Below are 110967 nucleotides of genomic sequence, written 5' to 3'. Positions count from 1 at the left end.
TCGCTGGCGTCATACGGCGTGTCGGGGCCGCCGCCATCTGTGCGCAGCAGGCCGCGCGTCAGCAAATCGTTCTGCACCTTTTCGTAGTAACGGGCCAGATCAACACTTGCCGCCGAGGGCTCGATGTACAAATCCTCGGTGGCAATGGCAGGCGTCGGGCGCGCTTGTGGAACGAGTGATGCCATATCGGCCGTATCGCAGTTGGCCAGCACCAACAACGACATAACTGCCGCGACATGCCGCAAATGTTTCACCGATTCCACCCGCAAGTCGTCAACCCGGAACGGCCGTTCCGGCGGTATCGCCCAGCCCGTCCTGCCGCGCCTTGGCCGAGGCCAGCGTGTCGCGCAGTTCGGCTTCCATTTTCTTCAGATCTTCTTCTGCCGCTGCGCGTTTGGCCTTGCCTTCGTCGGCGATCTGCAGGCTTTCCTGAATGGTTCCGATCAAATCCGCATTGGCCTGTTTGACCGCTTCAATGTCGAACACGCCGCGCTCCATCTCTTCGCGGATCATCTTGTTGGATTGCCGCAGGTTGGCCGCGTTCGATGTCAGCAATTCGTTCGTCAGGTCGTTGGCATCGCGTACGGCAGAGGCGGCCTCGGCACTGCGTTGGATCGTGACGGCCTGCGCCAGCTGCGTTTCCCAGAGAGGGACGGTATTGACCAGTGTCGAGTTGATCTTGGTCACCAGTGACTTGTCGTTTTCCTGCACCAGACGGATCGAGGGAAGCGATTGCATCGTAACCTGACGGGTCAGTTTCAGGTCGTGCACCCGGCGTTCCAGATCGTCGCGCGCCGCGCGTAGATCTCGCAGCTCCTGCGCTTTCATCACCTGCTCTTCTTCCGGCACGGCCTGAACCTCGGCCTCTTTTTCGGGAATATCGTGGCTGTCCAGTTCGGTCAGCTTTTCCTCGCCCGCAGCGATGTAGAGCGCCAGTTCGTCATAGAACTGGAGCGTTTTTTCATACAGCAGATCAAGCGACTTGATATCCTTGAGCAGCGTATGCTCATGCCCCAGAAGATCGTCGGTAATCCGGTCGATCTGCCCCTGCACGTCTTCGTACTGTGCCGTGAACTTGGCAAAAGGCGCAGCCTTGCCCAGTAGCTTTTCCCACCAGCTGCGCTCGCGCCGGACATCCAGCTCACTTACCGAAAACCCGCGGATCGTCGTCACGATGTTGCGCAGGCTGTCACCCGCGGGGCCCACATCCTTGTTGCGCACATCCGCCAGCATGGCCTGACTGATTTCCTGCAATTCCGCCTGCGCGGACGAGCCGAAGGACACGATCGAATTCGTGTTGTCCATGTCGATCTCATTCATGCGCTTGCGTATTTCGGCACTGACGGGATCATCCGCCTCTTCCAAAGAAATGATCTGCGACTGCGGTTCCGGTAGGGCCACTGCAGTTACTTCCTGAACCAGCGTTTCCGCTTCCACTGCCTTGTTCTTGATTTCATCAGACATGAAAATAGTCCTCGCTCAAAAATGGCCGGTCAATCCAACCGGACGCCTTCGCGTTGCAGCCGTTCGCGCAACACATCAATTTCAACAGTCAGATCACTGCGATCATCCAAAAGCATCTTGCGGGTGCGGGCCGCGAAATTCTGTTCAAGATCATCCAGCAAAGCGGTGTAATCCGCCAGAGCCTGCGCATCGCGGGTGCGCGCGTAGACGTCGGCAAACTTAACCGTCGCGTCACGGGCACCCTGCAGGTACACCGTCAGGTACTTTCGCGCACCGGCCAGATCGCGGGGGTCTTCCTCGACCGTGCGAAACAACTCGCGCGCGGTATTCTGAAACCGTTCGACGCGGGCTTCGATCCGCCGGTCACCCGCGCGTGCAATGGCATCGGACATTTCCGTCAGGCTTGCTTCGGCATCGTCTACCACGCGGGCGACGCGGTCCTGCTGAAATGTGTCAATGCCTTCCATTCCCTTGTCTTTGAGGGGGTCGATACCGAAAGAGACGGAATGAAGTACGGCCGTGACTACGCCAAAAAGAACCGGAGCCAGCAGACTGACTTGCGTAGCAGCTTCGCTGTCGAGGTATTCATTGCGATATGCCGCCAGAGCGATGCCCAATCCCGTCAGGACGCTTGCAAAAATCTTGCGGGGGATCGCCGGTCGTCTGGCTGTGCGGCGCGCCTTATAGGCGGCCTCGGCGCGTAACCCCTCGCGCAGCAGCCATGCGGCCAGGGTCAGCATACCCGCCGCGACCAGGCCCAGCGTCATGCCAATGGCGCCATCGTTCAGGGATAGAAACACCAGCGGGATCGCCGGCACGAACATGATATTGGCTCGCGCGCCAGCCGGTTCGACCCGCGCCCCGTCATATTGACCACGCTCGGGCTGATCCCCGGTTTCCGGTTTGTCATCGGGGCTGTATTTTCCGCCGTATCGCTTGGCCACGACCTACAACCCGCCCAACAAGCCGGTGCAAACACCGAACAGCAACACAAGAAGCGCTGCATAGGCAACCTTTTGCACTCCGGTCTGAGACATGGCGCCCCCCAAGCTACCGCATATATTAAGAAACTAATGTATGCCCGTGGTCGGCGCTAGGGGGAAGGTTGCGCAACCGGCGTCACTTGCGAGGTTTTTTGCCTATCGGAGGTCTGTTTCTTTGTGGTCGGGCAGGGCGCTTTGGGGCCTGGTCGGGCTTGTCATCCGTGTCCAGCCCAAGCTGGTCGCGGACGACACGACGGCGGATTTCCTCGACCTCACCGGGCTTCAGGGTACCCAGTTGGAACGGGCCATACGACACACGCAGAAGGCGGTTCACGGACAGACCGATATCTTCCATGGCGCGGCGGATCTCGCGGTTCTTGCCCTCACGCAAACCCACGGTCAGCCAGGCATTGGCCCCCTGTTGCCGATCCAGCGAGACCGTCATCGGCTGAAACTTTTCCCCGTCTATGACGAGCCCCTTCCGCAGGGGCGCGAAATCCTCGTCCTTGGGGCGGCCGTTGATCCGGACACGGTATTTGCGCAGCCAGCCGGTAGCGGGCAATTCCAGCTTGCGCTTGATGCCGCCATCGTTCGTCAGCAGCAGCAGCCCTTCGGAATTGAGGTCAAGGCGCCCGACGCTCATCACCCGGGGCATATCCTCGGGCAGGTCGTCGAAAATGGTTTTGCGCCCTTTTTCGTCGCGCGTCGTCGTCACCAGCCCGTTGGGTTTGTGATACAGCCACAGGCGTGGGGGTTCGGGTTCGGAAACCGGTTTGCCATCGACGGTGATCCTGTCTTTGGCGGTTACGTTCAGCGCGGGGCTGCTGATGGCCTTGCCATTGACGGTCACGCGGCCCGCTTCGATCATGCGTTCGGCTTCGCGGCGCGAGGCGACGCCCGCGCGGGCCAGAACTTTGGCGATCCGGTCGCCGGGAGGAGGGGTGTTGCTCATCCCGAGGCCATAGCCCATCCCGGCGGCTTGCGAAAGCCGGGATTGTGGGGCAGTCAGAGGCATGGAATTCAGATCGTACATGGAACTGGCACTGGCCGAGGCGCGCGCGGCAGCAGACCGGGGTGAAGTGCCCGTGGGTGCGGTGATCGTGTCCCCGGGTGGTCAGGTCGTGGCTGCAGCGGGAAACCGGACGCGCGAGTTGAATGATCCGACGGCCCACGCGGAAATTGTTGCGATGCGGGCTGCCTGCGCCGCAATTGGGTCTGAACGGCTGCTAGATCATGACCTGTACGTGACGCTGGAACCCTGCGCCATGTGTGCGGGTGCCCTTGCCGCTGCGCGCATCCGGCGCATCTACTACGGGGCTGCCGACCCGAAATCCGGGGGTGTCGATCACGGGGCGCGGGTGTTCAGCCATCCGCAGGCGCACCACAAGCCCGAGGTCTATGACGGCATCTCTGCTAGGGACTGCGAAGCGCTGCTCAAGACATTTTTTGAGGACCGAAGAGGCGACTGAAGCGTTGGACTTGCGACCGCCTGCGCTGGTGGCTGCGCGCGCTTTACAATGGTTTCCACTCCAGACGATAAACCGTTTGTTGCCCACCAAAGCCTTTCAGATGCACAGGTTTTGCCGGGCCGAAATGCAGACCTGCCTCGCTCCCTGCCAAAAGCCGGGTTACGTCCGAGACATGAATTTCGTTCGGACCGCTCAGGCCGGTTATGCGCGCGGCCTTGTTTACGACAGTCCCAAAGAAATCTTCTTCCCTTTGAATGACATCCCCTGTGTGGATACCGATCCGTAGCCCTAGCGAAGTGTCTGACGCGGATGCCGCGTTTTTCCGTTGCAGGGATATCGCGGCCTGTATGGCGTCATGGACAGTCTGAAAAATCGACATGGTTCCGTCGCCAAGAGATTTGACCAGCCGCCCGCGATGTTCGGCAATCGCATCTTCGGTCAGTTTCAGATGATGAAGGATCGTATCGGTCCAGTCACTGTCACCCAGTTGCTGGGTGATTTTGGATGAATCGGCGATGTCGGTGAACATAACCGACGCCGTGCCTTCGCGCTGATCCTGTACAAAGCCATCCCGCGCCGCTGCCACAAGTGCGTTAAGGGCCTCATGCTCGGCACCCATCTTTTCCAGATTGGGCGTCGGGTTCGACACGTGCACCTGTATGATTCTCCAGACACCTTCCTCCAGATGCAGAACGAAGGTGAACCGATGCGGGGACGCTTTGCCGTTGGCCGAGAAAGTGATGGTTGCATGACAATGCGCCCAGCCGATGTCGCCGCATTCAAAGGCTTCCAGGCTGTGCTCCTGCCAGTCAAAATCCGGAATTTCCGCGACATGATCGGCAAAACCTTTGCGGAACAACTGACCTGACCATGATTCGTCATCGGCAGACCCCTGATATCGCAGGTGCTCTGATCGTGAGAGCATGTTTGCCAACACGGCGCCGTCTCCGTCCTGAATCGCCTGATTCCATCGGCGCATCACCGCAATGAGCTCGGGCGAGGGCAGAACGGCGTTCGGCATGTCGCGGATGCCTCAGATCTCTATCGGCTGCATGATCTCGGGCTCGATCACGTTTACATCGGGCAGCCCGTCGATCAGCTCTTGCGCCGACTGCGCGAGAATCGGGAAGGTTTTGTAGTGGCAGGGAATGACGGTCTTGAAGTCGAAGTACCGCTTTGCCGCGTAGGCCGTCCCTTTCATGTCCATGGTGAAATGACCGCCGGCAGACAGAATGCCGACATCCGGTTTGTAGTAGTCGCCCATCCACTCCATGTCGGCCATGATATCGGTATCGCCGGAAACATAGAGCATGTGTCCCTCGGCCGCGATCATGAAGCCGACCTCGGTCCCGCCGGTGCGCAGCCCGTCGGGCGTTGAAAAGGTGGAACTGTGCGATGCGGGAACCATCGAAACCTTGATCCCGTTCAGATCGACCGTGCCGCCCTTGTTGAAACCTACGGTCTCGACCCCTTCGGTTTCGCCCCAGAACCCCATCAGGTCGTACTGACCCACAACAGGGATATTCAGCTTTTTGGCCAGCGGCAGCACGTCCACCACGTGATCGAAATGAGTATGGGTCAGAAGAATATGAGTGGCCCCGGCAACCGCTGCTTCATGCTGATCCTCGGGCAAAGCCGGGTTTCCGGTTAGCCACGGATCAATCAGCAGAACCTGCCCGTCGGCCTCAATTCGAAAGCTGCCATGGCCCAGCCAGATGATATTCATGAAAATCCTCCATTTATCTGTTGGATGCAGCCTAGCATTCGTTATGTAAAAATCCATGGACTGGATGCAGGAAATCGATGGCTATTGCGAGCGGCTGAACCCCGGCTATTGGGCCGAGCCGGTGAACGCGGTTACAAATGCGGCGTTTCTGATCGCTGCCTTCGTCATGTGGCGACGGGTTCGGGGGCAAAACATACCTTTGGCCACGGCGCTGGTCGCAATTCTGGCAGTGATCGGGATCGGCAGCTACCTGTTTCACACTCATGCACAGGTCTGGGCCGCAGTGGCCGATACCACGCCGATACTGCTGTTCATTCTGGTCTATATCTATGCGGTGAACCGGGATGTCTGGAAATTGGGTATTTGGCAGGCGCTGGGCTTGACGGCGTTGTTTTTTCCTTACGCTGCGCTCACCGTGCCGATATTTCAGCTGGTGCCGGGGCTGGGCGGGTCGGCAGGTTATGCCCCGGTACCTTTGCTGATCCTGATCTATGCCGTTTTGCTGCGAAACAGGGTGCCGGAAACTGCGCGCGGGCTTGCAATCGGGGCCGGAATCCTGATCGCCTCCATCACCTTTCGCGCGCTGGACGAACCGGTTTGCGTCCACTGGCCAATGGGCACGCATTTCCTATGGCACATCCTGAATGCCATCATGCTTGGCTGGATGATCGAGGTTTACCGCCGTCACAGACTTGCGACCCGCCCGACAGAGGGGTAAACGCCCCCTAACGCATATGAGGTTTTCCGATGTCGATTGACCAAAGCACCGCCGCCAAGGTGGCCAAACTGGCCCGGATCAAGGTCGAGGATGACGCGCTGCCGGCGCTGGCATCCGAGTTCAACACCATCCTTGGGTTCATCGAGCAACTGAACGAAGTGGATGTCGAAGGTGTCGAGCCGATGGTCTCGGTCGAGCCGATGCGCCTGAAACGCCGCGAGGATGTGGTCACCGACGGCAATCAGCAGGACAAGGTTCTGGCCAATGCCCCTGACGCGCGCGAAGGGTTCTTCGCTGTTCCCAAAGTTGTGGAGTAAGACATGAGCGATCTGAACAAACTGGGCCTGGCCGAGGCCCGCGACGCGCTGCGCAAAGGTGACGTGACCTCGGTCGAGCTGACCGAATCCTGCCTCAAGGCCATCGACGATGCCGATGCGCTGAATGCCTTTGTCCACAAGACGCCTGAGATCGCGCTGGAACGCGCCAAGGCTGCGGATGAGCGGATCAAGGGCGGCGACGCGCCGTCGATGTGCGGCTTGCCGATCGGTATCAAGGATCTGTTCTGCACCAAGGGTGTGCCCTCGCAGGCGGCCTCGAAGATCTTGGAAGGGTTTAAGCCCGAATACGAATCCACCGTGTCGCAGCAACTGGCCGATGCGGGTGCCGTAATGCTGGGCAAGCTGAACATGGACGAATTCGCCATGGGGAGCAGCAACGAAACGTCTGTTTACGGCAATGCGGTCAGCCCGTGGCGGCGCGGCAATGACGACGCTCAGCTGACGCCGGGTGGCTCGTCGGGTGGTTCGGCCGCTGCTGTGTCAGCCGATCTGTGCCTTGCTGCGACCGGCACCGATACCGGTGGTTCGATCCGCCAGCCTGCCGCATTCACCGGCATCACCGGCATCAAGCCGACCTATGGCCGTTGTTCGCGCTGGGGCATTGTTGCCTTCGCATCCTCTCTGGATCAGGCCGGTCCGATGACCAAGAACGTGCGCGACGCGGCAATCATGCTGGAGACGATGTGCGGACATGACCCGAAGGATTCGACCAGCACTGAACTTGCGGTGCCGAATTTCGAGGCGATGCTGACCGGCGACATCAAGGGCAAGAAAATCGGTATCCCCAAGGAATACCGCATGGACGGAATGCCCGCCGAGATCGAAAAGCTGTGGTCCGAAGGGGCAGAGATGCTGAAAGCTGCCGGTGCCGAGATTGTCGATATCTCGCTGCCGCACACCAAGTACGCGCTGCCAGCTTATTACGTAATCGCTCCGGCCGAGGCGTCCTCGAACCTCGCTCGCTATGACGGTGTGCGCTATGGCCGCCGCGCGCAGCTGGCGCAGGGCGATGGCATCACCGAGATGTACGAAAAGACCCGCGCCGAAGGTTTTGGCCATGAAGTGCAGCGCCGTGTCATGGTCGGCACATATGTTCTGTCGGCCGGCTTTTACGATGCCTACTACAACCGCGCACGCCGCGTCCGGACCCTGATCAAAAAGGACTTCGAGGACGTGTTCGCCGCAGGTGTCGATGCAATCCTGACCCCGGCAACTCCGTCTGCTGCGTTTGGACTGGGCGAAATGACCGAGGCCGACCCGGTGCAGATGTATCTGAACGACGTCTTTACCGTGACCGTGAACCTTGCCGGTTTGCCGGGCATTTCGGTACCTGCCGGGCTGGATAAGCAGGGGCTGCCGCTGGGTCTGCAACTGATTGGTCGGCCTTGGGACGAAGGCGATCTGCTCAATACCGCCTACGCACTGGAAAGTGCAGCCGGGTTTGTGGCCAAGCCGGGCAAATGGTGGTAAGCCTTCGGGCAGGCAAGAACAACAAGCGGGGAGCAGCCATTATGCGCGCAGTGCTTCTGATTCCAGCCGTAGCTTTTGTGGCGGCGTGCGAAACCGTGACGCCTGTTTCGGGTGTCGGTTTCAACACGCCGGAATATCAGGCACAACGCGAGGCCGAACTGGCCGGGCAGGGCGTTGGCGGCAACCCGCTGGTTCCACCCGCGGCGATTTCCGAAGAGCCGTTGTCACCTTCAGGTTTTGATACAACTCTCCCGACCGGAGACCAGAGCAACGCTGACGATATCGCCAGCCAAACCGCGGCGGCGCTGGCCAGCACGTCGACACAGGGCTCGTCGATACAGAGTACATCGTCGGTATCGACCCCAACTCCGGTGATCAATAGTTCGGGTATTTCGGACGAGCAGGACTTTGAGGCTGTGTCCGGTCGACGCAGCATCGAATCCGACGCAGCGCGGTTGGAGCAGAACAGCCAGACCTACGAGGTTGTGACGCCCACTGCCATTCCCGAGCGTAGCGCAGGCGGCGAGACGAATATCGTTCAATATGCCCTCAGCACCTCGAACCCGGTGGGGACGCAGTTGTACAGCCGCGCAGGCTTTAACCTGCAGGCCAAGGCGCAGCGCAATTGCGCACGCTATCCATCTCCGGATCAAGCCCAGATGGAATTTCTGGAAAATGGAGGCCCTCAGCGGGACCGCAAGGGGTTGGACCCCGATGGTGACGGGTATGCCTGCAGTTGGGATCCAAGCCCCTTCCGGCGCGCTGTCAGCAACTGAGATCATGCAGCCTGATTGGCGGCCTTCTCCTAACTTCGGCACACGTCGGGATGGGTTGACGCCGTCGCTGATCGTTCTTCACTACACGGCGATGGACAGCGCGCAATCAGCGCTGGATCGTTTGTGCGATCCTGCAGCGGAAGTATCCGCGCATTATCTGATTGGTTGCGATGGTCACCTTTGGCAGATGGTGGATGAATCGGATCGCGCCTGGCATGCGGGTGCCGGAAGCTGGCATGGAAGAAACGACATTAACTCGCGCTCGATCGGTATTGAGCTGGACAATCGCGGTACCCATCCATTTGCCGAGCCTCAGGTGGCGGTGCTGGAACGGCTGCTGCCACAGATCATGAAACGCTGGAGCATTCCACCCGAAGGGGTTATCGGCCATTCCGACATGGCGCCGGGGCGCAAGTTCGATCCCGGCCCGCGCTTCGACTGGGCGCGGCTGGCACGGCAGGGGTTGGCGGCTCAGAGCGGTCAGGATGCCGGGCCGACTAATCCGAATCCCGAACTTTTCCGGAAAGTCGCGGGCAGGGCAGGATATTCAACTACGGCAGATGACGACACGTTGCTCCGCGCCGTCCGCCTTCGCTTTCGCCCTTGGGCAACCGGTCCACTTACCCCTGAGGATTTCACTCCTCTGCGCTCTGACGCCCTGACGACCTGACCGCTTCCACGGCTTCCTCCTGCTCCAAATATGCCGGGGTGAATTGGCCGCAGGCCAAGAGGGGCAGCGCCCCTCGCTGCGTCCCGGCTTGACGCCGCGGTGCCCGCCGCATAACTGCACCCTTGCGCGGAGGGCCGGATGACCGCTGGGGCGCAAGCCCGAGAGGAAAGTCCGGACTCCACAAGGCAATGGTGCCGGGTAACGCCCGGGCGGGGTAACCCGACGGAAAGCGCCACAGAAAACAGACCGCTCCGGATCTGATCCGGAGTAAGGGTGAAACGGTGGGGTAAGAGCCCACCGCGCCGCTGGCAACAGTGGCGGCACGGCAAGCCCCACCGGGAGCAATGCCGAATAGGGTCCCCGCGCGGGGCTGGTCCGGGGCGCAAGCCCTGGAAACCGCCGCTAGGCACGCCTTGGCCGAGAGGGACCGGGTTGGCAGCTCGAGCCGTGCAGCAATGCACGGCCTAGAGGAATGGTCATCGAAGGGGGAAACCCCGGAACAAGATCCGGCTTACAGGCCCTCCGCGCGTATTTCTCAACCTCCTGGCGGAGTGTAGGCACCCGTCAGTTCGGCGGCCTTTTTCGTGATCGCAACGAAATCGTCAGCTGTCCACGCGCGTACTGTTTCCACTTTGTCTACCGCACCCGAGGCCCCAACGGCCATGCCAATTGCAACTGCGTCGGTGCCATCTGGTGCTTCGCTGATGACGACCACATCGTTTGACCCGGTTGTCATGTAGAATGCCAGAAGTTTCCCGCCAACCTTGTCCAACAGTGCCTGAACCGGCCCCGTACGATTCTCGGGTTTTTTCAGCATCCCGCGAATACCGGTTTGCGAATAAGAAGCGTAAGTAATGAAAATCGGCATTTCTATCTCCCAATTTCAGATTGATGCGGGGCCACGAAACTGACCGGCCCCAAGGCCTTGCGGGTTCTGTCAGTTGGAAAAGAGGATTGGGTTGGTGATCAGCCAGACAGGGACGGCCATTAGCGCGGCACCCGCCAACAGGGCAAATCCCGCCGTTGGCGCGACCAACGTTACAGATGGTCGGTTTTTCGCCCTTTCATCCTGATCTGTCATGAAAACCCCCAATCAAGTCACATGAAACAACCCTGCTGCCAGAGTTTCCTGCCATGTTGTTGTGCCTCGGTCGTCGAGCCCGAATTCAGCTTCTTGGGATGTGATCTGCCGGTACCGTATCACGAATCCGTGATCAAACAAAATGCGCCCATCGGGCGTGGGCGGGCCGACGGCGGAATTTGTGCAGATTCCGGGCCGATTCCGGTTGACTCGTACGGCAGTACGGGTACAAGCGCACGCTCATAAGGATTCAACCGAAAGGCCCCTGCCTTTCCGGACGCAGGAGATAACCATGGCGAAGCCGACGACAATCAAGATCCGTCTGAACTCGACCGCGGGCACGGGCCACTTCTACGTGACCAAGAAAAACGCTCGCACCATGACCGAGAAAATGACCGTTCGTAAATACGACCCGGTCGTGCGCAAGCATGTCGAATACAAAGAAGGCAAGATCAAGTAATCTGTCTTCTGACTGGAAGTTGCACGAAAGGGCTCTGTCAAGGCAGAGCCCTTTTTTGTCGTTCATGTGCTGCTGTTTAAGGCGGGCCGCAGTGAAGGGCAGGTTGGTTCGCCGTTGCAGCCGCGCATCAGGATTTCGGCTAATCGACATTGCTATGGCTTGCAAACAAGCTGCGCATACCATTACGCTTCAGCAACCCGCCACAATATGTTGACCGTCATGAAAAAAATCTTGTTGCCCGCAATCGCTTTCCTGACCCTCGCGGCCTGTGAAGATCCATGGAACCGGGAAGGTGTCGGATTTACCGGAATCGACGGAGAGCCCAGAACAACTGCTGACGTGCCGGGCACAGTGGCGTTTCAGCCACCGCTGACGAATGTACCGGCCGAGTTGGCGGCACTTCCGCCGGTCCGGGTGGCGTCTGAAGATACGTCTCTTGAAAAGATGGCCGGCGTGGCGATCGAAAACGGGGGGCGGACGACGAACAACGCCGTTGTCGTCGAGGGTGCGGATCGCAATCTGATGCTGAGTACCGTCAAAGTGAACAATACGCTGTTTGCTGTACTTCGCGAGCCTTCGAACAGTTCCGCGCGAATGGACAACTCGGTGGGCGCGTCCTTTGTCAGCCGGATTGAGCGTCTCACGGGCTGCCTGGCAGCCGGTGGTACGGCCTACGGAAAAGGGTCGCGCAGGTCCAGCACAGGCTTTGCGGTCCCGCTGAACTGTAGCTGACGCCGTTCAATTGATTTCCAGATGCGAAGGACCCCTGGCATTTGCGGGGGTCTTTTTCATTTCGCGGACTGATTCTGGTTTCGTTTGGATCGCGACAGAGCAACCTAAAATGCTTTGAGGATAGCGACGTTCATACGTCCATAGGCCAAATGAAAAAGGCGGGCCAAAGATGACCCGCCTTTGCGTTTTCCGTATCAGGTTTCGCGTTATTCGCGATTGCCCAGCAGTTGCAGCAGGAACATGAACATGTTGATGAAATCCAGATAGAGGCTCAACGCGCCCATGATTGCAGCTTTACCCAGCCACTCCTGATCACCCGAGTGGGCCATCTGAAGGTAGGTGTTTTTGATATTCTGGGTGTCGTATGCCGTCAGACCAGCGAAGATCAGAACGCCGATGACCGAGATTGCGAAGGCAACCGCCGACGAGGCCAGAAAGATGTTCACAACCATCGCCACGATCAGGCCGATCACGCCCATGATCAGGAACGTGCCCATACCGGACAGGTCTTTCTTGGTCGTGTAGCCATACAGCGACAAACCTGCGAAGGCGATCGAGGTAATCAGGAATACCTGAATGATGGACTGGCCGGTGAAGGCGATGAAAATCCAGCTGATCGACAGGCCCATGACTGCTGCGAAGCTGTAGAAAACCAACTGCGCGGCGGCTGCGGACATGCGGTTGATCGCGGCGCTAAAGCCGAAGACAAACGCCAGCGGTGCGAACATGATGACCCATTTCAACGGCGAGACATAGATCGCATGACCCGTTGCCGTCAGATAGGTGTTCGCGTTCAGCTGTGCCACAGCGGCATTCGGGTCAGTCGTGATCGACAACCCTGAAATTGCCCAAGCGGCAAGGAACGTGATCAACATGCCCACGGACATAGTGCCGTAGACTTTGTTCATATGGGCGCGCAGGCCCTCGTCAATCTCGGCGGCGCGCGCACCAGTCGCCGTCCGGATCGTATCGAATTGTGCCATAAGGGTCTCCCTTGATGTATTCTGTCGTGTTCCCGCGAAAACGGGAAAAGCTCTCAGCAAATATCGGAGAGAGTCGCGTATGTTTCAAGGGTTTTACGTCTAAAACACGGTATTTCACTCAACAAAAACAGCGGCTCGCTGTAACGAGCCGCTGATTGGCATTTCGGAACGGAAAATCGGTTACTTACGCCATGTCTCGGGGGCATCCCAGAAGGGGCGGGCGGCCTCGGTTTCGGCCTCGGACCGTGAGATTCCGATATCATTCAGGGCGTGGCAATCCAGTTTTGCAAGAGACTGCCGCTGACGGATCAGATCAAAGGCGCGCTTCACCAGGTTTGGTCTCGACGCCCGGGCCGGGCAGTGCGAATTCGAAATTGCGGCGTGTGACATGGGATCGTCCTTTCTGTTTCCTTGATGAATTTTACCAATTGGATCATGTTCCTTGATTTATATGGACGATCATGACACATTATGGAAATGAATGTTTTTGAACCATCCCATAAGGAATCGTGAAGTTGAGAAACCTGGACATAACCATCTTGCGATCGTTTGTGGCCGTAGCGGATCATGGTGGAGTAACGCGGGCCGCAGGGTTCCTGCACCTCACGCAGTCTGCCGTTTCAATGCAGCTCAAGCGTCTGGAAGAACTGCTGGGTCTTGAGTTGTTGGACCGCAGCGGCCGAACCATTGCGCTAACCGCGTCGGGCGAACAGTTGCTGGCCTATGCCCGGCGGATGGTTGCCCTGAACGACGAAGTGATCGGTCGCCTGACGGATCAGGCGTTTGAGGGCGAAGTTGTTCTGGGCGTGCCGCACGACATCGTTTATCCGGCAATCCCCAGGGTTCTGCAGCGGTTCAACGCCGATTTTCCGCGCGTAAAAGTACAGCTGGTGTCTTCGTACACGGTGCAACTCAAGGAGATGTTCCGGCGCGGGGAATGTGACCTGATCCTGACGACCGAAGCTACCATGGGCGAAGGAGCCGAGATTGTTGCGGAGCTTCCCTTGCGCTGGATCGGTGCGCAGGGCGGATCAGCCTGGCGAAAGCGACCTGTACGGCTGGCCCTGGGACGCCGTTGCATGTTCCGCCCGCAGGTGATCGGTGCACTGGATGCGGCGGGCGTCCCGTGGGAACTGGCGGTTGAGACCGAAAATGACCGGACGATCGAGGCAACGGTAAGTGCCGATCTGGCAGTTCATGCCATGCTGGACGGTACCGAGGCAGCGCATCTGGAACAGATCGAATCGAATGGAGCTTTGCCGGATCTGCCCGCGCATCTGATCAATCTGTACGGTGGTGAGACAGGGCGGGGCGCGATAGTCGAAGCGTTGGCCGCTCTGGTCCGCCAGAACTTCAGCATGCTGGGCGGAACGCAACTCAGGGCAGTCGTGGGTTAAGCGTCAGGGCGTAATCACGATTTTACCCGTCGACTTGCGTTCTTTGAGCAATCTCATGCCTTCGGCCACGTCCTCCAGAGGCAGGACGTGGCTGATATGCGGTTTGATGCGCCCTTCGGAATGCCAGCGGAACAGGGTCTCGAAGCTGTTGCGCACGACCTCTGGCCGGAACTTCAGATATCCGCCGATGTAAAATCCGATCACTGTCAGGTTCTTTACCAGAAGATGGTTTGCGGGGATCTGTGGAACGTCACCACCCGCAAAGCCAATGGGCAGCAGTCGCCCTTCGGGATTGGTTGCGCGAAAGGCGGCCTTGAATACATCTCCACCGATGGCGTCATAGACAACGTCGGCACCGCCCAGTGACTTTATGCGTTCCCGCAGGTCCTCATCTGCGTCAATCAGATGATCCGCACCTGCTTGTTGGGCCACGGCCAGCTTGTCTTTGCCCCGGGCCTGCGCGATGACGGTAGCCCCCATAAGCTTGCCGATCTCGACAGCGGTCAAACCGACGCCACCGGCTGCCCCGGTGACAAGAAGAGTTTCCCCCGGCTGAAGGTGGGCGCGGTGTTCCAGTGCAATGTGACTGGTGCCGTAAGCGATCTGAATGGCGGCGGCGTCCTCGAAGCTCATCGTGTCCGGAAGGGGCAACGCGCGGTTTGCGTCGAATATGCCGAAATCCGCCAATCCGCCTTGCCCCGAGTACACGGCGATTCGGTCTCCGGCCTTCAGATGGGAAACGTTTGTCCCCACCTTGTCGACAATCCCCGCGATTTCCATGCCCAGTGTAAATGGCGTGGAAGGTGTGTCCTGATATGTCCCCTTCTGCATCAGAAGGTCGGCAAAATTCAGTCCGCAGGCCCGAATGGCGACCCGAACCTGACCGGCTCCGGGCTCGGGGACCTGTATTTGGGTTAAGTTTGCCGCTGATCCGGCAGATTGGATTCGATAGCTACGCATGGTTTTCCTGATACTATCGCCATACGCCGCAGGTTGAACGGGATTGTCAATCGCAATCCTGGAAATGATGAATTTCCAGAGCCGGCTGGTTAAGTGCATGTTTCCAATTCGAAAACAGTGAATTGCGAATTAACCGGAGCACAACCACAAATCTGTGTTGTCCGTTTCAAACTCAACCTTCTTGAATTATTTCGCGAAAACAGCAATATTTGCACTCAGTGCGGTTCGGGGTGCATAATCGGAATTAGGGAGTTCTTAATTGGCCACTCGCCAGTATGGCGAAATATGGCTGTTGGTACGATTACCCGAACGGTTGTTAGTGAAACAGAGGAGAGAACCCATGACCCATCCCGTCGATGTCCATGTGGGCAAGCGCGTCAGGCACCGCCGCTGGCTGATTGGAATGACTCAGCAGCAGTTGGCAGAACAGGTTGGGATTAAGTTCCAGCAGATTCAGAAGTATGAAACTGGTGCCAACCGGGTCAGCGCATCCCGCCTGTGGGACATTGCCGAGGCTCTGGATGTTCCGGTCTCTTTCTTCTTTGAAGGTCTGGATGAGACGCAGAAGGACGGCGCCGACAAAAAGTCGGTTCCTGCGGATCTGATGGGTGACAAGGAAGCTCTGGATCTTGTGCGCTCGTACTATGCGATTCCGGAAAACCAGCGCCGCCGCCTGTTTGAACTGGCGCGCGTGCTGAGTGACGTAGCATAACTTCACTGACTTGACTTCACTGGCGCTGACACGCAGGGGTAGGGCATGGAACTGACCCCGAGCAGCGATCTTGAAGTCGCCAAAATGATGGCGGACGCCGCACGAGCGGCGATCCTGCCGTATTTCAGGCAAGCCAATCTTGATACCCAGAACAAGCTGGAGGCCGGATTTGATCCGGTCACGGTCGCGGATCGCGAGGCCGAGAAGGCGATGCGTGCAGTGCTGGCGGCGCATCGGCCGGATGACGGTATCTGGGGCGAGGAATTCGGAAAAACTCCGGGAACGACCGGGCTTACATGGGTACTGGACCCGATTGACGGAACCCGCGCATTCATCAGCGGAACGCCGACCTGGGGGGTGTTGATCGCCGTGGGGGATCAGGATGGACCCACGACAGGAATCATTGATCAACCTTACATCGGTGAACGGTTTGTCGGCTCGCCCGGCGTTGCCTTTTCGACCGGGCCACAGGGACAGTCGCAACTTGGTACGCGAAGCACGGCATCACTGGGTCAGGCGTTTTTGTTCACAACCTTCCCCGAGGTCGGAACGACGAAAGAAGCGACCGCGTTTCGCGCGGTTGCGGATCAGGTAAAACTGACCCGTTACGGGATGGACTGTTATGCATATGCTTTGCTGGCCGCCGGTCAAATCGATCTGGTGATCGAGGCGGGATTGAACGCCTATGACATTCAGGCACCCATCGCTGTAATCCACGCAGCCGGAGGTATCGTTACCGATTGGCATGGTAATCCCGCGCACGAAGGCGGTCAGGTTCTTGCCGCAGCAAATGCGGAGATTCACACGGCGGCTTTGAACATTCTGCAGCAATACTGATATTTGTTGCCCGAGGCGGCGCCAGCGGATAAAAACGTCAACAGCCGGTTCTTGGGTCCGTTTTCCACCGGCCTTCACACTCTTCGTATGAGACGGACGACAAAAGGAGTGTGGGGATGAACGAAATCCTGATCAAAAACGCTAAAACCATCCTGACGATGGATGACGACAGGCAAGAGCTTGCGGATGCAGACCTGCTGGTCCGAAACGGTCAGATAACTGCTGTTGGCAAAAACCTGACAACGGTGGGTGAAATTCACGACGCTTCGGGCTGTGTGGTGACACCTGGGTTGGTGAACACACACCACCACCTCTACCAGACTCTGACACGTGCGGTGCCCGGGGGGCAGGACGCCCTGTTGTTCGGCTGGCTCAAAACGCTTTATCCGATCTGGGCGAATTTCGGGCCCGAGGAAATCCATGTGTCAGCCCAGATCGGTTTGGCCGAGTTGGCCCTGTCGGGATGCACGCTGAGTTCGGATCACCTGTACCTGTACCCGAATGGATCGCGTCTGGAGGATACGATAGTTGCGGCCGCCGAACTGGGTATCCGGTTCCACCCGACGCGCGGTGCCATGAGCATCGGAGAAAGCGATGGCGGCTTGCCGCCCGACAGTCTGGTCGAGGACGAGAAGGCCATTCTTGAGGACATGATCCGGGTCGTGGACGGTTTTCATGACCCCTCTGAAGGGTCCATGTGCCGCGTTGGTCTTGCGCCATGCTCGCCGTTTTCGGTCAGCCGGGACCTGATGCGGGAAACGGCCCTGCTGGCGCGGGACAAGGCGGTGATGCTGCATACCCATCTTGCTGAAAACGATGAGGATATCGCCTATTCACAAGCCCAGTTCGGTTGCCGCCCCGGGCAATATGCCGAAGATCTGGGTTGGACCGGTTCGGATGTCTGGCACGCGCATTGCGTGAAGCTGAACGGGGAAGAGATTGATTTGTTTTCCAGAACCCGGACCGGGGTTGCGCATTGCCCCTGTTCGAATTGCAGGCTGGGTTCCGGCATCGCGCCTGTAAGGGCCATGCGGGATGCCGGTGTGAATGTCGGGCTGGGCGTGGACGGTTCGGCCAGCAACGACAGCGGCAATCTGGTGGCCGAAGCACGGCAGGCCATGCTGTTGCAGCGTGTGTCAAAAGGGGCTGACGCGATGTCTGCGCGGGAAGCGTTGGAAATCGCGACGAGGGGCGGAGCAGACGTGCTGAACCGTCCCGATTGCGGGCGGCTTGCGGTTGGCAAGCGCGCGGATATCGCGATTTGGGATGTCAGCGGAGTGGAAAGCGCCGGAAGCTGGGACCCGGCTGCCCTTTTGCTGGCCGGGCCCGTTCGCGTAAAACACTTGTTCGTGGAAGGGCGCCAGATTGTCCGTGACGGTCATGTTGCAACCATCGATCTGCCGGTTGTGATCGAGCGGCAGAACCGGTTGGCCACCGCCCTAATTGGGAAGCAGCACTGAAGCAGGGAAGGGCGGGGGTGATTACACCCGACGCCCTCCAATCCAGACCTCGGTGATTGCCCGGTCGTCCCCCATCATAATGGTGGGGAAAACGGCCTCCCATATGGTTTCGGCGCTTTTCACGCGCTGCGAGATGGCCGGGGTTGAGGCGAGGTCAAGCACGACCAGATCGGCCTCCATTCCCGGTGCCACATTGCCGATGCGGTCCTCCATCCGCAGCGTTCGGGCCGAACCGACGGTTCCCAGCCACAGCAACTGAGCCGCGTGCAGGGGAACGCCGCGGAGTTGACCGATTTCATAAGCCGCAGCCATCGTACGCAGCATGGAAAAGCTGGACCCGCCGCCGGTATCTGTTGCCAGCCCTACCCGGTGGCCGTCCTGCATCAGTCCGGCCATGTCGAACAGCCCCGATCCGATAAAGGTGTTTGACGTCGGACAGTGTATCAGTGCCGCGTCGACTTCCCGCAGGCGGTCCCGCTCGCGCTGTTCCAGATGGATGGCGTGACCATACAGGCCCCGCCCGCCCAGCAGGCCAAACTTCTCATAGGTATCCAGATAATCCCGCGCATCGGGAAACAGCGATCTGACCCACTCGATCTCGTCGGTTTGTTCGCTCAGGTGGGTTTGCATCAAACAGTCGGGGTGTTCAGCCCACAAGGCGCCCATCGCCTCAAGCTGCTCGGGCGTGGATGTCGGGGAAAACCGGGGCGTGATCGCGTATGAGATGCGATCTGTTTCGTGCCAGCGTTGCAGCAGGGCCTTGGATTGATCATAGGCGGATTGCGCCGTGTCCCGCAGCCCGTCGGGTGCGTTGCGGTCCATGCAGGTCTTGCCCGCGACAACCCGCTGCCCGCGTGCCTGAGCGGCGGTAAAGAAGGCATCCACACTCTCTGGATGGATGGTGCAGAAGCTGCACATCGTGGTGGTCCCGTGTGCAGTGGTCAGGTCGAGATACCGGTTGGCAATCTCGGAGGCGTATTCAGCCGCGCCAAACTTCATCTCTTCCGGGAAAGTGTAGGAATTCAGCCAGTCGATCAGTCGCTTGCCCCAACTGGCGATCATGGCGGTCTGCGGATAATGCACATGCGGATCGATGAACCCGGCCATAATGACCTTGTCACCATGATCGGTCACCGTCGCATCCGGGTACTCGCGGCCCAGATCGTCGGCCGCGCCGACAGCAACTACGCGGTCGCCTTCGATCACGACGGCTTCGCTGACGGTCACGGCGTCATCGGGTTCTTCGTTGAACGGGGTTCCGGTAAACGTCAGAACGCGCCCTTTCAAAAGCGTCTTTTGCGCCATTTACATCACTCTCCACATGTTTGGGACCGATCCACAGCATAAGGGGCGTAAAGATGTGGGTAAATTGGACCATTGTCATTGTTTTCCTGTAGCTGCTTCTTCTATTTAAGGTCCAATCGCCAGGATCAGGGGGCAGAGCATGACGACAGGCAACGAAAGCGCCGGAACCGATCAGCCCCGGGATGACGACGCCTATGCGCTGGACCCAAAGACCGTAACGGCGATCCTGTATGCGGTTGACGTTGACGATCGCGACAAGCTTGTCGAGTTGATGGAGCCGCTGCATGCGGCGGACATTGCCGACCTTCTGGAACAGATCAACTCGTTTGACCGGGCGCGCCTGATCCGGCTTTACGACAAGGAGTTCGATGGGGAAATTCTGTCGGAACTGGACGAATCCGTTCGGGAAGAGGTGATCAACGTCCTGCGACCCGACGTTCTGGCGGAAGCCGTGCGGGAACTGGAAAGTGATGATGTCGTCGACCTTCTGGAAGATCTGGAGGAGCCGCAGCAAGAGGCCATTCTGGATGCGCTGGAGGATTCCGAACGGGTAGCGGCTGAACAGGCGCTGTCTTACCCGGAAAACTCGGCCGGGCGTCTGATGCAGCGCGAAGTGGTCATGGCGCCCGAGCATTGGACGGTTGGGCAAACCATTGATTTCATGCGCGCAAGCGATGACCTGCCGGATCAGTTCTATCACGTCATCCTAGTTGATCCCCGGCTGAAGCCCATTGCGCATGTCACGCTTGGCAAGCTGATGGCGACGCCGCGCGATGTGCCGATGAGGGATATCGCAGAAGAAGAGTTTCACGTTATCCCGGTCGATCAAGACGAAGAGGATGTGGCTTATGCCTTCAATCAGTACCACCTGATCTCGGCCCCGGTGGTTGATGCGGATGGCCGACTGGTTGGTGTCATCACCATCGATGATGCGATGGCGGTTCTGGACGAGGAATACGAAGAGGACATGCTGCGCCTTGCGGGCGTCAGCGACGACAGTTCCATCTCCGACAGCGTGGCGGCGACCAGCAAGCGCCGTTTGCCGTGGCTTGCGGTGAACCTGTGTACGGCGATCTGCGCCTCGCTGGTGATCTCGCAATTCGAGGCGGCGATTGACCAGTTGGTAGCACTGGCCATTCTGATGCCGATCGTGGCGTCGATGGGTGGCAATGCGGGGACCCAGTCGTTGACGGTGGCTGTGCGGGCACTGGCCACACGCGACCTGACGGCGGCAAACGTGGGGCGGGTCATTCGCCGCGAATTGCTGGTCGGTATGCTGAACGGCCTGTGTTTTGCCATCGTACTGGGCACGGTTGGGATGATGTGGTTCGATTCTCCGTTGCTGGGTGTCGTGATCGGATCTGCCCTGGTCGTGAACATGATCATCGCGGGCTTCGCAGGTACGGTAGTACCGGTCGTGCTGGACCGTCTGGGCGTTGACCCGGCACTGGCATCGGGAACCTTCGTTACGACCACGACGGACGTGATGGGGTTTTTCATCTTCTTGGGGCTTGCCAGCGTGGTGTTACTGTGAGCGATACGACCGACCTGACGGAAATCAAAGCGGCGGCCCGCAAAGCCGCCTTTGCCCGCCGTAAAGCGGCGTTTGAAACAAGGATGCCGGGTGCGGCCGGACGCCTGTCCGAAATTCTTGCCGGACACAGGGGGGTTCCGATGTCCGGCTACATGCCGATCCGCACGGAAATCGATCCTCTGCCAGCCATGGCCGAGGCGACCGCCTATGGGCCAGTGGGCGTGCCTGTCATTCAAGGGCAGGGACAGGCCTTGCGCTTTTCGCGCTGGACACCCGAAGGGGTGCTAAAGGACGGACCTTTTGGTGCGAAGGTGCCCGAGGTCGATGACTACTTTGATCCCGAAATCCTGATCGTGCCGCTGGTGGCGTTTGATGTCCGGGGCGGCAGGCTGGGATATGGTGGCGGTTTCTATGATCGGACGCTTGAAGGCCTGCGCGCCAAACGCCCGACACTTGCGATCGGTTTCGCGTTTGATGCGCAGGAGGCCGAAGACCTGCCGCTTGAGCCAACCGACCAGCCCTTGGATATGGTCGTCACGGAAAGCCGGGTTCTGACCTTCTGATCCTTAGTTCTCGAAATGACTGCGCAGGTATTCCCAGGCATCCACTTCTTTGCCGTCAGGCAGGATGCAGACGCCGTACTCACTGCCGTCTGCGTTTTTTCGAATCTGATATTCGCCGTTGTTTTCGACGCAGAAGGTGGCGGCAGGATTGGCCATGGTGGTTGTCGTCTGGGCGGCAAGTCCAGTGGCGAGCAGCATCATCGACAGTGTCAGGGCGGTGCGAGTCATTGAAATTATCCTTGGTTGAGAATCGGTTACCCAATGAACTTGCCATCGCAAAATTCAAAATCAAGTATCGCGAATGGCCTGCAATTTGCATGGTTCTGCCTTGTTATCGCCGTGCGATACCCATAGGACCCGAAACATGAAGATTTTGTTTCTTGGGGACGTCATGGGGCGCGCGGGGCGCGCGGCCGTGCAGCAGCATCTGCCACGCCTGCGCGAGGAATGGCGTCTGGATTTCGTGGTCGTCAATGGCGAGAATGCCTCGAACGGTATGGGGTTGAGTGGCGATCACGCCAAACTGCTTCTGGATGCGGGCGCGGATTGTCTGACGCTTGGGGACCACGCTTTCGATCAGAAAGACATGTTGCAGTTCATCGAAAGCGAGCCGCGCATCGTGCGCCCGGTGAACTTCGCCAAGGGCGCGCCGGGGCGCGGATATCGCCTGTATAACGCGCCGGGTGGGCGGAAAATTCTGGTGGTTCAGGTTCTGGGTCAGGTCTTTATGAAGCGTCCGTTCGATGATCCGTTTTCTGCAATTGAACCCATACTCAAATCGCATCCGCGTGGTGGTCAGGCGCAAGCCGTTATCGTGGATATGCATTGCGAGGCGACCTCGGAAAAGATGGCGATGGGACACTATTGCGACGGGCGCGCCAGCCTTGTGGTTGGAACGCATACGCATGTGCCAACAGCAGATTCGCAGATTTTGCCGGGCGGAACCGCCTATCTAACCGATGCAGGTATGTGCGGCGATTATGATTCAGTGATCGGGATGGACAAAAAAGAACCGATGCGCCGGTTTATCACCGGCATGCCAAAGGCCCGCTTCACACCCGCAACCGGTGAGGCGACCCTGAGCGGCGTCTATGTCGAAACTGACGACAGAAGTGGTCAGGCGACGAAGGTGCGGATGGTTCGCGTCGGCGGGCGGCTCGAGCAAGCCGGGCCGTGAAAACACTAACTTTGGCAAAGCTAAAGTAAGCTGAGGCTTGCCCGCAGCCGCGCAATACGTGAAACTGGCTGCAGGGCGCTTGGGCCAGAACAGGGTTCGGACAGAATACCACGAATGGACTTCCTTCAATTGACAGATACTGGCAGCGCGATATTGGCGCTGTGCATTGTCGGGGGCATGTTCGTAATGTTCATGCGCGAAACCTATCCGACCGAGGTTGTGGCCATCTCGGGTGTCGCATTGATGATGATGACCGGTATTTTGCCCTATCAGAATGCGCTGGTCGTTCTTTCAAACCCGGCTCCCTGGACGATCGCTGCCATGTTCATCATCATGGGGGCGTTGGTCAGAACGGGCGCGCTGGACGCTTTTACGTCGATTGCCCAGAAGCAGGCGCAGGTCAATCCAAGGATCGCAATCGGGCTGCTGATGGGTTTTGTTATCATCGCGTCTGCTGTGGTTTCGAATACTCCTGTGGTCGTTGTTATGATTCCGGTTTTCGTGCAAATCGCCCGCACGTTAAACCTGCCAGCCTCAAAGCTTCTGATCCCGCTCAGCTATGCGGCGATATTGGGCGGAACACTGACCCTGATTGGTACGTCAACCAACCTGCTGGTCGATGGTGTGGCACGGGCACAGGGTTTGCCTGCCTTTTCGATCTTTGAGGTCACCCCGCTTGGGATAGCCGTGGTGATCTATGGCATGGTTTATCTGCGGTTCATCGCGCCGCATCTTCTGCCTGAGCGGGATAGTATGGCAAGCATGCTCAGCGACCGGTCGAAGATGAAGTTCTTTACCGAGGCCGTCATCCCCCCCGACAGCAACCTGATCGGGCGCGAGGTTACGGGGGTGCAGTTGTTCAAACGCCAGGGTGTTCGTCTGATCGATGTGATCCGCGGCGACGAATCCCTGCGTCGTAACCTGAAGGGGGTAGCGCTGCGGGTCGGCGACCGTGTCGTTCTGCGGACCCAGATGACCGAACTTCTGAGCCTTCAGAGCAACCCGGAACTCAAGCGTGTTGACCAAGTGTCCGCCGTGGAAACCAAAACCGTCGAGGTGCTGATAACGCCGGGCTGCCGCATGATCGGCCGAACATTGGGTGCGATGAGGTTGCGCCGCCGCTATGGCGTGTATGTTCTGGCCGTGCATCGGCGTAATCAGAACATCGGTCGGCAACTGGACGAGTTGGTGGTCCGGGTGGGCGACACGCTGCTGCTGGAGGGATCTCCTGCCGATATTCAGAAACTGGCCGCCGATATGGATATGGTCGAAGTCGCACAGCCTTCGGGGCGGGCATACAGGCGCAGCCATGCGCCGATTGCCATTGCGTCGCTGATCGGAATTGTTCTGTTGGCCGCCTTGGGTGTGGCACCAATTCTGATGCTTTCGATCATTGCCGTGGCCGTTGTGCTGGCGACCCGCTGTATTGATGCGGATGAGGCGTTTTCCTTTGTCGAGGGTCGACTGCTGGCCCTGATTTTTGCAATGCTGGCCATCGGGGCCGCGCTGGAAAGCTCGGGTGCGGTCGAATTGATCATCAACGCTATCGCCCCGTCGCTTGGTATGCTGCCGCCCTTCCTGATTGTCTGGGCTGTGTACCTGCTGACCTCCGTACTGACGGAGCTGGTGTCGAATAACGCGGTTGCCGTTGTTGTCACCCCGATTGCCATCGGGCTGGCGCAGGCGGTTGGGGTCGATCCGCGCCCGCTTGTGGTTGCGGTTATGCTGGCGGCATCGGCCTCATTCGCGACACCTATCGGATACCAGACCAACATGCTGGTATATGGCCCCGGCGGGTACAGATTCATGGATTTTATGAAGGTGGGTATCCCACTCAATCTGACAGTCGGCCTGCTTGCATCACTGCTGATCCCGTTGATCTGGCCGCTTTGACCAGCGGCGCATTACCGCCGACGGCTGGTCGAACAGCTTGAAAATTCAAACTTTCTTACGATCTTGTCTGGTAACAGGATCTGAAAGGGTGAGTTTGACATGCGTAAATCCGCATTGGGCGTTGCCGCTTTGGCTGGTCTACTGATCGCAGTTGCAGGCCAGGATGGTGCAGTCGCAGGAACCGTGCAAGGGTCGGCAACCTATCGCGAACGTATTGCCCTGCCACCAGACGCCACCTTGGTCGTCGAACTTCAGGACGTGTCCCTTGCCGACGCGCCTGCGGTTACACTGTCCGCACAGCGGTATTCGCTGAGCGCGGTGCCTGCCGCCTATCAGCTGACCTATGACGATGCTCTGGTACGGGATGGGATGCGGTATGTCGTCAGAGGGTCAATCTATGACGGGCGAAAGCTGCTGTTCACCACGGACACCGCCTATCCGGTGTTGACGGATGGTGCCGGAAATCAGGCCGATCTGGTTCTTGTTCAGGTCAGCAATCAGGGGCAGGCGATGCTTGAGAATACCAAATGGATCGCCACAGAATGGGGTGGTGAGGCACCTGATACCGACAAGCCGCCAGAGATTTCCTTTGGTCAGGACGGCGCTTTTGGCGGCAGCGGAGGGTGCAATCGCTTTTCAGGCAAGGCCGAGATTTCCGGCAATGCCATCAATTTTCCCGACAACATGGCGGCGACCCTGATGGCCTGCCCCCCGCCTTATGACGAGATCGAGCGTCAGTTCTTCAAGGCATTGCAGCGCGTGGTTACCTTTACGCGAGCGGGGAATGAACTGATCCTGACGGACGCTGCGGGCGATACCGTCCTGCGTTTCAGACTGGCGCAATAAGGGCAGGTCGGTCAGGCAACGGCCCGCGATCTACCTGCGTTGCGACCGGAAAAGATGCATCCGCCAAGAAAGGTGCCCTCCAGGGCGTTGTAACCGTGATACCCGCCGCCGCCGAACCCTGCCACTTCACCTGCGGCGAACAGGCCCGGCACAATCTGGCCATCTGCGCCGATCATCTGACTGTCCAGATTGGTCTGCAACCCGCCCAGTGTCTTGCGGGTCAGCACATGCAGCTTGACCGCGATCAGGGGACCGTTGGCCGGATCGAGAAACTTGTGCGGCTTGGCGGTGCGGATCAGGCGATCCCCGCGGTAGTTGCGGGCGGCAAGAATAGCCATGATCTGGGCGTCCTTCGAAAACGGATTGTCGATCTGGGAATCGCGTGCCTCGATCTGTGCACGCAAATGGGCTTCATCGATAAGACCGCCGCCCAGTTGGTTCATGCCGCTGACCAGTTCTGTCAGCGTGTTGGCCACGACAAAATCCTCACCCTTTTCCTTGAAGGCCTCGACCGGTCCCGTTGCCTTTGCGCCCGAGAGGATGCGCTGCCGGATGACCTCCTTCCAGCTTCCCGAAGTGAAGTCGGGGTTTTGCTCTGACCCTGACAGGGCGAATTCCTTCTTGATCACCTTCTGGGTCAGAACGAACCAGCTGTATTCATAGCCTGTCTTCAGAATTTCCCGCAGGGTTGTCAGGGTGTCAAAGCCCGGCAGGCACGGAGGGTTCAGACGGTTGCCGCGCGCGTCAAACCACATGGAACTGGGGCCGGGCAGAATTCGAATGCCGTGCGCGGGCCAAATCGGGTCCCAGTTGCGCACGCCTTCGGTGTAATGCCACATGCGATCGCCATTGATGACATGGCCGCCTGCTTTTTCGCTGATGGCAATCATTCTTCCATCGACATGGAATGGCACACCGGCGACCATATCCTTGGGCGGCTCACCCAGGCGATCACGAGGCCAGCTTTTTCGGACCAGTTCGAAATTCCCGCCAATACCACCTGACGTGACGATGATCGAAGGGGCATAGACCTCGAATTCACCCACCTCGTCACGATTTGTTTTCTCGCCACGCTGCGCTGTGTCGTCAGCCAGCACTTCGCCGGAAACACCCTTGGCTGTTCCGTTTTGCATAATGATGTGACTGGTTTGATGCCGGAACTTCATCTCAATCAGACCGGCACTGACATGTTCACGCACCCGGCGGATGAAATGTTCCAGTACGCCAGGCCCTGTACCCCATGTAATGTGAAATCGCGGGACCGAATTGCCGTGACCATTGGCATAAGAGCCGCCACGTTCGGCCCAGCCCACTACCGGGAACCAGCGCAGCCCCATCCCGTGCAGCCATGGTCGCATTTCTCCGGCGGCGAACTCGACATAGGCCTCGGCCCATTTTCGGGGCCAATTGTCCTCATCCCGGTCGAACTGTGCGCTGCCCATCCAGTCGCGCAGGGCAAGTTCCTGACTGTCATGAATACCCATGCGGCGCTGTTCGGGCGTGTCCACCATGAACAGTCCACCTAGGCTCCAAAAGGCCTGCCCGCCCAGAAAATGCGCGGGCTCCTGATCCAGCAGGATCACCTTTTTGCCCCTATCGCCCAGTTCCGCCGCCGCTGCAAGGCCCGCCAGGCCACCTCCGACAACGATCGCATCTGCTGTATTTGCGGTCATGAGGCGTCCTTTCAGCGGTTACGGAACCAGATGAGGAATGGGATGGCCACGGCATACATGGTGATGCCGTAAACGGCCGAGGGCAGGGCCAGTGGGCTGAACCCGGTTGTTGTTCCGGTGATCAGTGCGCCCAGCGTAATGCCAAGCGCAGAGTTCTGGATTCCGGTTTCGATTGAGATTGTCTTGCTCTCGTTCCACGACAGGTTTGCGGCGCGTGAAATCGCCAGACCTATCAAAAGCAGAGCGACATTGAGTGTGATCAACCCGGCCCCCATGACGCCCAGGTTGTCGACAAACAGCTGCCAGTTCCCGGCAAGGGCTGCGATCACGATGAGGACGAAAAGGGCCGTGGCCAGTTTTGAAAGCGGCCCGTCGATCCTCAGGGCGAAATCTCTGGCGAAATGCCGAAGGCTGACGCCGATTGCCACGGGCAGAGTGGTGATCAGGAACATTGCAAAGGCCAGTCCGCTGATTGAAACCTCTGGTGCCTGCTCGCCCATGAAATGATTGATCGACCAAGAGGCCAGAAAGGGAACCGTCACCATCGACAACAGGCTGATGACGGCGGTCAGGCTGACTGACAACGCCACATCACCCTTTGCCAGTTTCGACAGGATGTTGCTGGTCACACCACCCGGGCAAAAACTGAGCAGCATGAAGCCGACGGCGATTTCAGGCGGCAGCGCAAACAGCTTTACGACAGCAAACGCCACAACAGGCAACAGGGCGACCTGACTGAGTGCGCCGATGGCAAAAGGATAGCGTCGGGTCAGAACGCGGCGAAAATCGCCTGCCTCCAGACCGACGCCCAGAGACAGCATGATGATGGCCAGCGACAGGGGCAGGCCCACATTGATCAGAAAGTCCAAAAACAACCCCTCCCAAAGTCGTTTCCGGTCAGATTAGGCGAGGGGGTCGGGATCAGGCAACAGCGCCGTTAGGTCACCCATAGCGTTCGGCAAACCGCCGCAGAATTTCGCCGGGTTGGGTGACGTCAGCCGAATGGCACGCGTCAATCAGGTCTTGTGCATCCTCGGGTGGGAAATAGCCGTGATCCTTGTAGATATTGATACGCTGCTCAAAATCCCGGGCATCCGCCTCGGGATGAAACTGGGTGGCATAGACGTTTTGCCCCCAGCGGATCATCTGGAACGGACAAGGCTCAGAGGAAATCAGATGGATGCAACCTTCGGGCAGGGCCTGCACGGCTTCTTTGTGGCCGACAAAGGCTTCGAATACTGGTTGCAACCCGTCGGTCAGCGGGTCTGATGCCGCGTCCTCTGTCAGGTGGCAAGTCGAAGGACCTACCGGTTCGCTGTATCGTGCTTTGCTGACTTCGCCGTCCAGATGTGCTGCCAGAATGCCCAAACCGTAGCAGCATCCCATGAACGGATGATCGGCCTGCGTTATCTGTGGCATAAGGCCCATGATCGCATTTTCGATCCGGGTATCCAACGGTGACTTTTTCTCTGGATCGTCACTGACGCATCCGGGACCGCCGCCAACGATCACGCCAGCGTAGTCGGTGACATTCAGGCCATCAGGCAGATCCTCGCAATCCAGACGGATGCGATGCACACGGTCTGGTGACAATCCGCATTTGTCCAAAATGGACACGAACTCGGCGTCGGCGGCATCCGTTTCCGGGCGAAGCTGCAGGATCAGAAAGCGTTTCATGGCCTGCCCTTATCCTGCGGCGCAGGGGTTTGGCAACATGGCGCGGGTCACAGCGGCCAGAACAGCAGAATGGCCGGGATCGAAACCGCGACGATGAGAATTTCCAGCGGCAGCCCCATGCGCCAGTAATCGCCGAACTGATAGCCGCCGGGGCCAAGGATCAGCGTGTTGTTCTTGTGACCGATTGGGGTCAGGAACGCCGCCGAGGCTGCAACCGCCACGGCCATAAGGAAGGGATCGGGCGAAACCTCCAATGTGCGGGCCATCTGGATGCCGACCGGGGCTGCGACAATGGTGGTGGCGGTGTTGTTCAGCACATCTGACAAGGTCATCGTTACGATCATCAGGACGGTCAGGATCGCCCACGCCGGAAGTCCGGCCGTCAGCGACACCAAAGCACCCGCGATCAGTTCGGTGCCACCTGAGGTTTCCAGCGCTGTGCCAAGAGGGATCATCGAGCCCAGCAAGACCACTACGGGCCATTCGATCTGATCATAAATCTGGGCAATTGGCAGGATTTTGGTCAGGACGTACCCGATCACCACCAGTCCCAGCGCAATCGGCAGATAGATCAGACCGATGCTGGCGGCCAGAACGGCGGCCGCAAACAGTCCGATGGCCAGCCACGCCTTGTCATTGGCGGTCACGGCCAGCCCACGCTCGGCCAGGGGCAGGCAGCCCAGCCATTCGGTCACATCCGGTCCTCGGTCGCGCGGGCAGAGCAGCAGCAGGATGTCACCCGGCTCGACCTCGGTCTTGCGAACCTGATTGGTGATGCGGCGGCCCTGACGCGAGATGCCCATCAGCACCGTGCTTTGCCGCCATGACAGTCCCAGCGCCTGTGCTGTCCGGCCCGTGATGCGGGCGCTTTCCGGGACGACGACCTCGATAACCTCAAGCCCGTCACCTGCGGCTGTGAGTAATTCCTGCCGTCTTGTATCCGAAAAATCCAGTTTGAGCGCAGATCGGAACTCATCCAGTGCCTCGGGCGTCGCTTCCAACACCAAGGCGTCCCCTTCACGCAGGATCGCATTGGCGGCGCGGCCATACCGGCGTTTTCCATCGCGGATCAGGCCAATGATCGCGACGTCTGTCTTTTCAGCGGTCTCATCCAGCTCGGCCACGCGCTTGCCGATCTGTGCGGACTCGGCCGGAATCGTCAGTTCCGCGATATATTCCGCAAGGGCCTCGGACGTGTCGGCCTGCGCACCCCGATCCGGGATCAGGCGCCAGCCGATCAGGGCAACAAAAACCAAACCCGCGATTGCCGCCAAACCGCCGACCGGGGCGAAATCGAACATGTGGTACGGCTCACCCAGTGCCTCGCCCCGTATGGATGCGATGATGATGTTTGGCGGCGTGCCGATCAGGGTTGCCATGCCGCCAAGGATGGTTGCGAAACTCAACGGCATGAGGGTCAGCCCTGCCGCGCGGCCAGCCTTGCGAGCGGTCTGGATATCGACCGGCATCAGCAGCGCCAAAGCGGCGACATTGTTCATAAAGGCCGACAGGACCGCCCCGATGCCACCCATCAGTGCAATATGGGCGCCCAGCCCGCGTGAGGCATCGACAAGCGTCCGGGTGATCATGAAAACAGCGCCCGAACGCACCAGCCCGGCCGAAACCACCAGAACCAGAGCGACCACAATGGTTGCGGGGTGGCCAAACCCGGCAAAGGCATCGTCCACCGGGACGACCCCCAGCACCACACCAATCATCAGGGCGGTAAATGCCACAAGATCGTATCGAAAGCGCCCCCACAGCAGCAGCGCAAAAACGGAAAGAAACAGCGTAAACAATATGATCTGATCTGTCGTCATGCGCCCACCATAGCCACCGGACCTGTCACGGCAAGCCGATCTCTTGATCCCCGGCCCCGCAAACGTCTATATGAGCGCCGAAACACGCAATCATCACGAGGACGCAACATGGCCGGCCATTCCAAATGGGCCAACATCCAGCACCGCAAGGGGCGTCAGGACGCCGCGCGGTCCAAACTGTTTTCCAAATTGTCGAAAGAGATCACCGTCGCCGCCAAGATGGGTGACCCCGATCCCGAAAAGAACCCGCGTCTGCGTCTGGCGGTGAAAGAGGCCAAGTCGAACTCGGTCCCCAAGGACGTGATCGACCGGGCGATCAAGAAATCCGTTGCCGGTGAAGGCGATGACTACGAAGAAATCCGGTACGAGGGCTATGGCCCCAACGGCGTAGCGGTAATCGTTGAGACGATGACCGACAACCGCAACCGGACAGCCTCGACCGTGCGCTCGACCTTTTCCAAGAACGGCGGCAATCTGGGCGAGACCGGATCGGTCGGATTCATGTTCGAACGCAAGGGAGAGGTCGTTTTCCCTGCAACCGCTGGCGATTCCGACGCTATCTTTGAAGCGGCCATCGAAGCCGGTGCCGAAGATGTAGAAAGCTCGGAAGATGGTCACGTCATCTGGTGTGCGGATACCGATCTGAACGACGTATCCGGCGCGCTTGAGGCCGCCCTTGGTGAATCAGAGTCAACCAAACTGGTCTGGAAACCCACTACGACCACCGAGCTGGGTCTGGAAGACATGCAACGGCTGATGAAGCTGGTTGATGCACTGGAAGATGACGACGACGTTCAGCGTGTGACGACCAATTTCGAAGCATCTGACGAGGTCATGGCACAGCTCTGAAGCGACCAGAAACTGTTTTGCAGAAAGCCCGGCAAATCGCCGGGCTTTTTCATTTCTTGGCCGAATGGTTCGAACTTTGTACCTTGTGGGTAGGTTCAGGTATTTCGAGAGGGTTGATTTGGTGGCAAAAAGTAAGCGCAACTGGTTGGTTGGTTGATGGCCTCCGCGCCCAGAAAGTTCGAGCGACGCAACATGTCCGCTTTGACAAGTCAAAGCATTCTGTCACAGGTCGCCTGGACAATGGGCAGCCCATCGGTCGTCATGCCGTTTCTTGCGGTATCGCTTGAACTGCCGATGATACTGGCCGGCGCACTGGTTTCGATCCGCAAGCTGGGCAGCATGATCGGGGATGTATTTCTGGCTGACGCAATCGCCGCGAAATCCGAGAAAAAGCGCGCCTTGGCGATGTGCGAGATTGCAATCGGCGCATGTCTTCTGCTGGCAGTGATTGTCGCCGCGACGGGCAACATGATCTTGGTGGCCATCGCTTTCGTTGCCGCGTTCTTCATGATCGGTCTGATTGAAGAAATTCAGGGGCTGATGCTGGTGGATTTCCTTAGCAACCACCTCAATTCCAACGCGCGAATCTGGCAGCACTACCTGCAACTTGGGCTTGGCGGTGTGGGGGCGATTGCCCTGACACTGGTGGTGCATGAAATCACCAAAGGCCAGCCGCCGTTTCAACGTCATTCCGCCGTGGTCGCTATTGCCACGGCTTGTTTCCTTGTGTCGGCTGTTTTTGTGATGGCGGTTCGGGAGCTGGCGGGTGCCAGTTCTGAAAAAGTCGAAACTCCCAGATCACCAAGGACGACAGTCACATCGTTTCTGTCGGATGCGCGGACGCTGTTTGGTGAAAGCTGGTTTCGCAAATACCTTGCGATGCGCTTGCCGCTGGTGGTGGTCGCCCTTGCCGTTCCGTTCTTTGCCCTGATCGCGGCTGAATCGCATCATAGCTCAGCGAGAGGGATGACAGCGCTGATCATTTCGTCTGCTGCCGGATATCTGGTGGCCGCGCCGTTGTGGCACGTTGTGAATATGAAATCCCACCAGGTGGTGATGATCACCGGGTCACTGCTGGTGGCGGGGACAGGACTGGCCTTGATCCTGATGCATTTTGGCGGGCTTGACCACGATGTGCGGGCGCATTCGATTGCCCTTTTTGTGGCCACCATTGCTGTGACCGGCACTGGCGGTGCGCGCAAGCTGTACTTTATGGACATCGCGCCAGAGGATCAGCGCATCAAAGCATCTGCCGTGATCAAAAGCGTATCCAGGCTGACCGCCGTGATCGTGGGCGCCGGGCTGGCTGCAGTTGCCCACAGTCAGGAAGTGGTTTGGGCCATCGTTTTCATCGTGGCCGCAAGTGTTTTTGCGGCCTATGCCTGCAGCCGTTTCGTAGCACCGCACCCGAAACACAAGGAAGCTGCCCGCTAGGGGCTTTGGGCCGTTCGCAGAAATTTATCGATCATGCCCTTGATCAGAAGAACGACGAAATCTCCTCCAGAGGCTTCTTCAGCTTAGCGACTGACGGCACCGTGGCATTGTCGGCAGGATGCCCGACCGCAATGATCATCGTGGGCTTTTCCGAGGCCGGTCGGTCCAGTGCCGCGTTCAGAAAACGCATCGGGTTCGGCGTGTGGGTCAGCGTGCAAAGGCCTGCGTGATGCAGGGCCGCCAGCAAAAAACCGGTGGCGATGTTCACGCTTTCCGGAACGTAATAGTTCTTGTAACGGGTTCCGTCGTCGAACTGCCCCCAACGCTGGGCGAAAACGACGATCAGCCACGGGGCGACGGTCAGGTGTTCCTTGACCGCATTGGTGCCGATCGGTTCCAACGCCTTGATCCATTCGTCACCGGCACCACCCTCATAAAACCGCTGCTCTTCTTCCTCGGCTTCCTCGCGAATTCGCTGTTTCAAAGCCTGATCCGAGATGGCGGCGAAATGCCAGGGTTGATGATTTGCACCTGACGGGGCAGTTCCGGCAGTACGAATGCAGGTTTCAATCACCTCGCGCGGGACGTCGCGGGATGAATAATCCCTGACCGTGTGCCGTTTGCGCATGACATCATAAAAGGCACGCGCTTCGGCAATCATTTCTGCGTCCGGCAGGTCATTGTGATCCGGAAGCGGTATCGGGTCATAGTTGAGCGCGTCGCGGGTGAACATTGCAATACTCCGGTTTGTTCTTGTCTGATCCAATCGGGTTACGCGCGGATCAGGTCCTTGGCTGAGGCACTTTTGACGGCCTTCGTCAAAGGTGCAAGTGCTGTCGCCATGATGCGGCCAACTTGCCACGTCAGCGGAACGTCCAGCGGCGTGTCGGGCAACAGAACCTGCAAGCTGTTGTCCTGTATGGCTTGCCGCACCAGAGATTCAGGGTTCATGCCCCATCCCAGCCCGGCACAGGCGGCATCGACAAAAGCATGTGTCGAAGGCAGGAAATGGGAGGGCGGAGAGATGCGCGCGTCAAAGTTTTTTGCAAGCCAGGTCTTTTGCAGATTGTCCTTGCGATTGAACGTCATGCAGGGCGCAATTGACAGCGTGTCAACGGTTACGCCTTCCCGAAACCATTGGCGGGCAAAGGCGGGATTGCAGGTGGCAAGATACCTCAGCGTGCCCAGCGGAACCGCGTCGCACCCGGTGACGGGCTGGCCGCCAACAGTGACTGCCGCGCTGACCTCGCCGCGTCTCAGCCAGTCGGCTGAATGGTCCTGATCGTCGATGACCAGATCGAACAGCAGGTCCGGGACCGCTGCCATGGCAGTGACAAACCAGGTGGCAAGGCTATCGGCGGGAACGGCAACTTTGACACGCGCTGAACCCGATCCGTTCTCCAGCGCAAGTTCGCGGCTGAGTTGAGCCTCCAGCAGGCCAATGTCCTCGGCGTGTTTTGCAATCCGCAGGCCCGCCGCCGTACCGGTGCAGGGTGGCCCGCGATGAATGAGGGAGGTTCCCACATGGTCTTCCAGGGCTTTGATGCGCTGTGAAATGGCCGAAGGGGTGACGGCCAGATCGGCGGCAGCGGCATCAAAGCTGCCCAGCCGCAGAATCGCCGACAGGGTGGCCAGATGATTGGGGTCGAACAACATTAGCTCAGCTTAATTTGGCTTAGGATAATTAACTGGATAAATCCACGTGCACCCAATAGTCAACTCGGGCAATCAGTCGGAGGCCACATGTCAGCTACGTTCATTCCGGGTTTCGCCCTTGGGTTCAGCCTGATTCTGGCGATCGGTGCGCAAAATGCGTTTGTCCTTCGACAGGGATTACGGCGCGAGCATGTTTTTGCACTGTGCCTGACTTGCGCGGTGTCAGACGCCATCCTGATCGCAGCGGGTGTTGCGGGGTTTGGGGCTTTGGCGCAGGCCATCCCTCAATTCGAGCCGGTCATGAGATATGGCGGAGCGATATTTCTGATCTGGTATGGGTTCCGCAGTCTGGATTCCGCGTGGAAGGGCGGCGCGGCCATGGATGCCGAAAAAGGGCAGAAAACCAGCCTGAAGACTGCATTGCTTATGGTTCTGGCATTCACCTGGCTTAATCCGCACGTCTATCTGGATACCGTTGTCCTTATCGGCTCGATCTCTGCGCAGTACGATGACAGGTTTGCCTTTGCGCTGGGGGCCGTCACCGCCAGTTTCACCTTCTTTTTCTCACTGGGATATGGCGCCCGATTGCTGGCCCCGTTTTTCACCCGCCCGCGCGCGTGGCAGGTTCTTGATGTGCTGATCGGAATAGTCATGCTGGGTATCGCATTGAAACTTGTTGCGATGTGAAGGGTTGTCCCGGCGGGCAATTGGGTGTTCAACCAGCGTCATGACAATCGCCGCCACACAGTCCCGCCCGTTAGCCGGAATATTCTGGATGTTCGCCGCCGGGTTTTCGTTTGTATTAATGACGGCTCTGGTCAAGTCCATGGGAACCAGCATGGACCCGATTCAGGCTGCATTTCTGCGCTATGTGTTGGGTTTGGTCTTTTTGCTTCCCGCCATGCGCGCGATTCTGTCGACCCGCCTGACGCGCCGCCACATTACGATGTTCGGGGTGCGTGGGGCCGTGCACGCGGTAGGGGTTATGTTGTGGTTCTTTGCCATGACACAGATCCCATTGGCTGAGGTCACGGCGATGAATTATCTGACCCCGGTATACGTGACCGTCGGCGCAGCTTTGTTTTTAGGAGAGAAACTGGCCGCACGCCGCATTGCCGCCGTTGTGGTTGCTCTTGTCGGGATGGCCATCATCCTCCGACCTGGGTTTCGTGAAGTATCAGCAGGCCATCTTGCAATGCTTGGAACCTCGCTGATGCTGGGTGGGTCGTACCTACTGGCCAAGGTCATGGTAGAAGATATCAGGCCATCGGTAGTCGTTGCACAGCTGTCCATCTGGGTGACCATAATGCTGATTCCCTTTGCCGTCGCGGTTTGGTCGCCGCCCAGCCTGCGTGATATCGGCGTGCTGTTTCTTGTGGCCAGTTTTGCCACGGCAGGGCACTATTTCATGACGCTCGCACTGCAGGCCGCGCCGGTGGCAGTGACCCAGCCGGTTACGTTCCTGCAGCTGATCTGGGCGACCCTGCTTGGCGCACTTGTCTTTCACGAACAGGTGGATATCTGGGTGGTTTCCGGTGGTACACTCATTCTTGCAGCGGTCAGTTTCATCACCTGGCGCGAAGCCGTGTTGAACCGACGCGAAGTGACTCCACCAAGCATTGCGCCCAAACTCTGACGAGGTTTCGGATGGGCCGAATGCGTTATTGATTGACGAGTCAATAAAATCGACATAGCGTTTAATTGCAAATGTTGTGTTGAGGAGCCAAACATGCCGAAACTCGGGATGGAGCCGATACGGCGCGACGCGATCGTCAAGGCGACGATTGCGGAACTTGGCGTGAAAAAATCCCTCGACGTGACAGTCAGCCAGATCGCCAAGCGGGCGGGGATGTCCAGTGCGTTGGCGCACCACTATTTTGGAGGCAAGGATCAGATTTTCCTTGCGGCCATGCGACGTATCCTCAGCGATTTCGGGCAAGAGGCGCGGACAGAACTGAATGCCGCAGAACCATCCGCGCGCGCACAAGCGATCATTCGCGCCTGTTTCGCGCCGTCCTGTTTCACTCCGGACGTCATTGCCGCGTGGATGACCTTTTATGTACTGGCGCAGACCAATGATGACGCGCTGCGGCTGTGGCAGGTTTATCAGGCGCGCATCCGGTCGAACCTGACCCATGCCTTGCGCCCTTTGCTGGATGATCCTGTTGAAGGGGCTGAAAACATGATCGCCCTGATCGACGGGCTTTATATCCGGGCTGCGCTCAGCGCACCGGAGAGGCCGGAATTGGCCGTTAACCACGCCCTGCGTGTCCTCAACACTCTCATCGAGGCCGGAAAATGACAAAACCGAACATTCTGATCCTGATGGTGGATCAGCTCAACGGAACCCTCTTTCCCGATGGTCCCGCCGAATGGCTTCATGCGCCGAACCTGAAAAAGCTGGCGGAACGTTCGACACGATTTGCCAACGCCTACACGGCCTCGCCGCTGTGCGCGCCGGGGCGGGCGAGCTTTATGTCGGGGCAGTTGCCGTCACGTACCGGCGTCTATGACAATGCCGCCGAGTTTCGCAGCGATGTACCCACCTATGCCCACCATCTGCGTCGCGCGGGGTATTACACCTGTCTCAGCGGTAAAATGCATTTCGTTGGCCCGGATCAGTTGCACGGGTTCGAGGATCGACTGACGACCGACATCTATCCGGCTGACTTCGGTTGGACGCCTGATTACCGCAAGCCGGGTGAACGGATCGACTGGTGGTATCACAACATGGGTTCGGTCACCGGGGCGGGCATTGCCGAAATTTCGAACCAGATGGAGTATGATGACGAGGTTGTCTACTACGCTAAGGCTAAGCTCTATGATCTTGCCCGCGGCAAGGATGAGCGTCCGTGGTGTGTGACCGTCAGCTTCACGCACCCGCATGATCCTTATGTGGCGCGCCGAAAGTACTGGGACCTATACGAGGATTGCGAACACCTGCTGCCTGAGGTTTCGGATCTGGGCTATGACAACCAGGACCCGCATTCCAAACGTATTTTTGACGCCAACGACTGGCGCAGCTTTGACATCACCGAAGAAGATATCCGCAAATCGCGCCGCGCATATTTTGCCAATATCTCATATCTTGATGACAAGATCGGCGAGATATTGGAGGTGCTGGAGACGACCCGTCAGGACGCAATCATCATGTTCGTCTCGGATCACGGCGATATGCTGGGCGAGCGGGGCCTTTGGTTCAAGATGAACTTCTACGAAGGTTCGGCACGAGTGCCGCTGATGATTTCTGCTCCGGACATGCCAGCCGGTCGGATCGACACCCCGGTTTCGACAATTGACGTCACGCCGACGCTTGGGGTGCTGGCAGGGGTCGATATGGCCGAAATCGCACCCTGGACCGATGGTCACGATCTGGTGCCGTTGGCCAACGGGGCAGAGCGTTCAGAGCCGGTGGCGATGGAATATGCGGCCGAGGCTTCATATGCGCCGCTGGTTTCACTGCGTTATGGAAAATGGAAATACAACCGTTGCGCGCTGGACCCTGATCAATTGTTCGATCTGGACGCGGACCCCAACGAGTTGGACAATCTTGCCGACAAGCCCGAACATGCCGGAACACTGCAAACCCTGCAGGCAAAATCCGAGGCACGCTGGGATTTGGATCGCTTCGATGCGGATGTGCGTGCTAGCCAGGCCCGGCGCTGGGTGGTGTATGAGGCGCTGCGGCAGGGCGGCTACTACCCCTGGGATTATCAGCCGCTGCAGAAAGCATCCGAACGCTACATGCGCAATCACATGGACCTGAATACCGTCGAGGAAAGCCAGCGATATCCGCGCGGCGAATAACCTCTTCACAATATTGCAAATTTCCCCATCGGAGAGAGTGAGATTTTTCGACGAAAAATCTTGACCCGGTGGGCACAGGAGACCCGAATATGGAAGCAGATTTTGTCATCGTCGGTGCAGGATCCGCCGGTTGCGCGATGGCTTATCGACTGAGCGAGGCAGGGGCCTCGGTGCTGGTGATCGAACATGGCGGCACAGATGCCGGACCGTTCATCCAGATGCCTGCGGCGCTCAGCTATCCGATGAACATGTCGCGCTATGACTGGGGCTACCAGTCCGAGCCTGAGCAGCATCTGAACAACCGCCGTCTGGCCTGTCCGCGCGGTAAGGTGATCGGCGGGTCGTCTTCGATCAACGGTATGGTTTATGTGCGTGGCCACGCGCGGGATTTCGACACCTGGGCCGATATGGGGGCAGACGGCTGGTCCTATGCCGACGTGCTGCCCTACTACAAGCGTATGGAGACATGGCACGATGGCGGCCATGGTGGCGATCCCACTTGGCGCGGGACGGATGGTCCGCTGCATGTTTCGCGCGGGCCGCGTGCGAACCCGCTGTTCAAGGCTTTTGTCGATGCGGGTCAGCAGGCAGGGTACGAAGTTACCGGCGACTACAACGGTGAAAAGCAGGAAGGCTTTGGCCCGATGGAGCAGACCGTCTGGAAAGGACGGCGCTGGTCTGCGGCGAACGCTTATCTGAAGCCGGCGCTCAAGCGCGACAACTGCGATATTGTCCGTGGACTCGCTTCGCGCGTGATCATGGAAAATGGCCGTGCGACGGGGGTCGAACTGGTGCGCGGCGGTAAGAAAGAGATCATCCGCGCCCGTCGCGAGGTGGTGCTGGCGGCCTCGTCGATCAACTCGCCCAAGCTGCTGATGCTTTCGGGCATAGGTCCGGCAGCACATCTGGCGGAGCACGGTATTCAGGTTGTGGCCGATCGCCCAGGTGTTGGTGCGAACCTGCAGGACCATCTGGAGCTCTATATTCAGCAGGCTTCGGTACAGCCGATCACGCTTTACAAACACTGGAACCTGATCAGCAAGGGGTTGATCGGGGCGCAATGGTTGTTCACCAAGACCGGCCTTGGTGCTTCGAACCAGTTTGAAAGCGCGGCTTTCATCAGATCGAAACCCGGTGTCGAGTACCCGGACATCCAGTACCATTTCCTACCCATTGCGGTGCGCTATGATGGGCAGGCAGCGGCTGAGGGGCACGGTTTTCAGGCGCATGTCGGGCCGATGCGGTCGCCGTCACGCGGGGCTGTCACATTGCGTTCGGCGCGGGCCGAGGATGCGCCCATCATTCGGTTCAACTACATGAGCCACGAACAGGACTGGGAGGATTTCCGCACCTGCATCCGGCTGACGCGCGAGATTTTCGGGCAGGACGCATTCAAACCCTATGTGGGCAAGGAAATTCAGCCGGGCGCGTCCGTGCAGTCGGACGAGGAGCTAAACGGGTTTATCGCGGAACACGCCGAAAGCGCCTATCATCCCTGCGGTACTTGCCGGATGGGCCGTGCCGATGACAAAGACGCTGTTGTCGATCCGCAAGGCCGGGTGATCGGTGTTGACGGGTTGCGCGTTGCCGACAGTTCGATCTTTCCGCAGATCACCAACGGCAACCTGAATGCGCCATCGATCATGGTGGGTGAAAAGGTCTCGGATCATCTGCTTGGAAAAGATCCGCTTTCGAAGGCGAATGATCGCCCCTGGATCCATCCTGAATGGGCGACGGCACAGCGTTAACCGAACTTAATAAACACCTGATAAACGCATTCAGGTCAGTCGGCACTCTCAGCGGGCCTTTCCAGTTGGAAAGGTCCGATTCATTGTTGCCGAACTGTGGGAGGTTGCGGACGTGCGGGCCCGATCACATGTTGTCAATGTGTGTGCCGAATATGCTGAAAACTGTGCAAAATCTGCTTTATTTTGATCCCGGTCAAAGCGTGTTGGGCGCATCGTATTTACGAATTGACTGCAACACACAGATCAGGAGCGAACACAGATGTCCCACACCCCGCATGAACTGGCTGAAGAGTTTCCGGACAAGGCTGAACTGATGAGCCAGCTCAAGCAATCGGATGCCCATTTTTCCCGGCTGGCTGACGAGTATCATGAAATCAATCGCACCGTTCATCGGGCCGAAACCAATGTTGAGCCCATGGAGGAACTGGCCGAGGTTGAGCTTCGGAAAAAGCGCGCGGCACTCAAGGATGAGATCTGGGCCATTCTGTCCAAAGCCTGATATGCAGTGAGCCGCGATAGGGCCGCAGAAAATGCGGCCCTGCAACCCTTCCGGATCAGGTGACTTCGTAGGGCAGGGTGCCGCGCGTATGCGCATCGATGGTCAGGCGTCGTTCCAGCGGCGGGACGGAGCGTTGGTGGCAGGTTTTGCGTTCGCAAATCCGGCAGGAAATACCAATCGGTTCGTAGGCGCTGGCGTTGTTGGTGTCCAGATTGTCGGCATAGACCAGCGCCTCGGCATGGCGCACCTCGCACCCCAGTGCAATTGCATAGCGACGCACCGGGCTTCCGAACGAGCCACCCGATTTCGACACATCCCGCGCCAAAGAGATATAGCGAACACCATCCGGGGTTTCGGCCAGCTGCCGTAAAAAGTGCCCCGGCGTTTCAAAGGCGCGGTGAACGTTCCACAGCGGGCAGGCCCCGCCAAAGCGGGCGAATTGCAGGCGTGTGGCGGAATGGCGCTTGGTGATGGTTCCCGCCTGATCCACCCGGACGAAAAAGAACGGGATACCCTTGGCGCCGGGCCTTTGCATCGTGGACAGGCGATGCGCCACTTGTTCAATCGATGCGCCGAACCGGTTGCTGAGCAACTCAAGATCGTGACGGTATTCCTGCGCGGCTGCCAGAAAGCTGCCATACGGCATGAGGGATGCGCCCGCGAAGTAATTCGCAAGGCCGATTTTAGCGATCGAGCGGGCTTCGTCGCTTTGGAAACGGGCAAAATCAAGCGTGGCTTCCAGCAATTGGTCCTGACTTATTAGGGCGACCTGCAACAGCAACTGAAACACCTGTGTCTGCGGTGCCGTGCGAGAGGAAAGCACAAGCTTCTTGTTCTGCGCATCATAGCTTCGCAGAATTTCAGTGTCCGAAAAATCGACCTGCACACCGCGTTCGGACAGACTGGTCAACGCGGCTTCGCGAATGCCGCCGGACCCGTCGGCGCGCTCGGCAAATCGTTCAGCGGCCCGGTCAACAGCGTCGATATAGTTGTCGCAATAGTGGAAAAAGTCGCGCACCTCCTCCCACGGGCTTGCCTGAATGCGCGCGTCTTCGCGCCCCAGCGCCTCGTCCAGCGAGGCGAGGCGTTCGTGGGTCTGGCGATAGTTGCGATGAAGCTCGATAAAGGCGCGCGCCAGCGCCGGTGCGTTCGAAGCGGTCAGGCGAAGATCGGCGACCGGCGGCATTGTATCGGCAAAGATCGGGTCGGCCAGTGCCTCGCGCATATCTGAGACCAGCCTTTCGCTGTCGCCGGTGCTGAGCTCGGTGACATCAAGCCCGAATTCCTGCGCCAGTGCCAGCACGACCGTCGTGGAAACCGGCCGGTTGTTGTTTTCCATCTGGTTGAGGTAGGGCAGCGAAACACCAAGCTTGGCAGCAAAATCCTTTTGCTTGAGTGTCAGGCGATTGCGGATTTCGCGCAGCTTGGCGCCGGCATAAAGTTTCTGGGTGGCCATGGCTTGTCTTTGCAGATTTACACATCGCCAAGGCTAGCTTTGCAAACTGCCCTGCGCAAGCGATCTTGCGCGCCCAATGGTTCCTTTGGTCAAAGCCCCAGCTGCCGCTCCCGCCAGATCACCACCTGGATCGCCACAATGCCCATCACCGATGTGGCAAGCATCAGCCACAGCAGGGGTAAGGCGCCGGTCTCCACGGTCAGCAGCGCCCCCGCAAGCGCACTTAGTGCGGCGCCGCCGCCCAGCATGATCGCGCCGCTCAGACCCGAAGCCGTAGCAGCAAGATGCGGACGCACCGAGAGCGATCCGGCTGTGGCGTTCGGAATGGACATCCCGTTGCCCAACCCTACAAAGGTCATGAAGCCGAAGAAACTGATTGCCGAGCCAAGGCCTGCCAGCACGATCAGAACCGAAATCGCAACGCCGATAGCGTTCATCCAGCATCCCCAAAGCACCATTCGGTTCACACCATAGCGCACCGAATACCGGCCGCTGATGAAGTTGCCGAAAAAGTACCCGACTGCCGGGGCCCCAAAATAGATGCCGACCTCGGCAGGGTTCATGCCAAACACTTCGGTTCCCACAAACGGCGCGCCGCCAAGATAGGCGAAGAAGGCACCGGACGAAAAAGCCGACGCCAGTGCATATCCCCAAAAACGGGGGGAGGTCAGAAGTTCGGGATATTCGCGGAACTGCTGCACCAGCGTCTTGCCGCTTTTGTGTGATGTTTCGCCAAAGTCCACAAACACCAGCAGCAGCGTCAACGCGCCCAGGCCGAACAGCAGCCAAAAGTTCGCCTGCCAGCCAAAGCCTTCATCCAGCAGACCGCCGATCGCGGGGCCGACCATGGGAACCACCGCCATGCCCATAGTCACATAACCGATCATCGAAGCGGCCTTGTCCTGTTCGTACATGTCGCGGACTGCGGCGCGGCTTAGCACGATACCGACGGCGATGACGGCCTGACACATCCGAAAGAACAGGAACACTTCGGCATTTGGCGCGTAAATGCACCCCAGCGTGACCAGTAGGAAAAGACCCAGCCCCCACAGAATGACCGGCCGACGCCCGGCCTTGTCCGCAATGGGGCCAATCAGGATTTGCATGATGGCATTGACCGCCAGATACAGTGCCACGGAAAGTTGCAGAACTTTGTAGTCGGCCTGAAAATAAGTCGCCATGTTGGGCAGGCTGGGCAGGAATACGTTCATGCCGAGTGCCGACAACCCGGACAGCAAAATAAGTGTCGCAAGTGTCGGGGGGCTGCGACGCGCCTGTGTGGAACTGAACTGCATGGTTTGCATTTAAGGCAGGGGAAAGATCATTGCTATGCCTGCGAATGTGTTAAAGTGTTAATTAACAAATTTGCAATTAGCTGTTGGGTAGTTGAGAAGTATTTGCAAATTTGCCGAAAATCACTTTGGCCTGAATGTCTCAGTCTATATTGTCCCGCCAAATGTTACAGGGGACTAACGCGATGAAAGACATCCTTTCCGAGTTGGAAAATCGCCGCGAGGCTGCGCGGCTGGGTGGCGGTCAAAAACGGATCGACGCACAACATGCGCGCGGCAAACTGACGGCGCGCGAACGGATCGAGCTGCTGCTGGACGAAGACAGTTTCGAAGAATTCGACATGTTCGTCAGTCACCGCTGCACAGATTTCGGGATGGAAAATCAAAAGCCTGCAGGTGATGGCGTCGTGACCGGCTGGGGCACGATCAACGGGCGCATGGTCTATGTCTTTTCGCAGGACTTTACCGTATTTGGCGGATCACTGTCGGAAACCCACGCGCAGAAGATCTGCAAGATCATGGATATGGCCGTACAGAACGGGGCGCCTGTGATCGGCATCAACGACTCGGGTGGGGCGCGAATCCAGGAAGGTGTCGCCTCGCTGGCCGGATACGCAGAGGTGTTTCAGCGCAACATCATGGCATCCGGCGTGGTGCCTCAGATCAGTGTCATCATGGGGCCGTGCGCGGGCGGCGCTGTCTATAGCCCGGCGATGACCGACTTCATCTTTATGGTCAAAGACACGTCATACATGTTCGTGACCGGTCCGGATGTGGTCAAAACGGTAACCAACGAAGTAGTCACCGCCGAAGAGCTGGGCGGAGCCTCGACCCATACTAAGAAATCGTCCGTTGCCGACGGTGCCTTCGAAAACGATGTCGAGGCACTGGCCGAGGTGCGCCGACTGGTGGATTTCCTGCCGCTGAACAACCGCGAAAAGCCGCCCGTACGCCCGTTCTTTGATGAACCGGGCCGCATTGAGACTTCGCTGGACACTCTGGTGCCGGAAAACCCGAACACGCCTTATGACATGAAGGAACTCATCACCAAAGTGGCGGATGAGGGTGATTTCTATGAAATTCAGGAAGACTTCGCCAAGAACATCATCACCGGGTTTATGCGGCTCGAGGGGCAAACCGTCGGTGTCGTTGCCAACCAGCCGATGGTGTTGGCCGGTTGTCTGGACATTGACAGCAGCCGTAAGGCCGCGCGGTTTGTCCGTTTCTGCGATTGTTTCGAAATCCCGATCCTGACTTTCGTGGATGTGCCGGGTTTCCTGCCCGGTACGTCTCAGGAATACGGTGGTGTCATCAAGCACGGGGCCAAGCTGTTGTTTGCCTATGGTGAGGCGACGGTACCAAAGGTCACGGTCATCACCCGCAAGGCCTATGGCGGTGCATACGACGTTATGGCGTCCAAGCATCTGCGCGGCGATTTCAACTATGCCTGGCCGACGGCCGAGATTGCCGTGATGGGTGCCAAGGGCGCGACCGAGATCATCCACCGTGCCGATCTGGGTGATGCTGACAAGATCGCGGCCCATACTCAGGACTACGAAGACCGCTTTGCCAATCCGTTCGTCGCCGCCGAGCGCGGGTTCATCGACGAGGTGATCATGCCTCAATCCACCCGCCGCCGGGTCTCTCGCGCGTTTGCCTCACTGCGGGGCAAATCCCTGAAGAACCCGTGGAAGAAGCACGATAATATTCCGTTGTGAGGCTGCGGGGTGGGCCAACAATCCACCCCACAGAAAAATTGCCAAATGACCCAGCTATGGAAAAATCAGGCTTTCACCGTTTCTCACGCCGACGATTCCCCATTTGTCGGCGAGGGGCTGCGGGCTTTCTTTGAGTATCGCGATCTCGGGATCAAAGAGGCCACGCAGGGCAAATTCGGCGCCCATGTCATCCGTGCCGTGCCGGGGATGGAAAGCCCCGGTGCGTGGCACAGCCATGATCTGGACTTTCAAATGGTTTACGTCACCAAGGGCTGGGTTGTCTTTGAGTATGAGGGGCAGGGCGAACATACGTTGCGTGCGGGGTCGTGCGTACTGCAGCCGCCCGGCGTCGTGCATCGCGAGGTTCGCCATTCCGACGACATGGAACTGATCGAGATCATCTCGCCCGCGCAGTTTGACACCAAAGACGAATCTATCCCATGATTTGTTCAACCAGACATAGAATCGCGCGGCCAGACTCTGCTGCGCACGCAGCCCCGGATGGAGGAGCTCGCCGAGCGCGGGGCCGGGGCTGCGGCTATGTTCTGGCAGTGCTGGCTGTGTGTGCCGCGACGACCGTGAGTTCCCAAAGCTTGTTGCCTGTTCCTTCGGGGCAGCCCGTGGAATTGCGGGACGTTCTGCTGGACAACAACCCCGGCGAACTGTGGGTTCGGTTCCGCTTTGTAGCGCCCAAGATCGGTGCGACCGCGGGACGTATCGGGTACGACGTAGCCACTGTGGATATGGAGCATCTGTGCCAGACTCTGGCGGTTCCTTACGTGGCAAAGCATGAACTGGAGCCCGCGCGTGTGGTGATCTCGCTGTCTGATCGGCCGGTGGAATTTGGCCTGTCCGAACCAGACGCCACTCAATTTTTCGAAGCCTACCGGCTGGAGCAATCCCGGTGTATCTGGGAGGGGCTTTGACGATGAAGCCAGCCGTTGAACTCGCCAAAGCGCCTCAACACAACCTTTTCGCATTGGGAGCGCGCGTTATGAGCTCATCCTTACCCGGATGGAATCCTTCGATTTTTGACCAAAGATCAGGTGTTTGCCTGCCAGGTTTCGCCAAGCGTCAGGAGGTGCAGTCATGTTGAAGCACCGCGGTTTCCCCGGTCGTCTTCCCGGAACCGATTTTCAGTTCACAGTCCGGCGTGCCAACCCCAAAGGCGTCACACCGCTGACGCGGCGCGAACGGTATCGCGATCGCAAGGCGGCAGACCGTCGTGCCGACACCGCATTTCTGAGGGCGTTGTGGGAGCACTTTGGCGATCAACCTTTCGAGCGCGGCAATCTGGATGCAGGGCGGATCAGCTGGTTGTTCGGGCGAGAAGTCGTGCCGGCCGAAGATCCGTTCGACACCGCCAGCTATGACGCACTTCTTGTCATCGACGTTGATGTGGCGCGCGTGTCATTCCCTGACGTGTTTGAGGAAAGCTACTGACCATGTGCGCCGTCCCCGTGCATAAGCCTTTGCCCGGCCATGCCGTGGGAACCCTGCCCGGGAGCGGGCAGGGCCGGTTTGCAATTTCAGAAGTTCAGCTGAGCAGCAATCTGAACCCGGTTGCCATCGAAGGTCTGGCCGGAAATAACGTCATTCCGTTCCCCAAAGATGTATTCCGCGCTGAGTGTCAGACTGTCGGTCGCCTTGTAGAAGGCGTTGACATGGATCGTCTCCAACTCGGTAAACGACAAGGTCCCGGTCGAGGTGGGCAGGTCGTATTCTTCTTTGCCGTACGCGATGCCGACATTCCATTTGCTGCTCAGATCCTGCCGGAATTCGATGGTATAGCCATCGACATCATTGGCCTGCCCGCCGACGATGGCATTGCCCAGACCGATAAGATAGGGGCCAAGCGCCTCGCCGGTGACGTAGTTGACCTGAAACAGCCCGCCTTGCCAGGGGCGGACAGATCCCGACAGGGTAAAGCCGGTCTGATCAACTTCGACCGTGCCGGATTGCGCGTTGCCATAAAGGGCAGCCGCGCGCGCGACATAAGTGCCGTCATTGTATTCGACCGCGCCTGTCAGCACCGGATCGTCCGAATTCGACCCGCCGACATTTTCCTCGACCGAGAAGCTGAGAGTGGTGTTACCGCCGAGCTTGTTGCTGTAGCGCACCTGCGGAACCCGGGCAAAGGCGATACCGACGGGTCCGTTGAATTCAACGGTGGTCGGGTACGTGTCGAGCGGCTGGAAGTTGGTCCAGTACTGCCCGATCAGCCAGTTATCTCCGATACCGATATTCGCATGACGCAGCCGAAGCTCGGCAGTACCATTCGATGCGAACAAGTCGTATTCCAGCTGCCCGGTGATCTCACCGATGTCGGTCTGCGTGCTGGTCCGAAGGCCCAGCCGCGATTGCCGTATGGTGGCGCCGAACGTACCGTCCGTGGCAGCGGACGGCTCACCGATGACGTTCACAAACGCCGTATCTCCCTGATCAAACTCGAAATCATAGAAGAAATCGGATTTGACGTAGCCGTAGATATCCAGCGAAGTGCTTCCCAGCTGAAAATCACCACTGGAAGAATTGTTGGATGTCTCCAGCGCCTCGACGCGTGCGCGCAAGGCGTCGATTTCGGCCTGTGTTTGCGCGTCTTGAGCCCAGATCGGAGAGGCAGCCAGCGCCACCCCGGAAACAGCCAGCAGAAAGGCTGCTTTACCTTTGTTTTTCATGGGGATTTTTCCTTGTGTGCGAGTATGCATCGCAACACTTTCACGCAAATTCGCCTTGGGAAATTCACGAATAAGATACAAATAGTGGTCCTATTTTCTCATTTGCGTGATCAAAAAGCCGATTATGGCTGTAAAATATTACCATTCGAACGGAAGCCCTTGAGAACAATGATCAAGGTGAATGGCGCTGCCGTCATCGCCTGTGAATCTCTACATGGTGTGGCAGCCTTCGATGGCCTCAAGTGTAACGGCAACGTGACGGCGAATGAGCATATTGAGGCCGCATTCCCCTTTGTCCGGGTCGGCACAAAGTTGCGCGTAATTCTGCCGAATAGGCAGAAACTGGCCGGAAACCTCTTTGGAAACAATGTTGGCTTGGCGGCAATTATTGTGGCGGGCAGAGTAGCTGGGCCGTGCGGCTCTACTTTGCCTGCGCCGCACAAGCACCTACTATTCCGTACCCCTTCCTTCAGCGGGCAGGTTTGTGTTCCCCACAAAACCCTGCCCGCTTTTTTCTTTCGGCGGAATCCAACCGTCCGAAAGCAGGATTTTGCGCAACAGCCATTGTCACGGCGATGTGGCTTGCGTCTGTCGGCCACGGTCCCGCATCTGTCCTCAGAAAATTCAAAGTCTGAAAAGGGACAGAATTCATGCAGACATCACGACTCATCGCTGCAATTGGCCTGTGCGCCGGATTGGCGGCCTGTGGGGACGATCCCGGCGAACAGGCGCTCTATGGTGGCAGCGCGGGCCTGCTCGGCGCGCTGGTTCTGGATGCCAATCCGGTCGTCGGCGCGGCGGCAGGTGCAGCGACCAACCTGCTGTACTGCAAGACCCAGAACACTTGTAACTGATACCTATTTTTCCGCGGGCCGTGTGGCCCGGGCCGAAATCACGCAACACGCCGTCGCGGGGCTTATGCCCGGTGGCGGCGTTTTGCGTTTCCAGACACCCAAGACAAAGGACGTTCCATGTTCAACAAGATCCTGATCGCCAACCGGGGCGAAATCGCCTGCCGGGTCATCAAGACCGCGCGCAAGATGGGTATCGGCACAGTCGCCATCTACTCAGATGCTGATAAGAACGCGCTGCACGTGGAAATGGCGGATGAGGCCGTGCATATCGGCCCGCCGCCTGCCAACCAGTCCTATATCGTGATCGACAAGGTCATGGAGGCCATCCGTCAGACCGGCGCGCAGGCGGTGCACCCCGGCTATGGCTTCCTGTCGGAAAACGCCAAATTCGCTGAGGCGCTTGAGGCCGAAGGCGTTGTCTTTGTCGGCCCCCCCAAAGGCGCGATCGAGGCGATGGGTGACAAGATCACCTCGAAGAAGATCGCGCAGGAGGCGGGCGTTTCCACAGTTCCCGGCTATATGGGGTTGATCGAAGACGCAGACGAAGCGGTCAAGATCAGCCAGGAAATCGGCTATCCCGTGATGATCAAGGCCAGCGCTGGCGGCGGTGGTAAGGGCATGCGGATTGCCTGGAATGACGAAGAAGCGCGCGAGGGCTTTCAGTCATCCAAGAACGAAGCGGCGAATTCGTTCGGCGACGACCGCATCTTTATCGAGAAATTCGTAACTCAGCCACGCCACATCGAAATTCAGGTTCTGTGCGACACCCACGGAAACGGCATTTATCTGGGTGAGCGTGAATGCTCGATCCAGCGCCGGAACCAAAAAGTGGTTGAAGAAGCTCCGTCACCCTTCCTTGACGAAGAAACACGCCGCGCCATGGGCGAGCAGGCCGTGGCGCTGGCCAAGGCCGTGGGCTACGCCAGTGCGGGCACGGTAGAATTCATCGTCGACGGTGAAAAGAAATTCTATTTCTTGGAAATGAACACCCGCCTGCAGGTTGAACATCCGGTCACAGAACTGATCACTGGTGTCGATCTGGTAGAGCAGATGGTTCGCGTCGCAGCGGGCGAGGAATTGTTGATCTCTCAGGACGATGTGCGCCTCAACGGCTGGGCCATCGAAAACCGTCTGTATGCCGAAGACCCGTATCGCAACTTCCTGCCGTCGATTGGCCGTTTGACACGTTATCGCCCGCCGCAGGAAATTGCTGCTGGGCCGCTTTTGGCCAACGGCAAGTGGCAGGGTGAGGCGCCCGAGGGCGCGGCCGCGGTGCGCAACGATACCGGCGTGTACGAAGGCGGCGAGATTTCGATGTATTACGATCCCATGATCGCCAAGCTGTGCACGTGGGCGCCGACCCGCGAACAGGCGATCGAGGCGATGCGCGTGGCGCTTGATAGTTTCGAGGTTGAAGGCATCGGCCACAACCTGCCGTTCCTGTCGGCGGTCATGGATCACCCGAAATTTGTTTCGGGCGACATGACAACCGCATTCATCGCCGAAGAATATCCTGACGGATTTGATGGTGTTTCATTGCACGAAGATGATCTGCGCCGGATCGCAGCCTCTTGCGCGGCAATGCACCGTGTTGCCGAGATTCGCCGGACCCGCTTGTCAGGCCGCATGGATAACCATGAGCGCAAAGTGGGAACAGATTGGACGGTAAGCCTGCAAGGGTACGAGTACAATCTTACCATCGCCGCCGACCCGGCAGGTTCGACGGTCACGTTTGAAGGAGGCGGTGAATACCGCGTTTCTTCGGACTGGACGCCGGGTGATCAACTGGCAACGCTGGATATCAACGGCAGCCCGCTGGTCCTGAAGGCAAGCAAGATTTCCGGAGGGTTCCGCATCCGCAACAGGGGCGCGGATATGAAGGTGCATGTGCGCACCCCCCGTCAGGCCGAGCTTGCGAAACGGATGCCCGAAAAGCTGCCGCCTGACACATCCAAGATGCTGCTCTGCCCGATGCCCGGCCTGATCGTGAAGGTTGATGTCGAAGTGGGGCAGGAGGTGCAGGAAGGTCAGGCCCTGTGCACGGTCGAGGCCATGAAGATGGAAAACATCCTGCGCGCCGAGAAAAAGGGTGTTGTTTCCAAGATCAACGCTGGCGCAGGTGACAGTCTGGCCGTTGACGATGTGATCATGGAATTCGAGTGATCATGTCTGCGCATTTGTCATATCTCCAGGGGATTTCGGCGTTTTGTGCCGGGGCCCTTGGGTATGGCAGATGCAATCAGCCGCCCTCGCGTCGTTCGCGGATCTCGCGTTCGCGCAGGGGGGTCTTGTCGATGGACCGGCCAATCTCCCGCACACTCCACGGGCTGGGCTTGCGCAGTTTGACCACGCCGTCTTTGTCGACGAACACCAACTGGAACCCGCGCGGGCGCAGTTGCGACCGGATCGGGGATCGGGCCGACGGATCAGTGTCGGTCAGTACGATGACATCGCGGTCACGCATGGCTTCTTCGCCCTCAAGCAGCATATCAATCTGCTGCTGGAAGCGCGGATCGGCAGGAGTGTCGGCAAAAACCACAATAGGTCGGTTTACCCAAAGAAATTCGCTGAGGTCGCTGTCGCCGACAGGGCGGACGAATTCGTCATCAGCAGGTGCAGATCCGTCTGCGGCAACAACTGCCAGCGGGAATAGTGCCGAGAAAACAAGGGCAAGCGTTCGTGTCATGGGGCCTCCTGTTCGTTTGAATATAGCCCCTGCGCCGCTGAATGCGACCGGCGAAATGCACACAGACTGTAAAATGTTGCGCTGCACCACGCCTGACCGAGCAACACAGAACATCACAACGCGCGGGCCAAGCCCCGGCGCGATCCGAATTGAGAAAAGGAAATCGCAATGACCGATACGAAAGATTGGCAGGCGCTGGCCGAGAAAGAGCTGCGCGGTCGCCCGTTGGACGACCTGACCAAAGAGACGCTGGAAGGCATCGACGTCAAACCGCTCTATACGCAGGACGACACGGCCGATCTGCCGCATATGGGGTCGCTGCCGGGGTTTGGCCCGTTTACCCGTGGGGTGAAGGCGACGATGTATGCGGGGCGGCCCTGGACCATCCGGCAATATGCCGGGTTCTCGACCGCTGAGGAGTCGAATGCGTTCTACCGCCGCAATCTGGCTGCGGGTCAGCAGGGGGTTTCGGTCGCCTTTGATCTGGCAACACATCGCGGCTATGACAGTGACCACCCGCGCGTGGTTGGCGATGTCGGAAAGGCTGGTGTGGCGATTGATTCAGTCGAGGATATGAAAATCCTGTTTGACGGCATCCCGTTGGACAAGGTTTCGGTCTCGATGACGATGAACGGGGCCGTAATCCCGATTTTGGCCAGCTTCATTGTTGCGGGCGAAGAGCAGGGGCACGATAAATCTGTCCTGTCCGGCACCATCCAGAACGACATTCTCAAAGAGTTCATGGTGCGCAACACCTATATCTACCCGCCTGATCCGTCGATGCGGATCATCTCGGACATTATTGAGTTCACGTCGAACGAAATGCCAAAGTTCAACTCGATCTCAATCTCTGGCTACCACATGCAAGAGGCCGGGGCGAACCTGGTGCAGGAACTGGCCTATACGCTGGCGGATGGGCGTGAATATGTCCGCGCCGCAACGCAGGCCGGGATGGATGTGGACAAGTTCGCGGGGCGTCTGTCCTTCTTCTTTGCCATCGGCATGAACTTCTTCATGGAGATCGCCAAACTGCGCGCTGCGCGGACCCTCTGGCATCGTGTGATGACCGAGTTCGGCGCGAAATCCGAACGGTCTAAAATGTTGCGCACCCACTGTCAGACATCGGGCGTATCACTGCAGGAGCAGGACCCCTATAACAACGTGATCCGCACTGCCTATGAGGCGATGAGCGCGGTTCTGGGCGGCACTCAGTCGCTGCACACCAACGCTCTGGACGAAGCGATTGCACTGCCGACTGACTTTTCGGCCCGCATCGCGCGAAATACGCAACTGGTGCTGCAGGAAGAAACCGGCGTGACCGATGTGGTCGATCCACTGGCCGGTTCCTACTACGTCGAGAGCCTGACCAACGATCTGATCGAAAAGGCCTGGGCCCTGATGGAAGAGGTCGAGGAAATGGGCGGTATGACCAAGGCCGTGGCCAGCGGCATGCCCAAGCTGCGGATCGAGGAAAGTGCCGCGCGGCGTCAGGCCATGATCGACCGGGGCGATGAGGTGATCGTCGGCGTCAACAAGTACCGTAAGGAACAGGAAGACCTGATCGACATTCTGGATGTGGACAATGTGGCGGTGCGCGAGGCGCAGGTTGCGCGGCTTGAGCGCATCCGTGCGACCCGCGATGAAGCGGCCTGCAAAAAGGCGCTCGATGATCTGACCCGTGTTGCTCAGGGCGGCGGCAATCTGCTTGCAGCGGCGGTCGAGGCCGCACGCGCGCGCGCATCAGTAGGAGAAATCAGCATGGCGATGGAAAAGGAATTCGGGCGTCACCGCGCCGAGGTGAAAACGCTGGCTGGTGTTTACGGTGCCGCCTACGAAGGGGATGAAGGCTTTGCCGCGATTCAAAAGTCGATAGAGGAGTTTGCGGACGCCGAAGGCCGCCGCCCACGTCTGCTGGTAGTCAAGATGGGACAGGACGGGCATGATCGGGGCGCCAAGGTAATCGCGACCGCCTTTGCCGATATCGGTTTTGATGTCGATGTCGGCCCGCTGTTCCAGACCCCGGCCGAGGCGGCGCAGGATGCAATCGACAATGACGTGCATGTTGTCGGCATCTCGTCACAGGCAGCTGGGCACAAGACATTGGCGCCTCAGTTGGTTGAGGAACTGAAGAAAGCCGGAGCGGAGGACATCATCGTGATCTGTGGTGGTGTCATTCCGCAACAGGACTATCAGTTCCTGTATGATCACGGCGTGAAGGCAATCTTCGGGCCGGGAACCAACATTCCCGAAGCGGCGCAGGATATTCTGAACCTGATCGGCGAAGCGCGGAGCTGATTCCGAGGCGGGGGGTTGTTTGCCCCCCAACCGCACCTGTGGCGCGATCCCCCCGAGAGTATTTTCGGCCAGACTAGGCGGGGGATTCCCTTTGTGTTTGGTCCGGTTCTCTGTAGCTTCATCAGAGAAAGGGGCGCTCAATGAATCTGGACCATGTTGCAGTTGCCGGGGAAACCCTGGATGAGGCCACGGCCTATGTCGAAGAGGCGCTGGGCGTCTCGTTGCAGGCAGGTGGGCGGCACGAGAGATTTGGAACTTACAACAGACTGCTGGGTCTTGAGGATGGGCTGTATCTGGAGGCCATCGCAATTGACCCGCAGGCGGCAGATCCCGGTCAGCCCCGGTGGTTTGACCTGGATCGGTATTCGGGATCACCGAGGCTGACCAACTGGATTTGCCGGGTAGATGACTTGGATGCCATGCTGGATCGTCTTGCAGTGAATGCCGGTGACCCAATCGATTTGGCGCGGGGTGACCTGCGTTGGAAGATGGCCGTCCCTTCCGACGGGGTGCTTCCGTTCGACAATCTGTTTCCGGCGTTGATTGAATGGAAAGGCAATCTGCACCCTGCGCAGATGCTGAAACCCGGCGGTTGTCGTCTGCGCAGGCTGGAGATCAGCCATCCGCAGGCCGTCGAGCTTGCAGGGATGTTGGGGCAATTGGATTGTGTTGAATTTGTCGAAGGTGCACCCGCGTTGAGGGCCGAGTTTGACACACCGCATGGGGTGCGCGTGCTGGAATGATGGTGCGGCAGGCCAAAACGGAAGACGCAGCTGTCATCATGGCGATAACCAATGCGATCATTCGGAATACGCTGGTGACCTTCAATTCGGCGGAGCGCGAAGAAGCGGACATCGTCAGGGATATCAAGGCAAGGGGTAAGCGGTTTCTGGTTGCAGAGACCGATGGGAGCGTCGTTGGGTTTGCGACATACGGGCCGTTCAGGGGCGGCCCCGGATACGCGCATTCCCGGGAGCACACGATCCAACTGAAACCCGAAGCGCGCGGTCGTGGGGTCGGGCATGCGCTTATGAACCGGCTTGAGGAAGTCGCCCGCGTGGACGGGGTTCATGTGCTGGTGGCCGGTATTTCTGCGGATAATCGTCCAGCCATCGGATTTCATTCTGCAATCGGGTTTTCCGAGGTGGGCAGGATGCCGGAGGTCGGGCGAAAATGGGGGCGCTGGCTGGATCTGGTCCTGATGCAGAAAATTCTTGCTCAAGAATGATTGGTCGCACCTGACAGTTGCATCAGGGCGGGTTAGGGTGCGGACATGTCGATCTGGACCCGTATATCCGACGCGCTGAGTGCGCTTGCCCAGGGCGAAAGCCTGACGGAGGTTTTTGAACGCCTGCGGACGCCACCCGAAAGGTCCGTGGCCTTTGCCATCGCCGTTATTGCGCTGGGTGCCAAGATGGCCAAGGCCGACGGGCAGGTGACCCGCGACGAAGTGACGGCTTTTCGCGAAGTGTTTCAGATTGCGCGCGGAGACGAAGAGGGGGCCGCCAAGGTCTTCAATATGGCGCGGACAGATGTTGCGGGTTTTCAGGAATATGCGCGCAAAATCAAAGGAATGTTCGCCGAAGATAACACCACGCTCTGCGATCTGATGGAAGGGCTCTTTCATATCGCGATGGCAGACGGGTTCTATCACCCCAACGAGAATGAGTTCCTTGAGGAAGTCAGCAGGATATTCGGACAGACGGATGCTCAGTTCATGGCACTGCGCGCGCGATTTGTTCCCGAAGCGCCCGCTGATCCCTTTACGGTGTTGGGTGTAAGCAGAGAGATGTCGTTGCCGGAAATTCGCAAGGTCTGGCGTAAACTGGTTCGGGAAACGCATCCAGACGCGATGATGGCGCGCGGTGTACCCGAAGAAGCCGTTCGTCTGGCGGAAAAGAAGATGATCGACATCAACCGCGCCTGGGACGAGATCAACGGCGCCCGGGTCTGATGTCATGCGGTTGGCGACCTACAATGTGGAATGGTTCGCCAATCTTTTTGACAGCGATGACAATCTGATCGTTGACGACAGTTGGTCCGGGCGTCACGACGTTACCAAGGCGCAACAGTTCGAAGCGATCGCCAAGGTGTTGACCGCTGTTGATGCCGATGCGGTACTGATCGTCGAAGCGCCAAATACAGGGAAAACTCAGAACACGGTTCGCGCCCTGCAGCGGTTTGCGGAAGCGTTTGACTTGCGGACCTCTCATGCCGTGATGGGGTTTCCCAACGATACGCATCAGGAACTAGCGCTTTTGTACGACCCCGATCGGCTGAGCGCCCGTCATGATCCGCAGGGTGAACCGCCCGGCAAGGACAATGGTCTCGAAACGCCCCGGTTTGACGGGGTGTTTCAGATCGATCTGGACGTTGATGCCACCAAAGATTCAGTCCGGTTTTCCAAGCCACCTATGGAATTGGCGGTGACGTTGCGCTCGGGATTCGAATTCCGCCTGATCGGGGCGCATCTGAAATCCAAGGCACCGCATGGGGCCTCAACGCGGGACGAGGCCGTGCGCCTTTCGATTGCCAATCGAAGGAAGCAACTGGCTCAGGCCATTTGGTTGAGCACACGCATCCGGTCGCACCTGGCCAGTGACGAGGCCGTTATTCTCATGGGGGATTTGAATGACGGTCCGGGACTGGACGAGTTTGAGCACCTGTTCGGGCGCTCAACAGTCGAGGTTCTTCTGGAGGCAGGGCTTTTTGATCCACATGCCGTTGAGGCCCATCGGCTAAGACCGAAATCGGTGCCTGCGACCGCGCGGTTTGCCATGCCACAGGAAGGGCGTTTTCTGGACGCGCTACTGGATTACATCATGATCAGCGGTGACCTGCAGTCCCGGCGGCCGGTCTGGAGGATCTGGCATCCTTTCGACGATGAAGAATGCTGGAAAGTTCCTGAACTACGGGATGCACTGCTGACTGCTTCGGACCACTTTCCCGTGACGCTGGACATTGATCTGTAGGCTTTCATGTCCGACTACCGACACCTATATTCAAGCTATGCGTAAATCGGCCCTGATATGTGTTCTGTTTGCGCTGGCGCCGCTGCCAGCTGCAGCAGAGGAGGACGACAAATCCCTGATGGAGCAGGGGGCGGAGCTGTTTTTCGAAGGCCTTCGACAGGAAATGGAGCCATCGCTGAACACGCTGCGGGAACTGGCGTTGCAGTTTGGACCGGCCATGCAGTCATTTGTTGACAATATGGGTCCGGCACTGGCCGAACTTATGGCGCAGGTCGACGACTGGAGCGCATATGAGGCGCCGGAAATACTGCCCAACGGTGATATCATCATCCGCAAGAAGCCAACGCCGCCCCCGCAGGAGGAAAGCGGTGAAGAGCCTGAGCCTCCTTCAGAAGGGACAGATATCTGACGGGCCGTTTTACCGGCGTTTGCTGATCAGTCCCGGACGACAACGCGCACTTCGGATTTCAGGGCGCTGGCCAGACCATTCAAACGCGATTCTGCAACCTCGCTGAACAGCGGCAGGGTTTCCGAAGGCAGAATAAGTTCCAGTTGCTGCTTTTTCGGATAGTAGCGTAGTTTGCCCATTCTGGCGTCGGTCTGCATCCACAACATTGCTCCAAACCGCATGGCCTTGCCGAGTATTTCCGCCTGTTTCTGGCCTTTGTCGTCCAGCAAAGCATACAGCGGTTCGAACCGGTCGCCTTCGCGTTTGTTGCGATAGCGGTGTTGCAGCGCCAGACCGATGAACACCCTTTCGGAATGCTTCAGCCCACCCAGATTGGCGCGGGTCACGGTGTCAAAACACACCTCAGAACGATAGTCGGGATGCGCCCGCCAGTTGACGTCGTGCAGCAGGCACGCCGCTTTGACCAGACGTATGCTGGACTCCGGCGCCGAACGGAAAAGGGGCATCACAAATTCGAACAGGTGCTTTCCGAACCCCGGTAGCCGGGCATCCTTGATCTCGGCAAAACGGCTGGCTTCGATCAGCGGGTCTCGGTCGCGCAGGCGCTGCGGCATTTGCTGATACAGCAACCCTTCGCGGATACCGTAGCTTGAGATAGCGATGTCCTTGGGCTTGAAGGTGCGGATCAGCCGCCCCAACACATCCATCGCATAAGGTACCAGAGCCATACGCGACCCAGAAACACCCGCCTGTGACCTCAGTTTCTCGGGGTCGTTCTTTTCGATGAACTTGATGGTTTCGCGGACCTGCTTGGTGGTCATCCGATATTCATGCAAAACCTGCAGTGGATATCCTCGCCGCAACATGTCGAGCCTTGCAAACGCACGCCAGCTGCCGCCGACCAGAAACAGCCGGTCCCGCTGCGGCCCAAGCTGGTCGCGCAGTTCTTCCATCGTCTGCTTGATATGCGCCTTGCGGCCCCGACGCCCACCTTTGATGTCGCGCAGTTTCAGCGGCCCAAGGGGTGAGGTGACACGCAGCCCGACGTCACCATCGCCGATCTCGGCAAGCTCCATGGAAGACCCGCCGATATCGCAGATCAACCCGTAAGCCCCCGGCCAACCCAGCAGCACACCCTGCGCCGACAACCGGGCCTCTTCCTCGCCATTGATGACGGAGATGCTCAATCCTGTTTCTTTTTCGACCTGCGCACAGAAATCCGGGCCGTCGCTCGCCTCGCGTACGGCCGCAGTTGCGACGACATGCAGGGGGGGCAGGTCCAGATCCCGAGCCAGATGCTGAAACCGCTTCAGAGCGGCCAAAGCCCGCGTGCGGCCGGTCGGGTTAAGCTTGCCGGTTTCCGACAGACCCGCCCCAAGGGCACACATAATCTTTTCGTTGTAAAAATACGCTGGGGAACGTGCCGCGCCGTCGAAAATGACCATCCTGACCGAGTTCGAGCCGACATCGACAACGCCGACGCGCGACAAGGCTCTTACACTTGGATCGTCAAACAGAGGGCGGCCAAACGGGTCCCAATCGGGAACACTGGTTTCGTCTGAGGTTTCGACGGATTTTTCCATGTCTCTTCCGATCTTGCCAACGGCAGAATGCGAAATCGTGAATGCCCGGTCAATTGTCGGATGCGCCTGCGTCATTATTGAGCACCCGGCTGGCCAGTGTTCGCGTAATCTCGCGTTTTTCGGACAGCGCCACGTGGTCAAGCCGTTCGACAAGTTCCGCTGCGGTTTCGAACCGGCGGTCCATATGCTTGACGAGGTAGGAAATCACGTCAGGACCGGGATTGAGCTGACGGTCGACGAAAAGTTTTGCCAGCACCGCGCACAACAGGGCATCGTCAGGCGGGTCAAGCGCCACATGATGCGCACCCGCAACCCGGCTTTGCAAATCGGCCAGTGGTAGTTGCCAGAGGTTGGGTGCCAGACGCCCGGTCATCAGCAGCGCGTTGCCTTCGGCAAGAACGAGGTTGTGCAGGTGAAACAGGGTCTTCTGTTGCTCAGGGTCGCCTGCGATCATCGGCACATCCTCGACCGCGATCGGCGTTCGGGACAGGGCGGGAACATCGTCGAAACGAATTTCGGATGCCTGTACGATCCGACCACCGGTTTCACCGGCCCAGACATGTGCCAGATGGGTTTTGCCTGCACCTGCCGGTCCGCTCAGCACCAGCTTGTTTCCGGGCCAGGACGTCGCTGAAATCATGGCCACGGCCAGCGCATTCGCCGGTGAGACGAAAAAATCCTCTCGTCCCAGCGCGGTTTTCGCCGGAAGGTCAAAGCTCAGTTGTCTTGCCATTCAGTGGTTATCCTGATCCCGCGCGCTCAAGCCCGTATAGAGGCGGCTCGTCAGATATTGCGATGTGGCGAACCTTGCAAGCACTCCAAGTGCGGCGGCGACCGGAACGGCGATCAGCATGCCAACAAATCCGAACAGCGCGCCAAACACGGACAGGGCCAGCAGTAACCAGACCGGGTGCAATCCCACGGAGCTGCCCACCAGCTTGGGCGTCAGGAAATTGCCTTCGGTCACCTGACCCAATGCGAAAATACCGGCGACCAGCCCGATCGAGGCCCAGTCGCCCCAGAACTGAAACAGGGCAAGGCCAATGGCCAGCGAACCACCGATCAGCGCCCCGAGATAGGGGATGAAAGTGACCAGACCCGCGATAAACCCGACAATCAGCCCGAATTGCAGACCCACGATCATCAGCGCGATGGCGTAATACGTTCCCAAAATCAGACAGACGGTCCCCATTCCGCGCACGAATGAGGCAAGAACCTTGTCGATATCTCCGGCAAGCTGACGGATGGCCGGGGCATGATCACGCGGCAGCAATTCGTCGATCCGTGCGATCATCCGGTCCCAGTCGAGCAACAGATAGACAGTGACGACCGGTACGATTACCAGCAATACAACCACATTCACCGCCGACCCGAGAGATGCAACGACGGTTTGCAGCACTTCACCCGTCTTGGATTTCAGGGTTTCGCCCAGCGAAACCAGGAATTGGTGTGTGTTGGATTCCCGGTCCAGAAGCGCCGGAAACTGCTTTTCGATAAAGCCGCGCAGCTCCTGAAATAGGCTGGGCAGCACTTCAACCAGATCGATCAGCTGCGTGATCAGCGCCGGAATGACCATCAGGGCCAAAAGCACGAACAGCAATATCCCGAATATGGTGATGATCGCGGTTGCCGCCATGCGGGACAGGCCCATTTTCTCCAACCGATCCGCGACCGGATCCAGAAAATAGGCAATCGCCCCACCAATTACAAACGGCAGCAGAACGTCGCCAAGCAGCCAAAGGATCAGGACGAAAACAACGGTCGCAATGCCCCAATACCTGAGCTGATCTTTCACCGGCAAAGCCATCGCGCATTCCCTCGTTGCAGCTCTTGCCCTATTTCTTGGCCTAAGGGCGCGCGCGATGCAAGCGGTTCATGCGATTGAGGTTTTGCCTTTCACACGTGCAACGTGCCCAGTTCCGGCGTGTGATCATCCGCTTCTTCGTCCGGCCAGTTGGTGCGCCAGATCTCGGCCGACCAGTGACCACAATGAACGGCGGGCCGGTCGAACCCGGGCAGGGGCGGCAATAGGGGCGCAACGATTACATCGTGGCGCGGCACGGCGAAATAGGGGAAGGAGTACCGTTCCATTCCGGACGTGTTGACCACGCGATGCGGCGTTGATTTCAGGCGCCCGCCCGACCACAGCTCCAACATATCGCCGATATTCACGACAAAACCGCCGGGTGGGCAATCCGGAGTGATCCAGCCGCCATCCCGGGTCTGCACCTCCAGTCCGCCCACCGGGTCCGGGGCGATGATGGTCAGGGCGTCGGTATCCTTGTGCGGATGGATGCCATACCCGCCTTCGTCCGGGGCCTGTGGGGGATAGTGCAACAAGGTCATGTTGGTCATCGGGTTCGTGAACGCGTCGCGCAAAGCACCGTGGGACAGGCTCAACCCGTCTTCCAAAGCGCCCAGCAGCATATCGGCGACCCCGTCCAGCCGGCTCCAATAATCCAAAAGGACATCGCGCGCCTGAGGCACCTCGCGTGGCCATAGGTTCGGGCCGTAAAGCGCGCAGTCCTTCCGAATGCTTGCATCTTCATCGGCTTCAAAATGCAGCTTGTAGCCTTCGTATTTGTCGGCCTTGCCCGAACCGTCATTTGGGGTGAAAAAACCCATCGGAATATAGCCGCGATAATTGTCGCGGGTGATGGCCTGATCCCACTTGCTCTGTTCCTCTATGCTAAAAACAGCCCGGACACAGACGCGCACGTTGTCGACCACTTCCTGCGAAATGCCGGTCCCGGTGATCGAAAGGAAACCAATCCCAGTACAGGCATTCAGGATTTGCCCAACAGTCGCGTCATAGCCGGGATGGTTGCGGTCGCGCAGCGGCGAGATGTCAATCGTCGGGATATGTTCCATCAGTGAATTCTCACACCTTGTCTGTTCAACTCGTTGCGCACCGGTTCCAGATCCAGCGCGTCGAGGTCACGATTGCTTTTCAACGCCACAGCTGCTGCGATACCCACCCCTTGGCCCATGACAGCGCAACAGGCCATGTTGCGCGTTGCGGCATGGGCGATGCGGTCCGATCCGTGTGACCGGCCGGCAACCAGCAGCCCCTGAACGCCTTTGGGCAGCATCGAGCGATAGGGGATTTGCATGTATCGTCCCGTGGTCGGCAGGATCAGGATGCCGTATCCGTCGATGAACTCGGGGTAGATGCCGATGGTATCCTCGAACCGGCCCTGATGGCGGACGTCATCCTCGGTCATGTTGTACGCGGCGTCGATCTTGCGCGTGTCCCGGATACCGACGGTCATCCCGAAATTCCGCAGCCGCGCATTTTCGCAGCCCGGCATAAAACGCCTCAACGCCTCGATGGCCAGCATGGATTGGCGGCGCCCTTCGATCTCGCCCCGCGTCAGGCTGTCCGGGTCGGTGCCATCGACCCCATCCAGATGGATCAGGTTCATATAGGTCAGCTCACCCGTGTCATGCATCGCGCCCCAAGTGCCTGCAATGGTGTTCAGATGCGCCGGGATCAGCCCTTCCTCGATGGCCTGAGCGAATGGCTTTTTGATGAAGGGCGAAAACATGTCGTCCTCTTTGCCCGAGGTTTCAATGTTCCATTCACCGCCGCCACCCCAGTCCTTGTAGGTCTGCGGATCGGCCTTAATCCCTTCCATGAAGGCGCGCTTGTCCACCCCGGCCAGATGGAACATGACTGAAGCCGCCATCATCTGTTCCGGCGCGGTTTTGAAGGTGGGTGCCCCTGCACGGTGCGCCACATCCGCGTCACCGGTCGCGTCAATGACGATTCTGGCCAGTATCGCCTCGCGCCCCGCCTTGGATTCGGTGATGACCCCGGTAATTCGACTACCATCCATGATCGGCGCGACGAACTGGCGATGTAGCATCGGATGTACGCCGGCCTCTTCGACCAGCTTGTCGGCCACCAGCTTGAACCCTTCGCTGTCCAGCTCATAGCTGAGCGACTGGCTTTCCGGCACGGCGGCGCCCATATCCCGGGCGCGGGTTTCGAATTCAAGGCCGATCCCGCCTGCCTCGACAGTCTGTTCGTGCCGGTACCACGCGAATCCTTCAACGCCGACAGCGGTGATGTTGCCGCCCATGCAGCCGAACCTGTCCATCAGCGACACTTCGGCCCCGGCCCGGGCAGCGGCCAAGGCTGCGGCCAACCCTGCCGGGCCGGAACCGACAACCAGCACATCCGTTTTGTGAACGACGGGAATCTCGCGCGCGGGCTCGTGTATGGTTTGCATCGGGGCCTCGTATTTTACGTTCCTGTCACATTTGGCCTCTGTGACTGGCTGGTCAATCAAAAAACCGACTGACCCTAGGTCGCAAAAACGCCAAAGGCCGATTGCCCCCGCCGGGGGTTTGGACTAAGCACCTTTGAAGTCGAATTCACACCTTTAAAGGTCCATCAATGCGCCTCAGCCGTTACTTTCTGCCCGTTCTCAAGGAAAACCCTTCCGAGGCTCAGATCGTCAGCCACCGGCTGATGCTGCGCGCCGGTATGATCAAGCAGGCCGCCGCCGGTATCTATTCCTGGCTGCCGCTGGGTTTCAAAGTGCTGCGCAAGCTGGAAAACATCGTGCACGAGGAACAGGCGCGTGCCGGTCACATCGCGATCCAGATGCCGATCCTGCAATCGGCAGACCTGTGGCGCGAATCTGGCCGTTATGACGACTATGGTCAGGAGATGCTGCGGATGCAGGACCGGCATGGGCGCGACATGCTGTATACGCCGACGGCCGAAGAACTGGTGACCGACATCTTTCGCGGCCACGTCAACAGCTACAAGGACCTTCCGCTAACGCTCTATCAGATCCAGTGGAAATTCCGCGACGAAATCCGCCCGCGCTTTGGCGTGATGCGGGGGCGCGAATTCTATATGAAAGACGGCTACAACTTCGATCTTACCAAAGAAGACGCGCTGCACGCCTATAACCGTCACCTTGTCAGCTATCTGCGTACCTATGAGCGTATGGGCCTGCAGGCCATTCCGATGCGCGCGGATTCGGGCCCGATCGGTGGGGACTATACCCATGAATTCCTGGTGCTTGCCGATACTGGTGAATCCGAGGTTTTCTACGACAGCGCCGTCACCGACATGACCTTTGGTGATCGCGAGATCGACTATGATAACCGCGAACAGTGTCAGGCCATTCTGGAAGAGTTCACCTCGAAATACGCCCGCACTGACGAAACCCACGACGAAGCCCTGTTCAACCAGATCCCCGAAGAACGCCGCCGCGTGGCGCGCGGGATCGAGGTGGGGCAGATTTTCTACTTCGGCACCAATTACTCCGAGGCCATGGGCGCAACAGTGCAAGGCCCTGACGGCAAGCCGGTTCCGGTTCATATGGGCAGCCACGGCATCGGCGTCAGCCGCCTGATTGGCGCGATCATCGAGGCCAGCCACGACGACAAGGGCATCATCTGGCCCGAGGGCGTGACCCCGTTCCACTGCGGTATCGTCAACCTCAAGCAAGGTGATGACGAAGCGGATGCGGCCTGCGACAAGATCTACAAGGCGCTGACCGCGCTGGGGCTGGAGCCGCTGTACGACGATCGCAACGAACGGGCAGGGGGCAAGTTCGCTACCATGGACCTTATCGGTCTGCCTTGGCGCATCACCGTCGGGCCGCGTGGCCTGAAAAACGGTGTCGTCGAACTCACCAGCCGCCGGACAGGCGAAAGCGAAGAGTTGAGCCCCGAAGAAGCCGTCACCAAAGTCGCGGAGATTTATGAGCGCGCCGGTTGATCATAGCGATGCGCCGCTGATCTCGGTCATCACGGCGACCCACAACCTTTTGTCCGCTGGCAGAAGAGACAGTTTCAGCCGCGTCATCGATTGCATGGCGCGGCAAAATTGTATCCGGGCCGAGCATATCATTCAGGATGGTTCCTCTACGGACGGGACCGTCGAATTTACCGAGGACCTGATTACAGGCGCTCCACGCACACGGTTCATCAGTGAGCCGGACAAGGGGCTATACGACGCGATGAACCGTGGCGTGAAAGCGGCGAGCGGAGCGTATGTCCTGTTCCTCAATTCAGATGACTGGCTTGCAGGGGACAGCACGCTGAACGATGCTGCCGACCTTTTGGCGAAACGAGGGCCGGACTTTGCATATGGCTCGACGGTCGAACGCGGCGCCGACGGACAGATTGTCAAAGACCGCCCCCCTGATCCACGAGCGGTTCTTCAGCGGATGCCTTTTTCGCACAACTCCGTTTTCATCCACCGCGACCTGTTTCATCGACTTGGCGGGCATGATCTGAGTTTCGCGGTCGCATCGGATTATGATCTGGTGCTTCGCATGTTCGCCAGCGGCGCCACGGGTGTCGATCTGAACATGCCGATTTCGGAATATTCATCGCGCGGCGCATCGGCGGACGATGCGCGCGTTGCACGGGATTACGCCATGGCGTGGTACAAATTCCTGAACGGATTTGCATCACTGTCGGGGCGTTACACTGTCGAGGATTGCCTGAGCTGGTACTATCAGGGAAACATGCCCCTCAGTCTTTGCCGCAGCTTGCAATCCATCAGTGAATTCCCCGACGCCCTCAGGCCCGCTCTAAAAGAAAGCCTTGGCAAGGCGCGTCGCCGGGCATGGCAGTTTTGGCGGAAAAGTAAGGTGCCGGTAAACCGGGACGTCTCTGGGTAAGGTGGCAGGGATTTGATCACAAACGCGGAAATCGGTGGCAACGGTCGATTTGGAAATCAGATTTTCCAATACATGTACCTGTCGTTCCATGCAGCCAAATATGGTCTGGAGTTTGCAAATCCGCCCTGGGACGGGGATTCCATTTTCAACATTCAGCCGGGCCGCAACAATCTGCCGGAACCGGATCGGAAGTTGATCGAGAATTTCCAAGATCCCCGGCATTGCCCCATACGGAATGCGACCGGCCCGTTGGATGGCGCGGACGTGTCCGGGTATTTTCAGTTTCCAACCAGTTTCTACGCGCCGCAACGGGATCGGTTGCAGGGTGAGTTTTCATTCAAACCTCCATATTCCGATTATGCAGCAAGGTTACAGGGCTGGTTTTCTGAATTGCCGGGAACCGTTGTCGCGGTGCATATGCGGCGGGGTGACTACGGGACAGGTATTTTCTTTCGTGCACCGTCCGAATGGTACACGGATTGGCTTGATACCCTGCGGGAACAGGTCGGCGAACTTACGGTCTATGTCGCCAGTGATGATCTTGACAGCGTGTTGGATGACTTTGGTGCGTTCAATACGGTGTCCGCAAAGGATGCGCCGCATCCCCTTCCGTCTCCGGGATTTGTAACGGATTTCATGGCTTTGTGCTTTGCCCGGCAGGTGGCCGTATCCAACTCGTCCATGTCTTTCGCCGCGACCATGTTCAACGATGTTGCTACGTCGTTCTATCGTCCTTCTCTCAGGGAACGCAGGCTTGTGCCATATGATCCCTGGGACGCCGATGTATTATTGACGGATGTCATCGCCGAAGATGCGGGTGAAGAGTTCATGAGCGAGCGCGCAAAGTCGCGCACCAAGTACAAGATCAGAAAGTTCTTTCGCAGGAATGCGTGGCAACGCCAAAGGGCAAACCGAACCTGACGGCTGAACGACGTTGTTCGACTCGTCAACCCTGTCTGTTCAGCTTTGCCGCAGCTTAGGATCAGGGCGGGCGATGATCAGGTCGCCATCCGCATGATCACCACGGGCGATCACCATCGGGCGGCCCATTCGCCGCACCAGTTCGCGCAGTTCAAAGCCCAGAAATTTCAGCCCGCAAATCCGGCCACCCGTCGCCTGATCGGTCAGGCACAGACGTCCATCCCGAAACGCAAGGCTGTATCCCTTTTCGCGCAGGATGTCGGACAATGCGCCCCAGTTTGCGGCGTTTGTGAATAGCGGTCTGATGGATGCCCGCAGCAACGCGGCGGTTTCGCAATCAAGCTCAGCTGATTTGTTTTCAATCCCGGCCATTCCGGGGCTAACTAATTCCTCTTGAAAATTCATGAGCGACCCCCCGCTCTGGTACTGGTTAATGTGTTCCCCCACTTGGCAGAGTGACAAAATTTCGCAGATTAGGCAAAACGTGAAACTATATTACCCTATTTTCGTTGCAAAACGAACTCAGTTGGCGCTCACATTCTCACTTTGTTTACATGTTTGAAACAAAATCCCCCGCGCTGTGAGGGATTTAGCCCTCATGTCTGTTCCTGAAAGGTACACGCCAGACGAATCATTGGATCGGGACGCGTCCACTGTTGGCCTTTTAATTGGCGCTTTCGGCTTGAAGCGGTTTTGCCAATCGGGGTATCTGACTTGACCGCTCAAGCTTTTGGGACAAGGGTCGCCCGATCTGATTTGCCGGAGCACCAATGGCCGTAACTCCTCCTCCTTTTGCACCTTTTGAATGGAAGATCGCCTGGCGCTATCTGCGTGCTCGCCGTGCCGAAGGCGGGGTCAGCGTCATGACGTGGATCTCCCTCATCGGGATCACGTTGGCGGTCTTTGCCCTTATTGCGACGCTGGCGGTTCGTTCCGGATTTCGTTCGGAATTCGTGGGCACGATCCTTGGGGCTAATGCCCATGTCACCGTCTATTCGATAGGCGAGGTGGATGCGCAGGGGCGGGTCGATCGCACTATCGCGGATTTCGACGGAATGGCCGAGCGCATTCAGCAGGTACCGGGGGTGGAGCGCGCGGCGCCACTGGTCAAGGGTGAGGTTCTGATCACCAATCGCGACAGCAGCTCCGGCGTTCAGGTGTTTGGCATCCGGCCCGATGATCTGCTGGACCTGCCGGGGATCGCGCAAAGCGAACAGGCTTACGGTGACCTTTCGCAGTTCGAGGATGGAAAGGATGTCATCGCCATCGGGTCCGGTGTCGCGCGCGCCATCGGCGCGACCGTAGGTGACCGTATTAAACTGACCTCGCCCAACGGGGTTAAAACCGCATTCGGCACCTCACCAAGGGTGAATGCGTATGAGATCGTTTATGTCTTTTCCGCAGGCCGGTACGATATCGACCGCACGCGGGTGTATCTGCCATTTGCTCAGGCGCAGGCCTTTTTCAATCGTGAAGGTGCCGCTGATGAGATCGAGGTGATGGTTGCCCAGCCGGAACAACTCGAGCCCGCACTGATCCCGATACTCGAAGCCGCAGGTGATGGAACGCAGGTCTGGACGTGGAAAGATGCTTCGGGCGGATTTCTGCGTGCGCTTGAGGTCGAGGACAACGTGATGTTCATCATCTTGTCGATCCTCGTTCTGATCGCCGCGATGAATATTGTGTCCGGCCTGATCATGCTGGTCAAAAACAAGGGACGCGATATCGGCATTCTTCGTACCATCGGCCTGAGTGAGGGTTCGGTTTTGCGCGTGTTCTTTATCTGCGGCGCATTTACCGGAATTCTGGGCACTGTGTTCGGGGTGATCCTCGGCTGCCTGTTTGCGATCTATATCGATACGATCTTTTCCTTTGTGAACTATGCGATGGGGGGCGGTGTCTGGGACCCGTCCATTCGCGGCATCTATGCCCTGCCGGCAGAGTTGCACCTGTCAGATGTGCTCAAGGCAGTGGCCCTGTCTCTGGGATTGTCCTTTTTCGTCACTTACTTTCCGGCCCGCCGCGCGGCGCGGCTGAACCCGGTCGAGGCGCTGCGCTATGAATGATGTGACATTGCGGTTGAGCGGTTTGACCAAGACCTATCTGAAAGGCAAACCGGGCGAGGTTCAGGTTCTGCGCGGTGCCGATCTTGAATTGCGCGCGGGCGAGGCCGTTGCCCTTGTTGCGCCATCGGGCGCAGGTAAATCCACGCTTCTGCACATTGCAGGCCTGCTGGATACGCCCGACACCGGGACGGTTGAGATTGCCGGAAACAACGCGACCGGCAAGGGCGATCGCACCCGAACGGCAATCCGGCGGCGGGATGTGGGCTTTGTCTATCAGTTCCACCATCTTCTGCCGGAGTTTACCGCCCTCGAAAATGTCACCCTGCCGCAACTGGCAAACGGCACCTCCGAACGCGCAGCGCAGGAAAGGGCGATGGAGCTGCTCGACCGGGTCGGCATAGCGCCCCGGGCCGCGCACCGCCCCGCGGCCTTGTCCGGGGGCGAGCAGCAGCGTGCCGCATTCTGTCGTGCCTTGGCGAACCGGCCTAAGATCCTGCTTGCGGATGAGCCTACCGGGAATCTGGATCCCGAAACCTCGGATCAGGTGTTCGGGGCGCTTATGGATTTGGTGCGCGGTTCGGGGCTGTCGGCGCTTATCGCTACCCACAATCTGGATTTGGCCGCACGGATGGACCGTGCAGTTCGGTTGGAGGGTGGTGTTCTCAGGCCAGTTGCGTGATCGCAACCCCGATCGCCATGACGGCAATGCCCCCGGCGCGCATCAGGCTCAAAGGCGTGACCTGAGCGCCAAAAAGGCCAAAGTGATCAATAGCGGCCGTGCTGATCAACTGACCCAGCAGAACAAAGAACACTGCATTTCCTACGCCGAAATGAGGTGCCACATGCGTGATCGACAGGACATAGAAAGCGACCAGGACACCGCCGAGAAACAGGTGTTTGGGCGCGTCTGCCATTTTAGCGAATGCCTGCCCGCCCGGTGTCAGCAGCAGAACGGCCGCTGACGACGCAAGCGCGACCGTAAACAGAACGACTGCCGCCGCAGTCGGAGAGCCGACGAACTTTCCCAACGCCGCGTTAAGCGCCGCAAGGATAGGCACGCCAATCCCCGCAGCCAGCATGATGGCCGCATAATGAGTCATTTCCCGAATTCCCTGGTCAGCTATCGTTGATCTGGATCATTGCGGCTGAACGCGCCCCGGGCAAGGCTGTTATTGCAGGGAATTCAACATGATCAACGAGGAGGGCGTGATGGGCAGGCTGTCAAACAAAGTGGGTGCTGCTGCGTTAACACTGTTTTCGCTTTGCGCAACGACTGCGTTCGCACAGGACGCAAATCGCGGAGAGGACCTGTATCTGCATCATTGCGCGACCTGTCATGGTCTGGACGCCACCGGCCATGGGCCGATGGCAGGGGTCCTGGTGATTCAGCCAACAAATCTGACGGCGCTTCAGAAAGACGCCGACGCGTTTCCAACCGCCCGCGTCGTCGCCCGCATCGACGGGCGCGAGCCGCTGGTCAGCCACGGAAGCCCGATGCCGGTCTACGGTCCTTATTTCGAGGGCAGGGATGTGGCAATCAAGGCCCCCGACGGCCAACCGATCATGACAAGTCAAGCTATTGCGGATCTTGTTGCCTACCTGAAGACGTTGCAGCCCAGCTAAGCCACCGGTGGCGCCCACTTCCGCCAGCCCGTGCTGATATCAGCTCAGCTGCAAATCCCCTCGACCTTGGCGCCGCGCCACGGGATGACTACGTCGCTCTCGCGCCCATCTGTCGGAAGCGCAGCAAGGTTCAGGTGTTTCCCCAGCATGTCGTGAAGACGCCTGGTCCGGGCTGCATCGGGATCCAGAGCACGGCAACAGACATACTCTTCGACAATGGCGCCTTGCTGCTCGAACCCGTAGCTCAGAAAATCCGGTGAGGTGTCGAGATCAAACAGGTAGGGATCATCGCTTGAGCCGTGTTCAGCCGCCGCGCGCAGAGGGTGGTAACCGGTTTCCTTTCGGTTCTGCCATTGCCAGACATGGGTCAGTTCATGTGCCAGCAGCATCGCCGCGATCAGGTTCATTTCGTCCGGGTATTCGGACATATAATCCTCCAGATACCAGTCCCGGGTGAAAAAGACGCGGTTGAACAGCGCGACCGCCGCCGGTTTGCTGGTCACGACCTCTTCCTTGACCGGTGGCAGTATCCTTTCCCGGCAAGCCAAACGCGGGCGGGGTTTGCGGTGAAAGGTTATCGGCGCGACGGGTGCGCCTTCGATAAGCCGAACGCGGTCAAGTTCCAGCGATTCGCCATGAACGTTTTGCACAAAGGCACGTTCGGTATCGGTCAATGGGCGCCCGCAAGCGGTAAGAAGAATGGCAGACAGAACAAAAACACATCGGATCATGCAGAGAAGCCTAATGCGCCCGGTCGTCTCTGCAAGTCGTTTTCAGAGACTCATCGCAAGCACGCGGCTGATTTCCGTCAGCGAACGTCCCGATTGCTCCATCCAGATATTGAATGCGTCCTGCACCGCGGCCATGGCCTTTTTTGACGTTGGCGGCTTGTCCACGACGCCCTCGGCGATCAGCCGCCCGGTGACATCACGGGACAGAATGAAACTGTCCCGCCCGGCAAAACGCATTGCATACTGGGCGGATGCGCCACCAAGGCGTGACCCGCGTTTACCCAGCATTGCCAGAAGGCCAATATAATCGGTCGATGGCCATCCACCCAGTACTCGGCCCGCGCCGCCTTCTTCGCGCAACTCCAGCAGAAAGGCGGCATTGTCCCGGACCGAGGCAATCTTGGTGCCGTTTCTGACGATCCGTGTGTCCTGCAACAACGCGTCGAATTTTTCGTCATCCATAAAGGCACAGCGGCCGACATCGAACCCGTCAAAGGCCGTCTCGAATCCATCCCATTTGTTTTCGATGACCTTCCAGTTGAACCCGGCCTGAAACACGCATTTGGTAATAACGGACAACCAGCGATCCTCGGACATCGCCGCAAGCTCATCCTGGGATTTGGGTTTGCTCAGTGTCGCCTCCAAAGCCTCCGCCCCGCCATGACGGTTTGCCGCCAGACCGAAAATCTCATCGAAATGGTGCATGGTAGCATCCTCCGTCCTTTCGCAAAACGTATCTGCGCGGGGTGTGTCTGCCAAGCGAGGCGTAATTTTTATGCCGTTGACCCAAAGTATTTCTCGACAAACAGGGTATTTTCGGTTTGTGATTGACCCGTCAATCAATATCCGGCGATATATAAGAGCCGAATCCGGTTTTGGCGTCGCGGCGTTCAAAAAGGGATGAGACAGAAAAGGAATCGGAGTGTCGGACAACTACGCCGTACTGCGTCACGAATAAAACTAAGCGCTTTCTTTTCGTGGCCGAAAATGTGCATGTTGCGATACGGTACTGACACCAGCAGAACGCAACCGGCGGGGTAAGGCCCGCTGGGATCAGTAAAAACAAATAAAACAGGGAGTTAATCGATGAAAAAACTGAGCGTAAGCCTATTGGCCATGACGGTCGCCGGTTCGGCCTATGCTGCCGATATGGGCGCAGTGGACGAGCCGATCAAGCTGGCCATCAATGAATGGACGGGGCAGCACGTCACTACGCATGTCGCGGGTGAGATGCTGAAAGCGGCCGGTTACAATGTCGAATATGTCACCGCGGGCATGATGAACCAGTTCCAGGCGCTGGCCGATGGCGACATCGATGCGACGCTGGAAATTTGGTCGTCGAACGTTTCGGACGAATATGCCAAGAAAATTGACGAAGGCACCGTTGTTGAAATCGGTGATCTGGGTCTCGACGCCAAGGAAGGCATTGCTTACCCGGCGCACGTCGCAGACCTGTGCCCGGGCCTGCCCGCATGGGAAGCACTGAAGGATTGTGCGCAGGTCTTTGCCACGGCCGAAACGCTGCCCGGTGGCCGTCTTGTGGATTACCCCGCAGATTGGGGTACACCCGGCGCGGATCGGATGACCGGTCTGGATCTGCCGTTCAAGGCGGTTCCTGCAGGTTCCGAGGGCGCATTGATCGCGGAACTGCGCGCATCGACCGAGCGCAAGTCGCCGCTGCTCATCACCTTCTGGCAGCCGCATTGGGCGATGTCGGCTTATGACGTGAAATTCGTTGATCTGCCGCCCGGCGAAGAGGCGTGCTTCAGCGATCCGGCATGGGGTCCGAACCCAAATGCAGTCAACGATTGCGACTTCTCGCCTTCGCGCATCTTCAAGGCCGGTTGGAGTGGCATGGAAGAAAAGTGGCCCGCCGCCTATGAGATCCTGACCAACTACCAGCTGGCGGTCGAAGACCAGCAGCCGATGATGGGCGCGATCGACGTTGACGGTGGCAAAGTCGAAGAAGTGGTCGCCGCATGGATGGCCGAAAACGAAGGCAAATGGCGTCCGGTTGTCGACGCTGCAACCAAGTGAGCTGCCTGCGTGACTGACACAACTACGCCAGCCATTGCCTGCCAGAACCTCTGGCAGGTCTTTGGCACCGGCGCTGACAAAGCCCTGACCGACGCGTTGTCTCGGTCAGGGGGAGACGCCGATCAGGCCGCCACCGACCTGCGTGAAAAAGGGTTCATTCCCGCGGTGCAGGACGCGAATTTCGAGGTTCGGGATGGCGAGTTGTTCGTCATCATGGGGCTCAGCGGTTCCGGCAAATCGACGCTGATCCGCTGTATTTCACAGCTGCTGCCGGGCACCGGCGGTGAGATACGCATCGAAGGCGAAAATGTCATCGGTGCCTCCAAGAAAGCGCTGACCGAACTGCGCCGCAAGAAATTGGGCATGGTGTTTCAGCACTTTGGCCTGTTCCCGCACATGACTGTAGCCGAAAACGTGGCCTATCCGCTTAAGGTGCAGGGCATAGGGCGCAAGGAACGCCGCGCGCGCGCACAAGAGGTGATTTCTCTGGTCGGCCTTGAAGGCCGCGAAGACAGTTTCCCCCGCCAGCTTTCCGGTGGTCAGCGTCAGCGTGTTGGGATCGCACGATCACTGGCTGTGAACCCGGATATCTGGTTTCTGGACGAGCCGTTCTCGGCGCTTGATCCGCTGATCCGCCGCCAGTTGCAGGACGAGTTCCTGCGCATTCAGGCGACGCTGAAGAAATCTATCGTGTTTATCACTCATGACATTCAGGAGGCGCTGAAGCTGGCCGACCGTATCGCCATCATGCGTGACGGCAAGATCGTACAGATCGGCACGCCTACGGATATCGTCCTGCGCCCGGTCGATGACTATGTGCGCGAGTTTTCCAAGGATGTCGCCAAAGGCCAGCACGCCAAGGTCGCATCGGTCATGCGCCAGGGCGAAGGTGAACGCGGCCCGGATGATCCGGGACTGACGACATCGATGACGCTGGACGCCGCGCTGGCGCATTGCATGGAACTGTATGAACCGGTTCCCGTGCGGGATCAGACCGGCACCATCGTCGGCACGGTTCATCCGTCCGATCTGGCCGCTGCTTTGCAGGTGGAAGAGGCATGAGCGCTTTAGCCGATGTGCCGAAAACAAGCTCTGTTCGGTTGACGGTTGGTGCACAGGCGGCGCTGATCACCGTTCTGGTCGGCGCGATCTGTCTGGCGCTGGAACCCTTTGTGCCATGGCTGGTGAAATGGCCAACTACGTGGGAGCTGCCTGCGACCGAGTGGGTCGGGACGTTTCTGGCCTGGTTTCTGAACGGTATCAAACCGGCGGCTCGGTTGTTTTCTGACGTGATGGCCTATCCGATGGATTGGGCAAACTATGTGCTGGGCAACACGCCCTGGCCGCTGTTGATCGGAATTGTCACCGCGCTGGGCTGGTATCTGGGTGGACTGCCCATGGCTTCGCTGGGGTTTCTCGGACTCAGTTTCGTGCTGGCGTCAGGGTATTGGGCGGAAAGCATGAATACCCTCGCGCTTGTGGCGGTTTCGGTGCCGGTGGCGCTGATCGTGGGCGGCGCAATCGGTATCCTGGCCAACGAAGTGCCTCGGGTGAAATCCTTTGTGCAGGCCGTTTTGGATGTCATGCAGACCGTGCCGACCTTTGCCTATCTCACACCGCTGCTGCTGCTCTTTGGTTTCGGTCCGGTCGTGGGCCTGATTGCGTCGGCCATCTATGCCGCGCCTCCGATGGCCCGCAATGTCATGCTGGGGCTGGAACGGGTCGAGCATGAGGTGAAAGAGGCCGCCATCATGTCCGGTGGTACGCGCCTCCAGCAGCTGTTTCAGGTCGAAATTCCCTCGGCCTCGACGCAGATCATGGTTGGTGTGAACCAGTGCCTCATGGCCGCCTTGTCGATGGTCATCATCGCCGCCGTGATCGGCGGTTTCAACGACATCGGCTGGGAGGTCCTGCTGACCATGCGCAAGGCGCAGTTTGGTGAGTCGCTGATGGCCGGTCTTGTGATCGTGGTTTTCGCCGTCGTCATCGACCGCATGAGCGGCACTCTGGCCGCCGAGCGCAAGCGATATGACATACGCGTCGTCTGGGCCATGCTGGGCTTTGCGGTGGTGTTCACCATCGCCTTCTGGACCCGGCTGCCCAATCCATCCGATCTGACGCTGCTTGATCCCGTGGCCGACGCCGTGGACAGCGGACTGACCGCATTCACGCAGGATAACGGGCCGTGGCTGGACGCGCTCAAGAACAATTCCCTGTTCTATGTCCTGCTGCCGTTGCGCATTGGTCTGGATCAGGCGGTTCTGCCGTTTACCTGGGGCTTTCAGTGGACCGCAGGCATGAGCTATGGCCTGTTCGCCGCCGGTGCTGTCATCGCCATGCTAATGGCGTGGCGCGGGCACCTGACCGGTGGCCTGACCGTCCTTATCCTGATCGGGATGCTGGAAACCGGGATTGCGAACCTGCCGTGGCCTTTCGTCCTGACCGGGGCTGCCGCACTAGGCTGGGTTGCGGGCGGCTGGCGGTTGGCCCTGCTGTCGGTGGTGCTTCTCAGCACCATCCTGGTCTCGGGCCTGTGGGAAAGAGCGTTGCTGTCGCTTTATCTCAGCGGGGCGGCGGTGTTTTCCTGCGCCGTGGTTGGCGGGCTGATCGGTCTGGCCAGTGCAGTCTGGAGCCCGGTCTGGAAGATCGTGCGTCCGATCTGTGACATGTTGCAGACAATTCCGCTGTTTGTCTTCCTGATCCCCGTCCTCATGGTGTTCCAGATCGGCGAGTTCTCGGCCTTTCTGGCGATCTGCGCCTATGCGATCGTCCCAATGATACGCTATACGCGGCACGGGCTGGTCAACACGCCGGACGAGATGATGGAGGCCGCCATTTCCAGCGGTGCCAATGAATGGCAAATCCTACGCGACGTGCGCGCGCCCTATGCCGCGCCGACGATCCTGCTGGGGCTGAACCAGACCATCCTTTATGCCTTCGCCATGTTGGTGATCGCGGCGCTGATCGGCACCACCGGTCTGGGCCAGTCGATCTATCTGGCGCTGGGGCAGGCGGATGTGGGTCTGGGCATCTCGGCAGGGGCCGCGATGGCGATCCTTGCACTGATCGCTGACCGCATGGTGCAGGGCTTTGCCGAGGAACGGCGCAAGGCGCTGGGTCTGTGACCCAAGGGCAGGGGGCGGACAATCCGCCCCTTTGCCGTTCTTGACTTCGGACAATGACCGGCACCGCAAAGCTGCCTAGACCGGGCAAAAAACGTTGGAGAGTTCCATGGCCGGTTGGGGCGAGTTCATTGCGGCACTCATCGTCTTTCTGCTCAGCCACGCGATCCCGGTGCGGCCACCGGTCCGCCCGTGGCTGATCTCAAAGCTGGGTCGGACAGGGTATTTCACAGCCTATTCCCTGTTCTCACTGGCGATTCTGGCGTGGCTGATCGTGGCCGCTGCCCGCGCGCCATATGTCGAGGTTATCCCGCCCTTCGGTATATTCCGGTGGGTTCCCGTTCTGATCATGCCCATCGTATGCTGGCTAGCGATTGCCGGTCTGGCGATACAAAACCCGTTTTCCTTTGGCGGATTGGGCCGCAGCCCGTTCGATCCGGATCAGCCCGGAATCCTGCGCACGACCCGCCACCCGATCCTCGCGGCCCTGTTGTTGTGGGCGCTGGCACATTTGCTGGCCAATGGCAGCCTGGCACATGTGATTCTGTTCGGTCTGTTTGCCGGATTCGCGTGGATGGGCATGGCGCTGATCGACCGGCGCAGATCGGCTGAGCTTGGCGCTGAGTGGACCCGGCTTACCCGCAATACCTCGCGGCTGTCGCTACACGCCCCACGCCCGTTGCCGCGTCTATGGGTCTGGATTTCCGCCTTTGCCGCCTATGCGGTTCTTTTGCACCTGCACGCACCCGTGATCGGCCTGTCGCCCCTTCCCTGATGCCGGGAGTGGCCGCGCACCCCACGGCGTGCTATCTGAAACACCAACATCAATTCCGGAGAGCCAAACAATGCATCTGGCCTATGTCACGACCACCGATAGAGGCGCAACCGACCGACTGCTCAGCGCGGTTGCGGAACGCCTGCTGGCGACAGGGGCCAGACTGGCCGGAGTGGTGCAGACCAACACTGAATGCGCCGACAGCAGCAAATGCGACATGGACCTGCGCGTACTGCCTGACGGCGCGACCATCCGTATCTCGCAATCTCTGGGTTCAATGTCGCGCGGTTGCAGGTTGGATCCGGCGGCGTTGGAACAGGCGGTTGGGTATGTGACTGCGTCGCTTGATGACACGCCACAGCTTCTGATCATCAACAAATTCGGCAAGCACGAGGCGGATGGGCGCGGTTTCCGGCCTGTGATCGCCGAAGCTTTGGCACGCGATATCCCGGTACTGGTCGGAGTCAATTCGCTGAACGAAGACCGCTTTCAGGAGTTCACTGACGGCGCTGCGCAAAAGATGGAAGCTGACACGGACGCGATTCTGGAGTGGGTTCAGCAGGTCAACGCCGAAAAATCGGCCGCTGCATAATCAACCTGTGCCGGTCCGGTCGGGACCGAAAAAAGCAACTGGTTCCAGAAACCCGGCGCCGGTCTGATCGGCGCCGATTGTGAAGATGGTGGTGGGCTCAGCCTTCGTCGAACTGGTCTCTAATTCCCTGCATTTTAGGAAAAAAAGGGAAAAACAGGTGCTGGAGCAGGGAGTAGAACTGCAGAAACAGAAACTAAGTCAAGGGCTGAAATACTAGGAAAACTCATTTCGAGTTTTGGAATAATTGGCTTGGGATCAAAGCAATCAACAAGGTGCTCAAAGGATTTGGCGTCTTCCTCAGCGACGCACGATGGGATTGAAGTTACGCAGATGATCCAAAAGGGTCAATTCGGAGTCGGACACTGCCAGTTCAAACAATTCGCGAAGCTAGCCGCAACGTCGTAACAATCTCTTCCGGTTTGTGGCGTTTGATTCCCATCTTTGATCCTCAGTTTCCTGACTATAGGTGCGGACCACTTCAGTGCGGGAGGACCACTCAGGCAGTTGGACCTTTGAATTCTGCCAGCTTCGCGCCGAGTTGTTGGTGAAAATGTACGATGGCCTGTTCGAATTTTCCGAAGGTCAAGTGAGTGTTGGCGCCTGATGCAATGCTGGCCTGGACCGAGCAGGCCGCGGCCCGGTCTTCCTTGAGGCCGGTTTCCTTGACGAATTTTGCGTCCTTTTCTGCTTTTTCAGAGATCTTCTTGGGTTCGATAGACCCATCATCATTGCTGAGGTCGTAGATTACCCATTCGGTTTCGGTTGGTGAGATCGGTTCGAGAATGATGACGATCGTGTGGCTCGAAAGTACGGTGAAATGGGCGTTTGGGAACAGCTGGTAGACCAGCGTTGCCATTCCGTCGATCCGGCGATTTTCACGTGGGATGTTACGGAGCTTTTCCATTCGGCGGAAGGGGAAGATGATGCGGGAGTTAGGGCCGCTCGTCTCAACGATATTCACGTTGTCCATGCCATAAGGATAGAAGGAATGCGTGTGTAGCCAGCGGATGTGGTACCCTTCCATCGACGTTTCGCCGATCAGTTTCCAGTTGGCCTGATCACGGAAAGTCTTTACGCCCATGAACTGCTGTGCGTCGCTGATACGCTCGGGCATGTCGTCCAGTGCTCCCTGAGAAACGGGGGCTTCCTGGGTTACGAAAACCAATCCGCCGCGAACTTCGGAGTGGACTTCGACCAACCCGCTAGTGGCCTTGTCGACATCGGGGAAACCCTCTTCGTCGGGAATGCGTTTCAATGCACCGTCCAGACCATATAGCCAGGCATGGTACGGGCAAGCAAAGCCCCGCTTCTTTCCGCAGCCGTCTTCGGCAACTGCCATACCGCGATGGCGGCACGCATTGCGGAACACGCGGATTTTGCCGGAATCATCGCGTACGGCCAGCAAGGGCGTGCCAAGAGAGGTACGCGCGACGTAAGAACCAGCCTCTGGCAGGACGGCAACCGGACAGAACACCGATGGCATTCGTTTCATGAGCGCGATTTCGGCGTCGAACCTTTCCTGACTGGTGTAGGCTTCGACCGGAACGCGCAGGGTTTCATCGCCCATGTCCGTGGTTTTGTTGTCAACATGGTGAAAGACCCTGTCGATGACATCCAGATCGCTCATCAGTGTTGCCATTTCATTCACTCCGCTTGGTTCCACACCCTTGTCTGATCATCAGGTTATCGGGAGTTTGACCGGATTGTCCAGAAAAACAACGTATAAGCGGAGCAGTTCCCGATAAGCGAACAATTCGGTGCACGTTGGTAAGTGCCTATTGGACTGCATTTGCCATGCTTGCAGCCAAACATCGATGGCAGCGGTGCGTAGTCGAAACCCGGAAAAATCAAATGATGACGTCAAACTCCGACCGAAAATTTCAGGAAATGATTCCGGAGGTGGCTTGCTTTCGGAGAAAATCCGGTCAATATGCATAACGGAACAAGTAACGAATATGCGAAACACCTGCTAATCCGGAGGAGCTCCAGGGCCGAGGCGGGGATAGGGAGACATACATGATCAATCCGATGGATCTGACGGGGCGCAATATCCTGATTACAGGTGCAGCGCAGGGGATCGGCGAGGCAACCGCGCGTCTGGCGCATGGTCTAGGCGCAACGGTCGTTCTGAACGACATGCAGGAGGACAAGCTATCTGCTCTTGCCGCTGATCTGGGAGAACGGGTGGATACCTGTGCCGGATCCGTTGCGGATCATGAGTTCGTGCAGGGAATGGTCAAAGATGCGGTTGCCAAACACGGGGCCATCCACGGGCTGGTCAACAACGCGGGCATCGTGCGCGCGGCCATGGCCAAGAACATGACCCCCGAAACCTGGCAGCAGGTGATCGACGTCAACCTAAGCGGCGTGTTCTACTGCCTTCAGGCTGTTGGCCAGCACATGCTGGAGCGTATTGAGGCCGGCGACACCTCGCCCGCTTCCATCGTCAACGTCAGTTCGGACGCGGGTCGTCGTGGCACCATAGGCCAGATCAACTATGGCGCGGCCAAATCCGGTGTTCTGGGTCTGACCATGTCGTCGGCGCGCGAGTGGTCACAATTTGGCATCCGCATCAATTCGGTCCTTTTTGGTGTGGTCGAAACTCCCATGACCGAAGTAATTCGTGGCGAAAAATTCCGCGACGGTGTGATGGCACAGGTGCCGATGGGCCGGTTCTCGCCCGCCGAGGAAAGCTGTCAGCCGATCTGTTTCCTGCTGTCGGATGCTGCAAGCTACATGACCGGCCAGCATGTGTCGGTCAACGGCGGCTACACGATTGGCGTTTGACGCCTTCGCTTCAGAACAACAGGGAGTAGAGGCATGAGCGCCGGATATTCAGACCCGAGTGGATACTCGCAAGACCAGCGGATGATCCGGGACACCATTTTCAAAGTGTGCGAGCCCTTTGATGATCAGTATTGGCTGGATCGCGACACGGACGGGCGGTTCCCGGACGAGTTTTGTGATGCCATTGCCGAGGCCGGAATGCTGGGCATTGCGATGCCCGAGGAATACGGCGGGTCAGGCCTTGGCATCACCGAGGCTGCGACCATGGTCCAGGCGATCACGGAAACCGGGGCCGCCAATGCGGGATTTGCGTCCATCGCGATCAATATCTTCGGTCTCAACCCCGTGGTCGTTTTTGGTACGGACTCACAGAAACAGCGGTGGTTGCCGCCGATTATCAGTCGCAAGGAAACCGCGTGTTTTGCCGTGACCGAGCCAAACACCGGGCTGGACACAACGCGGCTCAAGACCCGCGCGGTCTGGCAGGGCAACCAATGGGTTGTGAACGGTCAGAAAACCTGGACCTCGACCGCGCAGAAGGCGCAGAAGATGCTGCTGATTGCGCGGACGCGGGATGAAAGCGAGACCGAGCGCCCGATTGACGGGCTGTCGCTGTTTTACACGGATTTCAACCGTGATCATATCGAAGCGCGGGTGATCGACAAGATGGGTCGCAAGTGTGTGGACAGCAATCAGGTTTTTATCGACGGGCTGACCATTCCTCCGGAAGACATGATCGGTGAGGAAGGCAAAGGGTTCCGCTATCTGCTGCATGGCCTCAACGCCGAGCGCATACTGATCGCGGCCTCTCTGGTCGGGATCGGGCGGTGTGCGCTGGATCGTGCGGCCACATACGCACGTGATCGTGAGGTGTTTGGGCGGCCGATTGGCAAGAACCAGGGTATCCAGCATCCGCTGGCTGAAAGCTGGGCGGAACTGGAGGCTGCGAGCCTGATGGCGTTCCGCGCTGCGGCGCTGTACGACGCGGGCCACGATTGCGGTAAGGAAGCCAACGCGGCCAAGTATCTGGCTGCCGAAGCGGCCTTTAAGGCGACGACCAACGCCGTGATGACCCATGGTGGCATGGGCTATGCCAAGGAATTCCATGTCGAGCGTTACATGCGCGAAGCCATTATCCACCGCATTGCGCCGGTCAGCCCGCAACTCATCCTGTGCTATCTGGCCGAAAAAGCACTCGGCCTTCCGAAATCTTACTGAGGGAACGACATGGCACGATCTGCCAAAGCCTATATTGCAGGCATTTTTGAACATCCCACGCGCAAGGCTGTGGACAAGACCGTACCCATGCTGCACGCCGAAGTCGCCTTGGGCGCATTGGCTGACGCCGGGCTGACCAGGGATGATGTGGACGGGTATTTCTGTGACGGCTCGGTGCCTGGCCTTGGGGGTATGGCGCTGGCCGAATACATGGGGCTGGACCTGACTTACACCGACACCACGGAAACGGGCGGATCCTCTTACGTGATTCATGTGGGTCACGCGAAGGAGGCAATTGCGGCCGGCAAGTGCAACGTTGCTCTCATAACGCTTGCCGGTCGTCCACGTGCCGAAGGTTTGCAAAAACTTGGCGCAAGGGCGCGGGGCGAGGATTCACCGGAACGTGGGTTTGAGCTGCCCTATGGCCCGATGGTGACCAACCTCTATGCCATGTCCGCGATGCGGCACATGTACGAATATGGCACAACGCCGGAACAGCTGGCCTGGATCAAGGTGGCCGCCAGCCACCACGCGCAGCACAACGAACATGCCATGCTGCGCGATGTGGTGACGGTCGAGGATGTGGTGAATTCGCCGATGATTGCCGACCCGCTGCACCGGCTGGACTGCTGCGTGATTTCGGATGGCGGCGGCGCGCTGGTGGTGGTCAGCCCCGAGATTGCCAAAACGCTTGGGGACCGCTGCATCAAGGTGCTGGGCCAAGGCGCGGGGATCAAGCATCTGAACGGTGGGCGGATTGATCTGACCTACACGGGTGCCGCAAAATCCGGACCCATCGCCTTTGCCGAGGCGGGCGTAACACCTGCCGACATCGACTATGCCTCGATCTATGACAGTTTCACCATCACCGTGCTGGAAACGCTCGAGGATCTGGGGTTCTGCGAAAAGGGCAAAGGGGGCGCGTTTGTTGCCGACGGGAACCTGATTTCGGGCGTGGGCAAGCTGCCGTTCAACACTGATGGCGGCGGGCTGTGCAACAATCATCCGGCCAACCGCGGCGGCATGACCAAGGTGATCGAAGCGGTGCGCCAGTTGCGTGGCGAGGCGCATCCTGCTGTGCAGGTGCCTGATTGCCGGCTCGCGCTGGCCCATGGCACGGGTGGGCAGATTTCGCAGCGTACCGGCGCTGGAACCGTCATTCTGGGGAGTAACGACGCATGAGCGAATGCACCTATCCCGATCCTACGATCAATATGGAGACCGAGGCCTATTGGCAGGCCGCAAACGACGGCAAGCTGCTGGTCAAATGCTGTAACGCCTGCGGCAAAGCTCACTTCTATCCGCGCGCAATATGTCCTGAATGCGGCTCTGATGACACCGTATGGAAGGATGCGGCTGGCACAGGGCGCATCTATTCCTACTCGGTCATGCGCAGGGCAGACCCCCCGTATGCCATTGCCTATGTCACGCTGGACGAAGGCGTGACGATGCTGAGCAATATTGTGGAGGCAGAGTTTGACGCGCTCTCAGTGGACATGCCCGTGGAAGTTACGTTCCGCGATACCGAGGGCGGGCAGGCATTGCCCCTGTTTCGTCCTGTGAGGGACAGATGATGCAGCGCCCGTTAGAAGGTATAAAGGTTGTCGATCTAACAAACATGCTGATGGCGCCCTATACGACGCAAATTTTGGGCGATCTTGGCGCCGATGTCATCAAGGTCGAGCCCCCCGAAGGTGATCCCATTCGCAAGATTGGTCCGCAGCGATCGCAGGGCATGGGGCCGATCTTTCTCAATACCAATCGCTCAAAACGCTCGGTAGTTCTGAACCTCAAGACCGAGGATGGGCACGCTGCGGTGATGGACCTGATCCGGGGGGCGGATGTGTTGGTCTACAACCGGCGCCCGCAGGTCATGGAACGTCTTGGATTGAGTTACGACGCGGTGCGCGAAGCGAATCCCAAAATCATCTATGCGGGGGTATTCGGCTATGGCCAGAATGGCCGGTATGCCGCCAAACCTGCCTTTGATGATCTGATTCAAGGCGCGTCGGGCATACCTTCGCTGGCGCAGCTGGCAGGGTCTGACGAGCCCGCCTATTGTCCAGCCGCCGTGGTCGACCGGGGTGTCGGCCTATGGGCGGTTGGCCAGATAAATGCGGCCCTTGTCTATCAACTGCGCACCGGTCAGGGGCAGCGCATCGACATGCCGATGTTCGAAATGATGGCGAGCTTTGTGCTGGGTGAGCACTTTTACGGACGCACGTTCGAGCCGGAGCTGGGCACTTCGGGCTATCCGCGCCTTTTGTCGTCCGACCGCCGCCCGTACCGGACCAAAGACGATTATGTTTGCGTGATGATCTATACGGACCGCCATTGGCTGGCGTGGTTCGAGGCAATGGGAACGCCCGAGGTCATGCAGAACGATCCGCGTTTTGCGTCGATGACAACCCGCACGGAAAACATCGACTCGATCTATGCCGAGCTGTCGCAAATCCTGCTGACCCGCACGACTCAAGAGTGGTTGGATCTGTTTGACGAGGCCGACATTCCGGCCATGCCGGTCAATACGCCGGACAATCTGATTGATGATCCGCACCTGAAGGATGTCGGGTTTTTCAAGCAGGTCGAGCATCCGACCGAAGGCGCGATCTGGGACATGGCGGTTCCGGCCAACTGGTCGGAAACGCAGCCCGGTCCGGACCGCTACGCGCCGCTCCTGGGAGAGCACTCGCGGGAGGTTCTGCTGGAGATCGGATTTGACCAGACGAGAATCGACAAGATGCTGGAAGATGGCGTGACACTTGCGCCTGCGAACTGACGGGGAAAAAGATGACCTTGATACGAAGCTGGCTGTTTGTGCCTGCCGACAGCGACCGCAAACTGGCCAAAGGGCGGGAAAACCCGGCGGATGCTCTGATCCTTGATCTGGAAGATGCCGTGGCGGACGACCGTCAGGAAATCGCCCGTGACATGGCGCGGGAGTTTCTCAAAGCGAATCCCGAGCGCAGTCGCCAGAAGCTGTGGGTGCGGGTTAATCCGCTGGATCACGCGTTCTCTCTGGAAGACCTTGCCGCGGTGATGCCCGGGGCGCCGGACGGAATTGTTTTGCCAAAGGTCAACAATGCCCAAGATATCAACCGGTTGGCAGAGCGCTTGTCTGCTCTGGAAGCGGCGGCGGGACTGGACATCGGTTCGACAAAAATCCTCTCTGTTGCGACCGAAACCGCCGCCGCGCTTTTAACTTTTCACACCTACCTTGATGGTGTGAGTGACCGGCTGTCCGCCCTGACCTGGGGCGGAGAGGATCTGGCCGCTGCGCTGGGGGCTTCCACGAACCGTCACCCGGGCAACGGAGAGTACGACCACCCGTTCCAGTATGCGCGCACCTTGTGCCTGACCACGGCGCGGGCCGTGGATGCACAGCCCGTCGGTGTTGTGGTGACCAACTTTCGCGATCTCGAAGAACTACGACGGGATTGCGAGTATGACCGCCAATCCGGATTTATCGGGAAGATCGCGATTCACCCTGCGCAAGCTGCTGTCATCAACGAAGCCTTTACGCCCACCGAGGAAGAGGTTGCATGGTCCCAGAAGGTTGTTGATATCTTCGAGCGGAATCCCGGTCTTGGCACTGTGGGGCTGGAAGGGCAGATGCTGGACATGCCGCATCTCAAACAGGCTCGTAACCTGCTGGCGCTTTCCGAACAGATCAAAGCGGTAGGAGGATAGACCATGGCCGGAGCACTTGACGGAATTCGTGTCGTCGACCTGACGACCGTGATCCTTGGCCCCTGGGCTACACAGATGCTGGGGGATATGGGCGCGGATGTCATCAAGGTCGAAACCCATCAGGGTGACACGACCCGCTATACCGGAGAGCGTCGCAACGTTGGTATGGCGTCGTTCTTTATGTTCACCAACCGCAACAAGCGGTCTGTCATCATTGACCTCAGCAAGGATGAGGGGCGCGAGGCTCTGTTCAAGCTGGTCGGCACGGCGGATGTGTTCGTGCACAACATGCGTCCCGCGATCGCTGAAAAGCTGGGGCTGAACGATGAAAAGTTCCTCAAGGCGTATCCCGGTCTGGTCTATGTCAAAACCTACGGGTTCCGTGGTGACGGCCCGATGGCGAACAAGCCCGCTTATGACGACGTGATTCAGGCGGCTTCGGGTATCACCGATCTGCAAACCGTGATTTCGGGCGGGGGTGAGCCGCGCTTTGTACCAACCATCATGGCGGACAAGACCAGTTCATTCCATGTGCTCTCGGCCGTTCTGGCTGCGCTGTTCCATCGCGAGCGCACAGGCGAGGGACAAGTGATCGAGGTTCCGATGTTTGAATCGCTCGTGGATTACCTCATGGTCGAACATGCCGGTGGAGCTGCCTTTGACCCTCCGATTGGCGAGTTGGGTTATGCGCGTCTCTTGAACAAGATGCGCCGCCCTTACCCGACCAAAGACGGGTTCCTGTGCGTGCTGCCCTATACGGACAAGAACTGGCAGGACATGTTCCGCATTGCCGGCCGAGAGGATCTGATGGACGACCCGCGTTTTGCGGATCTGGCGACGCGCACGAAGAACTCAGAAGAAATCTACGGTATTCTTGCGGATATGGTCTCGGGAATGATGACCGAATTCCTCGTGAAAGAACTGGATGCTCATGCAATCCCCGTTCAGAAAGTCAACACCAAGGAAGATCTCCTGAACGACGAGCAGCTTGCCGCGACCGGCTTCTGGCATTTCGCGGACCACCCGACCGAGGGGCGCATTCGTATGAGCGATCCGCCAGTGCGGTTTTCGAAAACGCCCAGCTCAATTCGCAGGTTGCAGCCCCGTCTTGGCGAGCACAGCACAGAAATCCTGGCCGAGGCCGGATACTCCGAGGCGGAGATATCTGAGATGCTGAAAGCGGGCGTGACGGGGGCGGCTAAAGACAGCTAGACCTTTTTCCAGACCAGCAGATGTTCGTAGCGGGTGCCGGATTTACTGAATTCCGGCTCTGTGCGCAGTTGCATGGTGTCGCCATCCCGTGACACGAAGCGCAGCAGCGTCCTGCCGACCCAGTGCGGCAGGTTGGAAAAATGCACTTCGTGGCTGATTTTGCCGTCCGAGAAATGCCAGCTACCGCCGTAAGAAAGGCAGGTGTCGGGCGTACCAAGTTCGCTTTGGCCGGCAAAATCGCTGCGCATCAGGAAGGCGCACATGTGGCCGTCTTCGGCATAGATGATCTGGCCTTGTGCGTCCTCTCCCATCGGATAACCCGCAGGCGCGCCGTTCTTGAGAGAGGTCCATTCCTGAAGTGTCCAGGTTCCTGTGAAGGAGGATGACATAGCGATTTCCTTTAGTGAAAGAGAAGTTGGATAGCCGACGCCGCTGCGAGGAAGAAAAGCGTAAAGGGGCGGTTCCACACAAGGCCGATCAAGGCAGGGCTGCGATTGATCGTGCGCCCCGAAATGCGCGTTGTGGCCCCGAGGGGGGAAGAGCCGGTTGCCACGCCCCAGGCCCAGATGCCGCCAAGCGCCAGAAGATAGGGATTGAACTCAAAACCCGGCAGGCGGGACACGATCTCGATGCCGACGGCAACCGAGATGATCGGGTTCAGGCCGAGGGGCGCGCTAAGTGCCGAGAACCACAGAAGTGCCACGAGGAGCATGCCTTCGGTCAGGCCGAGGCCGGAAACGAACTGCCCCAGCTGCTCGGTATCGATTTGGTGGGGCAGAATGGCGGCAATGAATCCTGCGGCGGCCAGGATTGCGACCTCGGAGCGTAGTGTTACCAGATCTGGGAGCACCTGTTTGCCCAGACGTTCAGCGGTCGCAGAGGCTGCGCCTGCAGGGCCAGCGTTCAGGTTCTGCCGGAACATCCAGAGGAATCCAACCACGGGAACGGACATGAATAGCGCCGCGATCAGTCGCACGTCAACGATCCAGCTGACGCACAGGGCCAACAGCAGGATCGCAATCGTCAGCGCCGTCATCGGGATCAGCGTGACGAGTACCTGTGTCAGGGGCTCGGCCTGTGCAATTGCGCGACGTGGATGAGACAGGCGATCCAGCAGCCAGCCAAAGGCTAGGTATACGGCGACGGCGATGAACCCGACCGGAGCAAAGCTGGACCAGTCCAGTTCGGGTACGGATGACAGGACCACGATTGTGGTGACAGAGGTGGGGGCCCACATCGTAAAGGCGGTAAATCCGCGGAGCAGAGCCAGCGTCATGCGCTGCAACCGGATTTCCTGAACGCGCGCGCTTTCTCCGTCGGGGTTTTCTTCGATGCTGCGGCGGTTCATCGTACCAAGAAGCGTGATGGAGCCGAGATTCAAGAGGATCGAGAACAGATGCCCGCCGATGGTTATCATTGCATAGCGCCGTCCCGGAGGTTGGCTGACGATGATCTTACCGCTTTCCAGCACCATTGGAGAGGACATGGCGGCGGTGCGCAAGATGTCCATGGACATCAGGAAAAAGGTAAAGAATGCGCTGCGCGCAACCGCTGTGGCCAGCAGCTCGCTGCTGAAGCCACCCGTGCTGTAAACAAAGAGTCCCAGAGCCAGTGATGCGGAAAATGTAATCTTGGCGATCAGGGCCAGCTGCCGCCATTCGATCGCTGCCCATATCAACAGTGCCAAGCCGGTAAGGGGGGCCAGAGCTTCGAGGGCGCCAAACTCGCGTCCAATGGCAAACAGGCATACGAAGCCCAGCAGCGCAATGCTCATGACCTGCCGCACTGTCATGTCTGAGTGCGGCTTTTCGCTGTGCGTTCCAGAGCGTCTCGGTGATGGGGCGCCGCAAGGCCCAGCAGTGCTTTGCGGCGTTGTTCGATATCCTTACCGCGCAAGTCAGCCACGCCGTGTTCGGTCACCACAAGGTCGACGTCGGATCGCGTGGTGGTGACCTGCGGTCCCGTGAGTTTACTGACAATGCGCGAGTGTGTGCCGTCCTTGCCACTGGTGGACGGCAGGGCGATCACCGAAAGCCCCTCTGGCGCACTGGTTGCAGCATGCATGAAGTCGGGCTGCCCACCAATCGCGCCGAGGTAACGGTCGCCCAGCTGTTCGGCGTTTACCTGCCCCAGAAGGTCCACCTCGAGCGCGGAATTGATTGCGACAAGGTTGTTCAGGCTGGCCAGTTCGGCGGCCCCGTGTGTCACGCTGGTTCGGCAGGAAAGGTAGTCTTTGTTGTCTGTCATGAAATCCGCCAGTTTTTGCCCTCCTATCGCGACTGCCCCGACAGACACCCCCTGATAGCAGGCTTTGCGCAAGTTGGTCAGCGCCCCGCAGGCTGCAAGGTCGACAATTTCGTCAGTCACGAGGCCGGAATGCAACCCCAGATCCTTGTGACCTTTCAGGGCATTCAGGATTGCAGAAGGGATGGCACCGATTCCGTATTGCAGGGTTGCCCCATCAGGGATGTGTTGGGACAGGTGGTGGGCAATGGCTGTTTCGACCGGCCCCGGTTGTGGCGGAGCAAAACGGGGCAGGGTGCGCGTGCTTTCTATGGTGGCGGAGACTTTGGCCTCATCCAGCGGGCGATCCATCCGCACCCAGGGAACATTCGGATTGATTTCGGCCAGAACCACGCGGGCAGCATCAATGGCATCATGCATGACATCGTTGCACCATCCCAGAGAGTGTGTGCCATCGGGGCCGGGAGGGCTGAGCTGGACAAAAACCACATCCGGGCGCAACGGTCCCTGGCGCAACAGGTGTGGCAGGGTCGAGTAGCGGCACGGAATCATGCGCACCAGCCCTTTGTGTAGGAGCCCCGCTGCAGACCCCAGCGCCCCGTAGCTGAGAAGAGAGATCTTGTCGGTATGTTCTTCCCGGATCGCCTGGCTAAGGGATAGGCCAAAAAACGCACGCGTGGGGCCGATGTCTTGGCGCTGGGCGGTGTAAGCAGAAATCAGTTCCAAGGGCTCCGCCATAGCCTGTCCCCATGTTACAAGGTCACCCGGTCGGATAAAGTCCGCGAGCGTCAGGGATTTGGCTGGAACGGGCGCGAGTGTCATGCGTCGGTCTCCTGCGATGGGGCCGGCACCTGTACCGCACCACTTGCGGCGAGCGATGCAGCTTCTGCATCGGAAAATCCGAGCGAGGACAGAATGCCTCTGGCGTCTTGCGACAGCGTCGGCGCGGGGGCGTGATCAGGCACGGTTGTGCCGTTGGCAACCACGGGGAAGGGCATGATCGGCCCGAACCCGGATTGGCGGCAAAGGCCCCGAGCCATGGTTTGCGCTGAGGTGAGTGCCTCCTGATTGGTCACGCAGATCGCGGCGGGCACGTCGGCCGGATCAAACAGCGCAATCCAGTCCTCGGCAGGGCGTGTGCCAAACATGTCATCCAGAATGCGCATCAGGGATTTGTGATTCTGCAGCCGTCCGGCTTCGGTCGTGAACTCTGCCGCGCCGAGAGCCGGTGCAATATCGGCTGTCACCTTGACGAGGTTATGCCAGAACTTTTTTTCCACAACGGTAAGTGCGATCTGGCGGCCATCGGCGCATTGGAACAGGTCGTTGGCCGGATAAAGGTGATCGACGCTATCCGCAGGGGTTTCAAAGCCAAACCGCAAAGCCGAAGCATATAGAACCGCCTCGTAAAGGCTCAGGTCCAGAGTGGCGCCTTTGCCTTCGCGCAGGGCGGCCAGGATTGCCACGGCAGCAAAGGCCCCTCCGGCAATATCCGCGATGGGCAGCGACGCGCGGCTGGGCGGTTGGCGTAATTGCCCGCGATAGGCCAGCGATCCACCCATTGCCAGATAAGCCAGATCATGACCTGCCTTGGTCGCCGCCGGTCCGGTTTGACCGAAGCCTGAAAGAGAACAGTATACCAACCCGGGATTGATGGCATGCAACGCTTTGGACCCGAACCCCAGCTTGTCCGCCACGCCGGGACGAAATCCCTCGATCGCGACATCTCCATGGGCGGCCAGCTTCTCGACGACCGGCCTCGCTTCGGGAGCCTTCATGTTTAACACGATGCTTTTCTTACCCCTGTTGGCACCATCAAACATGTGGCTCTTCATGTGCCGTGCATAGTCTCCGCCCGGCGGTTCCACCTTGATGATCTCGGCCCCCAGATCTCCGAGAATCAAGGTGGTGAGCGGCCCCGGCAAAAGCATTGAAAAATCGATCACTTTGAGGCCTTGCAACGGTTTCCAGCTGTCCATGAGGTTCTTTTCCTTGGTGATTTTTCTGCCTTTGGTAAATTTGTTTCGTATCATCGAACAAGATTAGCTCTGATCATGTTTGTTTTAAAACAGTAACTTACGTGGATTTAATCCAAAATATGAAACTATTGCCGATCTGATAATTTTCCTTGCCATACATAGTATTCGGATAATAGAACTAACTTCAGAAATACGCAAACATCGAAGCTCGACCTTGGAACGGAGTGTTCCGAACAGGTTGAGATCGCCGCGCGAAGAGGGAGCGAAATGGCTGGATTGTGGTTTGAGGAGTTTGAAGAGGGGCAGGTGTTTAACCATGCCATGTCACGAACCGTGACCGAGTATGACAATATGCAGTTTTGCAATGCCACGCTCAACACGCAGCCCCTGCACATCGACTTTCATTTCGCCGAGCAGACCGAATACGGCAAGCCGCTGGTGAACTCGATCTTCACGTTGGGTCTGGTGATCGGGATGACCGTGACGGAAACCACACTCGGGACGACGGTCGGCAATCTGGCGATGACCGACATCAACTTTCCGCGCCCCGTGTTCCACGGAGATACAATCCGTACGCGCACAACCATCACCTCCAAGCGCGAAAGCAAATCCCGTCCTGATGACGGGATCGTCGTGTTCTATCACGAGGGCCTGAACCAGCGTGGCGAAGTTGTCGCGACCTGTACCCGCACCGCGCTGATGCGCAAGCGTCCCGCAGAAGCGGCCTGAGGGGGCAAGATGGATTTGCAATTCAGTGATGATGATCTTGCCTTTCAGGAGGAGGTGCGCAGTTTCCTGAAGGACAACTTGCCCGCCGCTCTGCTGGATCGGTCCGACAGGGGCTTGCATCCGCTTAAGGATGACATTGTGGCCTGGCAAAAGGCTTTGCACAAAAAGGGCTGGATCGCCCCGAACTGGCCGGTGGAATACGGCGGAACCGGGTGGTCGCTGACGCAGAAATACATCTACAACCGCGAGTATTTCCTGTCGGGAGCACCGCAGACCATTGCCTTTGGTCTGAACATGGTGGGCCCGGTGATCTACACCTTTGGTACGCAGGAGCAGAAGGACACTCATCTTCAGGATATTCTGGAAAGCAATATCTGGTGGTGTCAGGGGTATTCGGAACCAGGTGCCGGATCGGATCTTGCTAACCTTAAGACACGGGCGGTGCGCGATGGTGATGACTATGTCATCAACGGCCAGAAAATCTGGACCAGCTGGTCCCAATATGCCGACATGATGTTCTGCCTGGTGCGCACCGATACCGAGTGCAAACCGCAAGAAGGCATTTCCTTTATCCTGATCGACATGAACACACCCGGGATCGAGCGCCGCCCGATCATCGGTCTGGATCAGGAGCATTCGCTGAACGAAGTGTTCTTTACCGATGTACGTGTGCCGGCCAAGAACCTGATTGGGGAAGAAAACAAAGGCTGGACTTATGCCAAGTTCCTGCTGGGTCATGAACGCAACATGATCGCTCGCGTGGCGCGTTCGCAGTATCAACTGGCACGCCTGAAAGAGATTGCCAAAGTCCAGCGGATAGGGGCGGGCGTGCTTGGAGATGATCCAGACTTCCGTCGGCGTGTCGCCAAGATCGAAACCGATCTGATGACGCTGGAAGCCATGGAGCTGCGGTATCTCAGCCAGGACATCGCTGGCAAGAAGCTGATGGCGGAGCCGTCGGTTCTGAAAATACGCGGTGCCGAGATTGCGCAGGATATCAAGACGCTGACGGTTGAGGCGCTGGGGGCTTATGGCATGGCCTATGAACCTGATCCCGTTTTCCAGCAGCGCAATGACGGGCCGATCGGGCCAGATTATCTGCATGGCGCGATGGCGGACCATCTCTATCAGCGTGCGGCCACGATCTATGGCGGCACAAACGAAATTCAGCGCAACATAATTGCGAAACTGATCCTGGGGTAAGCAGCTATGGATTTTGAACTTTCCCAGGAGCAGACAATGCTGAAGGACAGTGTGGAGCGGTTCGTGCAGGACCGCTACGAGTTTTCCCAACGCAAATCACTCGCGGAAACAGCGCTGGGCTATTCCGAGGAGAACTGGGCAACATTTGCCGAGATGGGCTGGTTGGGGCTGCCCATTTCCGAAGACAATGAAGGCCTTGGCGGGTCGGCAGTGGATATCGGCGTGGTTGCAGAGGCATTGGGCGCAGGTATCACGCTTGAGCCTTTTGTCTCGACAGTTCTTCTTGGGGCCGGCCTTGTCGAAAGACTGGGTAGTGCAGAGCAGAAACATACAATTCTGCCCGAAGTTGTTACTGGTGCGCGCAAGTTAGCTCTCGCACATGGTGAGGCGGCGGCGCGGTTTGATCTGGGATTTGTCGAAACCACAGCCGCATTCGCGGGCGACGGATATGTGCTGAATGGGCATAAGGCGGTTGTCCTGCATGCTGCGAGTGCCGACCAGATTGTTGTCATTGCCCGCACCTCGGGAAGTGTCGCTTCGCCCGAGGGCATTTCTGCCTTTGTTGTCGATGCAAATGCATCGGGTCTACGGCGGCAGGACTATCCGATGGTGGACGGGCAGCGAGCCAGTGACCTGTGGCTGGAAAATGTTCCGGCCGAGTTACTGGGGGAGGAAGGCGCGGCCTTGCCTGCGCTGCAATCCGTGATTGATGCCGCCATCTGCGCGGTTTCGGCCGAAGCGGTGGGCGCAATGCAGAGGGTGCTTGATATCACCAAAGAGTACACCGGCACGCGCAACCAGTTTGGCCGTGCGATTGGCGACAATCAGGTGATCCAGCATCGTTTGGTCGACATGTTCACCGCTGTCGAGGAGGCCAAGGCCATCACTGACATGACCACCATGCGTCTGGATGAAGGCGGGGCAGGTGTCTCACGATTGGTTTCCGGCATGAAAGCCAAAGTGGGTCAAGCTGCGCGTTTTGTCGGCGCACAAGGAGTGCAGCTGCATGGCGGCATCGGAATGACGGATGAATACCCGATTGGCCACTATTTCAAACGGTTGATGGCAATCGACGTGATGTTTGGTGATGCGAACCACCACCTCAACCGGTTTGCCGAAGGGGAGTGAGGCAATGGCGTTGAGTGAACATCTGCAATCCATCCGTGATGGCGTTCAGGCTGTCTGCAACAATTTCGGCGATGACTATTGGCTGGCGCGGGATGAGGACGGCATTTTTCCACATGACTTTCATGGCGCCTTGGCCGAGGCTGGCTGGCTGGGGATCACCATGCCGCAAGAATACGGTGGCGCGGGCCTTGGCGTAAGCGAAGCGGCGGTCATGATGCATACGATCGCCCAAACGGGCGCTATGTCGGCGGCTAGTTGTATCCATATAAACATGTTTGGCCCGCACCCGATCCTTGTCTACGGGACCGACGAGCAAAAGGCCAAGTGGATCCCGCCTCTGGTCAAGGGTGAGCACAAGGTCAGCTTTGGCGTGACCGAGCCCAACGCCGGTCTGGACACAACATCAATCACAACCTTCGCCAAAAAGGTGGATGGTGGCTGGGTGGTGAATGGCCGCAAGATCTGGAATTCCACCGCGCAGGTGGTCGACCGGATTATGTTGCTGGCCCGGACCGAAAAGCGCGAGGATGTCAGCCGCAAGACAGACGGCATTTCGATGTTTTACACCGAGTTTGACCGATCCAAGATCGAAGTACAGCGCATCCCCAAGATGGGGCGCAAGGCGGTCGACTCTAACATGATCTTCTTTGACAACCTCTTCATTCCCGAAGGCGATCTGGTTGGAGAGGAAGGGCGCGGATTTTACCAGATCCTCGACGCCATGAACCCGGAGCGTGTGCTGATCGGGGCCGAGGCCGTTGGCATCGGGCAGGATGCTCTGCGGCGCGCGGCAGGATATGCCGCCGAGCGCGAGGTGTTTGGCCGCCCGATTGGACAAAATCAGGGCATCCAGCATCCGTTGGCCGAAAACTGGATGGAGCTTGAGGCCGCGTGGCTCATGGCGATGAACGCAGCCGAACTCTTCGACAGTGGCCAGTCCTGCGGAGCCGAGGCCAATGCGGCCAAATTTCTGGGCGCACGGGCGGGTTACAACGCGGCCCTGCAATCGGTGCTGACACATGGGGGCATGGGCTACGCCAAAGAATACCACGTCGAACGCCTTCTGCGCGAGGTGCTGATCACCCGCATCGCCCCTGTGTCCGAGCAGCTAATCGCATCTTTCATAGGCGAGCGCGTGCTTGGCCTGCCCAAATCATACTGAGGTCCGATCATGCAGGTTGAAAAGGTACTGAACTACCCCTTCAATGACGCTGAAGTCAGCTATTCCGAGCGTGACGTCATGCTTTATGGTCTGGGGGTCAATTTGGGGCAGGATCCTTGTGACGAGAATGATCTTCGATATCTGTATGAAGACGGGCTAAAGGTGCTTCCCTCATATGCGATGGTGCTGGGGCATCCCGGTTTCTGGTTGAAAGAACCCGAACTGGAAATTGACTGGGTCAAAGTTCTGCATGCGGAACAGTTCCTGAGCGTTTCGAAACCCCTGCCGCCTTCGGGCAAAGTCAAGGCCAGTTTCCGTGTGCGGGGAATGGTCGACAAGGGACCCGAAAAAGGGTGCATCCTGTATTACGAAAAATTGCTTCAGGACGTTGACAATGGCGAGGAAATTGCCCGTGTCACGTCCGGTGTTTTCTGTCGGGGAGACGGGGGAAACGGCGATCACGGCGAGGTGCCCGAGGCCCTGACAGCGGCCCCTGACACCGCGCCGGATCTGTCGTTGCGCAAGACCATCGATCTGCGCTCGGCGCTGATCTATCGCCTGAGTGGCGACTACAACCCAATCCATGCATCGCCCCCGGTTGCTGCCAAGGCAGGCTATGACCGGCCTATTCTGCACGGGCTTTGCACGATGGGGATCGCTGCGCATCAGTTGTTTGAGCATGTGGCCGGTGGTGACTCCAACCGCTTTGGCGGAATGGCCTGCCGGTTCAGTCGTCCGGTCTTTCCAGGGGACACCGTGCGCACAGATATCTGGAACACGGACACCGGTGCGCAGTTTCGGGTGACGGTCGAAGACCGGAACGAAGTGGTGCTGGACCGCGGCACAGTCTCTTTAAAGGGTTGAGGATAGCAGCATGGGGCTTCTGGAAGGCAAAACCGTCATTGTGACCGGCGCGGGTCGCGGGGTGGGTAAATACATTGCGCTCTTGGCCGCTGAAGAGGGCGCCAATGTTGTTGTAAACGACCTTGGCGCAGGTGTGAGTGATCAAGAAGCCAACACCGGCCCTGCCGAAGAGGTGGCTGCCGAAATCCGCGCAAAGGGTGGCAATGCCATTGCCGATACACATTCAGTGGCCGACTGGGATCAGGCCCACGCCATTGTTGAAAACGCGATCAGCACCTTTGGTGAGCTTGATGGCATCGTAAACAATGCCGGATTGCTGCGGGATGGCATTTTTCACAAGATGACCCAGGAAGACTGGCACAATGTCATCTCGGTCCATCTTAACGGCTCGTTTTTCATGTGCCGCGCGGCGGCGGACCACTTCAAGATGCGCGCCACCGGCTCTTATGTGCATATGACGTCGACCTCTGGCCTTGTCGGTAATTTGGGGCAGGCGAATTACGCCGCGGCCAAAATGGGAATTGCGGGCCTCAGCCGGTCGATTTCTATCGATATGGCGCGGTTTAAAACCCGTTCGAACTGTATCGCACCCTGGGCATTTACCCGCATGACCGGTTCGATCCCCGAAAACAATCCGCTCTATCAGGAACGCATGGCTATGCTGGACAAGCTAAGCCACGGGCAAAAGGTGGCACCACTCGCGGTGGCCTTGCTGAGTGACAGAGCCAGCGACGTGACGGGCCAAATCTTCGGCGCGCGCGCCAATGAGCTCTACTGCTTCAGCCAGCCCCGCCCGGTCCATACGGCCCATGAGGCAGACGGGTGGACCGCAAAGGCTATCGTCGACACGGCCTTCCCGCAGATGAGCCGCTCTATGACGCCCCCCGACACATCGCCCAGCTACTTCAACTGGGACCCGGTTTAAGGAACCAAGGTCATGACAGATCATCTTCTTGTCGATCATCAGGACGGCATCACCACCCTGACTATGAACCGCCCCAAGGTGCTGAACGCGCTGTCGATGGACATGCGCCATGCGATGTTCGATGCGGTGGACGAAATCGAAAACGACCCCAAAGTACGCTGTGTTGTGTTGCGCGGAGCCGGAGGAAACTTCATGGCCGGGGGCGACGTAAAGTCCTTTGCCGAAGAAATCGCGCCGATGCCCAGTGAAAAGCGAAAAGTCTATTTCGAGCGTCGCGTGCATTCACTGCATCCGATGATGTTCCAGCTACAGCGTATGAAAAAACCGGTTCTGGCCTCGGTCGAAGGAGCCGCAGCCGGGGCGGGAATGTCGTTCATGATGGCCTGTGACCTGACTATTGCGGCCACGAACTCGATCTATCGCTTCAGCTATTCCGCCATTGGCGCGAGCCCGGACGGGACAGGCAGTTTTAACCTGCCCCGGATCATCGGCACCCGGCGCGCGTTGGAATTGGCCTTTCTCGGCGACAAGTTCGATGCGGAAACTGCCTATCGCTACAATCTCGTAAACTTCCTTGTGGAGCCAGAGGACATCGAGGCCGAGACCTTCAGGCTGGCCGAGCGGCTAGCCAACGGGCCAACCGTTTCCTACGGCTGCATCAAAGAGATGATGTATGCCAGCCACGCCAACAGCATTGAGACACAACTGGCTATGGAAGCCCGCAACTTTGCCATTTGCGCAGCATCGGATGACTGGGTCGAAGGCGTGACCGCCTTTGCCGAGAAACGCAAACCGATGTTCAGAGGTAAGTAGAGATGTTTGATTTTTCGGGAAAACACGTGTTGGTCGCTGGTGGAACGAATGGCATCAACCTCGGCATTGCTGATAGTTTTGCCAGGGCGGGGGCCAACTTGTTCGTGTTTTCCCGAGACCCGAACAAGGTTGAAGCAGCCGTTGCCCAGTTGCGTGCGCATGGCGGCGCCGCCGAAGGTTGCGCGACCGATGTCAGAAACTACGACAAAGTGGCTGCAGCATTCAGCCAATCCGTCGAACTTTTTGGGAAGATTGACGTTGTCGTTTCCGGGGCGGCGGGAAATTTCCCTTGTCTGGCCAAGGATCTGTCATCCAACGGATTCCGGGCGGTGATGGAGATCGACTTACTGGGCACCCACCACGTTATGCATGCTGCATATCCACATCTGAAAAAGCCGGGTGCGTCCGTCATCAACGTCTCGTCACCTCATTCCCACACGGCACTGGTCGGGCAGGTCCATGTCTGTGCTGCTAAAGCAGGCATCGACCAGATCACCCGCACGCTTGCTCTTGAGTGGGGCCCTGAAGGCATTCGGGTGAACTCGATCCTGCCGGGGCCGATTGAAGGTTCAGGCGGGATGGAGAAACTGTTTCCAACAAAGGAGTTGCTTGACGCAAAGCTCAATTCAGTTCCGTTAAGACGGCTGGGACGAAACGATGAAATTGGCGCGTTGGCAATGTTCCTGAGTTCCGACCTTGGTGCCTATATCACGGGTGGCGCGATCCCCTGTGACGGAGGCAATGGTCTGAACCTCCAGCCCGTTCGGTACGAGTCCTACCTTGCAGACTGACCCTCAAATATCGCCCGACCTATCCGGTTCGCCGCACTGCGGATTGACAAATCCGCCTTTGGCTGTAGGATTTTTCCTATATAGGAACGAAATTCCAAAATGTGAACTGGAGAAAAACTTGGCAAAAGAAACCACGCGCATGGAAGGTCCAATGGTTCTACCGCGTGCATTTTCGCTCTTGAGGCTTCTGGCGGATCAGCCTCAGGGTCTGAACCTGTCAGCTATTGCCAACCATCTGGACGTACCCAAAAGCTCGCTTTCGTCTACTTTGAAAGCCCTTACAGATCAAGGGTTTCTCAGTCGCAAGGGGACGTTATATTTCCTTGGCTCAGAGGCCTATTCACTGGCGTCTACAATTCTTGCGGGCCGCACCATTCGACAGATCGCGCGACCCTATCTTGAGCAAACTCGCGAGTTGACCGGTGAAACCGTGCTTTTGGCGCAGCTTGATCCAGACCAGCGGTTTTCTTCGTATATCGACTCGATTGAATCGGACAAATCCATTCGGTTTTCCGTACCAATTGCCGCAAGGCGGGCGCTGTATTGCTCGGCTGCCGGTCGCGTGTTCCTCGCGTTTCTGACCGATCGTCAGCGAGAGGCCTATTATGACGACGCGAAAATGGAAAAGCTGACAGAAAATACGGCCACGGACCGGGTCGAGCTTGAAAGGATCGTAAGCGAAATTCGCGAGACGGGAATTTCGATCACGATGGGGGCCTACTCGGCGGATGCGGCCGGTTTTGCGACGCCGATCTTCAACTCTGACGGCGAGGTTATTGCGGCCATCACCATTGGCGTCCCGGTCTCGCGGGCAGAAAGGGACAAGCAGAAATACATCGACGCAGCCAAAAAGGCGGGCGCCGATATTTCGAAAGTTCTTGGATACAACAGAAGAGGGAGCGCCTGAAAAACCGTTCAGAACGGTGCGCCTGGGGTTTGACAAAAATCAGGCGCGGATCTGGGGAGATTTTTCGGCCATCACTTGGCCTGGTTTCTGCGCGGCACATGGGATCACGAGGGTCCGACAAAAACAGAATTCAAATTGGGAGGAGAACCATGATGAAAACCACGAAACTTGCAGCGGTTCTAGCCGCTGGCCTTGCAGCGGTGTCGCTTGCCATGCCAGCCAGTGCGGAAATGAAGCTGAACTTCACGGACCAGAGCCCGAACCGCGGTGCACGGGCCGAGACGACCAACTGGTTTGCAGACGAGCTGGCCAAACGTACGAATGGCGAGATCACGATGGAAATTCACTGGGGCGGCGCGCTGTTGAAAGCCAAGGCCGCGACCAAGGGCATCGGCGATGGCGCGGCGGATATTGGCTTTATCATCGGCGTTTACAATCCCGGTCTGCATCCGGCCTTTTTGCTGGCGGACCTGCCGACGCAGTATAGTGACCCCTGGGCGTCGACCCGCGCGTTTTACGAGTTGAACACCACCAATGACGTGCTCAAGGCCGAATGGGACGCTCTGAACCTGCATTTTGTGGCCAACATCACCACCGGCCCGATCCAGCTGGTGTGTAAGGACAAGGCCATTCAGTCGGTAGCCGATCTCTCGGGCGTCAAAATGCGCGGCATCTCGGTTTACGGGAAAGTGGCCAAGGACCTTGGTGCGATCCCGGTCAAGATGACGGCTTATGACACCTATCAGGGTCTGGATACCGGACTGATAGACTGCACCATGTTCTACAGCTACGCGATTCCTGCGTTCAAACTGAACGAAGTTGCCACGGACGTGACAATGCTGGACTGGGGCGCGCTGATGGGGCTGGCCATTGTCATGAACAAGGACGCCTACGACGCGATGAGCCCTGAGAACCAAGCGATCATCGATGAACTCGGTTCCGAGATGGTGGACGTCTACGCCCAAAAAATCGGTGAAGCCAACGCCAAGGCCGTCGCAGACATGGAGGCCGCTGGCAAAATCTCGTTCAACGATTTCCCGGCCGAGCAGAAAACCGAGCTTCTGGCCGCATCCAAGGCCTATCTGGATGACTGGAAAGGTAAGGCTAAGGAGTCCGGCATCGACGCGGACGCCGTCGCCGCTGCCTACATGGGCATGCTCGAGAAGTGGGACGCAGAGCGGGAAGCCAAAGGCTACCCCTGGACCCGCTGATGAGCACTGACTCCAACATAACCGCAACACCCGGACCCCGGGTGTTGCAACTTGTCGAACGGGTGCTTCTTGTCTTGGCGGCCATCAGCATCCTGTTGATTTGTGCGATCATCTTCTCAGGCGTGGTCAGCCGTGCCGTGTTTGACTGGTCCTTGCCGGATGCCGAAATCATCGTGCGCGACTTGATGATCGCCGCGATTATTCTGCCACTGGCGTATGTCACCGCTGACCGGGCTCATATTGCCGTGGACGTTTTCATCAATCTGATGCCAAAGGGCGTGCGCCCCTGGAGCGATCTGTTGGGGTCGCTGATCGGGTTTCTGGTTTTGTTGCCCATCGCTTACGGCGGCTGGCAGGGTTTCAGCACCGCTTGGGGTGACGGCAACTACTACTACGGCGAGTTTGATCTCCCCGAGTGGCCCGGAAAACTGGCGTTCTTCGTCGGCTATCTGGCGTTTGTAATTCGGCTGTTTTCGCTCATCGTCATTGATCTGATGGCGGTGATCCGCCCAGGCAGACCTCAATCCAATACACCTGAAGAAGGGTAGTCCCCGATGGATCCCACAACGATCGGAATGGTTGGCTTTGCCATTGCGTTGCTCCTGATCGCGCTGCGCGTGCCGATTGGTGTTGCCCTGGCCGGGTTGGCCATTGTCTGCACTTTCCTTTTTTATGGCTATCGTTTCAGCGATACGTTCCAGATGGCCAAGGCGGTGCGTCCGACCATGTCGTTGATCTCGAACAACGTTTTCGAGTTCCTGCACTCTTACCCGCTCAGTATGGTGCCCTTGTTCATAGGGCTTGGGCATATAGCCTATCATGCGGAAATAACGACCAAGATCTACTATGCCGGCCGTGTCTGGCTGGCCAAGGTTCCAGGCGGTCTGGCAATGGCATCGGTCATGGGTTGTGGCGGCTTTTCAGCGATCACCGGATCGTCGGTGGCCTGCGCCGCGGCCATGGGCCGGATCTGCATTCCAGAGATGCGCCGCTACAACTACTCGATCCGCCTGTCGACTTCGACAGTGGCTGTAGGTGGCACACTGGGATCGCTGATCCCGCCATCGGTTCTGTTCATTCTTTATGGCCTGTTCACTGAGCAGTCGGTGAACAAGCTGTTCCTTGCTGGTGTTCTGCCGGGTATCTTGTCCCTGCTTGGAATGCTGCTTGTGATCTTCATCTGGACACGCCGCCACCCCGAACAAGCCCCCATTCCGCAAGAGGAAATCACCGACTGGGAACGCTGGAAGGCACTGTTTGATGCATGGCCGGCACTGTTGCTGTTCATCATCATCATTGGCGGCATTTATGGCGGGATCTTCACCGCAACCGAGGCCGCAGCGGTCTGCATGACCATTGCTTTGGGTTACGGCATCTTTGCGCGAAAGCTGAACTGGGCAAACTTCCTCTCTGCAATGAAGGACACCGCCCTGCAGAGCGCGTCGATTTTCTTTATCGCTGCGGGTGCCAAGATGTTCGTGGCGTTTGTCTCGCTCACGGGCCTGACCCGCGAAGTCATTGCCCTGACGGAATACTATCAGATGGCAGACTGGTCGATCCTGCTGGTGATTGTGGTCCTGTACCTGATCATGGGCATGTTCCTTGATCCGTTGGGGATCATGTTGCTCACCTTGCCCTTTGTGGTGCCGTTGGTCGAAGGCATGGGACTGGATTTGATCTGGTTTGGTGTTGTCGTGGTCAAGCTGCTCGAGATCGGTCTGATTACGCCACCTGTCGGGTTGAACGTCTTTATCATCAATTCGGTGGTTGGACCCGATGCGCCAGTGCACAAGATTTTCCGGGGGGTTATCAACTTCCTCGCGGTGGATATTCTGGTCTTTGGACTGATCGTCCTGTTTCCGGCAATCTCGTTGCTATTGCCATATAGCAAGTGGTGACACATGTCGGCTGAGGCCCAGAATGCGCCTGCTCCCTCTCAGGGGGCAGGCGCCTATGCCAGCCTGATGGTCATGAGTTTCATCGCGGGTTCGGTCTTTTTGTTCAACGAACTGGCGCTCGAGGGCTACAGCCCCGCCGAGATGAGCTGTGCCAAACTGCTGATCGGGGGTGTCACGCTGTTCCTTCCGATCTGGGCAACGGGCGGGCTGATCCCCATGACGGGCCATCACTGGTACTGGGTTCTGGCGCTTGGCCTGATCGGCTATGCCCTGCCGCAATTCTCAATGGCATGGGCGCAGCAACGTGTCGACACCACGGCCGCCGCTTTGTTCATTGCAGCGCTGCCGTTGTTCACTCTGTTCCTGGTGCGGGTGGTACTGAAGGAAAGATATCGCTGGAAGAAATGGGCCGGGTTCTTTCTGGGCTTTCTCGGGCTGGTGATCATGATCAATCCGCGAGCCGCTTTGTCGGCGGATGGCGTGGGCGTGCTTCCCTACCTTGCGCTTTGCGTGACCTGTCTGTGCTTTGCCGTGTCCGGGCTGATGGTTCAGCGCATGCCATTTATGCCTGCGTTACAGGTGGCGTCGCTGTCGCTTTTGGTGGGGGGCATTGCGCTTGCGCCGTTCGGACTTGCGGGTTTCGTAACCTCTACCAAGGGGCTGTTTTCTCAGGGCAACACTAGCTGGGAGACATTCCAGCCACTGTTTGGCGTAGTGATGCTGGGGACGGGGCTAAGCGGTCTGGGGCAAGCCATGCGCACCGGCCTCATTCAAAAGCACGGAACGGCGTTCTTTTCGATCGTTGGATATATCGTTCCCGTCTGGGCGGCTGTCCTTGGGGTTGTGTTTCTGGGAGAGGAGATCACCTTGCGCAAGGTTGCGGCGTTTTGTGTGATCAGTATGGGCCTTTTGTTGGCTCAGGGCGTGGCCCGCCCGACCCGCCGGGGTGCACGTGGTATTGGTGAAGGACCATAGCAAATGACTGTTTCGTTTCCCCATTTGATCGAGCGTAATGCCCGCCAGCTGGCAGACCGGACGGCCATCATCTGCGAGGGGCGGGAGACCAGCTGGGCGGCGTTGCATGATCGGTGCCGTGCGCTGGCGGCAGGGTATCAGGGACTTGGCATCGCGCCGGGAGAGCGCGTGGCATTTGTCGGGCTGAACTCCGACTACCTATATGAAAACTACTTTGCGCCCTCTTTCATTGGTGCCGAGACAGTTGTGTTGAACTGGCGTCTCAGTGCTTATGAGTTGGCCGCCTGCATGGATGACAGCGGCGCACGATTGCTGATTGCGGATGCGGGGAACGTGGATGCGGCGCGAAAGGCGCTGTCTCTGGCAGATAGCGATTTCCGCATTGTTGTGATCGGAACTAAGCCCGCGCCAACCGAAATCGCATACGAGAGTCTGCTGGCTGTTGCCGAGCCTTTGCGCCATCCAGCGGGGCAGGGTGACGATACGCTGGTGATCTTCTACTCCGGCGGGACGACCGGACAGCCCAAGGGCATCATGCTGACCCACTGGAACATGTATGCCAATTCTGCCGGCCACGCTGCGGCCTATGATGTACGTGCAGACGAGACCCATCTGCTGATGGGGCCAATGTTCCACCTCGCTGCGGGGGCACGCGTTTTTTGCGCGGTTTACATGGGATATACCCTTGTTATTCATCCGAAATTCACACCGCGCGGTTTCCTTGAAGGGGTCGAACAGTACCGGATCAACGCGACTTCGTTTGTGCCGACCATGCTGCAAATGGTTCTGGACGAGCCTGACTTTGACACGTTTGATCTCTCCAGCCTGCGTCAGATGAGTTACGGCGCCTCTGCCGCGCTTGAGGACTTGCTGCACCGGATCATCGAAGCCTTTCCGCATGTCGATATCTCGAACGGTTACGGTATGACCGAGGCCGCGCCTTTGATTACCACTCTTGGTCCGGCGTACCATCGCAAGAACTTTGCCGAGACGGGCAAGCTGGGTGCGGTTGGCTGGCCTGCGAAACACGTTGACGTGCGTGTGGTCGATGAAGATGACAACGAGGTGCCGCGGGGCGTCGTGGGCGAGATTGTCTTGCGTGGGCCGAACGTCATGAAAGGGTATGTCGGTCAGCCTGAACTGACGGCAGAAACACTGCGCGGCGGCTGGCTGCATTCGGGAGATGCCGGCTATATGGATGATGACGGCTGCCTTTGGATTTCAGGTCGGGTCAAGGACATGATTATCTCTGGCGGCGAAAACGTCTATCCGGCAGAGGTAGAAAATCTCCTGTCCCGCCATCCGGACGTGGCGGATGTGGCCGTGATCGGCATTCCGGATGACACCTGGGTCGAGGCCGTGCATGCCATCGTCATTCCGGTCGAGGGCAAGTCACCGACCGAACAGGAGCTGATAGAGTTCTGTCGCGGCAGGATTGCCGGATACAAGATACCGCGCAGTGTCAGCTGGCGAAGTGACCCAATGCCGCTGACCGCGGCGAACAAGGTGCTGAAAACGGAATTGAGAAAACCGTTCTGGGAAACACAGCGTCCCAAGGCAGAAATCCCCGACAAGAATGCGGAGAGTACGACATGAACCCGGCTGAATGGCTTCAACGCACAGCGGCACTCAAGCCCAACAACCCGGCGCTGTTTCTTGGTGAAGATCTCGTTTCTGACTACGCGGGATTCGCAACACGTGTCAGCGGAATTGCAGGCGCGCTGAATGCGCAGGGCATTGGCAAGGGGGATCGGGTCGCGATCCTGATGAAAAACCGTCCGGAATACCTCGAGGCGATGTACGGCATCTGGTGGGCCGGAGCGACAGCGGTGCCGATCAATGCCAAGCTGCACGAAAAAGAAGCGGCCTGGATCATCGAAAATTCCGGTGCGCGGCTGGTTTTTGCCTCGGAAGACAATGCGCAGGGGTTGGGCTCGGTCCTGCCTGAATGTGTGGAGCAGGTCGTTGTTGCGGGTACTCCGGCGTTTGACGCGATGTGTTCTTCTGTTCCCCGTCCGGCGCCTGCTGATGTCGGCCGTGATGATATGATCTGGATGTTTTATACTTCCGGTACCACGGGGCGCCCCAAGGGAGTCATGATCACCGCCGGTAACTTGATGGCCATGGTGATGGGGTACCATGATGGGGTCGGCACCCATGATGAAGACGATGCAACCCTTTATGCAGCACCCATGAGCCACGGCGCCGGGATCTATAACTTCATGTTCGTCATGGCAGGTGCGCGTCATATCTGTCCGAAATCAGGTGGCTTTGACGAAGCCGAAATCCTGCAAATGGCGCCTTCGGTTGGGCGCATCACGATGTTTGCCGCCCCGACGATGGTGCGTCGCATGATTGACCACGCCAAGGTGTCGGGGGCTACGGGCGAGGGGATCGAGACGGTGATCTATGCCGGTGGCCCGATGTACTTCGCTGACATCGTTGAGGCAGTTGATGTCCTTGGCCCGCGCTTTGCCCAGATCTACGGTCAGGGTGAATGCCCGATGGCGATCACCACCTTGCCCAGAGCTTATGTGTCGGACCGGAGCCACCCGCGTTGGAAAGAGCGTCTGACCGGTGTTGGCTATCAGCAATCGGTGAGCCGTGTGCGTGTGGTGGATGAGAGCGGCGCGGATGTCGCGCCCGATGAGATTGGCGAGATCGTGGTCGCGGGGACCGCAGTGATGAAGGGTTATTGGAACAATCCCGAAGCCACTGCCAAAACGATCCGGGGCGGATGGCTCTGGACAGGGGACATGGGGTCTCTGGATCAGGATGGCTTCCTGACCATGCATGATCGATCCAAAGACATGATCATCTCGGGTGGCTCCAATATCTACCCGAGGGAGGTCGAAGAAGTGCTGCTGACTCATCCGGACGTGGCAGAGGCCAGCGTTGTGGGGCGGCCACATGATGAGTGGGGTGAAGTTGTCGTGGCCTGTATCGTGACAGAGCCCGACAAAGAAGTGTCAGCCGAAGAGCTGGACCGGCTTTGCATCGACAACATCGCACGCTTCAAACGCCCCAAACACTATGTCACGATGCCGGCTCTGCCCAAGAACAACTACGGCAAGGTGGTCAAAACCGAGCTGCGCGTAGAAATTGCCGGAATGGATCTGTGATGAAACAGGCGTTTGAAACCCTGAGCTATGAAGTCATCGACCAGATCGGCGTGATGACCTTTACCCGCCCTGAAAACCGCAACGCACTGTCTCTGACCATGCGTGAGGAAATCGCCGCGTTGGTGCCGGTTATTCGCGACGATCGCGATTTGCGGGCGCTGGTGGTGACGGGGGCCGGTGGGTCTTTTTGTGCAGGGGGAGACCTGAAGGGGCTTCAGGCTGATCCGGAACCCATAGCGCATAACCGCGAACGCGTGTTGCGGCTGCACAAATGGTTCATCGAGTTCTCTAACCTGGAATTGCCCGTGATCGCCGCCGTGGATGGCCCCGCCTTTGGTGCTGGTTTCAATCTGGCTCTTGGCTGCGACTTTGTGTTGGCCTCGCCACGAGCCCGTTTCTGTGCGGTTTTCGGGCGTATCGGGCTGGTTCCGGATCTGGGTGGTCTTTACATGTTGCCCCGCATCGTCGGGTTGGCGCGTGCGAAAGAACTGGTCATGTCAGCGCGCTCGGTCGATGCCGAAGAAGCCAGAGATCTGGGGATCGTGCTGGAGATTCACCCGCAGGAACAACTCTTTGAGGCGGCGATGGCCTTTGCCGGCAGGTTCCGCAAGGCGTCACGTCTGGCGGCAGGGCAGGCCAAGGTCATGCTGAACCAGTCGTTCCACCTCGATCAGAGAGCCATGGCCGAAATGGAGGCATGGGCCCAGGCCGTCTGCATGGAGACCCCCTATCATCGCGACGCCATCAGACGTTTCGTCGACAAGGAGCCGCTACTCTATGACTGGGACAGGCTGGCCCGCGAGGACTAGGCCGGGCTTTCTCCGCTCGCGGCCATAAGGCGCTGGGGGGTATACTCGATCACCACATCCCCGTTCTGATTGACGATCCGGTTGCGAGTGCGCACCAGTCCGCGTTCAGACTTTGAGGTTTTGCGCGACTCTTCGACTTCGATCTCCACATGGATCGTGTCGCCGACAAAGACCGGCTTTTTCACTGACATCTCCATGTTCAGAAATGCCAGCCCGGTGCCCTGTCCCGTCGCGTTCAGAACCAGCCCCTCAGCCAGTGACAATGTGAGCATGGCAGGGGCCGCGTGGCCGGTCATGGCCGAATGCGATTTTCGGTACTCTGCATCCAGAAACAGCGATTCCAGCATTCCTACGCACGAGACAAAGTTCACCACATCTGTTTCCGTGATCGTGCGGCCATAGGTCTTGAACCTGTCCCCAGCCGTCAAATCGTCCCAGTGAAAGCCTGTGCCTACCAGTTTCATACCTTAGTCCTCGTCCGTTTTGGCCACCGCGCCATGATAGTCGATCTGATCGGCGGGAATGTGGCGCCAGATTGTGTCTTGTGAAAGCTCTTCGAGATAATGCGCGCCCATGGAAACGCTGCGCGAAGTCAGAAGAAACATCTGCGTCGTGCGCCAGTCAAATCCCAGATCAAGCGCAATACAGGCACATACCCCATCAATGTTCAAAGGCACAGGTCGGCCATTGCGGTATTCGGTGATCGCGTCGCCCAAAAGCTCGGCAAAGCGGCAATAGGTGCCAAAGACGCCGTTCTCTTTGGCGATCTCGATCACACGGTCGGCACGCGGATCACGGGAATGCAGTGGAATGCCATAGCCCGGCACTCGCTCGCCAGAACCCATAATCTCGGCAACTGTCTCTTCGGCGATCCGGGCCAGCGTCTCGTCGTCCTGGCTCGCGTTTTCGCCCAGCTTGTCCACCATCAACTTGGCCATCTTCTCCCCAAGCGCGCCCATCTTTTCGCCAAAAGCGCTGATGCCACCCGCAATCCCATGTTGCAGGCCGGTTCCATAAGAGGCGTAGAGGCGAGGGATCAGGGAAGGCGGCGCGATACCATGTTCGATGCAGGCAACCAAAAGTGCGTCCAGAACCAGTCCCTGTTCGCGGGTTGGCCTGTGACCGTTCAGCAAAAGGAACATGGTTTCGGCAAATGTCGCGCCGCCAATCAGGTCGTTCAAGCTGTGCCCCCGGATCAAGGTGTCTTCTGTGTCGCCTTCACTGACGACGCGGCTGATCGAGGTGTTCCAGCCTTGCAGGGTGCGGGTTTCCATCACGTGTCCTTGTTCAGTTCTTTTTGTAGATCATCGGTGCCTTCGTTCAGCGCAGGGGCTGACCGGCGATAGCCGGGGCGTTCGCCGTCAATACGGAGTGGCAACCCCACCACCGTCTGCGCGCCATCCGGTGATGGCTGCAGCACGCCGGATGCTTTTGTATGGTCATGGGCGACGGTTTCATCGAGTGTCTGGATAGGGGCGGAAGGCACGTTTGCGGCGCGCAGCCTTTGCCACCAATAGTCCCGGTCTTGCTTGGAAAACAGCGTGTTCAGCTTCTGTGTCAGGGCCGCATCGTTTGCCATGCGGGCGTTGTTCGTTGCAAACAGCGGATCACTCAGCATCTCTTCGCAGTCCAGCACCCGACACAGTTTGGCGAATTGCCCGTCCGTGCCAGCCGTGACCATCAACATGCCGTCGGCGCAGGTAAATCCGCGGTTCGGTGCCAGAAGGGGGCCGCGCAGTCCGGTGCGTTTTGGCAGTTCGCCCGTCGCCAGAAAAGATGCCACGCTGATAGTCTGGAATGCCATCGAAGTATCAAAGATCGACGTTTCGATGGTGCAGCCTTCGCCGGTTTTCTCGCGAGACAACAGGGCCGAGAGGATGCCAATAGCCGACCACATGGCCGTGCCAAAGTCATTGACCGAGAACGCCACGCGCGACGGTGGGCCGTCAGCGTCTCCGGTCATTTCCATGATGCCGGAAAATGCTTGCACCAGCGCCTCGTAGCCTGCGTCCTTGGCCAGCGGGCCGTCAGGTCCGAAAGCCGATATGTTGCAGTAGATCAGCCCGGGGTTCAGTGCACGACACGAGGCGGCGTCCAGCCCGACCTTGAGCGTTACGTCAGGGCGCAGGTTTTGCATCACCACATCCGCATGATCCGCAATCAGGGATTTCAGCGCCGCCACCTCTTTGGGGTCGGTGAAGTCCACCGTCAGCGAGTCCTTTTCCTTGTTGATGGCGTGAAACAGTGCCCCGGCCCCTTTGAGAAGCGGTTCTCCCCAGGAACGCGCTGCCTCTCCCGTTTCGGGCGGCTCGACCTTGATCACCCGCGCGCCAAGTTCGGCCAGAATGCGTGCGCCATAGGGGCCTGCAAGTGCAGATCCCATTTCAAAGACCGTGTAACCTGTCAGAGGACGCGAGTTCATTTCGGCAACCTCACCAGCAATTTCTGCCAACCATCCAGGATCAGCTCTCGTCTTTGATTATGCACCGTGTTTCGCAGGGTGATGACGCCGGTCGAGCGTTGGCGTGTTAGCTCTGTGATCTCTAATGCAGGATACACTGTGTCCCCGAGGTAGAGCGGCCCCAGGAACTTGGCAGATTGTTCGATGAACCCGATCAGGTCATCCCCCAATACATGGGGCAGGGTGCCCGCGCCGGGTGCGCATTGGATCAGCACCTGATAGCCATGGGCCAGCAAGTTCTCATGTCCACGTGCACGGCAATACTCGATATCGTAGTGGATGGGGTGATTGTCCCCCGAGGCCAGTTGAAAGGCTGCGAAATTCTCACCGCCGATGGTGCGCGACGGGATTACGAAACGGTCGCCGATCTTGAGTTCGTCGAAACTCCGGTGCGCGCACATTTCATGGGCAGTCGGGTCAAAGCTTTCGTCAACACGGGTCATGTCGGTCTTGTCCTCTTAGCTGCTCACAACATGCCTTTTTCAAGCATGCTTTTGATTTCATTTGCTGAGAAACCCCAGTTCAAAAGGGCGGTTTCGTTGTCCTGCCCCTTTTCGGGGGGCGGTGAAGGTAGTTGGACCGGGGCATTCTGAAACCGGGGCGCGGGGGCCGGTTGTTCGACGCCATTCCTGTCATTTACGAAGGTCTCTCGCGCCTGATTGTGAGGATGTTCGGAGGCTTCTGCCATGCTCAGCACCGGGGCAAAGCAGACGTCCGTGCCTTCCATCAGTTCACACCATTCAGCGCGTGTGCGCCCGAGAAACAGAGCTGTCAGTTCGTCACGCATCCGAGACCACTGAGAGGCATCGTGGCGATCTCCGAACTGTGCTTCGTTCAGCCCTGTGGTTTCCACGAACAGCGTCCAGAACTGCGGTTCTATCGGCCCCAGCGTGATCCAGCCGCCGCACTTACACGCGTACACCCCGTAGTAGGGTGCGCCTCCGTCCAGCCGGTTGGATTGCCGTTGATCCACCCAGCCGCCCTGCGCGCGATAGCCGTAGACCGGCGCCATCAAGGCAGCCACACCATCGCTGATTGCGGCGTCCACCACGTCACCTTGTCCTGTCGCCTTTGCGCGCAACAGGGCGCATACCATCCCGTAAGCCAGAAACATGCCGCCGCCGCCGAAATCGCCGAGGAGGTTCAGGGGCGGCATTGGTTTTCGATCCTGTTCGCCCATCGCCCATAGCGCCCCGGACAGGGCGATGTAGTTCAGATCGTGCCCCGCCGACTGCGCCAGAGTGCCGGTCTGACCCCAGCCGGTCATGCGCCCGTAGACAAGTGCGGGATTGGCCTCGAGGCAGACGTCTGGCCCTAATCCCAGCCGCTCCATAACCCCGGGACGATACCCTTCGATCAGTGCGTCGGCCTCGCGGATCAGGCGCAGGGCGGCTTCGACCGATCCCGGCGCCTTGAGGTTCAGGGTGATTGACTGGCGTCCGCGCGCTGCGATGTCGCGAGACGCATCCTTGGGTTGCAGCCCTCCTCCGCGCCGTTCAATGCGCAGAATTTCAGCCCCCATGTCGGCCAGCATCATTCCGGCAAAGGGCCCCGGCCCAAGTCCTGCGAATTCGATGATGCGAAGACCACTCAGAGGTCCCATGTCATCCTCACTTTCTTAATAGGCCCAGTGGGTTAGGCCAGAATTTCCGCGCGACC

At 58.4% G+C, this 110967-nt stretch carries 114 protein-coding genes and 1 other RNA gene (2 of these 115 only partly in view); 72 read left to right on the top strand and 43 right to left on the bottom strand.

Going from position 1 to position 110967, the window contains the following annotated elements:
• The 4 genes from ACR0NW_RS04065 to ACR0NW_RS04050 all read right to left on the bottom strand — a co-directional run.
• Nucleotides 1–185: the 5' portion of a DUF2927 domain-containing protein gene (locus ACR0NW_RS04065; RefSeq protein ID WP_480449588.1), read on the bottom strand. The gene continues 694 nt to the left of window position 1, outside the view; 185 of the gene's 879 nt are visible here — the first part of the coding sequence; the start codon lies at nucleotides 183–185; its stop codon lies off the left edge, out of view.
• An 88-nt stretch (nucleotides 186–273) separates the two neighbouring features.
• On the bottom strand, nucleotides 274–1464 hold the full coding sequence (locus tag ACR0NW_RS04060) for a toxic anion resistance protein (protein ID WP_480448734.1): 1191 nt from the start codon (nucleotides 1462–1464) through the stop codon (nucleotides 274–276).
• A gap of 29 nt (nucleotides 1465–1493) precedes the next feature.
• On the bottom strand, nucleotides 1494–2408 hold the full coding sequence (locus ACR0NW_RS04055; protein ID WP_480448735.1) for a 5-bromo-4-chloroindolyl phosphate hydrolysis family protein: 915 nt from the start codon (nucleotides 2406–2408) through the stop codon (nucleotides 1494–1496).
• A gap of 175 nt (nucleotides 2409–2583) precedes the next feature.
• Nucleotides 2584–3480, bottom strand: a complete 897-nt coding sequence (locus ACR0NW_RS04050) for a pseudouridine synthase (RefSeq protein WP_480791503.1) — start codon at nucleotides 3478–3480, stop codon at nucleotides 2584–2586.
• Between ACR0NW_RS04050 and ACR0NW_RS04045 the strand changes: the two genes are divergently transcribed.
• Nucleotides 3461–3916, top strand: a complete 456-nt coding sequence (locus ACR0NW_RS04045) for a nucleoside deaminase (protein WP_480448737.1) — start codon at nucleotides 3461–3463, stop codon at nucleotides 3914–3916. The genes ACR0NW_RS04050 and ACR0NW_RS04045 overlap by 20 nt on opposite strands.
• A gap of 43 nt (nucleotides 3917–3959) precedes the next feature.
• Here the strand turns inward: ACR0NW_RS04045 and ACR0NW_RS04040 are convergent, their stop codons facing one another.
• A complete protein-coding gene (locus ACR0NW_RS04040; protein ID WP_480448738.1) occupies nucleotides 3960–4937 on the bottom strand; it encodes a nuclear transport factor 2 family protein in 978 nt (325 codons plus the stop codon).
• Between the two features lie 12 nt (nucleotides 4938–4949).
• The gene (locus ACR0NW_RS04035; RefSeq protein WP_480448739.1) at nucleotides 4950–5642 is read right to left on the bottom strand and encodes a metal-dependent hydrolase; all 693 of its coding nucleotides are present in this window, start codon (nucleotides 5640–5642) and stop codon (nucleotides 4950–4952) included.
• 55 nt (nucleotides 5643–5697) lie between these two features.
• Here ACR0NW_RS04035 and ACR0NW_RS04030 point away from each other — a divergent pair, with 55 nt between their 5' ends.
• From ACR0NW_RS04030 to rnpB, 6 genes are all read left to right on the top strand, one after another.
• Nucleotides 5698–6360 carry a ceramidase domain-containing protein gene (locus ACR0NW_RS04030; RefSeq protein ID WP_480448740.1) on the top strand — a complete coding sequence of 221 codons (663 nt, stop codon included), beginning with the start codon at nucleotides 5698–5700 and terminating at the stop codon, nucleotides 6358–6360.
• A gap of 29 nt (nucleotides 6361–6389) precedes the next feature.
• Nucleotides 6390–6677: an Asp-tRNA(Asn)/Glu-tRNA(Gln) amidotransferase subunit GatC gene (gene gatC / locus ACR0NW_RS04025; protein WP_170325838.1), complete on the top strand. Its 288-nt coding sequence runs from the start codon at nucleotides 6390–6392 to the stop codon at nucleotides 6675–6677.
• Nucleotides 6678–6680: 3 nt separating this feature from the next.
• The gene (gene gatA, locus ACR0NW_RS04020) at nucleotides 6681–8168 is read left to right on the top strand and encodes an Asp-tRNA(Asn)/Glu-tRNA(Gln) amidotransferase subunit GatA (RefSeq protein ID WP_480448741.1); all 1488 of its coding nucleotides are present in this window, start codon (nucleotides 6681–6683) and stop codon (nucleotides 8166–8168) included.
• Between the two features lie 41 nt (nucleotides 8169–8209).
• Nucleotides 8210–8944: a hypothetical protein gene (locus tag ACR0NW_RS04015; protein WP_480448743.1), complete on the top strand. Its 735-nt coding sequence runs from the start codon at nucleotides 8210–8212 to the stop codon at nucleotides 8942–8944.
• 4 nt (nucleotides 8945–8948) lie between these two features.
• Complete coding sequence (locus tag ACR0NW_RS04010) at nucleotides 8949–9614, top strand: N-acetylmuramoyl-L-alanine amidase (RefSeq protein ID WP_480448744.1); 666 nt, start codon at nucleotides 8949–8951, stop codon at nucleotides 9612–9614.
• Between the two features lie 126 nt (nucleotides 9615–9740).
• An RNA gene (rnpB, locus tag ACR0NW_RS04005) (RNase P RNA component class A) lies at nucleotides 9741–10144 on the top strand.
• A 5-nt stretch (nucleotides 10145–10149) separates the two neighbouring features.
• Here the strand turns inward: rnpB and ACR0NW_RS04000 are convergent.
• Both ACR0NW_RS04000 and ACR0NW_RS03995 read right to left on the bottom strand, forming a co-directional pair.
• Nucleotides 10150–10482 carry a GYD domain-containing protein gene (locus ACR0NW_RS04000; RefSeq protein ID WP_170650895.1) on the bottom strand — a complete coding sequence of 111 codons (333 nt, stop codon included), beginning with the start codon at nucleotides 10480–10482 and terminating at the stop codon, nucleotides 10150–10152.
• Between the two features lie 69 nt (nucleotides 10483–10551).
• Nucleotides 10552–10695: a hypothetical protein gene (locus ACR0NW_RS03995; protein WP_480448745.1), complete on the bottom strand. Its 144-nt coding sequence runs from the start codon at nucleotides 10693–10695 to the stop codon at nucleotides 10552–10554.
• Nucleotides 10696–10987: 292 nt separating this feature from the next.
• Here ACR0NW_RS03995 and rpmG point away from each other — a divergent pair, with 292 nt between their 5' ends.
• Together rpmG and ACR0NW_RS03985 are read left to right on the top strand one after the other, a co-directional pair.
• Entirely contained in the window at nucleotides 10988–11155 is a 168-nt protein-coding gene (rpmG, locus tag ACR0NW_RS03990) for a 50S ribosomal protein L33 (protein WP_007799108.1), read from the top strand.
• A gap of 219 nt (nucleotides 11156–11374) precedes the next feature.
• Complete coding sequence (locus ACR0NW_RS03985; protein WP_480448746.1) at nucleotides 11375–11887, top strand: hypothetical protein; 513 nt, start codon at nucleotides 11375–11377, stop codon at nucleotides 11885–11887.
• A 206-nt stretch (nucleotides 11888–12093) separates the two neighbouring features.
• Here the strand turns inward: ACR0NW_RS03985 and ACR0NW_RS03980 are convergent, their stop codons facing one another.
• Together ACR0NW_RS03980 and ACR0NW_RS03975 are read right to left on the bottom strand one after the other, a co-directional pair.
• On the bottom strand, nucleotides 12094–12870 hold the full coding sequence (locus ACR0NW_RS03980; RefSeq protein WP_170650892.1) for a Bax inhibitor-1/YccA family protein: 777 nt from the start codon (nucleotides 12868–12870) through the stop codon (nucleotides 12094–12096).
• 180 nt (nucleotides 12871–13050) lie between these two features.
• Nucleotides 13051–13260 carry a YjiS-like domain-containing protein gene (locus ACR0NW_RS03975; protein ID WP_170650891.1) on the bottom strand — a complete coding sequence of 70 codons (210 nt, stop codon included), beginning with the start codon at nucleotides 13258–13260 and terminating at the stop codon, nucleotides 13051–13053.
• A gap of 125 nt (nucleotides 13261–13385) precedes the next feature.
• On the opposite strand from ACR0NW_RS03975, the gene ACR0NW_RS03970 reads away from it, so the two are divergent.
• Nucleotides 13386–14267 (top strand): LysR family transcriptional regulator, encoded by an 882-nt coding sequence (locus tag ACR0NW_RS03970; protein WP_480448748.1) that lies wholly within the window; start codon nucleotides 13386–13388, stop codon nucleotides 14265–14267.
• Nucleotides 14268–14270: 3 nt separating this feature from the next.
• Here the strand turns inward: ACR0NW_RS03970 and ACR0NW_RS03965 are convergent, their stop codons facing one another.
• Nucleotides 14271–15227: an NADPH:quinone oxidoreductase family protein gene (locus ACR0NW_RS03965; RefSeq protein WP_480448749.1), complete on the bottom strand. Its 957-nt coding sequence runs from the start codon at nucleotides 15225–15227 to the stop codon at nucleotides 14271–14273.
• Between the two features lie 340 nt (nucleotides 15228–15567).
• Here ACR0NW_RS03965 and ACR0NW_RS03960 point away from each other — a divergent pair, with 340 nt between their 5' ends.
• The 3 genes from ACR0NW_RS03960 (at nucleotide 15568) to ACR0NW_RS03950 (ending at nucleotide 18236) form a co-directional block, all read left to right on the top strand.
• Nucleotides 15568–15939, top strand: a complete 372-nt coding sequence (locus ACR0NW_RS03960) for a helix-turn-helix domain-containing protein (RefSeq protein WP_170650888.1) — start codon at nucleotides 15568–15570, stop codon at nucleotides 15937–15939.
• Nucleotides 15940–15984: 45 nt separating this feature from the next.
• Nucleotides 15985–16776: a histidinol-phosphatase gene (gene hisN, locus ACR0NW_RS03955; protein ID WP_480448751.1), complete on the top strand. Its 792-nt coding sequence runs from the start codon at nucleotides 15985–15987 to the stop codon at nucleotides 16774–16776.
• Between the two features lie 116 nt (nucleotides 16777–16892).
• Nucleotides 16893–18236: an 8-oxoguanine deaminase gene (locus tag ACR0NW_RS03950; RefSeq protein ID WP_480448752.1), complete on the top strand. Its 1344-nt coding sequence runs from the start codon at nucleotides 16893–16895 to the stop codon at nucleotides 18234–18236.
• 21 nt (nucleotides 18237–18257) lie between these two features.
• On the opposite strand, the gene guaD is transcribed toward ACR0NW_RS03950, so the two are convergent.
• On the bottom strand, nucleotides 18258–19541 hold the full coding sequence (gene guaD, locus ACR0NW_RS03945) for a guanine deaminase (RefSeq protein ID WP_480448753.1): 1284 nt from the start codon (nucleotides 19539–19541) through the stop codon (nucleotides 18258–18260).
• A 139-nt stretch (nucleotides 19542–19680) separates the two neighbouring features.
• Between guaD and mgtE the strand changes: the two genes are divergently transcribed.
• Both mgtE and ACR0NW_RS03935 read left to right on the top strand, forming a co-directional pair.
• Nucleotides 19681–21075 (top strand): magnesium transporter, encoded by a 1395-nt coding sequence (gene mgtE, locus ACR0NW_RS03940; protein WP_480448755.1) that lies wholly within the window; start codon nucleotides 19681–19683, stop codon nucleotides 21073–21075.
• Nucleotides 21072–21638, top strand: coding sequence for a 5-formyltetrahydrofolate cyclo-ligase (locus tag ACR0NW_RS03935; RefSeq protein WP_480448757.1), 567 nt, complete (start codon nucleotides 21072–21074; stop codon nucleotides 21636–21638). The genes mgtE and ACR0NW_RS03935 overlap by 4 nt, the downstream gene beginning before the upstream one ends.
• A 3-nt stretch (nucleotides 21639–21641) precedes the next feature.
• On the opposite strand, the gene ACR0NW_RS03930 is transcribed toward ACR0NW_RS03935, so the two are convergent.
• Nucleotides 21642–21866 (bottom strand): DUF333 domain-containing protein, encoded by a 225-nt coding sequence (locus ACR0NW_RS03930; protein ID WP_170650882.1) that lies wholly within the window; start codon nucleotides 21864–21866, stop codon nucleotides 21642–21644.
• Nucleotides 21867–22002: 136 nt separating this feature from the next.
• Between ACR0NW_RS03930 and ACR0NW_RS03925 the strand changes: the two genes are divergently transcribed.
• From ACR0NW_RS03925 to ACR0NW_RS03915, 3 genes are all read left to right on the top strand, one after another.
• A complete protein-coding gene (locus tag ACR0NW_RS03925) occupies nucleotides 22003–22815 on the top strand; it encodes a TIGR00282 family metallophosphoesterase (RefSeq protein ID WP_480448758.1) in 813 nt (270 codons plus the stop codon).
• A gap of 114 nt (nucleotides 22816–22929) precedes the next feature.
• Complete coding sequence (locus tag ACR0NW_RS03920) at nucleotides 22930–24708, top strand: SLC13 family permease (RefSeq protein WP_170650880.1); 1779 nt, start codon at nucleotides 22930–22932, stop codon at nucleotides 24706–24708.
• A gap of 99 nt (nucleotides 24709–24807) precedes the next feature.
• Entirely contained in the window at nucleotides 24808–25554 is a 747-nt protein-coding gene (locus ACR0NW_RS03915) for a YbaY family lipoprotein (protein WP_480448759.1), read from the top strand.
• An 11-nt stretch (nucleotides 25555–25565) separates the two neighbouring features.
• On the opposite strand, the gene ACR0NW_RS03910 is transcribed toward ACR0NW_RS03915, so the two are convergent.
• The 4 genes from ACR0NW_RS03910 to ACR0NW_RS03895 all read right to left on the bottom strand — a co-directional run bounded on the left by ACR0NW_RS03910 (nucleotide 25566) and on the right by ACR0NW_RS03895 (nucleotide 30724).
• Complete coding sequence (locus ACR0NW_RS03910; protein ID WP_480448761.1) at nucleotides 25566–27227, bottom strand: FAD-binding dehydrogenase; 1662 nt, start codon at nucleotides 27225–27227, stop codon at nucleotides 25566–25568.
• Between the two features lie 11 nt (nucleotides 27228–27238).
• Nucleotides 27239–28096 (bottom strand): bile acid:sodium symporter family protein, encoded by an 858-nt coding sequence (locus ACR0NW_RS03905; protein WP_480448762.1) that lies wholly within the window; start codon nucleotides 28094–28096, stop codon nucleotides 27239–27241.
• Between the two features lie 73 nt (nucleotides 28097–28169).
• Nucleotides 28170–28904, bottom strand: coding sequence for a glutamine amidotransferase (locus ACR0NW_RS03900; RefSeq protein WP_480448763.1), 735 nt, complete (start codon nucleotides 28902–28904; stop codon nucleotides 28170–28172).
• Between the two features lie 47 nt (nucleotides 28905–28951).
• The gene (locus ACR0NW_RS03895; RefSeq protein WP_480448764.1) at nucleotides 28952–30724 is read right to left on the bottom strand and encodes an SLC13 family permease; all 1773 of its coding nucleotides are present in this window, start codon (nucleotides 30722–30724) and stop codon (nucleotides 28952–28954) included.
• 108 nt (nucleotides 30725–30832) lie between these two features.
• Here ACR0NW_RS03895 and ACR0NW_RS03890 point away from each other — a divergent pair, with 108 nt between their 5' ends.
• Together ACR0NW_RS03890 and ACR0NW_RS03885 are read left to right on the top strand one after the other, a co-directional pair.
• A complete protein-coding gene (locus ACR0NW_RS03890) occupies nucleotides 30833–31573 on the top strand; it encodes a YebC/PmpR family DNA-binding transcriptional regulator (protein WP_170650874.1) in 741 nt (246 codons plus the stop codon).
• A 192-nt stretch (nucleotides 31574–31765) separates the two neighbouring features.
• Nucleotides 31766–33007, top strand: a complete 1242-nt coding sequence (locus tag ACR0NW_RS03885; protein ID WP_480448766.1) for an MFS transporter — start codon at nucleotides 31766–31768, stop codon at nucleotides 33005–33007.
• A 43-nt stretch (nucleotides 33008–33050) separates the two neighbouring features.
• Here ACR0NW_RS03885 and ACR0NW_RS03880 read toward each other — a convergent pair whose 3' ends face one another.
• Complete coding sequence (locus tag ACR0NW_RS03880) at nucleotides 33051–33740, bottom strand: nitroreductase family protein (protein WP_480448767.1); 690 nt, start codon at nucleotides 33738–33740, stop codon at nucleotides 33051–33053.
• A 38-nt stretch (nucleotides 33741–33778) separates the two neighbouring features.
• Complete coding sequence (locus ACR0NW_RS03875; RefSeq protein WP_480448768.1) at nucleotides 33779–34663, bottom strand: LysR family transcriptional regulator ArgP; 885 nt, start codon at nucleotides 34661–34663, stop codon at nucleotides 33779–33781.
• 87 nt (nucleotides 34664–34750) lie between these two features.
• Between ACR0NW_RS03875 and ACR0NW_RS03870 the strand changes: the two genes are divergently transcribed.
• The 6 genes from ACR0NW_RS03870 to ACR0NW_RS03845 all read left to right on the top strand — a co-directional run bounded on the left by ACR0NW_RS03870 (nucleotide 34751) and on the right by ACR0NW_RS03845 (nucleotide 40717).
• Nucleotides 34751–35350 carry a LysE/ArgO family amino acid transporter gene (locus ACR0NW_RS03870; protein ID WP_480448769.1) on the top strand — a complete coding sequence of 200 codons (600 nt, stop codon included), beginning with the start codon at nucleotides 34751–34753 and terminating at the stop codon, nucleotides 35348–35350.
• A 40-nt stretch (nucleotides 35351–35390) separates the two neighbouring features.
• Nucleotides 35391–36299 (top strand): DMT family transporter, encoded by a 909-nt coding sequence (locus tag ACR0NW_RS03865; RefSeq protein WP_480448770.1) that lies wholly within the window; start codon nucleotides 35391–35393, stop codon nucleotides 36297–36299.
• A gap of 93 nt (nucleotides 36300–36392) precedes the next feature.
• Nucleotides 36393–36965, top strand: a complete 573-nt coding sequence (gene betI, locus ACR0NW_RS03860) for a choline-binding transcriptional repressor BetI (protein WP_170650868.1) — start codon at nucleotides 36393–36395, stop codon at nucleotides 36963–36965.
• On the top strand, nucleotides 36962–38470 hold the full coding sequence (gene betC, locus ACR0NW_RS03855; protein WP_480448771.1) for a choline-sulfatase: 1509 nt from the start codon (nucleotides 36962–36964) through the stop codon (nucleotides 38468–38470). The genes betI and betC overlap by 4 nt, the downstream gene beginning before the upstream one ends.
• Before the next feature lie 89 nt (nucleotides 38471–38559).
• On the top strand, nucleotides 38560–40218 hold the full coding sequence (betA, locus tag ACR0NW_RS03850; RefSeq protein WP_480448772.1) for a choline dehydrogenase: 1659 nt from the start codon (nucleotides 38560–38562) through the stop codon (nucleotides 40216–40218).
• 259 nt (nucleotides 40219–40477) lie between these two features.
• Nucleotides 40478–40717, top strand: a complete 240-nt coding sequence (locus tag ACR0NW_RS03845) for an HP1242/YdcH family protein (protein WP_480448774.1) — start codon at nucleotides 40478–40480, stop codon at nucleotides 40715–40717.
• Nucleotides 40718–40772: 55 nt separating this feature from the next.
• Here ACR0NW_RS03845 and ACR0NW_RS03840 read toward each other — a convergent pair whose 3' ends face one another.
• Together ACR0NW_RS03840 and ACR0NW_RS03835 are read right to left on the bottom strand one after the other, a co-directional pair.
• Entirely contained in the window at nucleotides 40773–42173 is a 1401-nt protein-coding gene (locus ACR0NW_RS03840; RefSeq protein WP_480448775.1) for a helix-turn-helix domain-containing protein, read from the bottom strand.
• Nucleotides 42174–42262: 89 nt separating this feature from the next.
• Nucleotides 42263–43468: a multidrug effflux MFS transporter gene (locus ACR0NW_RS03835; RefSeq protein WP_170650863.1), complete on the bottom strand. Its 1206-nt coding sequence runs from the start codon at nucleotides 43466–43468 to the stop codon at nucleotides 42263–42265.
• Nucleotides 43469–43650: 182 nt separating this feature from the next.
• Between ACR0NW_RS03835 and ACR0NW_RS03830 the strand changes: the two genes are divergently transcribed.
• The 4 genes from ACR0NW_RS03830 to ACR0NW_RS03815 all read left to right on the top strand — a co-directional run bounded on the left by ACR0NW_RS03830 (nucleotide 43651) and on the right by ACR0NW_RS03815 (nucleotide 46626).
• Entirely contained in the window at nucleotides 43651–45183 is a 1533-nt protein-coding gene (locus ACR0NW_RS03830) for an acyl-CoA carboxylase subunit beta (RefSeq protein ID WP_170650862.1), read from the top strand.
• Nucleotides 45184–45228: 45 nt separating this feature from the next.
• Nucleotides 45229–45627 (top strand): cupin domain-containing protein, encoded by a 399-nt coding sequence (locus ACR0NW_RS03825; RefSeq protein ID WP_480448776.1) that lies wholly within the window; start codon nucleotides 45229–45231, stop codon nucleotides 45625–45627.
• Complete coding sequence (locus tag ACR0NW_RS03820) at nucleotides 45624–46109, top strand: DUF6497 family protein (protein ID WP_480448777.1); 486 nt, start codon at nucleotides 45624–45626, stop codon at nucleotides 46107–46109. Before ACR0NW_RS03825 ends, ACR0NW_RS03820 begins: the two co-directional genes overlap by 4 nt.
• Before the next feature lie 163 nt (nucleotides 46110–46272).
• Nucleotides 46273–46626, top strand: a complete 354-nt coding sequence (locus ACR0NW_RS03815) for a hypothetical protein (protein WP_480448778.1) — start codon at nucleotides 46273–46275, stop codon at nucleotides 46624–46626.
• An 86-nt stretch (nucleotides 46627–46712) separates the two neighbouring features.
• Here ACR0NW_RS03815 and ACR0NW_RS03810 read toward each other — a convergent pair whose 3' ends face one another.
• A complete protein-coding gene (locus tag ACR0NW_RS03810) occupies nucleotides 46713–47861 on the bottom strand; it encodes a DcaP family trimeric outer membrane transporter (protein ID WP_170650858.1) in 1149 nt (382 codons plus the stop codon).
• A gap of 650 nt (nucleotides 47862–48511) precedes the next feature.
• Here ACR0NW_RS03810 and ACR0NW_RS03805 point away from each other — a divergent pair.
• Nucleotides 48512–48715 (top strand): hypothetical protein, encoded by a 204-nt coding sequence (locus tag ACR0NW_RS03805; protein ID WP_170650857.1) that lies wholly within the window; start codon nucleotides 48512–48514, stop codon nucleotides 48713–48715.
• Between the two features lie 117 nt (nucleotides 48716–48832).
• A complete protein-coding gene (locus ACR0NW_RS03800; protein ID WP_480448779.1) occupies nucleotides 48833–50878 on the top strand; it encodes an ATP-binding protein in 2046 nt (681 codons plus the stop codon).
• Between the two features lie 76 nt (nucleotides 50879–50954).
• Here the strand turns inward: ACR0NW_RS03800 and ACR0NW_RS03795 are convergent, their stop codons facing one another.
• Nucleotides 50955–51401 carry a DUF4174 domain-containing protein gene (locus tag ACR0NW_RS03795; protein ID WP_480448780.1) on the bottom strand — a complete coding sequence of 149 codons (447 nt, stop codon included), beginning with the start codon at nucleotides 51399–51401 and terminating at the stop codon, nucleotides 50955–50957.
• 168 nt (nucleotides 51402–51569) lie between these two features.
• Between ACR0NW_RS03795 and scpA the strand changes: the two genes are divergently transcribed.
• From scpA to ACR0NW_RS03765, 6 genes are all read left to right on the top strand, one after another.
• Entirely contained in the window at nucleotides 51570–53696 is a 2127-nt protein-coding gene (scpA, locus tag ACR0NW_RS03790) for a methylmalonyl-CoA mutase (RefSeq protein ID WP_480448781.1), read from the top strand.
• A gap of 140 nt (nucleotides 53697–53836) precedes the next feature.
• Nucleotides 53837–54439 (top strand): VOC family protein, encoded by a 603-nt coding sequence (locus ACR0NW_RS03785; protein ID WP_480448782.1) that lies wholly within the window; start codon nucleotides 53837–53839, stop codon nucleotides 54437–54439.
• On the top strand, nucleotides 54436–54924 hold the full coding sequence (locus ACR0NW_RS03780) for an N-acetyltransferase family protein (protein WP_480791502.1): 489 nt from the start codon (nucleotides 54436–54438) through the stop codon (nucleotides 54922–54924). Before ACR0NW_RS03785 ends, ACR0NW_RS03780 begins: the two co-directional genes overlap by 4 nt.
• A gap of 45 nt (nucleotides 54925–54969) precedes the next feature.
• Nucleotides 54970–55650 carry a molecular chaperone DjiA gene (locus tag ACR0NW_RS03775; protein WP_170650851.1) on the top strand — a complete coding sequence of 227 codons (681 nt, stop codon included), beginning with the start codon at nucleotides 54970–54972 and terminating at the stop codon, nucleotides 55648–55650.
• 4 nt (nucleotides 55651–55654) lie between these two features.
• Entirely contained in the window at nucleotides 55655–56668 is a 1014-nt protein-coding gene (locus tag ACR0NW_RS03770; protein WP_480448783.1) for an endonuclease/exonuclease/phosphatase family protein, read from the top strand.
• 37 nt (nucleotides 56669–56705) lie between these two features.
• A complete protein-coding gene (locus tag ACR0NW_RS03765) occupies nucleotides 56706–57077 on the top strand; it encodes a hypothetical protein (RefSeq protein ID WP_480448784.1) in 372 nt (123 codons plus the stop codon).
• A 26-nt stretch (nucleotides 57078–57103) separates the two neighbouring features.
• Here the strand turns inward: ACR0NW_RS03765 and ACR0NW_RS03760 are convergent, their stop codons facing one another.
• The 5 genes from ACR0NW_RS03760 to ACR0NW_RS03740 form a co-directional block, all read right to left on the bottom strand.
• The gene (locus ACR0NW_RS03760; RefSeq protein WP_480449590.1) at nucleotides 57104–58660 is read right to left on the bottom strand and encodes a Ppx/GppA family phosphatase; all 1557 of its coding nucleotides are present in this window, start codon (nucleotides 58658–58660) and stop codon (nucleotides 57104–57106) included.
• Between the two features lie 49 nt (nucleotides 58661–58709).
• The gene (locus ACR0NW_RS03755) at nucleotides 58710–59393 is read right to left on the bottom strand and encodes an HdaA/DnaA family protein (RefSeq protein ID WP_480448785.1); all 684 of its coding nucleotides are present in this window, start codon (nucleotides 59391–59393) and stop codon (nucleotides 58710–58712) included.
• A complete protein-coding gene (locus tag ACR0NW_RS03750; RefSeq protein ID WP_170650847.1) occupies nucleotides 59394–60467 on the bottom strand; it encodes an AI-2E family transporter in 1074 nt (357 codons plus the stop codon). It abuts the gene before it with no gap.
• A gap of 89 nt (nucleotides 60468–60556) precedes the next feature.
• The gene (locus tag ACR0NW_RS03745; protein WP_480448786.1) at nucleotides 60557–61531 is read right to left on the bottom strand and encodes an isopenicillin N synthase family dioxygenase; all 975 of its coding nucleotides are present in this window, start codon (nucleotides 61529–61531) and stop codon (nucleotides 60557–60559) included.
• On the bottom strand, nucleotides 61531–62895 hold the full coding sequence (locus ACR0NW_RS03740; RefSeq protein ID WP_480448787.1) for an FAD-dependent oxidoreductase: 1365 nt from the start codon (nucleotides 62893–62895) through the stop codon (nucleotides 61531–61533). Before ACR0NW_RS03740 ends, ACR0NW_RS03745 begins: the two co-directional genes overlap by 1 nt.
• Nucleotides 62896–63062: 167 nt before the next feature.
• Here ACR0NW_RS03740 and proS point away from each other — a divergent pair, with 167 nt between their 5' ends.
• The 3 genes from proS to ACR0NW_RS03725 are packed head-to-tail and all read left to right on the top strand — an operon-like array spanning nucleotide 63063 to nucleotide 66234.
• The gene (gene proS, locus ACR0NW_RS03735) at nucleotides 63063–64403 is read left to right on the top strand and encodes a proline--tRNA ligase (protein ID WP_480448788.1); all 1341 of its coding nucleotides are present in this window, start codon (nucleotides 63063–63065) and stop codon (nucleotides 64401–64403) included.
• Nucleotides 64387–65313, top strand: coding sequence for a glycosyltransferase (locus ACR0NW_RS03730; protein ID WP_480448790.1), 927 nt, complete (start codon nucleotides 64387–64389; stop codon nucleotides 65311–65313). The genes proS and ACR0NW_RS03730 overlap by 17 nt, the downstream gene beginning before the upstream one ends.
• A gap of 12 nt (nucleotides 65314–65325) precedes the next feature.
• Entirely contained in the window at nucleotides 65326–66234 is a 909-nt protein-coding gene (locus tag ACR0NW_RS03725; RefSeq protein ID WP_480448792.1) for an O-fucosyltransferase family protein, read from the top strand.
• 39 nt (nucleotides 66235–66273) lie between these two features.
• On the opposite strand, the gene ACR0NW_RS03720 is transcribed toward ACR0NW_RS03725, so the two are convergent.
• Nucleotides 66274–66639, bottom strand: coding sequence for a hypothetical protein (locus ACR0NW_RS03720; RefSeq protein WP_480448793.1), 366 nt, complete (start codon nucleotides 66637–66639; stop codon nucleotides 66274–66276).
• Between the two features lie 365 nt (nucleotides 66640–67004).
• Between ACR0NW_RS03720 and ACR0NW_RS03715 the strand changes: the two genes are divergently transcribed.
• Nucleotides 67005–68300 carry a lipoprotein-releasing ABC transporter permease subunit gene (locus ACR0NW_RS03715; RefSeq protein ID WP_480448794.1) on the top strand — a complete coding sequence of 432 codons (1296 nt, stop codon included), beginning with the start codon at nucleotides 67005–67007 and terminating at the stop codon, nucleotides 68298–68300.
• The gene (locus ACR0NW_RS03710; RefSeq protein WP_480448795.1) at nucleotides 68293–68979 is read left to right on the top strand and encodes an ABC transporter ATP-binding protein; all 687 of its coding nucleotides are present in this window, start codon (nucleotides 68293–68295) and stop codon (nucleotides 68977–68979) included. The genes ACR0NW_RS03715 and ACR0NW_RS03710 overlap by 8 nt, the downstream gene beginning before the upstream one ends.
• On the opposite strand, the gene ACR0NW_RS03705 is transcribed toward ACR0NW_RS03710, so the two are convergent.
• Nucleotides 68963–69400 (bottom strand): DMT family transporter, encoded by a 438-nt coding sequence (locus tag ACR0NW_RS03705; RefSeq protein WP_170650838.1) that lies wholly within the window; start codon nucleotides 69398–69400, stop codon nucleotides 68963–68965. The genes ACR0NW_RS03710 and ACR0NW_RS03705 overlap by 17 nt on opposite strands.
• Nucleotides 69401–69509: 109 nt before the next feature.
• Between ACR0NW_RS03705 and ACR0NW_RS03700 the strand changes: the two genes are divergently transcribed.
• The gene (locus ACR0NW_RS03700; protein ID WP_480449592.1) at nucleotides 69510–69923 is read left to right on the top strand and encodes a c-type cytochrome; all 414 of its coding nucleotides are present in this window, start codon (nucleotides 69510–69512) and stop codon (nucleotides 69921–69923) included.
• A 44-nt stretch (nucleotides 69924–69967) separates the two neighbouring features.
• Here the strand turns inward: ACR0NW_RS03700 and ACR0NW_RS03695 are convergent, their stop codons facing one another.
• Together ACR0NW_RS03695 and ACR0NW_RS03690 are read right to left on the bottom strand one after the other, a co-directional pair.
• The gene (locus tag ACR0NW_RS03695) at nucleotides 69968–70654 is read right to left on the bottom strand and encodes a hypothetical protein (protein WP_480448796.1); all 687 of its coding nucleotides are present in this window, start codon (nucleotides 70652–70654) and stop codon (nucleotides 69968–69970) included.
• Nucleotides 70655–70696: 42 nt separating this feature from the next.
• Nucleotides 70697–71359 (bottom strand): DNA-3-methyladenine glycosylase I, encoded by a 663-nt coding sequence (locus ACR0NW_RS03690; RefSeq protein ID WP_480448798.1) that lies wholly within the window; start codon nucleotides 71357–71359, stop codon nucleotides 70697–70699.
• A gap of 381 nt (nucleotides 71360–71740) precedes the next feature.
• On the opposite strand from ACR0NW_RS03690, the gene ACR0NW_RS03685 reads away from it, so the two are divergent.
• The 5 genes from ACR0NW_RS03685 to ACR0NW_RS03665 all read left to right on the top strand — a co-directional run bounded on the left by ACR0NW_RS03685 (nucleotide 71741) and on the right by ACR0NW_RS03665 (nucleotide 77180).
• Nucleotides 71741–72691 carry an ABC transporter substrate-binding protein gene (locus ACR0NW_RS03685; RefSeq protein WP_170650835.1) on the top strand — a complete coding sequence of 317 codons (951 nt, stop codon included), beginning with the start codon at nucleotides 71741–71743 and terminating at the stop codon, nucleotides 72689–72691.
• Nucleotides 72692–72700: 9 nt separating this feature from the next.
• Entirely contained in the window at nucleotides 72701–73753 is a 1053-nt protein-coding gene (locus ACR0NW_RS03680) for a quaternary amine ABC transporter ATP-binding protein (RefSeq protein ID WP_480448799.1), read from the top strand.
• Nucleotides 73750–75816 (top strand): ABC transporter permease, encoded by a 2067-nt coding sequence (locus ACR0NW_RS03675; RefSeq protein WP_480448800.1) that lies wholly within the window; start codon nucleotides 73750–73752, stop codon nucleotides 75814–75816. The genes ACR0NW_RS03680 and ACR0NW_RS03675 overlap by 4 nt, the downstream gene beginning before the upstream one ends.
• A gap of 106 nt (nucleotides 75817–75922) precedes the next feature.
• Complete coding sequence (locus ACR0NW_RS03670) at nucleotides 75923–76588, top strand: NnrU family protein (RefSeq protein ID WP_480448802.1); 666 nt, start codon at nucleotides 75923–75925, stop codon at nucleotides 76586–76588.
• A 70-nt stretch (nucleotides 76589–76658) separates the two neighbouring features.
• Nucleotides 76659–77180, top strand: coding sequence for a DUF2478 domain-containing protein (locus ACR0NW_RS03665; protein ID WP_480448803.1), 522 nt, complete (start codon nucleotides 76659–76661; stop codon nucleotides 77178–77180).
• Between the two features lie 496 nt (nucleotides 77181–77676).
• Here ACR0NW_RS03665 and ACR0NW_RS03660 read toward each other — a convergent pair whose 3' ends face one another.
• Nucleotides 77677–78819 (bottom strand): aromatic ring-hydroxylating oxygenase subunit alpha, encoded by a 1143-nt coding sequence (locus tag ACR0NW_RS03660; RefSeq protein WP_480448804.1) that lies wholly within the window; start codon nucleotides 78817–78819, stop codon nucleotides 77677–77679.
• 377 nt (nucleotides 78820–79196) lie between these two features.
• Between ACR0NW_RS03660 and ACR0NW_RS03655 the strand changes: the two genes are divergently transcribed.
• Genes ACR0NW_RS03655 through ACR0NW_RS03625 form a run of 7 tightly spaced genes read left to right on the top strand, consistent with a single transcriptional unit; the run spans nucleotide 79197 to nucleotide 86087 of the window.
• Nucleotides 79197–79967 carry an SDR family NAD(P)-dependent oxidoreductase gene (locus ACR0NW_RS03655; RefSeq protein ID WP_480448806.1) on the top strand — a complete coding sequence of 257 codons (771 nt, stop codon included), beginning with the start codon at nucleotides 79197–79199 and terminating at the stop codon, nucleotides 79965–79967.
• A 33-nt stretch (nucleotides 79968–80000) separates the two neighbouring features.
• On the top strand, nucleotides 80001–81185 hold the full coding sequence (locus ACR0NW_RS03650) for an acyl-CoA dehydrogenase family protein (protein ID WP_480448807.1): 1185 nt from the start codon (nucleotides 80001–80003) through the stop codon (nucleotides 81183–81185).
• Nucleotides 81186–81194: 9 nt separating this feature from the next.
• On the top strand, nucleotides 81195–82367 hold the full coding sequence (locus tag ACR0NW_RS03645; protein WP_480448808.1) for a thiolase domain-containing protein: 1173 nt from the start codon (nucleotides 81195–81197) through the stop codon (nucleotides 82365–82367).
• Nucleotides 82364–82759: a Zn-ribbon domain-containing OB-fold protein gene (locus ACR0NW_RS03640; RefSeq protein ID WP_480448810.1), complete on the top strand. Its 396-nt coding sequence runs from the start codon at nucleotides 82364–82366 to the stop codon at nucleotides 82757–82759. The genes ACR0NW_RS03645 and ACR0NW_RS03640 overlap by 4 nt, the downstream gene beginning before the upstream one ends.
• On the top strand, nucleotides 82756–83964 hold the full coding sequence (locus tag ACR0NW_RS03635) for a CaiB/BaiF CoA transferase family protein (RefSeq protein WP_480791501.1): 1209 nt from the start codon (nucleotides 82756–82758) through the stop codon (nucleotides 83962–83964). The genes ACR0NW_RS03640 and ACR0NW_RS03635 overlap by 4 nt, the downstream gene beginning before the upstream one ends.
• A gap of 11 nt (nucleotides 83965–83975) precedes the next feature.
• The gene (locus ACR0NW_RS03630; RefSeq protein WP_480448812.1) at nucleotides 83976–84875 is read left to right on the top strand and encodes an HpcH/HpaI aldolase/citrate lyase family protein; all 900 of its coding nucleotides are present in this window, start codon (nucleotides 83976–83978) and stop codon (nucleotides 84873–84875) included.
• A 3-nt stretch (nucleotides 84876–84878) separates the two neighbouring features.
• Nucleotides 84879–86087, top strand: coding sequence for a CaiB/BaiF CoA transferase family protein (locus ACR0NW_RS03625; RefSeq protein ID WP_480448813.1), 1209 nt, complete (start codon nucleotides 84879–84881; stop codon nucleotides 86085–86087).
• Here the strand turns inward: ACR0NW_RS03625 and ACR0NW_RS03620 are convergent.
• The 4 genes from ACR0NW_RS03620 to ACR0NW_RS03605 are packed head-to-tail and all read right to left on the bottom strand — an operon-like array spanning nucleotide 86084 to nucleotide 90310.
• A complete protein-coding gene (locus ACR0NW_RS03620; protein ID WP_170650822.1) occupies nucleotides 86084–86476 on the bottom strand; it encodes a lipocalin-like domain-containing protein in 393 nt (130 codons plus the stop codon). The two genes, ACR0NW_RS03625 and ACR0NW_RS03620, sit on opposite strands and share 4 nt — an antisense overlap.
• 11 nt (nucleotides 86477–86487) lie before the next feature.
• Complete coding sequence (locus ACR0NW_RS03615) at nucleotides 86488–87861, bottom strand: hypothetical protein (protein ID WP_480448814.1); 1374 nt, start codon at nucleotides 87859–87861, stop codon at nucleotides 86488–86490.
• A 14-nt stretch (nucleotides 87862–87875) separates the two neighbouring features.
• Complete coding sequence (locus ACR0NW_RS03610; RefSeq protein WP_480448815.1) at nucleotides 87876–89153, bottom strand: acetyl-CoA hydrolase/transferase family protein; 1278 nt, start codon at nucleotides 89151–89153, stop codon at nucleotides 87876–87878.
• Nucleotides 89150–90310, bottom strand: a complete 1161-nt coding sequence (locus tag ACR0NW_RS03605; protein WP_480448818.1) for a CaiB/BaiF CoA transferase family protein — start codon at nucleotides 90308–90310, stop codon at nucleotides 89150–89152. Before ACR0NW_RS03605 ends, ACR0NW_RS03610 begins: the two co-directional genes overlap by 4 nt.
• A 243-nt stretch (nucleotides 90311–90553) precedes the next feature.
• Between ACR0NW_RS03605 and ACR0NW_RS03600 the strand changes: the two genes are divergently transcribed.
• The 16 genes from ACR0NW_RS03600 to ACR0NW_RS03525 all read left to right on the top strand — a co-directional run bounded on the left by ACR0NW_RS03600 (nucleotide 90554) and on the right by ACR0NW_RS03525 (nucleotide 106847).
• Nucleotides 90554–91039: a MaoC family dehydratase gene (locus ACR0NW_RS03600; protein ID WP_480449593.1), complete on the top strand. Its 486-nt coding sequence runs from the start codon at nucleotides 90554–90556 to the stop codon at nucleotides 91037–91039.
• A gap of 9 nt (nucleotides 91040–91048) precedes the next feature.
• Nucleotides 91049–92242 (top strand): acyl-CoA dehydrogenase family protein, encoded by a 1194-nt coding sequence (locus ACR0NW_RS03595; RefSeq protein ID WP_480448819.1) that lies wholly within the window; start codon nucleotides 91049–91051, stop codon nucleotides 92240–92242.
• Between the two features lie 6 nt (nucleotides 92243–92248).
• A complete protein-coding gene (locus ACR0NW_RS03590) occupies nucleotides 92249–93370 on the top strand; it encodes an acyl-CoA dehydrogenase family protein (protein ID WP_480448820.1) in 1122 nt (373 codons plus the stop codon).
• Between the two features lie 4 nt (nucleotides 93371–93374).
• Nucleotides 93375–94532 carry an acyl-CoA dehydrogenase family protein gene (locus ACR0NW_RS03585; protein ID WP_480448821.1) on the top strand — a complete coding sequence of 386 codons (1158 nt, stop codon included), beginning with the start codon at nucleotides 93375–93377 and terminating at the stop codon, nucleotides 94530–94532.
• Between the two features lie 9 nt (nucleotides 94533–94541).
• Entirely contained in the window at nucleotides 94542–95396 is an 855-nt protein-coding gene (locus tag ACR0NW_RS03580) for a MaoC/PaaZ C-terminal domain-containing protein (RefSeq protein WP_480448822.1), read from the top strand.
• A 10-nt stretch (nucleotides 95397–95406) separates the two neighbouring features.
• Nucleotides 95407–96321 carry an SDR family oxidoreductase gene (locus ACR0NW_RS03575; protein WP_480448823.1) on the top strand — a complete coding sequence of 305 codons (915 nt, stop codon included), beginning with the start codon at nucleotides 95407–95409 and terminating at the stop codon, nucleotides 96319–96321.
• A gap of 12 nt (nucleotides 96322–96333) precedes the next feature.
• Nucleotides 96334–97134 (top strand): enoyl-CoA hydratase, encoded by an 801-nt coding sequence (locus ACR0NW_RS03570; RefSeq protein ID WP_170650812.1) that lies wholly within the window; start codon nucleotides 96334–96336, stop codon nucleotides 97132–97134.
• Between the two features lie 2 nt (nucleotides 97135–97136).
• Nucleotides 97137–97925: an SDR family oxidoreductase gene (locus ACR0NW_RS03565; protein WP_480448824.1), complete on the top strand. Its 789-nt coding sequence runs from the start codon at nucleotides 97137–97139 to the stop codon at nucleotides 97923–97925.
• A gap of 118 nt (nucleotides 97926–98043) precedes the next feature.
• The gene (locus ACR0NW_RS03560) at nucleotides 98044–98832 is read left to right on the top strand and encodes an IclR family transcriptional regulator (protein WP_480448825.1); all 789 of its coding nucleotides are present in this window, start codon (nucleotides 98044–98046) and stop codon (nucleotides 98830–98832) included.
• 152 nt (nucleotides 98833–98984) lie between these two features.
• On the top strand, nucleotides 98985–100043 hold the full coding sequence (locus tag ACR0NW_RS03555) for a C4-dicarboxylate TRAP transporter substrate-binding protein (RefSeq protein ID WP_480448826.1): 1059 nt from the start codon (nucleotides 98985–98987) through the stop codon (nucleotides 100041–100043).
• Nucleotides 100043–100591 carry a TRAP transporter small permease gene (locus tag ACR0NW_RS03550; RefSeq protein WP_480448828.1) on the top strand — a complete coding sequence of 183 codons (549 nt, stop codon included), beginning with the start codon at nucleotides 100043–100045 and terminating at the stop codon, nucleotides 100589–100591. The genes ACR0NW_RS03555 and ACR0NW_RS03550 overlap by 1 nt, the downstream gene beginning before the upstream one ends.
• A 6-nt stretch (nucleotides 100592–100597) precedes the next feature.
• Nucleotides 100598–101941: a TRAP transporter large permease gene (locus tag ACR0NW_RS03545; protein WP_480448829.1), complete on the top strand. Its 1344-nt coding sequence runs from the start codon at nucleotides 100598–100600 to the stop codon at nucleotides 101939–101941.
• A 3-nt stretch (nucleotides 101942–101944) separates the two neighbouring features.
• Nucleotides 101945–102916, top strand: a complete 972-nt coding sequence (locus tag ACR0NW_RS03540; protein WP_480448830.1) for a DMT family transporter — start codon at nucleotides 101945–101947, stop codon at nucleotides 102914–102916.
• A 3-nt stretch (nucleotides 102917–102919) separates the two neighbouring features.
• A complete protein-coding gene (locus ACR0NW_RS03535; protein WP_480448831.1) occupies nucleotides 102920–104512 on the top strand; it encodes an AMP-binding protein in 1593 nt (530 codons plus the stop codon).
• Nucleotides 104509–106038: an AMP-binding protein gene (locus ACR0NW_RS03530; protein ID WP_480448832.1), complete on the top strand. Its 1530-nt coding sequence runs from the start codon at nucleotides 104509–104511 to the stop codon at nucleotides 106036–106038. Before ACR0NW_RS03535 ends, ACR0NW_RS03530 begins: the two co-directional genes overlap by 4 nt.
• Nucleotides 106038–106847: an enoyl-CoA hydratase/isomerase family protein gene (locus tag ACR0NW_RS03525; protein ID WP_480448833.1), complete on the top strand. Its 810-nt coding sequence runs from the start codon at nucleotides 106038–106040 to the stop codon at nucleotides 106845–106847. The genes ACR0NW_RS03530 and ACR0NW_RS03525 overlap by 1 nt, the downstream gene beginning before the upstream one ends.
• Here the strand turns inward: ACR0NW_RS03525 and ACR0NW_RS03520 are convergent.
• The 6 genes in view from ACR0NW_RS03520 to ACR0NW_RS03495 are tightly spaced (at most 32 nt apart) and all read right to left on the bottom strand, a layout consistent with a single transcriptional unit that may run on beyond the window.
• Complete coding sequence (locus ACR0NW_RS03520) at nucleotides 106844–107311, bottom strand: MaoC/PaaZ C-terminal domain-containing protein (RefSeq protein WP_480448834.1); 468 nt, start codon at nucleotides 107309–107311, stop codon at nucleotides 106844–106846. The two genes, ACR0NW_RS03525 and ACR0NW_RS03520, sit on opposite strands and share 4 nt — an antisense overlap.
• Nucleotides 107312–107314: 3 nt before the next feature.
• A complete protein-coding gene (locus tag ACR0NW_RS03515; RefSeq protein WP_480448836.1) occupies nucleotides 107315–108121 on the bottom strand; it encodes a citrate/2-methylcitrate synthase in 807 nt (268 codons plus the stop codon).
• Nucleotides 108121–109269, bottom strand: coding sequence for a CaiB/BaiF CoA transferase family protein (locus tag ACR0NW_RS03510; protein WP_480448837.1), 1149 nt, complete (start codon nucleotides 109267–109269; stop codon nucleotides 108121–108123). The genes ACR0NW_RS03515 and ACR0NW_RS03510 overlap by 1 nt, the downstream gene beginning before the upstream one ends.
• Nucleotides 109266–109751, bottom strand: a complete 486-nt coding sequence (locus tag ACR0NW_RS03505; RefSeq protein ID WP_170650799.1) for a MaoC family dehydratase — start codon at nucleotides 109749–109751, stop codon at nucleotides 109266–109268. Before ACR0NW_RS03505 ends, ACR0NW_RS03510 begins: the two co-directional genes overlap by 4 nt.
• Nucleotides 109752–109774: 23 nt before the next feature.
• Nucleotides 109775–110911: a CaiB/BaiF CoA transferase family protein gene (locus ACR0NW_RS03500; protein ID WP_480448838.1), complete on the bottom strand. Its 1137-nt coding sequence runs from the start codon at nucleotides 110909–110911 to the stop codon at nucleotides 109775–109777.
• A 32-nt stretch (nucleotides 110912–110943) separates the two neighbouring features.
• Nucleotides 110944–110967 carry the 3' end of a MaoC family dehydratase gene (locus ACR0NW_RS03495; protein WP_480448839.1) on the bottom strand. 840 nt of this gene lie beyond the right edge of the window, so 24 of the gene's 864 nt are visible here — the last part of the coding sequence; its start codon lies off the right edge, out of view — the gene reads right to left on this strand; the stop codon is at nucleotides 110944–110946.

This window comes from Ruegeria sp. CF5 (genome assembly GCF_056537325.1).
This window is presented reverse-complemented; position numbering and strand designations above follow the sequence as displayed.

Excerpts from the sequence above, each read along its gene's own strand:
- ACR0NW_RS03555 (WP_480448826.1), top strand. The coding sequence starts at position 98,985 with ATGAAAACCACGAAACTTGCAGCGGTTCTAGCCGCTGGCCTTGCAGCG.
- ACR0NW_RS03580 (WP_480448822.1), top strand. The coding sequence starts at position 94,542 with ATGCAGGTTGAAAAGGTACTGAACTACCCCTTCAATGACGCTGAAGTC.
- ACR0NW_RS03715 (WP_480448794.1), top strand. The coding sequence starts at position 67,005 with ATGGCCGTAACTCCTCCTCCTTTTGCACCTTTTGAATGGAAGATCGCC.
- ACR0NW_RS03530 (WP_480448832.1), top strand. The coding sequence starts at position 104,509 with ATGAACCCGGCTGAATGGCTTCAACGCACAGCGGCACTCAAGCCCAAC.
- ACR0NW_RS03840 (WP_480448775.1), bottom strand. The coding sequence starts at position 42,173 with ATGGCCACCCAGAAACTTTATGCCGGCGCCAAGCTGCGCGAAATCCGC.
- ACR0NW_RS04015 (WP_480448743.1), top strand. The coding sequence starts at position 8,210 with ATGCGCGCAGTGCTTCTGATTCCAGCCGTAGCTTTTGTGGCGGCGTGC.
- ACR0NW_RS03615 (WP_480448814.1), bottom strand. The coding sequence starts at position 87,861 with ATGAGCATTGCGCTGCTGGGCTTCGTATGCCTGTTTGCCATTGGACGC.
- ACR0NW_RS03545 (WP_480448829.1), top strand. The coding sequence starts at position 100,598 with ATGGATCCCACAACGATCGGAATGGTTGGCTTTGCCATTGCGTTGCTC.
- ACR0NW_RS03870 (WP_480448769.1), top strand. The coding sequence starts at position 34,751 with ATGTCAGCTACGTTCATTCCGGGTTTCGCCCTTGGGTTCAGCCTGATT.
- ACR0NW_RS03865 (WP_480448770.1), top strand. The coding sequence starts at position 35,391 with ATGACAATCGCCGCCACACAGTCCCGCCCGTTAGCCGGAATATTCTGG.
- ACR0NW_RS03760 (WP_480449590.1), bottom strand. The coding sequence starts at position 58,660 with ATGGAAAAATCCGTCGAAACCTCAGACGAAACCAGTGTTCCCGATTGG.
- ACR0NW_RS03925 (WP_480448758.1), top strand. The coding sequence starts at position 22,003 with ATGAAGATTTTGTTTCTTGGGGACGTCATGGGGCGCGCGGGGCGCGCG.
- ACR0NW_RS03525 (WP_480448833.1), top strand. The coding sequence starts at position 106,038 with ATGAAACAGGCGTTTGAAACCCTGAGCTATGAAGTCATCGACCAGATC.
- ACR0NW_RS03985 (WP_480448746.1), top strand. The coding sequence starts at position 11,375 with ATGAAAAAAATCTTGTTGCCCGCAATCGCTTTCCTGACCCTCGCGGCC.
- ACR0NW_RS03585 (WP_480448821.1), top strand. The coding sequence starts at position 93,375 with ATGGCGTTGAGTGAACATCTGCAATCCATCCGTGATGGCGTTCAGGCT.
- mgtE (WP_480448755.1), top strand. The coding sequence starts at position 19,681 with ATGACGACAGGCAACGAAAGCGCCGGAACCGATCAGCCCCGGGATGAC.
- betI (WP_170650868.1), top strand. The coding sequence starts at position 36,393 with ATGCCGAAACTCGGGATGGAGCCGATACGGCGCGACGCGATCGTCAAG.
- ACR0NW_RS03620 (WP_170650822.1), bottom strand. The coding sequence starts at position 86,476 with ATGTCATCCTCCTTCACAGGAACCTGGACACTTCAGGAATGGACCTCT.
- ACR0NW_RS03775 (WP_170650851.1), top strand. The coding sequence starts at position 54,970 with ATGTCGATCTGGACCCGTATATCCGACGCGCTGAGTGCGCTTGCCCAG.
- ACR0NW_RS04045 (WP_480448737.1), top strand. The coding sequence starts at position 3,461 with ATGGAATTCAGATCGTACATGGAACTGGCACTGGCCGAGGCGCGCGCG.
- ACR0NW_RS04030 (WP_480448740.1), top strand. The coding sequence starts at position 5,698 with ATGGACTGGATGCAGGAAATCGATGGCTATTGCGAGCGGCTGAACCCC.
- ACR0NW_RS03640 (WP_480448810.1), top strand. The coding sequence starts at position 82,364 with ATGAGCGAATGCACCTATCCCGATCCTACGATCAATATGGAGACCGAG.
- ACR0NW_RS03645 (WP_480448808.1), top strand. The coding sequence starts at position 81,195 with ATGGCACGATCTGCCAAAGCCTATATTGCAGGCATTTTTGAACATCCC.
- ACR0NW_RS03695 (WP_480448796.1), bottom strand. The coding sequence starts at position 70,654 with ATGATCCGATGTGTTTTTGTTCTGTCTGCCATTCTTCTTACCGCTTGC.
- ACR0NW_RS03565 (WP_480448824.1), top strand. The coding sequence starts at position 97,137 with ATGTTTGATTTTTCGGGAAAACACGTGTTGGTCGCTGGTGGAACGAAT.
- ACR0NW_RS03685 (WP_170650835.1), top strand. The coding sequence starts at position 71,741 with ATGAAAAAACTGAGCGTAAGCCTATTGGCCATGACGGTCGCCGGTTCG.
- ACR0NW_RS03500 (WP_480448838.1), bottom strand. The coding sequence starts at position 110,911 with ATGGGACCTCTGAGTGGTCTTCGCATCATCGAATTCGCAGGACTTGGG.
- ACR0NW_RS03980 (WP_170650892.1), bottom strand. The coding sequence starts at position 12,870 with ATGGCACAATTCGATACGATCCGGACGGCGACTGGTGCGCGCGCCGCC.
- ACR0NW_RS03660 (WP_480448804.1), bottom strand. The coding sequence starts at position 78,819 with ATGGCAACACTGATGAGCGATCTGGATGTCATCGACAGGGTCTTTCAC.
- ACR0NW_RS03720 (WP_480448793.1), bottom strand. The coding sequence starts at position 66,639 with ATGAATTTTCAAGAGGAATTAGTTAGCCCCGGAATGGCCGGGATTGAA.
- betC (WP_480448771.1), top strand. The coding sequence starts at position 36,962 with ATGACAAAACCGAACATTCTGATCCTGATGGTGGATCAGCTCAACGGA.
- ACR0NW_RS03995 (WP_480448745.1), bottom strand. The coding sequence starts at position 10,695 with ATGACAGATCAGGATGAAAGGGCGAAAAACCGACCATCTGTAACGTTG.
- ACR0NW_RS03805 (WP_170650857.1), top strand. The coding sequence starts at position 48,512 with ATGCAGACATCACGACTCATCGCTGCAATTGGCCTGTGCGCCGGATTG.
- ACR0NW_RS03780 (WP_480791502.1), top strand. The coding sequence starts at position 54,436 with ATGATGGTGCGGCAGGCCAAAACGGAAGACGCAGCTGTCATCATGGCG.
- ACR0NW_RS03690 (WP_480448798.1), bottom strand. The coding sequence starts at position 71,359 with ATGCACCATTTCGATGAGATTTTCGGTCTGGCGGCAAACCGTCATGGC.
- scpA (WP_480448781.1), top strand. The coding sequence starts at position 51,570 with ATGACCGATACGAAAGATTGGCAGGCGCTGGCCGAGAAAGAGCTGCGC.
- ACR0NW_RS03635 (WP_480791501.1), top strand. The coding sequence starts at position 82,756 with ATGATGCAGCGCCCGTTAGAAGGTATAAAGGTTGTCGATCTAACAAAC.
- ACR0NW_RS03630 (WP_480448812.1), top strand. The coding sequence starts at position 83,976 with ATGACCTTGATACGAAGCTGGCTGTTTGTGCCTGCCGACAGCGACCGC.
- ACR0NW_RS03810 (WP_170650858.1), bottom strand. The coding sequence starts at position 47,861 with ATGAAAAACAAAGGTAAAGCAGCCTTTCTGCTGGCTGTTTCCGGGGTG.
- ACR0NW_RS03510 (WP_480448837.1), bottom strand. The coding sequence starts at position 109,269 with ATGAACTCGCGTCCTCTGACAGGTTACACGGTCTTTGAAATGGGATCT.
- ACR0NW_RS03740 (WP_480448787.1), bottom strand. The coding sequence starts at position 62,895 with ATGCAAACCATACACGAGCCCGCGCGCGAGATTCCCGTCGTTCACAAA.
- ACR0NW_RS03550 (WP_480448828.1), top strand. The coding sequence starts at position 100,043 with ATGAGCACTGACTCCAACATAACCGCAACACCCGGACCCCGGGTGTTG.
- ACR0NW_RS03590 (WP_480448820.1), top strand. The coding sequence starts at position 92,249 with ATGGATTTTGAACTTTCCCAGGAGCAGACAATGCTGAAGGACAGTGTG.
- ACR0NW_RS03835 (WP_170650863.1), bottom strand. The coding sequence starts at position 43,468 with ATGCAGTTCAGTTCCACACAGGCGCGTCGCAGCCCCCCGACACTTGCG.
- ACR0NW_RS03825 (WP_480448776.1), top strand. The coding sequence starts at position 45,229 with ATGACCCAGCTATGGAAAAATCAGGCTTTCACCGTTTCTCACGCCGAC.
- ACR0NW_RS03655 (WP_480448806.1), top strand. The coding sequence starts at position 79,197 with ATGATCAATCCGATGGATCTGACGGGGCGCAATATCCTGATTACAGGT.
- ACR0NW_RS03910 (WP_480448761.1), bottom strand. The coding sequence starts at position 27,227 with ATGACCGCAAATACAGCAGATGCGATCGTTGTCGGAGGTGGCCTGGCG.
- ACR0NW_RS03505 (WP_170650799.1), bottom strand. The coding sequence starts at position 109,751 with ATGACCCGTGTTGACGAAAGCTTTGACCCGACTGCCCATGAAATGTGC.
- ACR0NW_RS03800 (WP_480448779.1), top strand. The coding sequence starts at position 48,833 with ATGTTCAACAAGATCCTGATCGCCAACCGGGGCGAAATCGCCTGCCGG.
- ACR0NW_RS03570 (WP_170650812.1), top strand. The coding sequence starts at position 96,334 with ATGACAGATCATCTTCTTGTCGATCATCAGGACGGCATCACCACCCTG.
- ACR0NW_RS03665 (WP_480448803.1), top strand. The coding sequence starts at position 76,659 with ATGCATCTGGCCTATGTCACGACCACCGATAGAGGCGCAACCGACCGA.
- ACR0NW_RS04040 (WP_480448738.1), bottom strand. The coding sequence starts at position 4,937 with ATGCCGAACGCCGTTCTGCCCTCGCCCGAGCTCATTGCGGTGATGCGC.
- ACR0NW_RS03515 (WP_480448836.1), bottom strand. The coding sequence starts at position 108,121 with ATGGAAACCCGCACCCTGCAAGGCTGGAACACCTCGATCAGCCGCGTC.
- betA (WP_480448772.1), top strand. The coding sequence starts at position 38,560 with ATGGAAGCAGATTTTGTCATCGTCGGTGCAGGATCCGCCGGTTGCGCG.
- ACR0NW_RS03875 (WP_480448768.1), bottom strand. The coding sequence starts at position 34,663 with ATGTTGTTCGACCCCAATCATCTGGCCACCCTGTCGGCGATTCTGCGG.
- ACR0NW_RS03765 (WP_480448784.1), top strand. The coding sequence starts at position 56,706 with ATGCGTAAATCGGCCCTGATATGTGTTCTGTTTGCGCTGGCGCCGCTG.
- ACR0NW_RS03670 (WP_480448802.1), top strand. The coding sequence starts at position 75,923 with ATGGCCGGTTGGGGCGAGTTCATTGCGGCACTCATCGTCTTTCTGCTC.
- ACR0NW_RS03885 (WP_480448766.1), top strand. The coding sequence starts at position 31,766 with ATGTCCGCTTTGACAAGTCAAAGCATTCTGTCACAGGTCGCCTGGACA.
- ACR0NW_RS03625 (WP_480448813.1), top strand. The coding sequence starts at position 84,879 with ATGGCCGGAGCACTTGACGGAATTCGTGTCGTCGACCTGACGACCGTG.
- ACR0NW_RS03965 (WP_480448749.1), bottom strand. The coding sequence starts at position 15,227 with ATGCGTAGCTATCGAATCCAATCTGCCGGATCAGCGGCAAACTTAACC.
- ACR0NW_RS03650 (WP_480448807.1), top strand. The coding sequence starts at position 80,001 with ATGAGCGCCGGATATTCAGACCCGAGTGGATACTCGCAAGACCAGCGG.
- ACR0NW_RS03820 (WP_480448777.1), top strand. The coding sequence starts at position 45,624 with ATGATTTGTTCAACCAGACATAGAATCGCGCGGCCAGACTCTGCTGCG.
- ACR0NW_RS03605 (WP_480448818.1), bottom strand. The coding sequence starts at position 90,310 with ATGGACAGCTGGAAACCGTTGCAAGGCCTCAAAGTGATCGATTTTTCA.
- ACR0NW_RS03830 (WP_170650862.1), top strand. The coding sequence starts at position 43,651 with ATGAAAGACATCCTTTCCGAGTTGGAAAATCGCCGCGAGGCTGCGCGG.
- ACR0NW_RS03755 (WP_480448785.1), bottom strand. The coding sequence starts at position 59,393 with ATGGCAAGACAACTGAGCTTTGACCTTCCGGCGAAAACCGCGCTGGGA.
- ACR0NW_RS04035 (WP_480448739.1), bottom strand. The coding sequence starts at position 5,642 with ATGAATATCATCTGGCTGGGCCATGGCAGCTTTCGAATTGAGGCCGAC.
- ACR0NW_RS03960 (WP_170650888.1), top strand. The coding sequence starts at position 15,568 with ATGACCCATCCCGTCGATGTCCATGTGGGCAAGCGCGTCAGGCACCGC.
- ACR0NW_RS03900 (WP_480448763.1), bottom strand. The coding sequence starts at position 28,904 with ATGAAACGCTTTCTGATCCTGCAGCTTCGCCCGGAAACGGATGCCGCC.
- ACR0NW_RS03595 (WP_480448819.1), top strand. The coding sequence starts at position 91,049 with ATGGATTTGCAATTCAGTGATGATGATCTTGCCTTTCAGGAGGAGGTG.
- rpmG (WP_007799108.1), top strand. The coding sequence starts at position 10,988 with ATGGCGAAGCCGACGACAATCAAGATCCGTCTGAACTCGACCGCGGGC.
- ACR0NW_RS03845 (WP_480448774.1), top strand. The coding sequence starts at position 40,478 with ATGTCCCACACCCCGCATGAACTGGCTGAAGAGTTTCCGGACAAGGCT.
- ACR0NW_RS04060 (WP_480448734.1), bottom strand. The coding sequence starts at position 1,464 with ATGTCTGATGAAATCAAGAACAAGGCAGTGGAAGCGGAAACGCTGGTT.
- ACR0NW_RS03575 (WP_480448823.1), top strand. The coding sequence starts at position 95,407 with ATGGGGCTTCTGGAAGGCAAAACCGTCATTGTGACCGGCGCGGGTCGC.
- ACR0NW_RS03520 (WP_480448834.1), bottom strand. The coding sequence starts at position 107,311 with ATGAAACTGGTAGGCACAGGCTTTCACTGGGACGATTTGACGGCTGGG.
- ACR0NW_RS03750 (WP_170650847.1), bottom strand. The coding sequence starts at position 60,467 with ATGGCTTTGCCGGTGAAAGATCAGCTCAGGTATTGGGGCATTGCGACC.
- ACR0NW_RS03890 (WP_170650874.1), top strand. The coding sequence starts at position 30,833 with ATGGCCGGCCATTCCAAATGGGCCAACATCCAGCACCGCAAGGGGCGT.
- gatA (WP_480448741.1), top strand. The coding sequence starts at position 6,681 with ATGAGCGATCTGAACAAACTGGGCCTGGCCGAGGCCCGCGACGCGCTG.
- ACR0NW_RS03770 (WP_480448783.1), top strand. The coding sequence starts at position 55,655 with ATGCGGTTGGCGACCTACAATGTGGAATGGTTCGCCAATCTTTTTGAC.
- ACR0NW_RS03895 (WP_480448764.1), bottom strand. The coding sequence starts at position 30,724 with ATGACGACAGATCAGATCATATTGTTTACGCTGTTTCTTTCCGTTTTT.
- ACR0NW_RS03795 (WP_480448780.1), bottom strand. The coding sequence starts at position 51,401 with ATGACACGAACGCTTGCCCTTGTTTTCTCGGCACTATTCCCGCTGGCA.
- ACR0NW_RS03930 (WP_170650882.1), bottom strand. The coding sequence starts at position 21,866 with ATGACTCGCACCGCCCTGACACTGTCGATGATGCTGCTCGCCACTGGA.
- ACR0NW_RS03540 (WP_480448830.1), top strand. The coding sequence starts at position 101,945 with ATGTCGGCTGAGGCCCAGAATGCGCCTGCTCCCTCTCAGGGGGCAGGC.
- hisN (WP_480448751.1), top strand. The coding sequence starts at position 15,985 with ATGGAACTGACCCCGAGCAGCGATCTTGAAGTCGCCAAAATGATGGCG.
- ACR0NW_RS04000 (WP_170650895.1), bottom strand. The coding sequence starts at position 10,482 with ATGCCGATTTTCATTACTTACGCTTCTTATTCGCAAACCGGTATTCGC.
- ACR0NW_RS03730 (WP_480448790.1), top strand. The coding sequence starts at position 64,387 with ATGAGCGCGCCGGTTGATCATAGCGATGCGCCGCTGATCTCGGTCATC.
- ACR0NW_RS03915 (WP_480448759.1), top strand. The coding sequence starts at position 24,808 with ATGCGTAAATCCGCATTGGGCGTTGCCGCTTTGGCTGGTCTACTGATC.
- ACR0NW_RS03975 (WP_170650891.1), bottom strand. The coding sequence starts at position 13,260 with ATGTCACACGCCGCAATTTCGAATTCGCACTGCCCGGCCCGGGCGTCG.
- ACR0NW_RS03700 (WP_480449592.1), top strand. The coding sequence starts at position 69,510 with ATGGGCAGGCTGTCAAACAAAGTGGGTGCTGCTGCGTTAACACTGTTT.
- proS (WP_480448788.1), top strand. The coding sequence starts at position 63,063 with ATGCGCCTCAGCCGTTACTTTCTGCCCGTTCTCAAGGAAAACCCTTCC.
- ACR0NW_RS03675 (WP_480448800.1), top strand. The coding sequence starts at position 73,750 with ATGAGCGCTTTAGCCGATGTGCCGAAAACAAGCTCTGTTCGGTTGACG.
- ACR0NW_RS03535 (WP_480448831.1), top strand. The coding sequence starts at position 102,920 with ATGACTGTTTCGTTTCCCCATTTGATCGAGCGTAATGCCCGCCAGCTG.
- ACR0NW_RS03880 (WP_480448767.1), bottom strand. The coding sequence starts at position 33,740 with ATGTTCACCCGCGACGCGCTCAACTATGACCCGATACCGCTTCCGGAT.
- ACR0NW_RS03785 (WP_480448782.1), top strand. The coding sequence starts at position 53,837 with ATGAATCTGGACCATGTTGCAGTTGCCGGGGAAACCCTGGATGAGGCC.
- ACR0NW_RS03710 (WP_480448795.1), top strand. The coding sequence starts at position 68,293 with ATGAATGATGTGACATTGCGGTTGAGCGGTTTGACCAAGACCTATCTG.
- guaD (WP_480448753.1), bottom strand. The coding sequence starts at position 19,541 with ATGGCGCAAAAGACGCTTTTGAAAGGGCGCGTTCTGACGTTTACCGGA.
- ACR0NW_RS03815 (WP_480448778.1), top strand. The coding sequence starts at position 46,273 with ATGTTGAAGCACCGCGGTTTCCCCGGTCGTCTTCCCGGAACCGATTTT.
- ACR0NW_RS04050 (WP_480791503.1), bottom strand. The coding sequence starts at position 3,480 with ATGTACGATCTGAATTCCATGCCTCTGACTGCCCCACAATCCCGGCTT.
- ACR0NW_RS03920 (WP_170650880.1), top strand. The coding sequence starts at position 22,930 with ATGGACTTCCTTCAATTGACAGATACTGGCAGCGCGATATTGGCGCTG.
- ACR0NW_RS03610 (WP_480448815.1), bottom strand. The coding sequence starts at position 89,153 with ATGACACTCGCGCCCGTTCCAGCCAAATCCCTGACGCTCGCGGACTTT.
- gatC (WP_170325838.1), top strand. The coding sequence starts at position 6,390 with ATGTCGATTGACCAAAGCACCGCCGCCAAGGTGGCCAAACTGGCCCGG.
- ACR0NW_RS03950 (WP_480448752.1), top strand. The coding sequence starts at position 16,893 with ATGAACGAAATCCTGATCAAAAACGCTAAAACCATCCTGACGATGGAT.
- ACR0NW_RS03705 (WP_170650838.1), bottom strand. The coding sequence starts at position 69,400 with ATGACTCATTATGCGGCCATCATGCTGGCTGCGGGGATTGGCGTGCCT.
- ACR0NW_RS04010 (WP_480448744.1), top strand. The coding sequence starts at position 8,949 with ATGCAGCCTGATTGGCGGCCTTCTCCTAACTTCGGCACACGTCGGGAT.
- ACR0NW_RS03745 (WP_480448786.1), bottom strand. The coding sequence starts at position 61,531 with ATGGAACATATCCCGACGATTGACATCTCGCCGCTGCGCGACCGCAAC.